This is a genomic window from Lyngbya aestuarii BL J, assembly GCF_000478195.2.
In the GTDB taxonomy this organism is placed as follows: Bacteria; Cyanobacteriota; Cyanobacteriia; order Cyanobacteriales; family Microcoleaceae; genus Capilliphycus; species Capilliphycus aestuarii.
On the sequence record NZ_AUZM01000019.1, the window covers coordinates 1 to 97,362 of the forward strand.

Genomic DNA, 97,362 nt, shown 5'->3' on the forward strand with positions numbered 1-97,362 from the left:
ATCTTTAAACTACGGTTACAAGTTCGGTCAAGAAGAAGAAACTTACAACATCGTTGCAGCACACGGCTACTTCGGTCGTTTGATCTTCCAATACGCTAGCTTCAACAACTCTCGCGCACTGCACTTCTTGTTAGGTGCATGGCCGGTAATCGGAATCTGGTTTACTGCTTTAGGTGTATCCACCATGGCATTCAACCTCAACGGTTTCAACTTCAACCAATCCGTAATTGATTCTAGCGGACGTGTGATCAACACTTGGGCTGACGTGATCAACCGCGCTAACCTGGGTATGGAAGTTATGCACGAGCGCAACGCTCACAACTTCCCCTTAGACTTAGCTTCTGTTGAGTCTGCTCCCGTTATCAAAGGCTAATTTTTAGTCACATAACCAAAAGACGCTCTCCTTCGGGGGGGCGTTTTTTGTTGGGCTAGAGTATTGAATCTCTATCCTTGAGGCAACTTTACAAGCCCAAGAAGCTTTAGTCAAGCGAAATCTGTGGGATTTTACAATTTTCCCGCTTAGAAAGCTGCTAAAATGTTAATCATTCAGGAACAAAAAGACTTTTTCTCGCTTCATTACTACTCAGGTGTACTATTTTTTAAAATTATCTTCTTAAGATATCGAACAACTCGACGAGCGAACTACAGCTTCTCCTGTATACCTGGGTTGGATGCAACTTTGAAGCGTTGGTTTCATTGTTTTGAAGTTACTCAAATTTGATTTTTTTGAAATCTATTTGGTTGAAAGTTATTTGATTTTATCATGTTAAAGCAAATATTATTTATCGGATTGACTTCATCATTATTTTTTCTGTATCCTGATGTTTCCAATGCTCAAACTTCCCTGCGTTCTTCTGAAGGAGGAGTCAGAGTATCACAACAAATTCCAGAAGATAAGCGACAACTCATTGAAGAATTTCTTGAACTCACCGGAGGAGAAAGAACGTTTCAACAAGTGAGTCAAGCTATGTTATCTCAGATGGAACAACAATTTGGAGCGATGTTAAATTCAGACTTAGGAAGCCAACAACTCTCACCCCAAGAACGTCAACAAATGGCAGCTAATCTAAGTCGAGAAATGAACCGTATTACCCAGAAATATAATCGACTTTTTCTCGAAAGAATTGACTATCAGAAAATTGTTGAACAAGTTTATTATCCTCTCTATGATAAATACTTTTCAAAAGAAGATTTACAGGTATTAATTGACTTTTATCAGAGTCCGACTGGACAAAAAACAATTGAAGTCATGCCCCAACTCCTACAAGAATCGATTCAACGGACAACTCAAGTCATCGGGCCAACTATTACTAGCATTATGCAAGAGATTATCACCGAAGAATTAAAACGTTTAAACCGATAACAAAATCCAATTCAAGCTAAAGCTTAAAGTGATCGCCGCCAGTTGAAGAACTTTTCTAAGAAATTCTGTTGCCATTTATTTTGAGCAAACTTCTGTTTTTTCAAGAGTAACCCGGCTTTACTATTGACCTCTGATAATGTCGGATAAATATGAATTCCAGTTAAAGCAGAAACCTTTAAATTGTTCGATATGGCTAACACAATTTCATGGATTAATTCTCCGGCTGACGGCCCAACTAAATGAGCGCCTAAAATCTCACCATTTCCCCGTGTGATAATCTTCGCAAACCCTAATGTTTTGCCTTCTGCTTGAGCGCGATCTACACCCGAAAAAGGTTGTTTTAACACATAAACATCTTTATCGTAGCGTTCTATCGCTTGTTTTTCAGTTAACCCAACTCGCGCTAATTCGGGGTCAGTAAATGTCGCCCAAGGAATGACTCGATAGTTGGCTTTACTCACCGGAAAAAACAAAGCATTTGTTAAGACCACAACCGCTTCATAACCCGCAACATGAGTGAATTGATACCCACCAATGACATCTCCACAAGCATAAATTCGGGGGTTGGTGGTTTGGAGTTTAGCATTGACTTGAATTCCTCGCTTACCAACCTCAACCCCTGCGGCTGATAAATTCAAGGATTCTACATTGGGAACTCGTCCAACTGCGAGTAAGATTTCATCAGCAATAATAGTGTTTTCTCCGGCTTTAATCTGTTTTTTTCCGTCCCGTAATTCGACGTGTTCGGCGCGAGTTTGAGTTAATATTTTAATCCCTTCTGACATGAGTTGATCTTGAACCACTTGAGCGGCTTCTGGATCTTCTTTTTGTAAGAGATGATTGCCACTTTCAATGATTGTGACATTTGATCCCAACCGAGAAAAAGCTTGTCCTAATTCACACCCAATAGGCCCTCCACCCAGAATTGCAAAATTATCAGGACGTTCTTGGAGAGAAAAGACTTTTTCATTGGTTAAAAAACCTGCTTCTGTTAAACCGGGAATTGATGGAATAGCAGGTCGAGAACCTGTAGAAATCACAAAGGCTCTGGCTTTGAGTTGGCGTCCGTTGACTTCAAAAGTTTGGCGATCGCAAAATTTCCCCTCCCCAAATATTACCTCAACCCCTAAACTCCGAAATCGTTCCGGTGAGTCGTGAGGTTCAATCGTTTTAATCACGGTTTGAACGTGATGAGCGGCTTGAGCAAAATCAATTTTTGGGTGTTCGGTATGAATGCCAAAACGAGCGGCATTTTTGACTTCATAGGCGACTCGGGAAGCGTGAATTAAAGACTTACTGGGAACGCAACCAAACCACAAACAATCCCCTCCTAAGCGATCGCGTTCAATGAGTGCAACTTTTGCTTTTAATTGGGCGGCGGCACTCGCTACAACCAACCCTCCTGAACCTCCACCAATAATGACTAAATCGTATTCAACAGCCATAATTTTAGTCCCTATTTATTATTTTGATTGATACTTTATTATTTCATCCCAACAAGCTGAATTCTCTCTGAGAAATTACTGGGTAGGGGTTAAGATTTGTTTAGTCGGAGAAATCAACTCGTTTTTTCTCATGATTTTTGGATTTAATCGCTCGATTTATTCCCCATAAATTAATCCCAGTAGATTGATTGATCTGTTGCGATTTTATCAACAATTCTGACAATCAACGAATCGATTCAGAAATAAAGCAAGATTTTCGGCTGCGGTTCCTGAACCGATTCCATAACAAGCGCGTTGTCGCCAAACAATGACTGGAAGATGTCCGACGGGTGCATTGGGATTAAATGTCAGTTCATCGTAATATTTCCAATTTTCTCCTTCTCGCCATCCTACCGCATCACAGAATGCTGGATAATCCCCGGCTAAACTGTTTAAAATTTGCTGCTGAACGCCCAAACCAAATAAGCCATTACTATAATAATTCCAGAGATAATCTATTGTTTTTAAATCAACACAGGGAAAGGTTTCAATATCTTCTACTCTCAGCCAACTGTCGGGTTCTTGTCTCGCTAAATAGAGCAAAATTTGCCACGTATATTGATCGGAACTTTTCCAATCTCCTGCGGCGAGTAACTCACTGAGGGGCTGATAATCCATCCCAACTTCGGACATTAAAGATGTTTCTTCCACACTTCCCTCTAGCCAACTTTCTAGACGAGAGATGGTATTAGAAACACGTTCAGGGTTGAGTAATTCGAGATAATGTAAAACCCATTCGAGTTGATTATGTAAGTTTGTTCGTTCAACGGTTGCGTTTTGCAGTTGGGTTTCAATTCTATCTAAGCGTCGGGTTAAATTTGCTAAATTAGATAAATTTGAAGCAGAATTTAAGGGATAATTTTCTTCATTTGAATGCTTTTCTTTAAGCTTTTGTTTCAGGAGTTGGAACTGTTGCCACTGTTGTTTTGCCCATTCGAGTCTAACAGAGTCTTGATCAATTTTTGTTAGCTCTGATAATCCTGATTGTAAATTCCAGTGACAAACTGAACAAAACTCAGGAAGTGATAGTAGATATTCCTGTTGACAGACTGGGCATTTAAACATAAGCGATCGCAGTCATTGAAATTTCAGCATTCTTTGGACTGAAAATTTCCCAAAAATTCCGAGAAAAGTTCCGATCTAGATTAGGATTTTTGGGAATCTTTAGGTGAGAATACAGAACGGAGTAGAAACCATAATAAAATTATAATAAATAATACTAGAGTATTCTCTCCCGTCATTGTACTACTTTGAGAATATCGGCTACGAGAACTTGTGGGTTCAGAAGCATTGAGATGAGAGTAACCCTCTGTCGAAGCAATTAAATCTTCCCTGATTTCGGGTTCTCGCTCGAATGAAGTTTTTTCCGATGAGGATTCTTTTGAAGTTTCAACTGGGTTGTAATTTTCACTCCAATGACGAGAATGACGATTTTTCTTTAAGTAGCCACAATAGGGTTTATGTTTGGAATAAATTTCATCATATAAAGATCCACGGCGAGGGGAGTTGCAGTCATCGACTTCGCAGGAAGATTGATGAGGAGGTTGATGAGGAATTTTACCACCGGGATAACCATCTGCCTTCGCTGGATCGGGAAAAACCCCTGATGCGATCGCTGTGATCGAGAAAGCCACAGCGATCGCTTGACAATATTTCTTCATCATCATCCCCACATTCCTCAAATATTGACGTCATCGTAGCAGATTCACACCCAATTTTAAAAGAAAAAACCGTTAATATCTGTTTCTTTCACACCAATTAGGGGACATCTTGACAAACTCCTTTTTGTTGAGATCTAAACAGTGGAGTATCAACCATCAAGGTGGAAACATCTGTCGCCCGTATCCATCCCGTATCACCCGCTTGTAGAGGTGGGATGAGTTGACTGCTTGCTTCTAAGTTTTCTGAGGATTCAGTGGGCTGATAGGGGTTTTCTGAGGCTTCAATCTGATCGGGTATTTCGGCAGATTCTGATGAAGGGATAAAGTCCGGATTTTCGAGAATTACCTGTTCTTCTTTAGAACGCTTTTTCCAGGTTAAATTCTCATTTTGATTGGGTAAATAACAAATCTTTAACTCTAACCAAGTCCCCGATTGAGGAGTAGATTGTTTTTCCATCACTTGAAAAACTGTTCCTTCAGGAACTTCTCCTTTAATCCAAGGTTTACCAAACTCTTTTAATAATTGAATAGAAGATACCGGAATTTCACCTAAAGCGGTCGTATTTTCCCCGAGTTGAATAATCGATTTTAAACTTACGGTTGGATTGCGAGAGATAGGAAATTGCGGAGTTGGACTCGGGGGAGTTGTGTTTGTCGGGGGAACAACAGGAACTTGAGACTGACTGGATCGCTCTGGATAAAAAATATAAACTAATACTCCTCCTAAACCTAATAAAAAGGCAATTCCCAAGGATAATAGCCAAATTTGAGACAGCTTGGCTGAGGACGGTACATCGACAAACTCTGTGTTGGGTAGCTCAGAATCATCCGCTTGATAAATATCGGAGTCCTCCTCATAATCTACCTCTAAATTGGGAACAAACGGTGAAACTTTAATCTCAGGTAGAGAGTAAATCCCCGATTTTGTGGAGACTCGAAAGTGAAGGAGAGAAATTGTTACATTATCGTGACCATTGAGAGTATTGGCAATTTCAATTAATCGATTTTTAGCTGAGATTATATCGGTTTCTGCATTGATAATAGGTAATATTTCACTTTTCCAATAAGACTCAATCCGATCTTTATCACTCAGACCATCAGAACACAACAGAAAGATACAATCTTCATCAATCGGGAAACGTTGCACAGTCGGGTAAAGTGTCGCGGAGGACGTAATTCCCAAAGCTTGAATCAGAGCGCCCGAAGATCGGGGTTGAATCGCATCTCGATACAACGCATAACCTAGACGAACTTCTCGGGAAGCAACATCGTCATCGAGGGTCACCTGATGACAACCTGTGCGAGTAATCCAGTAGGCGCGACTGTCTCCGACATGAGTAATATAAACTTCATGTTCACGAGTCAAAGCCATCACCAAGGTTGTTCCCATGCGTTCACGTCCCTGGCGATTTTCGCTGTCGTTGCGTTGAGCGATCACATCGTTGGCAATATTCGTCGCCCGTTTTAACTGATTCATCAGGGAAGTTGAATCCCAATTTGCCGGATGAGACCGAATATTTTCCAAGTCTTCGCGCAAAACCCGAATCGCCAAGTTTGAGGCGACTTCTCCGCCTTCTTGTCCCCCAATACCATCACAAACAATACTCAAAGCCTGAGAATTCCCCTGAACTTTCACGAGAGTATCTTGCTGAGGATAACAAGCATCTTCATTGTGAGAGCGAGTTGGCCCGGTATCGGTTGCGGTAATAATTTCTATTCGACGAGTCAGCGATCGCCCACAAATTGCCATTGCTTGATCGAGTTGATAGATCAAGTGTTCTGGCTTGCGAATTTCTTTGGCGATCATTTGCTGAGTCAGCTGACCCAGAAATGAATGAATTTTGGGGTGAGCATTCTCGATCCAAGATTGCCACAGTTGACCGAGTTGAGCCAGAGTTGCTGCTGTCAAGTCAAGGTCTAACTGAGACAATCGCACCAGTGACCCTTCGATGCGTAATAATTGGGGATTCAATAAACTTGAAGCAACCTGTTGATGTTGGAAAGGTTTCCACAGTTGAGCAATTTGCCATAACCAGTTCAACTGGCGTAGAGCCGATGTCCCCGCCCACAACTCTAAGATACTGGGCATTAAAGCTTCCCTCGTCTCATCAACTGGCCCCTGTTCTAAGAGCCAAATCGAGGTCTGAAGGGGATTATGATCGGCGGGGATTAATCCGTAAACAACGGGAAGATGCAGTCGATAGGGAAATAGCCGTAGATAGGCAGCAATTTCCTCTGGAATACCTTCAGGAATTTCAGGAAACTGTTCGGGTCGAGTATCGACCACAATACAATTTTGTCTTAATAAGTAGCGATCGGCAATTAGCGTTCCTGTAGGCAAAGTCTCAATCCCTTTACCCACTGCTAACAAATAGTGTTTTGGCATATGATTTTGCATAGAGGTTCCTCACGCCTCTGTTGCCACTCAATTTTAGAGTTGAGAGTTAAAATTGTGGTCTCCAAGCTTGTTAACTTTTAGGTTGGGTAGGTTTTTCTCCCTACCGATCCGGTACGAAGTTTCTTCTCCATGCTACAGGATAAATGATCGAGATCGCACGGTTGATCTCTAATTCGACTGATCCTAAAAGCCCAAGTAATCTGTCATGGAGTCTAAACATTGAGAAGCGAAGGGTTTCCTAGAATCAGTAAATTAGCAAGAACTTATCTGAATCATTGTAGCGTTTCGGTGTTAAGTTGCCAGACTGGTAATTGAGCCAACGCCAAGACCCTCGCGCCCGGCGTGGGCTTCCTGTTTGATCGACTGATATAGCACTACGCATTCAGGTTAGGACATTTATAAATCCTGGAACCTTTTAACAGTCTACTGTTCCCTGATCCGGTGTTCCCTGTTCCCGATTCAAGTAGCGCTATACCTCTTATTGTCCGGGAACGCGAGGCAATCCCATACTGTAGTTGAGAACTCGGCTATTGAGATTGTAACTAATCTCTCCGGCTTGTAAAAGACTTCGCACAAAATGTTCAAGATCAGAACCAATGCGACGCATATTATACTCAGTCAGGTCTTCTCCATTGGCGGCTTCTACTAATTCATCAAATTTTTGATAAACCTTTTTTAGTGCTGCCTCACTCCAGTTAAACTCGTTATCGGGATCAACATCTATCGTTAAAACTTGGTCATTGTCAACCAGTTCATCATTCTTAATTTCAGCAGTGTAAATCTGAATATGCCGAGTTGTTGATTTGAGCAACATAGCGTCTGCAATTTTAAAATTTCGATCTTTGCATTCTCATTGTAAACGAGTTTCAATTTCAATAAATCTATAGATTATCTTTATCCAATGACTAACTTTTGGAAGACTGTGTTCAATTTTGCCCAAACCACGACGACTGAAGTCGGACAGCAGTTAAGGCTTGACTGGGGTTCAGTCCAAGCCTCGGAAAAGTCCGATGGAAGTTTAGTCACCCAATCTGATCATTGGGCTGATCTAGAAATTCGTCGTCGCATTAACGACACATTTCCCGAACATGGTCTTCTTTCTGAAGAAGGAGAACATCTTTTCCCCGCTACCGATTGGTGTTGGATTATTGACCCAATCGATGGGACAACCAACTTCACTCGGGGGCTTCCGATTTGGGGGATTCTCATGGGCTTGTTGTACCGAGGAACCCCTGTCTTTGGTTATGTTCATCTCCCCCCCTTAAATCAGTCTTTTCATGGCTTATGGCTGGAAAATACGGGGTTAACTGGCCCGAGTGGTGCTTTTCGTAACCAGCAACCGATTCACTCCAGTTTAGACACTCCCGGTTCTGATCATTTTTTTAATGTTTGCACCCGCAGTACCGCTATTATCCCGAATATTCCCTGCAAAATTCGGCTGATGGGGATGGCGGGTTACAACTTCTTGATGGTGGCTTCTGGTGTTGCCATTGCTGGGGTTGAAGCGACACCCAAAGTTTGGGATATTGCCCCTCTCTGGCCGATTCTGAAGGCGGCGGGGGCGGTTTGGACGCCGCTAAACCCTGAACCGATTTTTCCCCTCCAACCCGGAGAAGATTATGGTCATCGTTCCTATCCGATATTAGTGGTTAGCCAAGAACAATGGGTTTCCCAGTTTCAGCCTTTAGTCCAGTCTTTACAGTGATCGGTTCTTTTCCGGGTCATCTGTCACCTGTCCCCTGAGTTTAAACTTTTGCGGCTACCCCAAAGCGAATTTTTAGATAATCTTCTTCCATTTTCGCGCCCGAGGGTTGCAACGCGGCTAATGCTTGGGGTAAAACTAAATTCCGGCGATGATTACCGATCCGAATATTTAACTCATCTCCACTTTTATTCAGTTTAATTTTATCTTTAGGAATTCCGGGAAGATACAATTCTAAGCTGTAAGAATCTTTCTCTTGATGAATTCTAATTGTGCTTTCTGCATAGTAAACTTGGGTCGGATCTTCGTCTTTATACAAAGTATCTTTGAGTCGATTTAATGCCTCTAGTCCACACATTTCTTCGGTGTAGAGTGGCACTTCTTTGACGGGTAAAGGCCGGAAGTTATCGTGAATTTCTTGACGATATTGTTGTTGATTTTCTTTCCAGCGTTGGAAAAATGGATCGGTGACTTCGGCGGGAATAATCCGATTAGCAACGACTAAATCTGTTGCAACATTATACAAACTTAAATAAGCATGGGCGCGGAGAGATTCTTTGATGACCATTTTTTCAGGATTGGTCACTAACCGCACCGATGTTTGGGTATTATCGGTTAAGACTTTTTCTAATGCCTCAATTTGTTCATAAAATTCATAGGGCGCATCCATCACTTCTTTGTCAGGTAAAGAAAATCCGGCGATGGGTCGAAAAATCGGTTCAACGATGGGACGCAAGGCTGCTGACATTCCTTGAAACGGTTTGTAAAATTTTCTCATATACCAACCGCCCACTTCGGGTAAACTGAGTAAGCGTAACGCGGTTCCTGTCGGGGCTGAGTCGATAATTAATACATCATATTCGCCCTCGTCATAATGACGCTTCATCCGGACTAAGCCAAAAATTTCATCCATCCCGGGTAAAATGGCTAATTCTTCGGCTTGAATGCCATCTAAGCCTCGGGCTTGCAGGACTTGTGTAATATACCGTTTAACGGCGCCCCAGTTCCCTTCGAGTTCCATTAACGCATCGAGTTCAGCCCCCCAGAGGTTGGGTTGGACTTGGCGAGGTTCGTGACCCATTTCTACATCAAAGCTATCGGCGAGAGAATGGGCGGGGTCTGTACTTAGGACGAGGGTCTTATACCCTAATTCTGCACACCTTAAGCCTGTGGCTGCGGCGACTGAGGTCTTTCCCACGCCACCTTTACCCGTCATTAAAATTACACGCATTTCGTCAAGTCCTGCTTAAAATTTGTTCATATTATTTTAACTTTAGCGGGTTTTTGGCAATATTTGCTTAACAACATCCAAGCGAGAACAGTCCCAATAGTCGATATGACTGCTGATCAGTCCCTCTGAGTTGAGTTTGAGTTCACTCCAACCGGGGATAGAAACACGGGGTTTCCAGGGAAGCGGTGTTGTCCAACTGAGTGTCCAACGGGTTTTTATAATATTCTCGGCTTGGGAGATATCGTGTAAATCAAGCTGAACGTCTATGAACCACTGACGGATAAAGCCAATCATTTGTTTGTAGCGTTCGACTCCGTTAAATTGGTTTAAGGGGTCTTTAAAATAAACGTTTTGGGCATAAAGATTGTAAGTTTGATCTTCAGGAAATCGTTGATAATCTTGTTTGATGATGTCAATAATTGTCATTGTTTTAAAGGGTTAATTTTATACTATTTTCAATAAAAGTTATGGGTCAATTTTGAGCGATGACTAGCCCCGATTTGTCTAATCAAAGCTCAAAAAAGTTGTGATGTTCCTCGGTGAAGTTGCAGTTCAATTCAACCTGACCTAGAAAGTGTTAGGCTTTCAAGCGTAGGGTGGGAATGATTTTCAAACACCACTCTGACATTTGAGATGCTCTCCACAGATCAATAATTCTGACTCCAATTATCGAACCTCTGAAGTTGACATCGACTTCTTGACCGGGTTCGATTCCTTCAGGATTGCTATACACAATCACGGTGGGTTGGTTTTGTGCTAGACGTTGATAGTCTGAGAATTTAATGCGAATTGACATTTCTAATACTCCTTTATTAATAAGGTTGAAAAAAAAGAACAAAAACAGGATGTCTTCACACAAAACAAAAACGTACATTATGGGAAATCTGAGGTTGCTCAATCAAAAGCCCATCGGACAGAACCCTTGAAATCTCGTTAAAGTACGTCATTGCTTTAATTTTACCTTGTTGAGCAACATTTTTTGGTTATAGTTCAATAATTTTTTGAACGGCAGTCATAAGTCAAAAATTAAAAATCAGAATTTGTTTTGTTTAGAATTTGGATTTTAGAGATATTTTAAAACTTTTATAGCGATTTTAACTTGTTTTTAACGATGAGCAATTCCCAAACTTATTGATTGAAATTGAACATTTATTTTTATAAACTAAGTATATTAACTTAAGAGTCAGTCAGTTTATGTTATAAATACCTTAAAATAATTGTATCAATCGGTATCAATTTTGATTGATTATAAAACTCAAGTCTTATATGATTATACTCAAGTCCACAAGCAAGATAAAAGTAGATGTCTAAAACTCTAAAATCTTCATCTGAAAGCGGATCAAGCTGGCTCAATAGCGGTCCAATTCTTCGGATTCTGGAAATGGTTCAAGATTTGATTATTATTTCGTTATGTATTGGTTTATTTAGCTTTATGGTGATGCAACTGCGAGAAATGGTACTCTCATTGTTGCCGCCCTTAGATTTTCAACGAGTCACCTCTGATATCTTATTTTTGTTGATTCTGGTTGAATTATTTCGCCTGCTGATTATTTACTTGCAAGAACATCGGGTTTCAATTGGTGTGGCGGTGGAAGTTTCCATTGTGTCTGTTTTGCGAGAAATTATTGTTCGCGGTGTGCTAGAAACCCCTTGGACTCAAACCTTAGCAACTTGTGCTTTTTTACTGGTACTGACCCTATTACTGGTGGCTCGGGTATGGCTACCCCCCACCTTTGATGGAATTGACCCAGAACAACAAATCTCACAACGACACAGAAATCGCATCGCTCAAGAAAACACAGAAAGGGAAGTGAACCTCTCAAAACCCGAGCAAAATGGAGAAATCTTTACCTCCATCGAACAACAACCCTATTTCCCCAGCCGTCATGAAACCTGATCTCAATCGTTGTCTCCTGAAATAGTTAGTTCTAGGCTGTACTTCTGGGATTAAGTGTGGGATGATGTGAAATAACAGCAAACTGCGCTTTCCAATTGTTCGATTAATTGTGATCGACATCTGAATTGGATAGCAAGCGCTAGCTGTGATACAATGAAACGCGAGAATAGGTATTCGGTTGCAGTTTTGCGTCAAGTGTTGAGCTACTTTGTTCTGTTTCATCAGGCATGGCTCGCCTTCCGAAATCTCTCTCCACATCTATTTGATTTGGGAGGTCATTCATGTCTGTCTATATTGGTAATCTATCCTACGATGTCACCGAGGATGATTTGAAGTCTGTTTTTGCTGAATACGGCAATGTCCGCCGCGTTCAAATCCCCACTGACCGAGAAACTGGTCGTCCTCGGGGTTTTGCATTTGTAGAAATGGAAAATGATACTGAAGAGGAGGCTGCCATTGAAGCTCTTGACGGAGCGGAATGGATGGGACGAGATCTGAAAGTCAACAAAGCCAAACCTCGGGAAAACCGAGGATCTTCAGGCGGTAGAGGCGGTAGAGGCGATCGCAGAAATCGCTTCGGTGGCGGTAGCTATTAAGTTGCGGCGAGTTTAGGAAATTTTCGGCTCAACTGTAGCCCCCTAAACTAAATAATTATCATTAACTGTTCTCTCCGATCTGTCGGGGAGATTTTTGTTTGGGTTGAGGTCTGAACTGACACTAAGCTTTTTAGAGAAACTATAAAATAGTATTAGTATTAGCTCGGTTAAACGCCAAAATCACAGTTGTTAGCCAACAGATTCCAATCACTAAACCCGCAATCACATCACTCGGCCAGTGCGCCCCGAGTATAATACGAGCGATGCTCACCATACCTACCCAAAATAATCCCGCAATCACTGCTAAACTGCGCTCTAAACCTCCTCTAGCTGACCGAAACCACAAATAAAACAAAAAACCGTAAACACTGGTTACAATTAACGCATGACCGGATGGGTAGGAGTGCAGACTCGGTGCCGCTAAACCCTCTGCAATGAGATTCGGGCGTTGACGATTCCAGTACAGCCAACCCGTCCAGGCAAAGGCAAACTGTAAAATATAAGCGGTTACAACCGTCGCGGCAATCACCGGATGCGATCGCCACACAGCCGTTAACACTACACCCGCTATTAAGGGCAGCATATAAACTAAATTACCGGGAGATTCCCAGGTGATGCTTCTGGCAAAGCTCAAAGGAACATTTTGGGAAATCACGATCAGCATCTGTTCATCCCAAGCCTGTAACCCGCCCGTATTAACAGCAGACTTCCCCCAAAAGGTGACTACAAAAGCAACAATTGTCGTGACAATAAACCCAATTGCTAATACTGTCGCCCAACGTTTCCAAACTTGATTGGGGAGTTGACGAGCATCTTGCCAAAAGCGAAACCAACTATTGCGGACAAAAATCCAAGCTATCCAACGTGTTCCTGACATCAGCTAATTCATCTTCTGAGTCGGTGTATTATTTTACTACTAAACGTTAGAAGTTAACTAAAAATTTACTTACTTTTGACAAGTCATTTTTTGATCATCATTGCTCGCTAATCTACAACTATGCAAAACAGTTAAATCAATTCAAAGGAAATCAATCAGATCTCTCCCATCAGCTCTAGGTTTCAGTCCCCTTGCGGGGAATTTAATGTTGGAAAGTGGGAGGATCTGAGGGAGTGTAATCCAATCTCAAGGTTTCAGTCCCCTTGCGGGGAATTTAATGTTGGAAAGTTATCGCCCTAATGCTGATCGCTATATCTATCTGTCTGTTTCAGTCCCCTTGCGGGGAATTTAATGTTGGAAAGTCGGATTCGCTCAGATCGATTACAGAACAGGGCTGCAAACGTTTCAGTCCCCTTGCGGGGAATTTAATGTTGGAAAGCAGGCGATGCCGCACGGAATGCAATCATGGCGTTTGTTTCAGTCCCCTTGCGGGGAATTTAATGTTGGAAAGACGGCAAGACTCCAGAGAAAACTGCTAAGACTCCAGAGAAGTTTCAGTCCCCTTGCGGGGAATTTAATGTTGGAAAGAAGACAGAAAGCGAAAAGAAGAAGCCGAGCGCAGAAGTTTCAGTCCCCTTGCGGGGAATTTAATGTTGGAAAGTCTCTAGCGTTATCTCTTAACACAACACCCATCACTAGTTTCAGTCCCCTTGCGGGGAATTTAATGTTGGAAAGCCTTTCGGGGGAGTAATAAAAGAAAGACAAACTATGTTTCAGTCCCCTTGCGGGGAATTTAATGTTGGAAAGATGACATCAAGAGGTGGCGAGAGAGCTTCAAGTTTGTTTCAGTCCCCTTGCGGGGAATTTAATGTTGGAAAGACGATGCCGAACGACTTCAATATTGATAATTTTATTGAAGGTTTCAGTCCCCTTGCGGGGAGTTTAATGTTGGAAAGTCTGATTAGTCTGAATATTCTGAATAAGTCTTAGAGGTTTCAGTCCCCTTGCGGGGAGTTTAATGTTGGAAAGCTGATAGTTTTGCCTCTTAAATTAATGATGAAATGTTTCAGTCCCCTTGCGGGGAATTTAATGTTGGAAAGACTTCTAAAGGTGAAAGATTATATCCTACAGCATCTAAGTTTCAGTCCCCTTGCGGGGAATTTAATGTTGGAAAGTAGATGGTCTAACTCCATCTCAGCAACAACAAATGTTTCAGTCCCCTTGCGGGGAATTTAATGTTGGAAAGGATTGAATATATTTATTAATTACTCAGGGATATTTATGTTTCAGTCCCCTTGCGGGGAATTTAATGTTGGAAAGATCTAACTGCACTTGTTGTTGCATTAATACGGTCATGTTTCAGTCCCCTTGCGGGGAATTTAATGTTGGAAAGCATATAGTCAGTTTAAACTGTTTTTAGAAGACTACGTTTCAGTCCCCTTGCGGGGAATTTAATGTTGGAAAGCTTAATCAGCAGCTTAAAGAGCTAGAAAGTAAAGAGCAGAAGCGTTTCAGTCCCCTTGCGGGGAATTTAATGTTGGAAAGTCCTAACGGTATCAGCTTTGTTACCGCCTACAAGTTTCAGTCCCCTTGCGGGGAATTTAATGTTGGAAAGCGACCCTCTGCCGGTACCGCATCCGGCGATCATGAGGTTTCAGTCCCCTTGCGGGGAATTTAATGTTGGAAAGACCCTGCCAGTGGGAGCGGTGGAAGCAGATCAGAAGGGATTGTTTCAGTCCCCTTGCGGGGAATTTAATGTTGGAAAGACCTTACACTTACCACAAAAAAGACGCGGTTTCGTTTCAGTCCCCTTGCGGGGAATTTAATGTTGGAAAGGTTAAGGTAATGACCGATTGGGGGGAATTAGCGATGTTTCAGTCCCCTTGCGGGGAATTTAATGTTGGAAAGTGGGGTGAATGCTGATTTTTCTTGTGTATAGTCTGCTGTTTCAGTCCCCTTGCGGGGAATTTAATGTTGGAAAGCTTAGAAAACCGCAACCCTTTAGATTGGGCAGTTTGTGAGGTTTCAGTCCCCTTGCGGGGAATTTAATGTTGGAAAGATTTTTAAGGAATTTGTATGCCTCTCTTAACTCAAGTAGTTTCAGTCCCCTTGCGGGGAATTTAATGTTGGAAAGCCAACACAAAACAAAACAAATAATATTGATGATTAGTTTCAGTCCCCTTGCGGGGAATTTAATGTTGGAAAGTCCGCCGACTGAAGGTGAGTCAGGGAGAGACTTCTAGAACCGATTTTCGTGAACCTAAAAATTAGGTTCATTTCAGCCCTCGAAAATCCCGACTCCGGCATCTTTTACCAACAACCGAAACTGTGAAACTATTCATTTGTCTAGGTTCTGGCGATTTTCGTGAACCCCCTGGGGTTTTCGCCTCCGCTTCGGTACACGAAAAATCTGATGAAACTATCATAAGATAATCGTCTCATCTTGTCTAGGCTTTTCGGAGCCGTAAGCGATCGTTTTCTTAACCGCCCCGGCATCCAACACATAAATCCTAACCGAATCCTCCTTTTTCACCAAACGTTCAATCTTGTGCTGAAGCATGACAAACTGTTTTGCCGTCAGAAAACACTCAAACACGCTGTATTGCGTCCATTTCCCATAACCCGAAAGCAACCGATGCAAACGAGTCCGGCGTTTATTGGCTGCTTTGGAATCCGGCAAATCGTAGATAATCAAATAAAATAACGTATTCATCGCTGAAATTGGCAGTAATTCGAGTTAATTTGAAAGTCAAAATTCAAGTCCCCCATCTTTCTAAGTCCCCCATCTTTCTAAGTCCCCCAGTATTGGGGGATTTAGGGGGCAAAGGTCACAGGGGCGGGGGATTTAGGAGGAAAAACGAAAATTTGAACTAACGCAACATCAGAGGTTTGTAAGGAATATCTTCGAGAAGATGACGGCTTAGAAGTCGCGCCTGTAACTCGATAGCCCGCCGATAAGTACAGCGATAATCAAAAATCGGATGCTTAAACTCATCCGTCATTTTTCGTTCAAAAGCTTGAATAAACGTTTTGCGGGCGGAGTCAGACAGTCGATAAGCGCCCAAACTTTCGGTAAAATCATTACATTGAATTTCACGAGTATTTATCACCGATAACACCACACTATCAGCAACCAAAGCCCGAAATTCTTCCATCAAATCAAGTACCATTGCAGGTTGACCATGATGAACTTCATGTAAATAACCAATATAGGGGTCTAAACCTGCGATATGAACCGCAGACGTGACTTGAACCCGCAATAAACCATAGCCAAAACTCAGCAAAGCATTAACCGGGTCAGTGGGAGGGCGACGGAAACGACCTTTAAAGCCCCACTGGTCCTCCAAAATACTAGAAAGTCCGGCAAAATATTCTCGCGCCGCTAACCCTTCCATCCCGCGAACTTGGTCAAGAGTGGTTTGAGTTTTGACATCTTTTTTGCGTTGTTTGAGGGGATTTTTCTTGACCTTTTGCCGATATAAAATCAGATGTTGATTGTGAATTTTTGCCATAACAATCGCTTTTACTAATTCTAAACGGCGATCGCGATCGTGGTAAAGATCATATTGGGCGAGGCGCAGTTGACCGTTGCGAGAATAACCCGGAAGTGCCGAACCCATGTACTTTCCAAAGCTAGTTAAATAATGCACGGGCATTCCCAATTCCAAAGCATAACAAAGCGCATCGCCCGTTATTTGCGGATTGCCCATCAACACCACCTGTTCAACAGTTTGGGCTGGAACCGCCTGTTTTTTCCAGGTGCCATCTTCTTGCTGTAAAGCCACATGAAAAGCTTCGTGAACTTTGTTTAAAATCGCGTTGGGTTGCAGAACGTATAAAACGGACATAGTTTGAACCTCCTAAAATCAGTAAACGGTAAAAATTTTCAAATTCCCCACTTTTTAAGGGGGTTAGGGGGGATATTTTCCCACTTTTTAAGATGGCTTAGGGGGAATCATAAGGATGAGTTGTGAACAATTAAGAGGAAACGGCGTTGAGATTTTCGTGCAGAAATTTCACCTCAAACGGCAAACAAATTCCCCGCAAACTACAGGCTTGACACTTTTTAGAATTCGTCAACGGTGCCGGAATTTTTTGTGTCGCTGCAAATTGGGCGGCTTGAATAGCAGCTTCGGTCGCCTGACGCAATTGAGACGTAAAATCAACCCGTTGACGGCGACGGTTTCCGTGATAAAAAATCTCCCCATAATCAATCGTTTTTCCCAAACGTTCTTCCAAACAAATACCCGCCGCACAAAGCTGAAAATGGTCGTTGAGATGTCGCGCCATTTTTCCCTTCTTAAATTCAACTGGAATTAACTGTTGATTTTGTTCTTCTACGAGGTCAATAATTCCTTTCACTTCTAAACGGTCACTCCACACCCATTGACTGCGATGATTTAAAGTATCTCCCGTTTGATTTGTTCCCGGTTCATCGACATTTTCATGCAAAAACCGTCCCAAAAGAATATGTTCGTTATCTTCCATTTCTCCGAGTTCATATTCCAAATAAAAACGTCGGTGACAATATTCCCAAGCGTTCAAGTAAGACAGTGGTAAATAGTTATCCATGATTGAAAATAAGTGAATTAAATGACCTCTCCACCTCTCCCTAGCCCTCTCCTACGAGGAGAGGAAACGAATGGCCTCCTCCTCCCAGGGGGAGGTTGGTGGGGGTCTAGATGAAATAGCCTCCTCCGTGTAGGGGGAGGTTGGTGGGGGTTACTCCCTTAACTCAACTTCTCCCATTCCCATCGCCGTCTTTCTTCCCACACCCGAAAACTCGGCAAAATGAGCTAAAATTGTCGCAATTCTCGCTTGTTGAGGACAAGAAAATCGATAGTCAACCTCTCCAATTGCACCCATATCTTTAATTTCATCCATCTGCAAAGGTTGAGTTTTTAAGTCATAGGATAAAACCATTCCATCCCATTCTATTTCGGGGAATTGTAACTCGGTTGGTGCAAAATGATTCCAACGACGCCACAAACTCCCAAATACTAATTCTGGTAAAGGGAAAGGTTGAATTTTCTGCTGTTGTTTGAAACTGGTTAAAGAGAGAAATTCTAGGGAAATCACATTTTGAGTCGGAACTTGGGTTAACGCTTCAAAGGAACTTGAACGCACCAGTTTAGCCCTGTTACTGAGATAACAAGGAATTCGACCTAAGCGAATTTGTTGACCCAAATCATGACTCATTCCCCAGAGTAAAGGCGCGAGAAGTTCGGGTTTAAATAGGTTAATTTTTACCTTCAGTTGTCGGGGATAAAGACTTTGAATAGACAGAGAAAAAGCCGGAACACTTTGTTGATGAAGTTCCGCAGCCAAAGCAGAATCAGCAATATCTATCCAGCGAAAAAATAACGCATGAATTCCCCGTCCCAAACGTGTTGATAAAGGAGTTATAGCCGAAATCGAAAATTCAACGGTATGTAAAGGCTGAGTATTAATTTCAACCCCCGAAATCCCATGAACAGAATTTTGCCACTCAACAAATGTATCCCAAGTTAACTGTTGATAAATTGCTTGAACTAAGGTAGAATAATGACAAGCTTTTGGTAAAATGGGTAAAACTCTCGCCACTCCATCCGTTTGAGAATGAGTAATCCAAATTGGCGGATAGTTGAGGTTTTTTAGCCAATCTTTCTGGGAAGGTTGGGGGGTTTTAATTTCTACAGGACGCAATAATAAATTAATCCCAGAAATTGCCGGATTAGCATCGTTGGTATAAGTCATAGTTCGGGGTAGTTGCAATGAGTTTAAGCGGTAAAAATCCAGAACGAATAATTCTATCTTTTCCCAGCTTGGCTTGTTTAGAGGAAAAGGTACTGATTTTCTGAAATGTCGTTTTTTCTCCTAAATCATCCATCGGTTGAACGATAAACCCTTGAGTTGGGTTGAGTTCAAATTGGGGAGTTTCGGTATATTGGGTGTCATCCGGTAAATATTGGAAAAAACAGCCCCGCTTCCCAAAGTAATTAATTTGAGAAAACAACCGTTCTAAGTCTGTTAATCGTTCCGTTTCACCGCAACAAATTTGTAATTTTCCCTGAAAATATACCCATTCCCGAAACACAAAACCATCCTGCATCGGAACTGTAGGGCGTTTTTTATCTGCTTTATCTGCGGTTTGGTCATAATATCTCAGTTTATAACTGTTGCGGTTCACCACTAAATATTCGGGTGGTTGGATGTAAATCTTTAAGTCTCGCAGCCAGTTAAACTCCGGTTTTATCCAAGTTTCAAAACGATTGACATTTTGACCTCCTTCTGCTTCAATTAACACTTTTAAAAGTGCCATTTTAATACAGTACGGTGTCGGAACTAAATTAGAACGTCCGGCCATATTCGTCGCATCAGAACGTTTGAGGGAAAATAAACTCACGGGTTGATAGCTAACCGTTAACCATCGCGTTCGAGATGAAAATTGATTCGATTTTTTTGACATAATATTGATTGAAAAAAATAGTTCGTAAGGGCGGGTTTAGGCTGTAGGTTGGGTTGAGAAAATCAGGTTTGGGACTACTAAATTTAAAGCAGATCGAAACCCAACAACACCTTTAATCGTATTTGCTAGAATGTTGGGTTGCTAACCCAACCTACTATTTCAAAGCAGAGTCCAATAGAACAGGGGTTTTAATTTCTGTTACTCAATAGCTTCTGCCGCATCACTTTCCCAAGGCTGAACTTGAGTAATTAGTGTTTCAATTTGTTGGGTAAATTCCGCCATTGTTTCAAAGGGGAAAAGACGAATAGTTCCCTCTCCATTAATGCGATTTAAACTCTCAGAAATTCCTTCTATTTGACGACGATAACCTTCATCCAAGGGACTCAAAATTGGGGCGGGACAACGACGGGTACTCACAGCAATTACCCCTTCAAAAGTGCTGGGATGCGGTAAATTTGTATTGCGTTTTGCCCCGTTGGGTTGCAGATAGGTATACAATACACTTTTTAGCAAAGCATCCAGGCGTTTTTTCCGTTCTTCCGGGGTGATTGCGTATTCAAAATTATGAGGATTATACCCAATGCGAAACGCCTCAATATTGAGTACCGTTGCATAAAGTCCCGAACTCACTTGAACATTATAAGGTGTCGGATTTTCGGTGCCATATTTCGCATGAAAATAGCTTTGAGTTTTGACTAAAGTTGGAATTCCAACTATCGCCCCAAATTCAATTGCAGATTCTCGTTTTAGCGTTTTACTCCCTCTTACCGTCACCATAAACCCTTCTAAATCACTCATTGTACACCGTTCAAGCACTTGTTGGGTACTGGCGGCGAGGTCAACTTCTTTTTTATTACTCGCAATTTCTAGGCTTTTTTTATCGATATCATAGCCAATTCTATCAGGATGAAACTTTTTCCCACCCTCCGACAAATTCAAGCCATCTTCGAGGGCAATTCGGTGTAAATGTTCCGCTTGAATATGTTTCAGCATATCGCCGGAAATTCCGTTCACAAACTGCGGTTCAGGGTCTTCTTTTTGGACGATATAATAACGACGAGTGAGAGATTGATTCCCCTCAGTTCCTTCATTATTTAAAGCGTGAAGTTGCCAAGCGAGTAGTCCGCTTACAGAGATAGAATATGCAGGAAATTGATTACTCATTTTCGGTTTCTCCTTCAGTTAAGTTATCGTTTGTTGATTCAGAAATGGATTCAGAATTAGACTGACTTTGTGCGGGTTTTCCCCAACCTTTGGCGTATCCATAAGCAATTAATAAATTAGCCACCAACGCACAGCCAAAGCGAGGATCATCAATTAACGTAATCAGTTGATCTAAATCCTGTTTAGTCACCCAAATTCGACGAGGTTTTTTCTCCTCTTTTAACTTTTCCTCCAGTCGCAAATTCTCATTTTCATAACTGGCTAAAAATGCTGTTAGTTCAGTAACAAACTCCTTTTTAGACCCCGACTGACTACTCAAACGTTGAGCGAGTCCATAAATTCGTTCCCACCCTTTTTCGTCTTTCCCTGCATAAACTGTTGCACTATTAATTGCTTTGGCAATATTCAGAAAACCTGGATTTTCAGTAATTTCTGTCAGTGACCAATCTCTTTCAGAAGACTTGATGTATTTGACCATAAGATTTAACCCATCAATCGAAAATTGAGGTACATTTTTTGTCTCTTTATTGGCGAGACTCGCCGTGATATAATCTCCATAACTGATGATAAATCGAAAGAAACTCAGTAAATCATCCCCCGTAATAAAGTCTCGATATTTACCCAGAAGTTCGCTATGACCTTCATCAATTGACAAAGAACGAACGACCCGCAAATGTTCCTGCAAAACTTCTAGGTAAGCCTTGATTTCCTCTAAATTACTGGGACGAACCCAACTCGGTAAACCCAGAGAAAAAACATCTTTCACCCCATAAACTTGTCCTTTTGAACCAAAATGTGTCCCTCTAAAACTGCCAACAAAAGCATTTACAGGTTTGTCCAAAAAATCAAAGGGATCTTCTTCTTCTCCTTCAGCATTAGCATGATGATTGTTCAACATTTCCTCGCATAGTTTTAACACTAATTCTGCATCAAATCGAGCAATTCCATGTCCGCTACCAGGAGGATTATAAACTCGCAGATCGTTTAACACCTTTTTGTACTTAAAAAGGGTGATTTCATAAGGTTCTAACGCCACAACTCGCCAGTCAAAAACACTTTCTGCAACTTTCACCCGTTCAGCCAAACTAAACTGAAAAAATCCACCTGCAATTAACCACAAACTCAACCCGTCAATTTTCTGAGAACTAAACGTGTTTTTGTCTGCTTTGATCGCACTCACCCCCTGAACAGATGTCGGAAAATAGATTTTGACTGCACTATTATCAGTCGGTAGTTTGTGTCCTGTTTTTGCCTCAAACTGTTGATAAATACGACTAATTTGATGATTTCCCTCCTCTGAAAAAACCTCTAAAATCGTTGCAACTAACACACCATAATCGTCTTTCAGTTGCCAAAATTATAACCACAAATCATTATGATTGCGATCGTGTCGCATTGAGGTTAAAATCGCCCCATTTTGAGTACGAGGATCAGGGGGATCTGGTGCATCATCTTCCGCATTTTTAGATTTTCGGTTTTGAAATTGATAATCCCGAAACCGTTTGCGTTGTTCTGAGTTTTTAACAACATCAAAAGACGTTATTTGCTGAATGGGTAACTTACTAATATCCGTTTTTTGACCAAAAACAACCGGAAACGGATCGCGGTAAGTCAGTTGAGAAATTGCCTGTAAATTTGCCTCCACTTTCAATTCTAACTGATAATGTGTTCCTGCATCTTTCAGTACAATTTCAGTCTTTGAATCTGTCTCTCTTAATGCAGCTTCGGTCAGTTGTGCCAATCCCAACATCAAAAAGGTATCAGCATAAGTTCCAAATTGTTTGGGAACAAACAAGGATTTAACCATCAGATACTTTCCCTGATTTTCAAGTCTTTACTCCGCGATTTCTTCAGTAATTGTACCCGTCCAACGTCTTACAGGTCTCCATCTTGGCCCCGGAGGAGGAGGCGGTGGGGGTGGATTTGTTCCCCAAATTAAAAACAGCAAAAATACAAAAATTATAAGGACTGGGTGCATTTTTTTTCCTCTGTTGTTGGTAAAAAAATATCTTTTCAACCGAATACTAGACATAGGATAAGTCTTTGAACACCCCAGAGGAAATTTCACGAAACATTGATTAGATGTTTCACCTTTTAATGATACATAGATGCAAGATTCAAAAGCCGTTTTTTTAAATTTGGGCTGTATCCTTGCGGTTGAATTGATGATTCTATTCTACATCCCTATGGAAATAGGGTCTTCCAACCCGGATTTACTGCACTGAACGTTGATCACACAACCGCAACGCCCGTACAACCAGGGTATACAGTTGTTGATATTCCGTCTCATCGCTACTAAATATATCCAACTTTAGTTCATGGAGGTCATAACAAGTTTGACTGAGGTTCGTGGGGTTCAGGGGTAGAGTATTCGGGAGAAACCGCCCCAACTGACACCAACTTTCTGCGATCGCATTTTTGGCTTGAGGATGAAGTTCGATTCTCTTTTTTCGCACTATATCATCAGCTTTCCATCCTGATGTCCAAGCCGAATGATGACGCCCCGTAGCCATTAAAATCACCCAACAAATATTCTTCATTTGTTCGCGATCAGCTTCAAAACAATCTTTTAAAATTGGAATTAAAGATTGCTTCAAAATTTCCTTAGATAAATAAGCACTTTCTATTGCGTGATTAGGTCGTTTTCTTTGACTTTTTTCATAAGTTTTTAAAGCCGCTTTTTGTTCGGGAATCGTTGGATCATAATCTGTATGTGCAATTAAAAACTGTTTGGGATTTTTACCTTTAAACTGTTGATAAGCCAAAGTTTGCCAACCTTGCATTACATCTTGCCATTTTTGCTGAAGTTTGCCCAAATCATGGGTTAAAATTGCCAGAAATACTAAGATTTCAAACAAAGCTTGACTCTGTTCTGTAGAAGCATTGGGAAAAATGCGACTTTGAATAAACTTTCCACCGGGTTTAAAAAGTTCATTTCTAACACTCGAAAATTCAACCTCTGTTAATATCCCATTCTTCAATATTTCGGTTTTAAACGGTTTCCGCCAACAAGTCCACATACAACCCAAATGACCCACATAAGTATCCATTTTATATTGATATTCACTTTTCAAAACTTGTCGCTTTTTTTGAGATTGATTGAGTTCACTGTCTGAGGATTCTAATTCAAAGCGTTCAAGATCTTTTCCCATTACTAAACCAATATTGCGATCATAATAAGCATATTTAGAATTGAGTAAAATTCTAGCACTCGTTCTCAAAATACAAATTGAACCAATGGGAGAATGAGAATCTTGACTGTAGGTTTCTTCTTTCCCTTTTTGGGGAGGTTCTATCCGATGAAACGCACAACCCCAAAGCCGATAAGCTTCTTCTTGAGTTTCTTTAAACACTTTGCATAACGTTCCAATGGGAATTGAAAAAGCGTCTAACTGACTGACATCAACCGTATTTTCTTCATCATCTTCACCTAGAATAATTGGCTGTTCTTTCCATAAAAATACACTCCGACTGTCAATAAAACGAATCAGTTCAGAAGCAACAGATTTATCTCCTCTAAAAATTGCAGCCTCCCAGTTGCGTTCAAATTCATCTTTTTGATTTTGTCGCCGTTCAGCCTGTTGAATATTTTCAACGGTGTGTATTTGATTAATCCAATCTTCTTCGATTCTAAAATTGATGTTTTTATCTTGTTGTTCAGAATTTGTGTGGTTGATTAAAATTTCCCAGGTTTGTTCACAGAGTTCATCGGGATAAGGAGGATATTTACGTTTTTTCCGTTGAGTAGAATTTTCAATCGCTTCAGCATCCAATTCATCTTCATCGAGTTGAGTTTGAATCGTTTTATAAATATAAACTTCCCCTTGTTCACCCGCAAATCTAGCACATCTTCCCACTCGTTGCAAGAGTGAATTCATCGGACAAAGTTGACTGTGCATAACTTCACAAGTAATATTCATTCCCGCTTCAATAACTTGAGTTGATATTAAAATGTGACAGTAACCATCATCCTCACAATTTTGAGAAAAAATATCTTGAAGCTGTCGTTCTTTTGATGTGCGATCGCTTGCTAAAAATCGAGAATGTAATAAAGTAATTTTAAATTGATTATTTATGTTTAAATCTTCTAAATATTTAAAAAGTCCCTGTGCTTGAGACACCGTATTACAAATTACAATTACCCGTTTACGGTTATGTTTTTGAATATCATCGCAAATCACATCCGCCGTTAAGGGTTCAGAAATCGCTTGAAAGGTTCGACAACGGTTATTTTCGATTTGTGCTAAATCTTCATCCCCGACGCGAACAATTTCAGTTTTTGTCGCTTTAATTTCTTGCTTTATTTTGGTAGCGAGTTCATCGGTTAGAGTCGCAGTCATCAATAAGAATTGAGAAATACCCTGAACTTCTTTTAACACTTTTATTGCTGTAGTAAAGGCGCGATCTGCGTCGAGTAAATGCAGTTCATCAAAAACTAAATAAGATGCAAAAATAGAACCCGCATTCACATTTGCTGATCCTCTCCCGACAGAAAAGGGAATATTCAAAAAACTACTTAACACTTGGTCAATAGTACAGAAAATAATATCCCCTTCAAATCTCGGATCTTCGGGGTTTTCTCCAGTTTGGAGTGTAACAATTAAGGGACGAGTATCTGGGTATTGTTTTGACCAATTATGGACTAAATTTTCCACTCGCAACCGCAAACTATTCGCTAAAGTTCGTAAAGGAACAACATAAATTAATTTGTTCGGAAAGTCCAGGTTAAACGCTTTAGAAAATAGAAAAGGTGCGATCGCAGTTTCCGTTTTCCCCGAACCCGTTGGGGCGCGAAGAATCACATTTTCACTATTGATAATTTTAGAAATAGTTTCTTGTTGAAACTGACGAGGTGAGAAGTTGGTTAGTGAATGAAATTGTTGATTAATATTCATAGTTACACTACAATAACACTATCAATTTAACTCTTGTTTTTTGGAGGATTTATGCAATTCACAAAGCAGCGTGCTGATCGTGTTGTTTTATATAATATCAGTTGGCAACAGTTTGAAAATTTACTGATTGATCTAGGAGATAGCCGCGCAGCCAGAGTTGCTTATAATAACGGAACTTTAGAAATTATGACTCCTTTACCTGAACACGAATATTTCAAACAATCTATCAGTATTGCAATTGAAGATATAGCAGAAGAACTAGACATTAATTATGAAAGTTATGGTTCAACAACATGGAAACGAGAAGCACGTCTAGCGGGAATTGAACCCGACAACTGTTTCTATTTTCAAAATGAATCTTTAGTGCGTGGGAAGTTGCAGTTTGACCTCAATCAAGACCCACCTCCTGACTTAGCGCTAGAAATTGATCTCACCAGTAAATCTCTGAATCGCTTCCCCATTTATGCTCGTTTGGGTATTCCTGAAATTTGGTGTTATGAACAGGGAAAACTGCGAATTTATCAACTAGAATCGGGACAATATCAAGAAGTTGAACAAAGTTCAATATTTCCCATGTTATCCATTCATCAACTCCCTGAATTAATAGAATCCTATCGGTTGGAAGGTCGCCGAGCGCTACGTCGGGCTGTCCGTCAGTGGGTACGAGAACAAGTTTAAAAGATGCGATTTCCTCTCGTTTCATTGGTTTTCTCCGGAGCGATCGCTCCTGGGTAAGGAGGGGTTACTCCTTCACATATTCCATTCCTAGAAAATTCTTTTAAGAGTCCATCTACTCAAATTCTAGCCAAGTTGCTGGACTCTTAGTGTAAGTTTATCGTTCAGTCCCCTTGCGGGGAATTGGTTAAAAGTCAAAATTCGATAGTCTAACTAATGATCTTAGAATAGATAGCTTCAATCCCCTTGCGGGGAATAAATAATAGTTTGGGAAGCTTTCACTATTCTAGGCTGATGTTATCCAATCGTTTATGTAGTATAAAGTAGTTTAGTCAAAAGGTCAAGTCTTCCTGAAAATGTAAACAGATAAAAAACCCTTGGTACTAGGATAATACCAAGGGAACAACGATTAAATTTGTCGATCCTTAGAAATCAAAATCTTAATCTTGATTCCTTTGTGAGTAGTCCGCTCGTGACTCTCCATCAAGACTATACGGACTGTCTTGAGAAGCGAGTTCAATATTTTCTTGTTTGAGACGCTTATTGTCTTCTTTCAAAAGAAGATTTTCCTCACTCAAACATTTATTTTATTCTTTCAAAAGAAGATTTTCTTCTTTCAAAAGAAGATTTTCCTCCTCAAGATCAGCAAGTGAAAGATGGAGACGAGCGAAGAAGAGATGGTCATCCGAAGTTATCCTTCTGGATCGTAGTTTGACAAGCGAATAATGATTGTTTGGAGGTTCAGTCATGGTTAACCTCCATGTTGTCCGAATTTCTGGGCATAGTTGCTACCTCAAAAATGTTTTCTCTTGTAGTATAGCAACTAATGTTCAGATAGGTTATTAAAAGAACATCATATTACTGTTGTTTGACCCATACCTAAACGAGTCTTAATTCCCGTTCCTGCAAACTGCGAATAGTTTACTAACAAATTTGCCACATTAACTAACAGCAAATCTGTTTTATACAAGGCTTGTAACGTCACCTCTCCCACAAAACCATTAACCATTCCTTTATTGACTCTAAACGGTAACGTTTGAATTCGATGACGTTTGAGTGCAACTGCTTCGACTAAATATCCAATCAGTTCACCTCCGCCTAAATATACAGGTGCAAACTCATTCCAAGACAGCAACCAACTCCGAAACATTAAACCGGGGACGGGTAAAGGTAACTGTAATTTACCCTGTGCAAAAGCGGTTGGGGTGCTGAATTTAAGCTGAAATTCTCGTGTTGGTTCGGGTTCATTAGCCACCAGCGTTGTATACAGTTGTTCATAGCTGCTTATCTCATCTTCTCGATTAATTATATCAAATTTTGCTCCCAAAAATTCCAAAGAGGAACCCAAATCTAGAGACTGAATTGCTTTAGCTGTATTCTGTTGTAGTCCACATAATGTGAGTTGATAAAATTCTTCAGGTTGAAAGGTTAAAAAATCACCCGAAGCAAAACAACGCCCTAAAATTCCCGAATAAGTTGTTGTTGGAATTTGATCACCTCCTATGTCTAAACTCATTCGTTGGTGTAAATTTTTAGCCAACTCTAAGTGATAGGTGCGTGGGAGAGTTACAGGCTGAGAAATTGCTAAAGTCCAAGTAGAACGAATTAACATCATTATAAGACCTTAAACTTAACCCATCCCGGCAAAAATTTAATTTCACCTTTTGGATCAACAATTGTTCGGCGAGATTTTGGTGCTTCAAAATTAGGTGCAGGAATTCCGCAGGTATCTCGAAGCTCTGCTCTTAATTCATCATTCAATAACCAACCTATTGTCGTTCCGTTCATACCACTTCCCCACCCCAATCGCAACTGATACGGACATTTTTCGGGTTCATAAAATTTTCTAATTTCCGAAAAATATAAGCTTTTACCGGAATGTTGATTATCTTTGACCATATGCCAATAATCATGTTCTCCATCCCATTGTTCTTGAGCAAATTCTTGACAAATTTTCACCAGATCATCAACCGACTGAAACGGTAATTTCATTCCTTGTTCATGCTGGAACCAAGACAACATTTCTGTATCTATAGATAAAGTAAATTCTGTATTAATATTTCGCACCATTTCAGGATATATCGATGCTCTATATTTGGCTTGACAATCTTTGAAATGACTTGAAACAATTACTTCAGTGACAACAGGAATATTATAGGTGACTTTTTTACCTGTTGCTTTTCTTACTACTGTTTTTTTGAGCAAAGGCTGGGAATCACTTACTTTAACTGCTCTCATTATATCCGTATTAGGCCCTGTCTTTGCGGGAATATGACGACCTTGATAATTGAGTGAGAAGCTAGAAAATAAGTGATTCATCAAAAGCTCATCATCAGCAAACTTTTGCTTATACTTACTTTTAAATTCTCCTCGATCTAACTTTTGACGTAACTGTTTTTCAATTTCACTAATCCTGTGAGATTGGGGAACTTGATATTGATCGGCGTGTTTGATTAAATAATAGGCAATCGCTGTTCTAATTGCACCTTTAATTGATGAACCGGGAAGATAAAGCTGTCCGAATCCATTACGAATCATTGGACGTAAATCTGTTATTTTTTGAGTCGTCCACTTAGCATCAACTAAAGACTCAGGAAAAATAGGATTGTCTTCTGAATCTGTAGCAATCTGCCAGTTATTACCAAAAGTTTGTTGGAGAAGATCGGCAATTTCATCTCGATTTTTAATGGCATTAATAAAGTCTTGTAATCTTCCCCGTTGTTGTAAGGCTTTTGCTAAAGCTTCTTGATTGGGAAAATAAACTTTATTAGCTGTTTGAACATATTCAAAAGGATTCAGTTGAGAAACTTCTGAACCAATATGCAGAACTGGACTATTAAGCCGAATGCGTTTTGTTTCGTAAACCTCCGGTTTAACCAGAGCATTTTCAGAACTAAGAACCATAATTTTACTCAACTAATGCTTTAATTGATAAACTCAAACTAATGCCACTGCGATAGATTTGATGAACTTTGAAGCCATCTGGTGTGACATTTGCAAGTTGACCTTTTGGTTGAACTCGAAAAACAGAACCTTCTGCAAACATCTGAACTGACTGGCGGCGACGCTGACTTCCTGAAGGAGAAGACGAAATCCAACCCCCTCGACGCAGCAATTCATAGCTACTTTTTTCTAAAAAGCTTTCTGATAAAGATTTTTCCCAAAATAAACTAATCAGACTGTGAAACTTTCCTTTGTCAAACTTGATCACTTGTTCCCATTCGTCAGTTAATTCGCTTGATTCAACCTGAAATTGTCCTGCACCGCTAGAACGTTCGCCTCCAATTCCTTCCTCACCCAGAAATTTTAAAATAGTCAAAAAAGTATTTTTAAATTCGGGGTTAGAGAATTCAACGATAAAATATAATCCGGCGTTTTCTTTAAAGTAGACAAAATTGGTGTGATAGATGTTGGTTGCTCTGGTGGTGCGATCAACTGCTATTTTAGGAACTTTCCCTTTTTGAACTGCTTCACCATAATTAAAAGTTTCTGCTTTTGCCAATTCTCCATCTATTTTTTCTCCCTTTTTTGCTTTAGCCTTCGCTTTAAGTTCTTCTGTATCACTTTCTTTCCATCCCTCCCCTTGATACCAACGTTGCCAGATTTCCAACGGTAAATAATTAAGTTTTTTGTATGCTTTGGAAAATTCTAAATCATCGTCTGGATAATTGACCGGACGTTTCAAAGGACGGGGTAAATAGTAGATGGTTTCTTCGTTGATTTGCCTATAGATAAAAGTAGAACTTAAGCGAAATAGGGGTTCCGTTTCAGCTTGAAACTGCTGTAGTAATTCCTCAACAGCATCTTTCCCCAGTAACCGAGCATAAGCACTAACCCAAGCACTAAATAGGGTGTCTGAATGAATGAAATCGCTTGTTTCTTCTAAACCTATTCCTAATTCACCAAAATGAACAGGGTTGCGTTCAAAGTTTAACTTGTATAATTGCCATTCGCTCATTGTTCATCTCCCTGGGGTAAAAGTTTCTGAATTTCATCAAATTTCTCCGGTAGCTTGCTAGTATCTTCGATTCCAGATAATTGATTTGATAACGGTAAACTGAGCGCACTATTTTCCGCGTTACTAATTCCTGAATAATCCCGATAAGAAAACTCTAGATTTTGAAACTTTATTTTGCCATAACCACGAGAACCATGTCCGCCTAAAGCATCATCTTCTAAAACCAAGATAGTTTGTAGAATATTTTTTAAATCTTCTCGTGCTTGAGTTGCATCTTCAACGGTATAAACCATCTCCAACTTAAATTGAGATCCGGCTGGAACTCGTTCTAATTGACGAGGATTTGCTGCGGCGGTAATCCGATCAATACCATTTTCAAACTTCCACTCAGTCATATACAAACCCGTGTCAATCTGTACGAGTTTTTGAGCAGAATCATCTGTTAAATGACAATCACGAACAATCAAGCGTGCTGGAGAATTTCGACCTTTGATTTTAGTATAGGATTCACCCTCAATAGTTGCCGTTTCCAAACCGTCTAAATTTTGTTCTTGAGCGACTGAAGTTTTTACCCAACAATTTGCACCTGTTGAACCAAACACGCGGCTAACAGCACAAGTTTTAGCTCCTTCATAAGCAATATATTGTTTTTGTTCGTTTCTACTTCTAACTTCTGTATATCCGTCCTCTAAATCATCACTTTCATAACGATAGGTTCCACTTCCTCCAGAACGGTTCAAAGGTTTATTGAGTAACCGTTCTAAAATTGCTCTGAGTTTTCCTTTTATTGAAGAACCAGGTAAATAAGGGTTTTTAGTCATTGGATCGCGGATAACGGGTTTATCTAATCCTCCAATGTCTAAAGTTTCACCCCCTCCACCAATATGAAGTCCTGTTTCAACTGTTAGAATACTCTTAATGATGAGTTTTCCAAGTAAAGATTTTTGGGGTCTTTTAATCACAGTCATTGTTACTTTCCTCCTTCTGCTTTATGATAAGCAATAATTGACTCCATTAATTGAACTAAGCGTTCAAAATCATCTTTGCTGTGTACCTTATCAATCGCCTCTGCCATCACTCCATTTAGTGCTTTAACTGCATCTTGACGTGCGGCTGCATAAGCAAGCTTTGGTTTAAGAAGAACAACTTCTGTTTCAATCGCAGAAAAATCATTTCCAATCAATTTTGCTTTCAATTGATTAATGGCATCTAGAAACTTACGAATCTGATTTGTTTCAAGTCGTTGTCGTTTAAGTTCTGGCCCAAATTTCTGTGCGTGTTTAACTAAATCCCGAATTGGATAATCTTTCAGACCCCCTTTCAATCCTTTAATTGTATCGATAATCTCTTTCGTGATATCAAGCTTATGCTGATTGTTTTCATCTCGATAATCTGATTTTATATCCCGTTTGGGTTGGCTCTTTTGTTCTATTCGTTTAGTGGGTTTATTCATCGATTTGAATTTAATTAGGAGTATCAATTTTATCTCAAGAGCGATCGCCTTTAATCAAGCTTGCAATACTTGTTCTACGGTTAACGCTAATTCAGGAAAGGTTGGAGAAATAATTCTATCATTTTCTTTATATTCTACCTGTTCATACAATCCCTCTACTAAACTTAAAACAGTAACTTTTTGTTCAGTGGAATCGACAATCCAATATTCAGGAATTCCCACCACACTATATTCAGAACGTTTATAGCGATAATCCCTTGTTTTCGATTCTGGACTGACAATTTCTACCGCTATTATTGCTGATTCCATAACAGCAGATACATCCAAATCAGAGATTTTTTCTCGGTCGATGACACAAATATCTGGAATTCGAGAACGATTTACAGATGTTCTTACCCCAATCCCTGACAAAGTTATCCAAGGTTGACTAAGCTGATTAATTTGTCCTTCAAAGATATTAGTCAAAAAGCGAATAATAAACGCATGACGAAATGTTGCTGGATTCACGATAATTAATTCTCCGTCTTCCAATTCATAACGGTTATCCGTACCATCGTCATAGTTAAGATACTCCTCAAAGGTAAGTTTCTGTTTGGTGGTTGTATTCATAGTTTTAACCTTGATTTTGTTGACGGTTTAATAACTCTATCCAAGTAGCGATCGCTTGAAAATAGGGAGCGTTATAGGGACTCTTTAAAGACTTCCTGAATTTATCATCATCCAGCACTTTTTTGGGAAGCCTTGCGAGAGTATATGCAACTTTTGGTAAATGCAAATAATAGCGAATATCTTGCTTTTGTCCTGAATAAAGTTCTTTTTTGCGTTTGTTTTCAATTTCCTTGATTATTTGGTTTTGGAGTTGTGCAGTTGCGAGTAAGTTTCTCACAAAACTCCGCGAGTAATTCTGCTCTATATTATAGAGCTTTTGTACAAAGGGTAATACACCAAATAAACTTGGTAAATCTAAACTTAGATAATTTCTGATTTCTTCATCAATAACTTGTGATGGATTAGTCCCTAACCATTCATCCCATTTAAACACCTCTCCAAATAATCCTAAACTATCTCGACCATTTCCTTTTGCTTTTTCTTCCGCTTCTCCCGACTCATTAGCCGCTTGATACAGAGGAAATTTATAGTCAGCAAGGCTAATTCCTCCCGATAAAGTGATATCTGGATTGTGACCTGTATAGGCTCGAAATGCTTGATAAACATCAAAACTAAATTCGACAACTTCATTCCAAGTCCCACTAATAAATAAGTCGTCTCCTCCTGCATAAATAAAGAGTAAATTTGGTCGATAACCTTCATTAAAACTCTTTGTTTCTTGGGGTAAATTAGCACGCCGATCTTTTGCCAAGCTATTCAGATAAACTTTAAAGAAATAAGTCATTAGGCGAGACAGTCCCGCAATTCTTGGTAAATTTTGAACTGTCCTTTCCTTAAGACCTTTAGCAAAAATATTACCCAGTTTGTCTACATCCATTTTTAAATAGCCAACTCGCTTAATTCCTTTAGCTTTTTCTGCAAACTCACCTGCACGCATAGTTTGGTCAAGTTCTTCTTCTTTTAAACTCTGCTGTGCATAATCACCTAAAAACAAAGGTGAAACTTTGCAGAAGTGGCGAAACTGATAATGTTCAATTGTCCAATCATTAACTAATAAAGTTGTATCTGGATTATTGATGATTGTTTTCCATTGATCGAAAATATGATAATAAACTGTTTCCGTGTTAAATTCAAAGGTAATAGGTTTAGTATCTCCTCCTTTAATTTTCTTCTCTTTAGACCGAATTATTGCTTCAACTTTTAACAGCTTACCTCCCAACTGAAACATCTCTCGGCAAATTGGACAAGCATCAACAGAATCAGGCTCTTGAGGATTCAAACGTTCTAAATCGGTTGTATCATCTCGATGACAAACTTTACAAGGTAAATAACTGGGTTTTTCCTCTAATAACTTATCAATTTTTAAATCAAACTTACGATTTTTTTGTATATTTACTTTTTTGATGACTTTATTCCAATGTTCACCAAATTTTTGGGTTTTAACATCTTCCGCAGTAAAACATTCTGATGCAGCAAGTGCTAAAAATATTTTTCCTTGAAAATGCTCGAGTAGCCATTCATTAAACTCATCCTTAACTTCTTTAATTGTATCTTCAGTTTTTTCTGCTGGAGCTAATATATATAAATTTCCCCCACCCGCATAAATCACACTGGTTCTAGGTAACTTTAATTTTTCCAAAAGCTGCTGTACAATTTCCTCTGCAACTAATTCTAAATAGAAACTTCTGGCTCTCAAAGACTTCAACGCGCCATCGGAGGAAATCGTATAAATAAACTTTTGAATTCCTGACAAATCACCCGCAACTAAGCAAATTTTTTCTGATTTAAGATCGGGAGCGATTGACGCAGTAGCGTCACTGGCCGAGCCAATCGCACAAGCAACCGCAGCCGTTGATCGCGCCATATCAATTAACGCAATATCTGGCTCACAAAAGCTCAAACATGACCCGTATTTTTCGATAAATAAAGTCAGCAGGGACAAGTTATTCCAGTCTTCTGGTTGTAGCTTTTCTAAAGCTGTTTTTATATCTTCTTTATAGTGAGCTAGGTTGGGTTTTTCTTCTACTGGATAGGGAATATAAGGATCAGAATCTGCGATTTTACCGACAGGACAATAATATTCTTTTGCTTGACCTTGTGAAAGTTCGACAAAATCGAATAATAAACGCAAACAGCTAGGTTCGTTGTCTGTCCATGAAAGAATTATTTTCGCTCTTGTAACTACTGAATATTCTTGGATAGTCGGAAACTGATCAGGTAAGCCTACCCATTTGGCTAAAACTAATACAGCTTCTTGCATTACTTGTAAAGCAATATCTTGAGATTCCATAACTCATTTTCCTAAAACAATAAACGATTAAAACGAGAGCGAGTCTCTGTATCTAAATCTCCTGACTCAATCTGACTAACACCTCTGATAACTTCTGAACCATTGGACGCTGAGAGACATCTTTCCCTCGTTTAAAGGTTGGTGCAAACCATGAACCTTCCCCGTCAGGACAGGCTGTAATAAATAGAGGATAAGGAGCCTGACCCATTCTATGCGATCGCATAATTGCCTGTTTTAACCCCTCTCGCAAACAAGATTTTCTCGAATGATATGGCCCACACACAAAAATTTTCATTGATTTTTTCTTAATACCATTGAAAACTGTAGTACATTATATTACTTTTTGTCAAACCCAACTTTAATCAATACAATCTCCCAGTTTATAATTTGGATTATGAGTAATGGAAATGACGTATTTTCCCATTTTTGGGTCAAACACCCCAACAGCGCCGAATAAATGACTAACTTTGTGGGCGAGAGTCATCGCAACAGGCAGACTACAAGGGTCATTAACCCTCAACAATTCCCCGCCTTTCAGTTCTCCGGTTTTCGACATTTCCTCTAAACGCGCTGCTGCATCCCGCACTATTTGGTCGTTTTGGGCTGGATCTCCGAACCCAATTTGTAAAACACCATCAATCATTTGAATGTTGTAGGTTGTCATCTCAATTTCTCCTGTAACTATTTTGAATCTTACCTGGCGTTGGAAGATGGTATTTCCAAGCCCCGATAAAAGAAGAATGTGAAGCTTTCTGGTACATGAAGTGAGTGAGTAAGTGGCTTCGACTCCTGCAATTGTGATCAAAACTGAAGGGTATTTTCCATCCTTTTAGCGGAAGGACACCTTTTTTTTGAGATGATGGAGGAATTATACTGACGAGTAATACCGAAAAATTAGGGTTTTTTTATTGATAATTCTACTTAATCCGACAAAAGTTACAGGAGAGATGCTTTTCCAACGTTGGAAAGTTTTTATTCCAATGATTTATAAGTTACTAAAAATACTTCCACATTTCAGTATTTTCCCGGTAGCCATTTGCCCAAAAACGGATAACAATAGTAGTATCGAGTGGAAAAAGAATTATGCAAGGACATCGTAGAATTGAACTCACACCCAGAGAACAAGAGGTTTATGATCTGCTACAGCAAGGGCTGAAGCATAAAGAAATTGCCGAAAAGCTGGGTATCTCTCTCCAACGAGTGGGAGCTTTGCACAAAAATTTGAGATTGAGAATTCTCAACAAGCAAGAAATGCGTAAACCTTTTTGCTCCGAAAATTGCTAGAAAGATTATTTTCAAATTCAGTTGTCGGGGTGTAGCACTTACACCCCCTAAAATTATGCTGGATTCAGGTTTTAAAACTGAAACAAAGTTCGTAATACTCCGACAAAAATAGTGTCATTGCGACTATCATGCTCGGGATCAGTGATGAGATAAAATCCGGGTGTAATGCCAATATATTCATTGATTTGAAACCGATAAAAGGTCTCAATGTGAATTGAAGTATCATCATCTTCTTCTAAATCATCAATACTGTGATCAACGACTTTGGGTGGCATTCCCACTACAACCCCGAGCATATCTCCCTCTTTTAATAAGTCAGGAAATGCTAGCGTTGTCGCCCAGTTAATGACAGTTGCATTATCGTCTCCGCCCTGTTTTTGATCAGCCCAAGTCGAACCAAACCAACCCCCAAATTCAAAATTATCAAACACTCGCCAGTTAAACTGAAAGCCTAAGTTATCGCTTGTTGTCGCACTATCTCCAAAGGGTTTATTTGCGATAAAACTCCCTGTTCCACCCCCAACAAAAACTTCATCAGGATTAAAGTATCTACGGTTATAATCAACCGCAAAGACTAAATTTTCAGTAGGTTGATAAATCAATTGAGCGCTCGCATTAAACGCCCCATTAAATCAACCGAATCCTTCCTCGGGATTTGCCGCATCATTGGCTAAATAACTAACATTTAATTGGAACTGATCATTAAATGTATATTTCAACGCAGCTCCCGTTCCTTGGGGGCCTCTAAACGTTGTCGGATTATAACGAGCAAAGGCAGAAATAACTCCTGTTGTTTCCTCAGAGATAGGACTCAGGGGATCTTGAACATCATCTAGATCGAGACTTTTTGCTCCAAAATAAACTTCTCCTTTTCCTCCTAAAACGGGAAATACATAAAATAAATCATCGAGTTCAAACCCATCACTCACGCCATCATCTACACTTGGAATCGTCATCAAAGTATTCGTGAGTTCGGGTGAAGTTAAATCATTAACATCAGAAGCTTGTAGCCGGGTTATTAGTAAATCTTCGCCTGTAAAACTGGTTTCAAAATCTAAACGTACCCGATACCCGAAAAAGGCTTGTGTCGGATCATCATTATCTTCAACATTCGGCCCGCCTGCTATGGTATACTGGGCGCGATCGCCAAATGTATCGGAGATCCAAAAAATGACTTCACCTGCAAGTTTTGTGGTTGTTGAAAATTGATTGGCTTCGAGTTCCGCACTTCGGGCTTCTAAAACAGTAACTCTTCCCCGTAATGCTGCCAATTCTGCGGCGAATTCTTCCATTAACCGTTGTAATTTAGCTAAGTCTTCTCGGGTGACTAAATCGGCGGTAGAGGCGTTAATCAGCTCGTTAATTCGTTCTAAACAAGCGTTTATCCCTGCGGCGAATTCGTAACGGGTTAAGGCTCGATTTCCTTTATAGGTTCCGTCTGGATATCCGGCGATACAACCATAACGCTCAACTAAAGATTGTAAGGCTTGAAAGGCCCAGTCTGTCGGTTGAACATCAGACAGTTGGGAAACCGATGTAACTTGCTGCTTTTTGCGGGAATTTCGCCCTTCTTGAAAGTATTGATTGAGTTGAGTTTGAGACTCTCCCTCAACCGAGTCGGGTTCAACTTCTCCAAAACCATTGTGAGGGTTAACTGGAACTTGAGCAAAAGATTGATCTAAATCTGATAGTTGATAGTTTGTTGCAAAATCAACTTTTCTTGTTCTTTCATCTGAAGCGTCAGATATTATCTCTTGCTCGGATTGTAACTCAACTGCGATCGCAGAAAACGTTCCGAGTGAACACGAAATTAAAACGCTCTGACTCAAGGCTAGAGCATTGCACACCTGTTTTAACATCTTTTCCTCACACCGATAAAATTGACAACTTCCGATCTTTCAAGAAAGGTGACTCACCAATCTTGACGGCGAATTAATTTTCTATTTATTGCAATTTAACTTTGATACTTTAGATGAGAATCTAATTTTCCGCAATGGGAGGGGGGAGGATATTCGTTGACAGAGATTGATCAAAGTTAATTATTTCTAGGTTCAAATTAGATTATGATTATCTATAAAAAATCTCAAATTATATTCAAAAAAAATAAGAAAAGCCTCTGTTTTGCTTGCGGTTGTCGCTTGCATAGGCTTTTCCAAAAAGTCTTAAATTTTAAAATGATTAGAAATGCTTCAGAGTTCTATTCTGTGAATAAAATTAAAAGTATTTGTCTTGTTGAAGATTACGAGGTTGAACCTCTAGTATCCCAGTGTCACTGAAAATTACTTCAAATTCAGCAAAATTAACCGTCGCATTTTCTGAACCAGCCAGACTATCGGGTTGAATTAATTCCGGAAGCGGTGTATTTTCCAGATTATCTTGGGCAATTGTGTTAATGGGAGCATAAGCGGTGATCGCTCCAGTTTCATCAACACGAACGATATAAATAGAAGTTTGAGTAACTGGAATTGTCCAGGTTTGATCTAGAGTTTGAAAAAGCTGCCGTTCTAAACGATTTGACTGAGCAGAATCCGTAATTTTTTTAGGGATGTCTACCTCTGCTTCCGTATTTTTTTTAGGGATGTCTACCTTTGCTGAAGAAGGTGTCTTTACATTCGGTTTAGCCGGCTCTTTGGAGAGAGAAAATGTTTCGAGATCTTCTAGCTTCGGGGAAGTATAGTTTCCAGAAACTATTGATAACGTTGTCGATGCACTCATCAGCAACACAACAGCTAGGGTAATAATTGTGGGAGAGGCTTTAGATTCGAGGGATTCTTCCTCCTCTTGTAACGCTGATTTAGGGTTGAGAGAACAATGCCCTGGTTGGTTTGTGTTCATTGTGCGACTTGAGTTTACTGAACTGGAAAAGATGAATTATATTTCTAGGATAACTCCACTTTCAGGACATTTGTTGCTTGAGATTTTTGATCACTGTAAATCAGGCTAACCATACAGCTTACTATAAAAAAAAAATTATGTCAAACTACTTTACAAAAGTTTATAATATGTTACATTTAGATACAGATAGAAAAAATTTTAGGAGAAAAATATGACAACTCGTGGTTATAGCGTCGAAGAAGGTGGTCGTCTGAACAATTTTGCAGTTGAACCGAAAATGTATGTTGATGACACCCCCAAAACAGGCTTCACTCAGTACGCCGAGAAGCTGAATGGACGTTTAGCAATGATTGGGTTTGTCTCCTTAATTAGTTTAGAAGCAGTGACTGGACAAGGAATTGTCAGTTGGTTAACAAGCCTGTAAACGCTCTGTGATGACACGCAGATGAACACTCATCGTCTTAACTGGGGGGGTTATCAGTCGCTGTGATCTCGAACTCAAGAAATGAGTCTAGTCGCACGACCCCCCTTTGGAGAGAGTGAAAGAGACTCAAAGCTATTCTGAATAGATATCAGTATCAAAAAGTAGCAGTAGCTGATTAAAAAATAGAAGTTATTTTAACTTGTACTCAGAAAAAAGTAAATTTCTGAGCTATTTTTATGAAAAAAATCCTTTGAGTGGCAATTCTTGATATTAATGTTTAAAATATTCAAGAGTTTTAGTCAATAATTCTTGAAAATGCCCCTAGAGGGGATTGTCAAGTTTTACCTAAACTTGTTTCCTATAGTTAAGAACGTTCGTAATCTGGCATCAGGGATGAAAAAACAGTTAGTAACCTTTGGAAGTCTCATCTTTTTAGTATCAGGAGTCCTTTGGGGTTGTTCTCAAACACAGACTCCAGAAGCTGAACAAACTCAAATCGGATCTGCTCCGGAAACTTTGCCTCCTACAGGCGAAGTCGGTACAATGCAATTTCGGGCCAATGGAGAAGATTTTGTTCGCCAGGGTTTTGTCACCAAAGACGGTTGGCAAGTCAATTTCGATCATATTTATGTCAACTTTTCAGACGCCAAAGCTTACGAAACCTTTACCCCCTACGATGCAGAAGCAGGCGGCGACCCCCAAGCCAAACAAACCATTAGTTTAGTGGTTGACAAAACCGTTGACTTAGCCGCAGGGCCAGAGGATGCGGAAACGATTTTTGTTAACGAAGTTCCGGCACCTCCGGGGCGATACAACGCTCTATCTTGGGAGATGGATCAAGCCGAAACCGGGCCTGCTGAAGGGTACACTATGGTTCTGCAAGGTACGGCCACCAAAGATGGTCAAACGGTACCTTTTACGCTGAAATTTGACCAAGAATTAGCTTTTGTTTGTGGAGATTTTGTCGGAGATGAGCGTAAAGGCATTCTGCAACCGGGAGAAACGGCACAATTAGAAGCGACTTTCCACTTTGATCATTTATTTGGAGATGGAGAAGCTCCCCCAGAAGATGAGATTAACACAGGTGCGTTAGGATTTGAACCCTTAGCAGAAGCGGCTCAAGGGGGTTCATTAGATGCCGATTTAGCCACCTTAGAACAACAACTTTCTTCAGAAGAATATCAGACTTTAATTGCAGTATTGCCGAGTTTGGGTCATGTCGGTGAAGGTCACTGTAAAGAAACCCAACTGACTGCTCAAAAGAATTGAGAAACGTGAGTAAAAGCTGAAATAAATTGAGGAATTCCGATTGAACAGCACAAAAAAACAAAGATGCAAGTCTAAGCTTATTGAGAAAACAAAACGCAGGCGAGAATGAATATGAAAGGTAAATTAATTCTGGGGCTAGTGCTATTTTCGAGTTTAGGTTCAAGTTTAGGGTGGTCAGAAAAAGTCTTAGCTCATGGCGTTCAAATTGAACATAGTGCCAGTCAAGCTATTGAGATTAATGCCAAATATGATACGGGTACACCCTTAGAAAATGCTCAAGTTACCGTTTATTCACCCGATGACCCGACAACACCTTGGAAGCAGGGAACAACGGACGAACAAGGTAATTTTGTGTTCACACCTGATCCCTCAAAAACCGGATATTGGGAAGTGAAAGTTCGACGAGCCGGACATGGAGGTTTAACGAGTATTCCAGTGGGAACCGAGACAAATAATGCTCAAGTTTCTGCTTCTTTACCCCCAGACAATCAAAATAATCAGACTTCTTTTTATTCCCAAACCAGTCAAGGGTTAAGTCCAATTCAGAAAGGGATAATGATCGGATCAGTTCTCTGGGGATGTGTAGGAACAGCTCTGTTTTTCTCTAAGTTTAACTTCAATCATTCATCGGATAAAAATACGTCCAATGTGAGACAACAAGAGTCTGAAGGCTGAATTAAAATTAGAGTGCTAAACAAATTGATAGTTTAATCTCATGCACATTTCAGAGGGAATTCTCCCGGCTAAGGTTTTGATAGGAGGATATGCGATCGCCGGTTTGGCGACGTGGTATTCTTTGAGGGAAATTAATAAACAAAAGAATCCAACAGAAGGAGTCCCAAAAGCGGCATTATTAACAGCTGCATTTTTTGTCTCCTCTAGTATTCATATTCCCATTCCTCCGGCGAGTGTTCATTTTGTTCTGAATGGTTTGTTAGGTGCTGTGTTAGGCTGTTATGCGTTTCCAGCGATCTTAATTGGTTTATTATTTCAAGCCGTTATGTTTGGACATGGAGGGCTGACAACATTAGGAATTAATGCGGTTATTATGGGTGTTCCGGCAATTATTGCGGCTCAAATTTTTCAATTCCGTTACAGTATTGGACACCGACTTAAACCCCATGTGTCCCTCAATCTTTTCGGATTTTTTGCAGGAGCAACAGGGTTAGGAATTGCTGCTTTATTATTTTTTGGACTCACGATTACAAATATTCCTTCAGATTTTGACGCTCAAACTGAACAAACTGCAATTTTTGGACTAATGTTGGCTCATATTCCGTTAATGGGAATTGAAGGGATTTTTACAGCGATGGTGGTTAGTTTTTTACAACGGGTTAAACCCGAACTTTTACCCAGTTAGGATAAAGCATGAGATTTGCACTGGATGAGTATGCACACCTCAAATCACCGATTCATCGTTGGAATCCGCAGTATAAACTGATCGGATTATTAACTTTAATGTTTGCATTTGCTACCGTTGAGGATTTGCGTTTACTTCCAGTGATCTCTACCCTCACTATTATTTTATATCTTTTGTCACGATTGCCGCTCTCTTTTTTACTGACTCGGTTACGCTATCCGGGGATTTTTCTATTTACAGTTGTCGCCATCTTACCTTTTTTTTCAGGTGAAACGGTGATCTGGCAATGGGGAATTATTACATTACGACAAGAGGGACTTTTAGCTGTTGTCTTAATTGTTTGTCGGTTTCTGGCGATTTTTATCACGGGTTTAGTTCTGTTTGGGACAAGTTCATTTTTAAACTTGATTAAAGCAATGCGATCGCTAGGTTTATCTCCGATTTTAGCCGATATGATGTTATTATCCTATCGCTATTTATTTGAACTGGCTTATCAACTCAATACCATGCAACGATCTACCCGACTACGAGGCTTTAAACCGACTCAATTCAGTTGGCGAAATTTACAAGTTTATGCCGCTTTAGCTGGAAGTTTGCTAGTTCGTAGCTATCAACAATCTCAGGAGATTTATAAAGCGATGCAACTACGGGGCTATGGCACTTCGATGAAATCTCCCCAATCAAAACGTTCCATAGATGTTTACAGTGTGATCGCATTAATCATTACATTAGCAATCGCTATTGGACTAATTGGATTAGAGTTTTTATTATAAATTATTGGTAATCATTTCATTGAGAGGACTATCGAACTTTGAGCCAGACAACACCCGAACAAATTAATTCTTCTTCAACAGATTTGGTTGATAAAAATGGAATTATTGTTGAAGATTTAGTGTTTAGTTATCCCAATCAAAATCCTATTTTAGAGGAAATTTCCTTGACACTAAAGCCGGGAGAACAAATCGCCCTTTTAGGGAAAACCGGAACCGGAAAAAGTACCTTAATGGAAAATTTAGTTGGGTTAAAACAACCCAACTCCGGCAAAATTTGGATTCAAGGAATTTCTCTAGAACAAAAAAATTTATTTGAAGTGCGGCGTCAAATTGGGTTTGGTTTTCAAGAACCCAATGATCAGCTTTTTATGCCCACTATTTTAGAAGATGTGATTTTTGGGCCTTGTAACTACGGAGTTTCTCCAGAAGAAGCCACTGAACAAGCCCAGGAACTCTTAGCAGACTTTGGACTTGCAGATGTAACTAACCGTCCTGTACATGAACTTTCCGGGGGACAAAAACGGTTAGCCGCGTTAGCCGCAATATTAGCTTTAAACCCTTCTATTTTGATTTTAGATGAACCAACCAACGGCCTTGATCCCTGGTGGCGTCGTCATCTCGCCGAGATTTTACCCGAGTTACCCGTACAAGTGCTGTTAATTGCTTCTCACGATCTCAATTGGGTTAGGAGAGTTACCCAACGGGCAATGGTGCTACAACAGGGTAAAATTAGGGTAGATATGCCCACAGAACAATTGCTGCAAGATTCCTCGGTGTTGGAAAGCTGTGGCTTACCGTTAGATTATTGAGCCGATCTTGATTTTTCAATAGGTCATTATACTGATGTCCCATTTGAGAAGTTTACAATTAACGAAAATAAGTAGCAATGACAGCTAAAAGACTGCTACTCTTGTCTCTACTGCTAGCAGGAGAATGATTCTGCTGGTTTATCATGATGTTTTGATGTCATCTCAGGAGGCGAATATGCCCGATCCTAAAGTAGAAAGCACAACAACCCCAACTTCTGTCAATGTCAACACGACACCTGCTGATCCCTTGACGCAAGCTGCACTCGAAGAACAGACAACGACAACTCAGTTTGAGGAAATCAAAGCCAAAGTTCTTGAAGTTCTCGCTGAATTTCCGGCTTATGTCTCTGGTTTCTTTGAGGAATACCAAAAACCGATCATCACAATTTTGCTGATTATAGCAGCCATTGTGTCTCTCAGAGTATTGTTTGCGGTGATTGATGCGCTTAATGATATTCCTTTACTCGCACCAACATTTGAGTTGATTGGTATGGGATATTCGGCTTGGTTTATCTATCGGTATTTGTTGCGGGCTTCCAACCGTCAAGAACTGTCTCAAGAATTTCAAGCATTCTGGGAACAAATCAGCGGAAAAAAATAATCTCACCCGCATAATTTTTCTCAGGATTTGGACTCACAAACTCTATTGTAAATCTCCATCTCTAATTCGGGGTGGAGGTTTTTTACAGTCAGGAAATAAGGCAATTTTTTATCAAGAAAAAGTTATTACATTCGTTGGATATCTTCCGGTAATTCGTTTGATGAAAAGGCACTTGAATTATGAGGGATTCAGGAACTGCATCTGAAAATCTTTTTTGATTTCTGAATTGATTAATTAATAATTAGAATAGTTGACGAATTGGATAATCTATTGTATTCTTTTTTTAGAGGTCATTTATATAAATTTTATCTCTGATTTATTGTTATTCAATCAAACGATATGACTCATTTTGGTATTATTTGCCCCGCATCTACAGGTCATCTCAATACAATGTTACCCTTGGGTCAGGAACTTCAACGTCGGGGTCATCGTGTTACTGTGATTAATGTTCTAGATTCTCAAGAAAAAGTTCTCTCTGCCGGGTTAGAATTCAAAACAATTGGTGAGTCTGACTTTCCTCTAGGATCAACAACAGCATCTCTTCAAAAACTGGGAGAACTCAACGGTCTAGCTGCATTTCGGTATACTATTAATTTATTTAAAGAAAAGGCTGTATTAATCTTAGAAGAAGCCGCAAAAGCAATTCAAGAAATAGGTATAGAGTGTCTATTAGTTGATCAAGCTGAAGCACCAGGTGGAACAGTTGCAGAATTTCTCGATATTCCTTTTATTACAATTTGCAGTGCTGTTGTACTTAATCGAGATCCAAATGTTCCTCCATTTAACACCGTTTGGCCGTATAGTCCTTCTGTTGGGGCGCGTTTACGCAATCGCTTGGGATATTTTATATTAGGTCGTGTTGGGAAACCGATTCGAGAAGTCGTTTCAGAGTACCGTCGAGCCTGGAAATTACCTCCTCACACTCATCCGAACAACAATTATTCTAAACTTGCTCAAATCAGTCAACAGCCTGCTGAGTTGGAATTTCCTCGAAAAAATTTCCCCGCCTGGTTTCATTTTACAGGGCCTTATCATTATTCAAGTCGCCGAGAACCTGTTGCTTTTCCTTGGGAAAAATTAACTGATAAACCCCTCATTTATGCCTCGATGGGAACCGTGCAGAATCGCCTGGTTGAGGTTTTTCAAACCATTGCTTCTGCTTGTGAGGGATTAGAGGCTCAATTGGTTATTTCTTTGGGGGGTTCGGCATCGCCAGAGTCTCTGCCAAAGTTACCCGGAAGTCCTCTCGTTGTTGAGTATGCACCCCAGTTAGAACTGCTGCAAAAAGCCAGTTTAACCATTACTCACGCCGGGATGAATACAACTTTAGAATGCCTGAATAATGGAGTACCAATGGTGGCAATTCCAGTCGCAAATGATCAGCCTGGAGTAGCAGCAAGAATCGCTTGGGCGGGAGCGGGGGAGGTCGTCCCGTTGAAGAAGTTAAATGCTTCAAAACTGCGAGTTGCGGTTGAGAAGGTGTTCAAAGATGATTCCTACAAACAGAATGCTTTGAGACTCCAAGAGGCCATTAAACGAGCAGGAGGCGTTCAACGAGCAGCCGATATTATTGAACGGGCGGTATCTACGGGTAAACCCGTTTTAGCTTAAATAGGAAAATAGAGAATATGCAGTCTACTAACAATACTCTCAGTCTTGATCAACCTTACCTAGATCGACTAGCTGAGGTCAATTTTAATCCTATCTTTATTATGGGAGATCATCGGTCAGGGACAACTTTACTATACAAAACATTAGCAGCGACCGAATGCTTTAATTTTGTCAAAGCGTATCACATCATCAAGTACGATGAGATTTTGTCTAATTATATTTACAAAAAAGAAAATCAAGCGATTCAAGAATTAGAGGAACTTTTTAAATCTTTGGGGATAAGTGATCGCAAAATTGATCAAGTAGTAGCGACTCCAAATTTACCTGAAGAATATGGATTTATTCTCAAAAATGTTGCTGGAGATGAGTCTTCTATTACTCCTAAAAACCTCCCTATTTTTCAACAGTTGTGCCGCAAAATTCAATTAACATCAGATCCAGATAAACCTCTGTTACTCAAAAATCCTTGGGATATGCCCCAATTTATGGATGTCAAGAGTATTTTCCCAGCAGCTAAGTTTATTTTCATTCATCGTTACCCCATTCACATTATTAATTCAAAATTAAAAGCAGTACGCCTCATGTTATCTATCAGGGGCGCATACACTGCTTTAATTTCCAGACGTTACCGAAAAATATACGATCAACCTATTCGACGTTTAATCTACCAATTTTTATATTCATCATACTTTAACCTGGGATTAAAGCAAGTGACTAAAACCACGTCTCAATCAACCTCTTACTACTTAAATAATATTAGTTCATTACCGAGTATAGACTATCTTTCCATAACCTATGAAGAGTTTTGTAAAAATCCAAAAGCGATCATTTCCAAGATTCTAGGGTTTCTACAATTACAACCCAAGTCAACCTTAGATTATGAAAATTTAATCAAACCTCGCCCTGTGAAGTTATTACCGGAAGTAAAAAGTCAGTCTGATGAAATCTGTCACAAGCTACAAGCCTACTTAACTTACCATGGTTATGACACCTAAGCCCTAACTAGAGGCAATTTGAAGAACTTGCTAATCTTGAGGATGCTAACCTTAAATTTTGAATGATGGTTTCACAACTACCCCAATCCGAACAAGTTCATCAAGCTTTAGCAGAAATTACAGCCTTTGAACAGTCAAAAGTTCCCGGTGTTTGGCGAGGACTGGATAAAAACCAACTCATAGTACAATTGCGATCGCGTATTAATAATCCTCTCACATTAAACCAAGGAAGTCAACCCTTTTGTGGGCCGGCTGTGATTATTTTTGAACTGATTCGTCGTGATCCTTTGTCTTATGTAAAAATTTGTCGTAATCTATTTCAAATTGGCGGATTTCATACTCAGAATGGAACTTGGATTTCTGCATCTGAAAATTTGCTAAATGGTGAAGGAAATTATAGAATGCCGCAAGTTGACTGGATGATCTTATCAATCTTAAGAGAGTCAGAAAATTTAATGGTTCCGATTCATCCCAATACATCGGATATTGTTCGTAATGTGGGCGGAATGACGAAATCTTGGGAAATTGCCAAATGGGTGAAAGAGATTTTAGGATATCAAAAAATTCAATATAAAAATACTTATCTATTTGGAGATTTGGAAGCCATGCAAGATGTTTCTGAGGCGTTAAATCTAGGGGGTGTTGCTTTAGCTTTGATTAACGACGGAGGGTTACTCAGAAATCAACCGCCACGCATTCCTTATCCGAGTCATTGGGTATCAATTTTAGGTAATATTGTCGTTCAATCTAAAAGTTCTGTTCTGTTTGAGGTTTATACTTGGGCAAAAAAAATGCAAGTTCAGGTGGATGAAGTTACGTTTAAAACCCATTTTTGGGGAGTAGTGATCGGAAAAACTACTAGATAAACCTTGTAGGGGTGTAAGGCTTACGTCTCATTAAGAATGACATTTTGACAGACTTCTCTTTGTTGAGGATAAGGTTAAGAGATGCTTCACGATGTTCAGCAAGACAGGAAAATAATTGGTTTTGAAGATGAAGTTAAGAGATGCTTCACGATGTTCAGCAAGACATGAAAATAATTGGTTTTGAAGATGAAGTTAAGAGATGCTTCACGATGTTCAGCAAGACATGAAAATAATTGGTTTTGAAGATGAAGTTAAGAGATGCTTCACGATGTTCAGCAAGACATGAAAATAATTGGTTTTGAAGATGATATAAAAAATGCTTTCCTGGGTTATAGATGATCTTTCCGGAAAGTTTCATATCCCTCGAACGGAGTAACTCAAATTGGTGACACCTAAAACAGCGACTTTTCAATACCTATACAAACTCGTTAAAGTTGGAAACAAGAACGAGATATTACTTCGGTTCAATTTCAACGAACAGACAAAAATATCTTGAACTAGCTCATCTAACACAAAGTTTTAAGGAATTATATGCTCGTTTCAACATTTGAGTTACTGTTAAAACCCATTACTCCGGTTGAGGGTAATGTTCCCGGATCAGCCCGTACTGTTTTGCAAGGTTATTTCCTAACCATTGCTAATCCTAATAATACCCCTTTACGACTGAGACTGCGGTTTTCTGCAACAACGCCTAATCTAAATTTAGATGATACAATCACCATTCGAGATGTTGTCGGTAATAATGTTTTTGGTGACTTAGTTCCCACTGCTGATCCCCGGAAATTCAACTATGATATTTCAATTCCCGCTCACGATACCGCTTTAGTTATTTTACAACCCGACATCACTAAACTCAATCCTGATAGGGATCAATTAGAAATTCGGGGTTATGTAGAAATATTTTTACAAGGACGCTTCGGAAATTTCCAACGTTTCAATGTCTTAATTACGCCTGAACATCGCGGTACTTTTGTTAACAAAGGTGTGATGAACTTGTCTGAGTTTGATCAACTGGTTTATAGCCTTCCGACTGCAACCGGAAGCAGTTTGTTTGAACTCACTAGCCGAGGCAAAAGCTTCAAAGAAATAAAACCAGAAATCAAAGAAATTCCTGATATCAAAGTTCGGGAAATTCCAGACATTAACAAACCCAATCCCGATAATATTACGATTCCCAATCCTGAAATTCAAGAAACATTGGGTTTAATGGCTCAAACCATTGATAATATTCAACAACGTCTCGAACAAAATGGGGAAGCTTTTATCTCTCCTGATGAACGTCCGGCTGTTGGAGATCAAGTCCTAAACGAAGTCTAAAAAGGAGGCGAGTAGTGCTGATTGTATTAGCTAGTTGTTACGATGAGGCTGCTCGCTTTTGGGTGGAAAATTGGACAGATGGAGATGTGACGTTACTCACTCCAGAGGATTTATCAAAAAGTGGGTGGCGTCATTATCTCGGAAGTCTTCAAGACTCAACAGCAGTCATCAGAGATCAAGTGATTTCTGTCGAACAAATTACCGGAGTTTTAACTCGTTTACCCTGTGTATTTGAACAAGAACTCTTGAGTATTGTTGAGACGGATCGCCCGTATGTGGCGGCTGAAATGACAGCCTTTTTAGGGTCTTGGTTGGCTGATCTTTCCTGTCCAATCCTGAACAAACCAACACCGATTTGTTTAATGGGTACGAATTGGCGACCTCAACAGTGGATTTATGCAGCTTCTCAAGTGGGAATGTCTGTAGAAACTCACCATCAATATATTAGCTTAAAAACTGAACCTAAACAAGCCCAAATTCCTTCAGAGCGAGTTAGTGTAACAGTAATTGGCGATCGCTATATTGGTAAAGTTGATCCAATTTTAGGAAATCAAGCGAAAAAACTTGCTGAATTTGCAGGTGTTGAGTTGTTAGTTGTTCATTATAATCGCCCGGAAGCAGATGCCCATTTTCTCAGTGCAGATTTCTGGCCGGATCTCAAATCTTCGGAGATTACCACTGCCATTTTAGAATACTTTAGCGAGATGTAATTTATGTTGACTCTACTGTGGGGATTACCCGGAGATTCACCTTTGTATACTGTTTATCAAGAGTTGAATTATCTGGGTTTTCCAACGGTATTTTTAGACCAACGGGAGATTGCCCACATTGAAATTTCCCTCTCTGTCGGAAGCACAATTGCAGGTGAAATTTGTACACCTAACTTCAAAATTGATCTCAATCAAGTTACAGGTGTCTATTTGCGTCCCTACGAGTCTCGCCGTCTTCCGATTGTTGTCGAAGCAGGTTCTAATAGTCGAATTTGGCAACACGCCGCAGCAGTTGATGATGCGTTACTTTCTTGGGTAGAAATGACCTCTGCATTGGTTTTAAACCGTCCCAGTGCAATGGCTTCTAATAATTCTAAACCCTACCAATTACAAAAGATTCGTCAAGCAGGTTTTCTTGTTCCTGATACTCTTGTAACAACCGATTCTGATGCAGTTCATAAGTTTTGGAAACAGCATGGAAGTGTGATTTATAAGTCGATTAGTTCGACTCGGAGTAAGGTTTCTCGTCTGAGTCCTGAACATCACAAACGTCTGGCTAATGTTGCTTGGTGTCCGACTCAATTTCAACAATATATTCCCGGACAAGATTATCGGGTTCATGTGGTGGGTGAGGCGGTTTTTGCCTGTGCGATCGCATCAACTGCGGATGATTATCGCTATCCCGGTGATACAACGGATTATCCTCAATTAAAAAGTGATATTTTACCCCTAGAAATTGAACAGCGATGCCGACAACTCGCTTCCACCCTGAAACTTCCTCTAGCGGGTATTGATTTACGGAAAACTGATGATGGCGAATGGTATTGTTTTGAGGTTAATCCGTCGCCGGGATATACATTTTATCAGCAAGAAACTCATCAACCGATCAGTTTAGCGATCGCACAGTTACTCACTCAACAACAGCCACAAACGTTGGGAAAGGTAAACAGTATAATTGGTTAACCTCGCCCCGTTTTAGGCAACAGAACTTTTTATTGGGGTGTATCTTCCTTGGATTGAGGAGATTTCTTCGCTGTTGTTAAACCCGCCATTGACCAAGTGAGGCTGACCATAAATGCTTTTGCAAGTGCATTGATTTCTTGGGTTTCCTCTTTTAAGTTGTCTTCGGATTTAGAGGTCAAATTTTTGTTTGTGTTGTCTTCCATGATTGTTGTCTCCTCGCTTCTAACTTGATCTTTATCTTAATTTAGTATTATCACCTGCAATTATTAATTTTGCCGTGATAAACTGGGTTGGTTTTCGTGATTGACATCACTTTAATCTCCTTCAAGTCATTTAACTTTTATTCCGGAAATTCGGCGAGTTTTTTCAGAAGTTGAGGCGGTTCGGTTTCCCGATCTTTGTCCATTTTAGCCTAATTAAAATCCGACAATCAACCCTTGAAAAACATGATAAAAGTCTCGTTTTCTTTAGATCCAGCTTGAAAACCACATTCTGATTTTCCATTGTTCAGGAGAGAGGGGAAGACCCAAAAAAATAGGCATCCAAAAGACAAAACCGAGTAAAATCAAACCGAGTGCTGTTGCCCCAATCAAGCGTAAGTGAAAGAGATTACTCTGCAACCAGCGATCAATCCACCAAGCAAGTATGAGTCCCGCAAACACAAATGCACTCATATAATGATAGAGAAAAACACAGCGGGTGACAGTTATCCAAGGTGTCCAATTTGCTAACCAATTAACGAGTAAATAGAGTAATAGCCATAACTCGATTTTTGGCGGAAAAGATGTATAAGCATGAACTGAAGTTGTAGCTAAAATTGAGCGGTTCTTCTTTATTTTAACCCAAGCAATCATCCGTTCCCATAATACCCAAATTGTTAAAATAATGGCCAGAACAGAAAACCACCATAAGGGAGGATTTCCCATTGCATGAACATCATAAATAACGGGGGTAAAATTTGGGGGAGGAACAGTCGGATCAAGGTTGGTGAGGTGATCAATTCTTTCATAAAAATAGGCAAGTGGACGCAGCGTTAAGGGCCAAGTATACCAAGCCGCACAGTAGGGATGAATATCTGATCCATTTCCTAAAGTTTTGTGGTAGTTGAGGATTGTAGTTTGGAGTTCCCAGAGTCCCGGTTCAGGACTAATTTGGAGGTGTGGAATCCAAGCGATTAAGTAAAATAAAATTGGAATTACACCTAAACTTAACGCCAATTGTAGGATTGATAACTGGGTTAAATTTTCGAGGGGAGATTGAGGATATCCAAAAGTGGGGATATTTTCAGTAGAAGTCTTTGCAAATTGAATGATCCAAGCGATGATTAACAGTAAAACAATTCCTAAAATAAATCCTAAACCATTCCATTTCACCGCTACACTTGCACCAAAGCAGATTCCTGAACTGATTAACAGCAGCCATCGCTTGACTTTTGTGGCTTTCAATGAGAGTATAAATAGAAGTTGAGCAACTAACCCAAAAATGACAATATAAATATTATTAAGTGCGTAGCGAGATTCGACTAATAAAAAGCCATCGGTAGCAATTAACAACGTGGCGAGTAAAGTATAAGTTCGACGGGAAGTGAGTTGATAAATGATTGCCCCAGAAATAACAGGAATAAATGCACCCGTTAAAGCATTCATCCAACGATAACTCCAGGTTGAAAGGGTTGAACCTGCCAAATTATTAACTGTATCTTGACCAAAGGGTAAACGAGAACCGATCCAAATTCCAATCGCAATAATGTATTGACTTAAAGGCGGATGAGCGTTGAAAAAAGGAGTTTGTGTCAGATAATTGTTGGCAAATTTAGCGTAATAAACTTCATCAAAAACCAACAGATTAAATCGACTTAATCCCCAAAATCGTAACCCTAACGAGACGAGGAAAATAATAATCATTCCTAGTCTAAACCTAAACTGTGAGGAGTTCAAATATTGTTGATCTCGGGCCATAAGTGACGATCTCAATCAGAGTTAAGAGAACGTTTGATGTAAGTCAACGATAATGCGACCTTGCATTTTACCCTGAAGGATTTCTGAGATTTTTTCAGGTAACTGTGTGAGGGAAATTGTTGTTGCTAATTCTTCTAAATGAGTCGGTTTCCAAATTTTAGCAAGTTTTGACCAAATTTCCAACCGTTGAGACATCGAACATTGTACCGAATCTATTCCAATTAAACGCACACCCCGCAAAATAAACGGATAAACGGTTAAGTTTAAATCCGCTCCTGCAACCAAGCCACAAGCCGTTATACAACCGCCATATTGAGTTGATTTAATCGCCGTTGCTAACAGGTTTCCACCCACCGTATCAATCACTCCCGCCCAACGTCCTTTTAACATCGATTTGTCTGTGTTCTGATCAATTTCCGAGCGATTAATAATTGATTTTGCCCCTAACATTTTCAGGAAATCATGGCTGGTTGATTTTCCCGTTACCGCCACAACAGAGTAGCCTAATTTTGCTAAAATTGAAACCGCCAAACTGCCAACACCACCCGTTGAACCTGAGACTAAAATCTCTCCTAAATCTGGGGTAATTTCATGTTGAATTAACGCCTTAACACTCAAAGCCGCAGTCAATCCGGCTGTTCCCCAAATCATGCTTTCTTGTAAGCTTAATTCCGGGGGAAGCGGTACAACCCATTCAGCCGGAACTCGAATATATTCCGCAAAACCGCCCCAGGTATTCATCCCCAAATCATAACCCGTAACAATCACCGCATCATCAGGCTTAAATTGAGAAACCTGGCTACTAACCACAATTCCCGCCGCATCAATTCCGGGAATATGAGGAAATTGACGAGTTACACCTGGGTTTCCGGTCGCTGAGAGGGCATCTTTGTAATTTAAGCTAGAATAATGCACCCGAATTAAAACGTCTCCAGGGGGTAAATTTTCCCGGTTTAAGTCAACGACTTCTTGAGTAAAATTTTGGTCTGCGGTTTGAGTTACCCTTAAGGCTTTGAAGGTTGCTGACATGAAGTTTTTAAATACAGAATGATAGCTTTAAGAAGACTTAGACTTTAACTCAATCAAGATTTAATCATTAAGTTTTCTGTCGAATATTATCAGGAATAATAACCGGAGAAAGTTTGGCAATTGCCCGTAAATTTTGAGAGCGAATTAACTCCAGAAAATCCAAGCTTGTCCGATTTTCAATTTCGGCAACTCGTTCAATCGCTTGTAACAAAGCATGAGCGGCTTCCACTTCAGAATAACCTCGTCGTTGGGCGACACGAATTGCCATTTCATCGGCTTCTAATTCAACTTGAGAACTGCGGTTTGATTTCCAAATTTGAGCTAAACCCAAAGCGGCTAAACTCCCGGCTAACATCACTCCAACAGCATCTTGGTTAGAAATTTCAACGACAGTTCCCACAACTCCGGCTAAGACAACACCCTGATTAATATCCAGTTTAATCCAGCGAATATTAGACACCCAACTCACGGTTCTTAACAACAGCAAATCTCGTTGAGAGCGAGATAAATTTTGCCACAGGTCAAAGTTGATAAAAATTCGCCGCATGGGTTTCCAGGGAAGCGGAAATGGGCTGTCAATGACTGTTTTTTGTTGGGGTTTACTCACCAACTGAGTCATCATTCGACCAGAAGCAGGCATCAAGTCTAATAGGTGATAAATTTCAGCATCTTGGGTCATGGGTCATCTCAATTGTTAGTTTAGAGTTTGGAGTTTTCAGAGCAATGATTAATTTTTGCTGAACAGTTTGTTTCACGAACAACTCAGTTTACGGCTGATTTTGTGACGGTTAAATTGGTTTAAGAGTATCAGACAAAGCGGCAATTGCTGCGTCAATTTCTGTGGTTTTTTCTTCGGTTGCAGAGACTAATAACAGAAAAATATTATTACCACTTTGACGTACTAAAATCGTTCCTTGAATGGGTTGAGTTTTTGCCCCCATTTTTAAGGTTGCAGTCCAAGGAAGTCTAACCGAACCTGTCCCTAATTCTTGATAAGAATCGGGCTTAAATCCTTCACCTCGTTCAAAGGTTTCAATGGCAATTTGTGCTAAACTTGCATTCGGAATTTGTCGGTTACTTTCTCGGGTTTTAGCAACAACAGTATAGGCTAAATTGCCTTCGGGTGATTCAATTAACGGAAAGTTACCCACAAAACCAACATTATATCCCTCTAAAATCCCTATTTGAAATCGACCTTGAGGATCTTTATAGTTACTCTCGCTTAACGGTAGCGGTTGGACTTCGGGAGTTGGAGGCGTGAGTATCGGTGTAGGTGTGGGCGTGGGTGTAGGAGTTGGTGATGGCGAGGGAGAAGCCGCCGGGGAAGGGGAAGGTTTTGGCGTGGGAGAGGCTTGTTGGGCGTGAGTCGGTAAACCTATATTGACAACTGCAAAGGAAGATTTTATAACTTTTGAAGGTTGACCGATGAGGATTAAAATTAAAGTGGTAATTGTGGCGATCGCCATCCATGTAAGGCGGTTTTTTTTCATCGTTAAATTCCTGAGTAAAATGTAAGTTTATTTGCCAAATACCATCGGATTTCCAAAGTCAAATACACCCGCAATACACCCGGTCATTAATGTTGCTAAAGTTCCCGCCCATAATGCTTTTAAACCCAAAGCAGAGACTTCTGAACTGCGAGTCGGAATCAGAGAAGATAACCCCCCCACAAAGATACCGTAGGAGGCAAAATGAGTAAAACCACACAACACATAACTGACAATTAGCATTGCGCGATCGCTAATTCCACCAGTTGCATTCAGTTGGGCTAAAGCTTGATAAGGAGGAATATTCGTTTCGAGTAAACGTCTACCAATTAACACCGAAGCTTGCCAAAGTTCTGCCCAATTTAGCGAAACCCCAGTCAAAAATGTTAACGGTAAAAATAAAGCACCCAAAATATTTTGTAACGTAATCACCTGAAAAACATTGCCAAGCGGTTGCAGAATGATCACTTGACTATCAGCCAGACTTGCTAAGGAGGAAAACAGCAAGTTGATCAAAGCAACCATCCCCAAAATAGCAATTAATGCAGCGGCAATTCCCACCGCCATTTTAACCCCATCTAATGCACCCCCAATCAAGCTATCCATGGGATTTGGACGCTGTTCTAAATCTTCTTCGGGATCTTGGGGAACCCCACCCATTGTTTTTGGTTCTTCAGTTTCCGGAACGAGGAGTTTTGATAAGACGAAACAAGCCGGAATCGTCATAATAGATGCGGAAACTAAATGTCCGGTAATCGTTGGAAAAGTCGGACGTAAAAAGCCAGCATATAGGGCTAATACTGAAGACGCAATCGAACCAAAACAACTCGATAAAATTGCACAAAGTTCGCTGCGAGTCATATCCAGTAAGTAGGGTTTAATGGCAATGGCTGACTCAATCCCCACAAAAATATTAGCCGCACCTGCGAGAGATTCAGCCCCACTAATTCCCATTGTTTTTTGAAAAATTCGAGCAAAAAGCTGTACAATCGGTTGAATAATATTTAACCGATACAGCAAGCTGATCAAACCTGCAAAGAAAATCACCTGGGGTAAAGCTCGAAACGCCAGAATATAGGTAAATCCGGGGTTAATATTGTCCGGGCCAATGCGATCGCCAGGAACCGCAACATAAGGTGTACCGATAGCCCTGGCAATCCATCGACCAGCCGGCCCGGGACCCGCCGCAAAATTGGGATCACTCACCAAAACTGAATTTGGGCCACCAAATAGAAATCTAGCCCCCGCCTCCGACGCATCTAAAATAGCGTTGAGAAAGGTACTCAGTCCTTCAACCAGTTGAGGGCCAAACACAAACACGATCAACCCAATACATAATTGCAAGCCAATCCCCCAAGCAATTACTTTCCAGCGAATCACGCCTCTATTTTCAGATCCCAACCAGGCGATTGTACATAAGCCTGCAATTCCTAACAGAGATATCAAGTTCAACAATGGGTTCATACCATACAACCTCTCCAGCTAAGGGCATCTTGCCTTATAAAGGCTTCCATGACAAGCATATTAGCGATAAACGGACTCTAATGGATCTATCTTCTCAAGCTTGAGTAAGCCGATGAGGAGAAACCGAGGAGATAGAGGAAATCGAAAAAACTCCAAAATCCTAAATTCAACTCTTGCATTCCCAATCTTCCAAAATAAGCACACAATAGTAACAGTGTTTCTCACATGAGCCAATTTTTGACTAATGGATGCTTTTCAGCCAACCCCGCCTGCTTGGACTAATAATGCAATTCATGCTTTTGAATTTTGCTGTCCGAATTGTTCTGCAAATTCTTTAGAAGCACAACAAGTCTGGATTAATCGTCGTTCTCCGGTATATGGTGACAATCATCGTCGTAAATGGCAAGAATTTTATCAGTGTCAATGTGGGGGGACTTGGTGGGCTTGGAGTAGTGATCGCCCGCCTTCTAATCTTAAACCTCGTGATCAGGACTTGCCCATGGAAGATTGAAATTCAGAATAATCAATTTTTTACCCGGATTATCGGTCACATTTTGATCAAGATTAATAAATATCTCCACTAGCAACGACTGCAACTTTAAACCTTTCGTTGCTATTTTTAATTCTTACATATAGTAATATTACTTGATTTGTAAAAAATCAATCTATCTTCGCCCCCCCCATTTTGAGGATTTGGGGGCAATATCGTTGACAACTCATTTCTGATTGCTATAGATATCAATACTCACCTTTTTAAGATCATAAAGTTCGGGGATTCCCCGAAGGGGAACAAGTTCCCCTACTGCTCAAACTCAATACTGAAGCCGGATTCAGCCCGATTAATGCTCCCTTTGCTTCGGTGCAGTTTCTCTGACTATTCTAGAGCCATACCTCGAAAAAAGGTCACAAGCATCACTCCTTAACAGAATGAACTTGGAACGAGAAATATTAGGGTGAATTCAAATGATGCAAAGAATACTGAAGATTTTTGATGATTATCAAGTCGGTGAATTTGAAGGAAATCAACCCCTGCGAGTTGTAGATACTCAAGGAAAAGTGCAACTGTTAATCAAAGCGTTGCAGTTCACGTTGGCGGATAGTTTTATGATCGAACAAGCTGATTCAATTCCTCGCGGAGAAGTCCTTCCACCTCGCAGCAGCAGCCGAAAAATTAATAGGGAAGGAATTAAGCTGATTAAAGCCTTTGAAGGCGTTGAACTTGAAGCTTATCTCGATGCTGTTGGTGTGCCGACCATTGGTTATGGACATACGAAAGATGTGTTTTTAGGAATGACAATTACTCAAGCTGAAGCTGAGGAGTTATTACGCCAAGATATCGAAGAATTTGAAATCGCTGTTGAAGATGCGGTGCAAGTTGAAATTAATGATCATCAATTCTCAGCGTTAGTTTCATTTTGCTTTAACTTAGGAGCAAATTCATTATTTAAGTCAACTCTCCTCAAGTTTTTAAATGTAAGAAAACTGCAAGAAGCAAGCCTAGAATTTGCCCGTTGGAATAAAGCAGGAGGTCAGCCTTTACTGGGGTTAACCCGACGAAGAATGGCTGAACGAGCTTTGTTTTTAGGTAAACCTTGGCAACCTTTCCTTGAGTATGAACTCCTGCAATTAACTCAACCCAAAATTCAAAGCGAATACGTTCGTTATATTCAAAACGGACTGCAAAAAGCAGGATTTGATGTTCAAGCCAATGGCATTTTTGACTTTGAGACAGACAAAGCTATTAAACAATTTCAAGCACAGAAAGGTTTTGAAGCCGATGGAATAGTTGGGCCGATCACCGTCACCGCCTTGGGCTTGTAAAACCGACTCATCCGTTCAAATTGTACACAAAAATCACAACAAAAACCATGCAATACATCCTACATTTCAAAACGGACTCCTACCTGAAACGCTTTCCTTTTGCTCCCGAAAAACTCTCACCCGAATATCTCCTATTCTATAAAGCGGGCGACGAAATATCCATCAGCGACTACACGCCGAACTTACAAGGAAATCACATCCGGGTCATTTTAGAAAATGTTGATGTCCGTTCAGTTTCTCTCGAAGATATCGAGAAACAATACTATTGTTTGGCGAGTGAAGTCGAAATCTTTAACACAGAAGTTGCTCGCGGAAGTCGTGATGCTCAAAAATTTCCACCAACACTTCTACCCAAAGTCAATTTAAAGGTTCCTTTCCACACCCAACACAACAATCAACAGAATCCTAGCGGTGCTTGTAATGTGACTTGTATCGCCATGATCTTGAAATATTACGGGGTTGATTCTCGCACTCCAGACGATATTAATCGCAATGTTCAACTCGAAGATGTTCTTTATCTTAAAACAACTCAATGGGATAAAGAAAATGGATTTTATGGAAGTTCTCAAGCACGTCATCAACCCCTATTTTTGATGCGATTATTGCGGGAGTGGGGACAAAAATATGGTCAAGGTGCATTACAAAATTCCCATTTCAAAGAATTCGCGTCTGAAAATGACATCAAACAGCACATTGCTTCGGGAAATCCGGTCGTTATTCACGGTTATTTTACAAACTTTGGTCACATTATTGTTGTCAAGGGTTATGACGAGACAACTCGCGAATGGATTTGTAACGATCCGAACGGAAAATGGTTGGGATATCAAGGCGGATACGATAAAAATGCTAGCGGTGAAAATGTGCGTTATAGCTACGATAACGTTCGCGAAGTTTGTCATATTGGTGGCGGAATTTGGTGTCATTTTCCCATTCCTCGGGTGTTACGTTTGAAGCAACAATTAATGGAAGGACAGGACGTTATTCAAGTACAAACAGCATTGAAAAAACTCGGTTTCTCAGTAGAACCGAACGGAATATTTGACAAAAATACCGATAGCGCTGTTCAACAGTTTCAGCAAGAAAAAGACTTAACCGTTGATGGTGTTGTTGGCTCTAAAACTTGGGCTAGTTTATTTACCACTTCTGCATAAGCTGCTCTGATATTCTCCTATGTACTTATTGCTGAATGAGTCAATCTTTTTCTAGTAAACCTCAAAATATCTAGATGAATATCTGCTAATTTAGCAATTTTCTTGAACTCACACATAACTTAAACCAAACACTCACAAGGATAACGAGATATGACGACGACATCTACAACCAACCTTTACGCTTTACTGATCGGAATTGATTGCTATCTACCGAATAAATTACCTGAAGGTTCCTACGGAAGTTTAAAAGGATGTGTACGCGATATTAACCATGTAGAAGCTTTTCTGAAAAATCGACTACAAGTACCCGAAACTCACATTACCAAGCTAACAGCTTCTAATCTAAAAGGTTCCACAGAGCCATCGGAACCGAAAGACCAGTGGCCAACCTATGAAAATATGGTCGCCAAGTTTCAGGAAATTACAAAACAAGCTCAACCTCAAGACCAAGTTTATATTCACTACTCCGGTCACGGTGGACGCGCAGCGACCGTTTATCCTAATCTCAAAGGAGAAGATGGAATTGATGAGTCTCTCGTTCCGACAGATATTGGTAACTCAGAAGCTCGATATCTCCGGGACCTTGAGCTAGCAAAACTCCTGCAAAATATGGTCGATAAAGGCTTAGTGGTGACAGTCGCTCTCGATAGCTGTCATTCTGGAGGTGCGGCGCGGAAAATTGGAGAGAATTGCGATATTCGTCGAGCATCAGGGGGTGCTGTTGACACCACGCCACGACCAACAGAGAGTTTAGTTGCATCTCAAGAGGAACTGGTTCAAACCTGGCAAAGTTTGGCACAGAACAACCAAAATACTCGCAATGTTACCAGTAGTGGTTGGCTACCAGAACCCAAAGGCTACACTTTACTCGCGGCTTGTCGAGATAATGAGTATGCTTACGAGACTGATTTTGATGGCGAACGTCATGGAGCATTAACGTACTGGCTGTTAAGGTCTTTAGAGAAATTTGGAACCGGAGTTGCTGCCAAAACACTTCACAATCACATTTTTGGTAAAGTTCATACCCAGTTTGAAAAACAAACACCGATGTTGCAAGGAGAAAGCGATCGCAGTTTCTTCGGCAATAATTTCACGGACTCTGACTTAACTGTATCAGTCATCCAAGTTGATTCAGACCAAAAACAGATTCAGTTAGGTGCAGGTCAAGTTCAAGGTTTGCGTAAAGGTGCAAAATTTGCCATCTATCCAGCTACAGCAGATTTAACCCAGATTGATCGGCGAGTAGCACTAGCTGAAATTACACAACTCGGTGGGGGAAAATGCTGGGCAACGATTACTGAAATGTTGGGAGAGAGCAAAATAGAGGATATTGATTCCAGTGCTTGCGCTTTGCTGCTGCATCCTAATGTCCAACTTGTGCGTAAAGTCCGTTTATTACCACCACAAGAAATAGACCCTTCTACAGAAATCAATTCACAAGTTGCACTGCAAGCGATTGAGTCAGCAATGTCAGAAAGCAAGGGATGGGTTGAGTTAGTGTCTAGCGATGAAACGGTTGATTATCAGGTGTCTATTGCAGCAGATGAATATGTCATTTCCGATAGTGCAGGAGAGCCTGTAGCGAACTTGCGACCTGTTCTCAAAGTTAATGATTCAAATGCCGCAGTTAGTCTGGTTAAACGCTTGAAGCATTTGTCTAAATATCGCTCTACAATAGACCTGGATAATCATGATTCTATGTCTCCCCTACAAGGAAAAATCACAGTAGAACTCTGTGCATTACCCAACAATTACGAACCGGGCGAGAAGCTAGAATTACAACCCTTTAACGCGGTGGGTAACATCCCGACCCTTGATGTTAATCAATATGCTTGCCTGCGAATTCGCAATGAATCTCACCAAACCCTCAATATCACTGTACTTGCAATCCAGCCAGATTGGAGTATTGTCAAAGGCTATCCAAACGGTGCCGCTTTTCAACCCTTAGATAAGGGACGAGACATTCTGTGGCCGATTAAAACCAGTCTTCCGAATGGCTCTCAAGAAGGAATAGATATTTTGAAAGTTTTTGCCACCATCGATGGAACAAGCTTTGACTGGCTAGAACTACCTGCATTAGATCAACCCATTCAATCTAAAAATGCGGGAAAAGCAACCACTCCCCTCGCTAAGTTCTTAGCAACTTTTTTAGCCAGTGAAGATGCCCCTCCCACGAAAAATGTCAGCTCTGCCGCTTATGCAAGTGAAGAATGGACAACAGAACAGCTAACATTGGTGGTCAAAAAAGGTGTAAGTCGTTAAAAGGAACTCTGAAAGTTGTCTTGTCGCAAGTTTTGAGTTTAGGCGCATCTCAACTTATATTTCAAGCAAATTTTGTATTTTGAGATGCCCTTTTATTCCTGGAAATCAAGTCATTGATTTGGAGATTCAGCTATGATTTGGAGTTTAGACAGAACCCATTTTAATCGCAACATCGCAGTTGTTATTGGTATTAATAATTACCAACATGGAATTCATCGCCTCAAAACTGCTGTTAATGATGCAGAAGCCATTGCTAATCTTTTAGAGAAAGAATACAAATATCAAATCATTCGCCTCTTTCCAGGTAAGCATGAAGATTCTCGTGAAGCAACATTAACTGAATTTAATCAACTTTTGTTTGAAACACTGCCTCAAAAAATTAAGCCAACAGAAGGCGATCGCCTCTTATTTTATTTTGCTGGACATGGCATTGCTCGTAATAGTGAAGACGGGCCAGCCGGAGCCATAATTCCTCAAGATGCTCAGTTAGGAAATTGGGAAACTTATCTCCCGATGAAGAAGCTAAATGAGGCACTTTCTAAACTTGAATGCCATCATTTATTAGTGGTATTAGATTGTTGTTTTGCGGGGAATTTTCGCTGGTCAAGTCATCGAAATGTAATTCCAGAATTAGAAACTATTCACCGAGAACATTATGACCGCTTTATTCGCTATCCGGCTTGGCAAGCTATCACCTCCGCCGCTCATAATCAAGAAGCCCTAGACTATACTGATGAGCGCGGAATAGCACCAGACTCTCAGCATTCACCTTTTGCTAAAGCTCTCATTAATGGCTTGAAGGATATAAAGGCAGATTTTACTAAGGATGGGATAATTACAGCCCCGGAACTTTATCTGTATCTGCGTGATCGCTTAATCGATAAAGATGGCTTGAGTGAATTACAAACCGCTGGACTTTGGCCGTTACCAAAGCATGACCGAGGGGAGTTTATTTTGACTTTACCCGGTTTTGTACCCGAGAAATTAAAACCCGCTCCACCACTCAATCAAGATAATAATCCCTACCGAGGTTTGGAATCTTTTGATGAGAAATATAGCGAACTCTTTTTTGGTCGAACTGAACTGATTGAAGAATTACATAAGTTTATAAAAGATCAGGCACTCTCAGTCGTACTAGGTGCTTCCGGTTCTGGTAAATCAAGTTTAGTCAAAGCGGGTTTAATTCCTAAATTACGAAAATATGAAACTAATAAATGGTGTATTTTACCTCCCATTCGTCCCGGTGAAACTCCCTTAATTGCCTTAAACAATGCGTTGAAAGAAGCTAAGTTACCAGAAGTAATATTTACAAATCCACAGCAAAATTTGGCAAGCAGTATTAAGAAATGGGCGAAAGATAACCCGAATACAAAGCTATTAATCTTTATTGACCAAAGCGAAGAAATTATTACCCTGTGTAAAGATGAGGAAAAACGTCAACAATTTTTCCAACAAATACTGACAGCCATTGATGCTCATCGAGATAAATTACGAGTTATTCTCTCTCTGCGTTCTGACTTTGAACCTCAAGTTCGAGATGCAGGTTTTCAGTTTATCCCTGAAGGCTATAGCGTCAAGCAAACTGAGCTAAAAAATCGGTGGCAAAACGGACGATTTATGGTTTCGGCAATGACGAGAGGGGAATTGCGCGAAGCCATTCAGAAACCAGCAGAAGCACGGGTGATGTTTTTTCAGCCCCAAGAATTGGTTGAAAAAATTGTTGATGAAGTGGCAGATATGCCGGGTGCTTTACCTCTACTTTCTTTTGCCTTGAGTGAACTTTATCTCAAGTATTTAGAGCGACAACGCCAGGCAAAAATTGAAGGAATAATCATTGAGCGGACAATGATTCAAGAAGATTATCAAGACTTAGGAGGAGTCATTCTATCCCTTACTCAAAAGGCTGATGAAGAAGATCATAAATTAGTTGCAAAAGATTTAGCTTACGAGCAAGTGATTCGTCATGTTATGCTGCGAATGATTGCTCTGGGTGGAGGAGAATTAGTCCGTCGGCGTGTGCCATTATCTGAACTAGAATATCCACCAGAAAAACAAGAGTTAGTTGATACAGTCATCGATAATTTTACAGCAGCACGGTTACTGGTGAAAGGAACAGATTCCGAGGAAAAAAATTATGTAGAACCTGCTCATGATGCTTTGGTATCAGGATGGCAAAAGTTATTAACCTGGAAGCAGAAGTATGAGGAAAGTTTACTATTACAACGACGGTTAACTGTTGCGGCTGAAGAATGGGATGAGCGAGCAAGAAATAAGCCCGAAGAAGCACAGAAAGGAATTATAGACAAAACTGATCCGGTATTAGATTGGTTAGATCAACGACTTTTGACTATCGAAAACAGAGTGAATAAAATTCCGGCTCTATTATCTCAAGTATTTGGGCGATTGCACGATCAAAAAAAGTCTTCCAAAGAGAAAGATGATCAACAAAAGTCGTCGAGCGAGAAATCTAAACAGTTTTTGTGGAATGGGAATCCTTATCTCAATGTATTGAATGAAACATTAGACTCAAAAGATAATTGGTTGAATCAAACAGAAGTTAAGTTTGTAAAGCAAAGCACTTTGCAAAGGCGAAAAAATGCGAGCTGGCGGTGGCGAATTGCGATCGCCGTTATGCTGGGATTGAGTAGTTTGACGATTTGGGCTTTAATAGGTCTGCGAGATACGCAGATAGCACAAATCCGTAATTTGAGACAATCTACAGAACAAAAGCGGCTATCGAAACACGAGTTAGAAGCGTTGCTAGATGTTTTACAGATAGGAAAGTTACTTGACAACTGGCTTTTGTCCTTATTTAAGCCAGATGCAGAGATCCAGCAGTTGAGAATAACACTGCCAAAGGTAGTTTATACCGTGCAAGAACTTAACCGACTGGAAACACAAGGTCGTCCTGTTATGGCATTAGATTTCCAGTCTACTCCCAACGGCGAGATGATTGTCACAAGGGATAGTGCGGGAATAGCCGTTTGGCATTTAGATGGCAGACTGGAGAAAAAGTATACTTTTGATGAAGTCAATGCTATAGTGCAGCAGTCAAATGGCAATTTTTGCAAAACTTTGGAGCAAAAGTCTTTGCTTCCCGTGTTAAATTGTAGCCCTGACGGCAAGATGTTTGCAAGGGGAGATTTAGAAGGAAAAGGAACAGTCAATCTCTGGAAGAGTGATGGGAGTTGGCACAAGACCTTCAAAGCACATAATAGAACATATAACAAAGCTATAATGACAGTCAGATTCAGCCCTGACAGCCAGATGATTGCTACAGGAACTTGGGGAAATGAGGTAAGTCTCTGGAAGCTAGATGGTACGTTGTACAAAACATTGGAAGGACATAGCGATCCCGTTAATGCATTAGATTTCAGCCGTGATGGTCAGATGATTGCTTCAGCGAGTAATGACGGAACGGTGAAACTTTGGAACAGAGACGGCACCTTGTTGAAAACTCTTGAAGGAGATAAGAGTCAGGTTTGGGGTGTTAGTATCAGCCCTGATAGCCAGATGATTGCTTCAGCGAGTAATGACGGATCGGAAAAACTTTGGAACAGAGACGGCACATTGTTGAAAACCCTAGAAGGACATAGAAATACAGTGCGTGCGGTGGGATTCAGTGCCGATGGTCACATCCTAGCCTCAGCAAGTGATGACGGAACGGTGAAACTCTGGAAGCTAGGCAACACACCGTTGACAATCTTAGATGATTCGGATGTAGTTTACACAGCACGTTTTAATCCTGATGGCAAGACAATTGCCACGACAAGTGGACATGGTAATGTAACACTTTGGCAAAAGGATGGCACGCTCCTAAAGAAAACTGAAAAATGGCAGTCTGGACCGATTACTGCGTTAGAATTCAGTCCCGATGGTCAGTTAATTGTCTCGGCGGCTGGGGATAGAACCGTCAAACTTTCGAGAGCGGACGGTTCTGATGGAAAACTTCTAGAAGGGCATACGGGTGAAACACAGCTTAAAGAAGTTCAATCTGTAAGTTTTAGCCCTGACAGCCAGATATTTGCTATTGGGGATGTCGATGGGAAGATCGAACTCTGGAACAGAGACCGCACCTTGCTGAAAACCCTCGAAGGTCATAATGCTACTGTTTCGGGTCTAAGTTTTAGCCCCGATGGCCAGATTTTTGCCTCAGCGAGTTGGGACGGAGCGGTGAAACTATGGAACAGAGACGGTTCGTTTAAGCAAACTCTCCGAGATCAACGTGCTTCATTGTTGGGAGTAGCTTTCAGTCCCGATAAGCAACCCGACGACCAAATAATTGCTGCGGCAAGTGCGGACGGGACAGTCAAACTCTGGAAGAGAGACGGCATAGAACTGAAACCTCTCGTAGGACATAACGATCAGGTTAAGGCAGTAGCTTTCAGTCCCAATGGTCAGCTAATTGCCACAGCAAGTTATGACAAAACGGTGAAACTTTGGAACAGAGACGGCACGTTGCTCAAAACTTTCTATGGGCATAACGATCTGGTTAACGCAGTAGCTTTTAGCCCTGATGGTAAGAGACTTGCCTCAGCTAGTAATGACAAAACGGTGAAACTTTGGAATTTGGATCTCGATCTAGATGTAGGTGGGCTAAGGAAATACACTTGCAATTGGATGCGGGACTATTTGCAGAATAACCCTAATGTTAGTAAGAGCGATCGCCGTTTATGTGATGATGTTCCTTCCCTAAATAGAAACAGCCTGAATAAGTGATAATATATTCAACTTTATGAGCGCAAAGCTTGCGCCCTTTTGAATCATTTTTCTGCGCTCTTTCCTGTTATTTTTAGATTGTTTTTTCCCAACTTGAACAAATTGTTTCCCCGACTGATTTAGCAATTTTTTGAACAATTAACGTTGACACAATCGCTGCAACTGCGGGTGCTAACCCTAAATTTGTCACTAAAACAGGAGTAATTAAACCTGCGGCTTTTGTGGTGTTTTCCTTCATTGCAGCTTCAATGGTTTGCAACATTTCCCCCTGATCTCCGAAGGGATTTCCACACAACAAATCATAGGATTCTGCATTCATTTTTTTTAATAAACGTTCGCCAATTTCTAAGGCTTTATCCGCCAGCGGCCCCCTCGGAACCCCTCCCCGACTGACTTCTTCTAGATCGCTAATGGCACCTCGTTCATTCAAATTATCTCCCAATTCCTGAACATACGTCCCCAATTTTATCTTGAGTTCGTCTTCGTCAAACTGTTGTAAATTCTCGATTAATTCATTAATATTTGCCACGTTAATTGACCTCGTTGTTGTTGTTATTAAAAAGGTGAAATATTTTGTCATTCTGAGTTAAACGAAGAATAATATAGATGTTTCGCTACACTCAACATGACAGCTATTATAGCGTTTCTCAAGCTGATGAGGTACGGTTTGGGGATCAAAGTCCCCCTTTTGAAGCAGGGGGATTTAGGGGGATTGTTCGTATCTCACCGGATCAATGACAGCTATTAAATGTTCATTCTACAATTTACTATAAATTTGAGTGCGTATCGCTATTTTTTCACTGAGATTTATACTCAACTGACTTGAAATCTAGAGATTCTCTTGAAAAACTGGGTTGATGCGTGTATTTTTGAGATAATAAATTAAATAATTCAGGGATGTATCTATGCCAAGACCTAACTATGGCCCACAGTCTAAAAAACGGACAAAGTGCCTTTTGGAAGTCTTGATCACCTACGCTAATGGAGAGTTTGGAGAATGCGATCGCTTTGAGTCACAGATTCAGGTAAACTGGCAAACAGAGAAACAATTGGTTGTCCGTACAAAGGTGAGATATCTTGAAGCATTGACAGCCGAAATCGGTAAAGAAGAAAAGTTAAATTGTACTCAACTCAAAGAGAGTCTAAAACGTCTCAAAGATTTTCTCGAAATATTAGAAGATAATCGCTGTTCGACTCAAGGATCAGATCATTGGCACTTTACTTTAAAATTATGGCATCATCGACGGGATATAGCCGGAAATTTAGCAGAATTTGATCGACAGTGGGAACAACGACGTTCACCGAAATCTAAGCAGTCAACTCTGGAAATAACCCCAACACAAACGACTGAAATTTTACCCAACAATAATATTAGTATCAATCAAGTTAGTTCGCGTCAAGATTGGGGAGAAGCACCAAATTGTGCAGAATTTTATGATCGGGAAACTGAACTTTCTACTCTCACGAATTGGATTCTAGAACAACGCTGTCAGTTAGTCACCGTGTTGGGAATGGGAGGAATGGGAAAAACCGCCCTTTCGGTGAAACTTACTCAACAAATTAAAGGTGAATTTTCGGGATTAATTTGGCGAAGTCTCCGCAATGCACCACCTCTTGAAAAATTACTAACCGAGTTAATTCAATTCGTCTCCAATGAACAATTAACCCAACTTACCAAAACGGTTGATGAACAAATTTCTACCTTGATTCAATATCTCCAATACTCTCGTTTTTTATTGATTTTAGATAACGTTGAGTCAATTCTCGATAGCAACAAACGGGCGGGGAGTTATCGAGATAGTTATGAACGTTACGGACAACTATTTAGAAGTATTGGAGAAACCCAACATCAAAGTTGTTTGCTATTAACCAGTCGAGAAAAACCCCGAGGAATTGGATATCGAGAGGGAAATAATCAACCGATTCGTTCTTTGCAACTCGAAGGTTTACAAGATGCGGGTCAGTATCTTTTACAAGAAAAAGGCTTTAAAATATTGCCAGAAGATGCTACAATATTAACCAAATCCTATGCTGGAAATCCTCTCGCCTTAAAAATTGTCTCAACGACTATAGCCGAACTATTTGAGGGAGATGTTGGTCAGTTTTTAGCGGAAGGAACGATTATTTTTGGAGATATTGCCGACTTACTCGATCAACAGTTTAGTCGCTTATCCTCTCTCGAACAACAGGTGATGTATTGGCTAGCAATTCATCAAGAATGGATGTCTTTTTCTCAACTCAAACACGCTTTAGTGACTTCTTTTTCTCAACGAGACTTATTAGAAGCCTTAGAATCTTTACAACAGCGATCGCTGATCGAAAAACAATCCGCCCAATTTACACAGCAACCTGTTGTAATGGAGTATATCACCGAACAATTGATCGAGAAAGTCTTTGCAGAAATCACCACCGGAGACATTAATCTTTTTGATACTCATGCTTTAATAGAAGCCCAAACCAAAGACTATTTAAGAACCGCCCAAATTCGTCTCATTCTCAAACCTCTTAGCGCAAAATTATTAACCCTATTTTCCCATCCCGAAGCCGTCTATCAATGTTTAACCCAACGCTTAGAACAATTGCGATCGCGTTCTGTTCAAAAACGAGGATATGCAGCCGGAAATCTTCTCAATCTTCTAATCGAATTAAAATTACCCCTCAGTGATTTAGACTTTTCCAATTTAACCGTTTTGCAAGCCTATTTACAAGGTGTAAATTTACATCGAGTTAACTTTTCTCACGCCGATCTCAATCAATGTGTATTCACTCAAACGGTGGGCGGTGTGTTATCAATTGCCCTCAGTCCCGATGGTGAATTATTAGCCACTGGAATTGATGAAGATATTGTATTTTGGCAAATCAATGAAGGACGACCTTTATCTATTCTTCCCGGACATAAAGCTTGGGTAATGGCCGTTAGTTTTAGTCCTGATAGTAACATTCTTGCGAGTGGAAGCAATGACCAAACCGTTCGACTTTGGGATGTAAAAACAGGTCAATGTTTGAAAACCTTACGAGGTCATAATAGTCGGGTACAGTCTCTCGCATTCAGTGAAGATGGGAAAATGATCGCCAGTGGAAGTAATGATAAAACCGTTCGACTTTGGGATGTAGAAACCGGAAAATGTTTACAAGTTTTAACAGGTCACTATCGACGAATTTTAGCAATTGTGTTTCATTTAAAATACGGTTTAGTGATCAGTTGTGGTGAAGATGAAACGGTGAGATTTTGGAATATTACCACCGGAAAATGTGTGCGGGTTTTAAAAACACAAGTCAATTGGATGTCTTCAATGGCACTTCATCCAGAGGGTAAAATCTTAATCACAGCAAGTGATGGAAATACCGTTAAATTTTGGGATATAGAAACCGGAAAATGCACACAAATATTAGCCGGATACCAAGAACGAGTTTGGGCGGTGGCGTTTAGTCCAGACGGTCAAAAATTCGCAACCGGAAGCAATGATCAGACGATTAAAATCTGGGATTTTAGTACAGGTGAATGCGTCAAAACCTTACAAGAACATCGTCATTTAGTGTGGTGGGTGGGGTTTAGTCCAGATGGTCAAACGTTAGTTAGTGTGAGTCAAGATCAAAGCGTTAAATTTTGGCAATTTGCTTCGGGTCAATGTTTAAAGACCCTAGATGCTTATAGTAATTGGGTGTCGTTTGTGACGTTCAATCCTGATGGTAAACTGTTAGTTAGTTGTAGTGAAGATGGTTTAGTTAGACTGTGGAATATTCACACTAAAACCTGCGAAAAAACCTTAACAGGTCATACAAATATTGTCTCCTCAGCCGCCTTTCATCCCCTGGGTCAACTATTAGCAACTGCCAGTGATGATAGTACCGTTAAACTCTGGGATATAACAACGGGAGAATGTCTAAAAACTCTTTGGGGTCACGAAAGTTGGGTACATTCAGTCAGTTGTAGTCGTCAGGGTTTGTTAGCAACTGGAAGCCGCGATAAAACCGTAAAAATTTGGGATATTAAAACGGGAGAATGTTTACAAACTTTAGCCGGACATTTGCATCGGGTGAAGTCGGTGGCGTTTAGTCCTGGTGGTAAAATATTGGCAAGTGGAAGTGATGACCAAACCCTAAAAATTTGGGATATAAAACAGGGAATTTGTTTACAAACTTTGTCTGAACATACGGACTGGGTATTGGGTGTGGCGTTTAGTCCAGATGGTAAAATATTGGCAAGTGCAGGAGGCGATCGCACGGTTAAACTTTGGAAAATACAAACGGGAAACTGTGTGCAAACACTGATGGGACATCGACAACGAGTGCGGTCAGTTGCGTTTAATTATGATGGGAGTAAAGTAGTTAGTAGCAGTGATGATCATACGGTAAAAGTTTGGAATTTGCCCACTGGAGACTGTGTTTATACTTGTCATGGACACAGCCAAACGGTTTGGTCTGTCGCCTGTTCTCCTGAAGGTAAAATTTTCGCTAGTGGTGGTGATGATCAAACGATTAAATTGTGGGAAATGACAACGGGAGAATGTCTAAATACGATGATTTTAGCCCGACCCTATGAAGGGATGAAAATTACCGCAACAACAGGTTTAACTTCTGCCCAAAAAGTAGCGCTAAAAGCATTAGGATCAATCGAGGAGTAATTCAGAGTATAATACTAAAATGTTTGCATTGAATGAGCTACTATTTTAATATGAACGAAGAAAAAAAGCTCGATCAAGAAAATCAAAACCCAGAAGAAACTTTTCAATCTCGGGGTGATCCAGGTCGTACAGATAGAGGCCCTACACCCAATAAAAAGATTGAATTTGATGATCCAGGTCGTGACAGAGGCCCAAGCAAACCTACCCCAGAAACAACTGAAAATCCGGCTAAGGTAGACCGAGGCCCGACGTCAAATGAAAATGAAAAGATTGAACCTGACAGTCCAGGTAAGGGAGATAGAGGCCCCAGTTGACCATAGGGTAAAATTTTAAAGTTGAGAGAGGTGAGGTAAATTTTACAGAAATTATCTAAATCTGGCTAATCTCAAAACTTTTCCCTCTCAATAATAATCTACTGATAATATTGAGGAACTTTCAAATAAGCCAAACGATTTACAAACTCCAGATCTTAGCCAGATTATTTATAGAAACAGTATTTATTAATGATTGGGAAGAACAGGGACAAAAGTGCCTTAATTTCTGTTTAATAGTTCTGAAAAACAGACGAATCTAGGATTATTGATCGTGCAGGAGTTATCAATTTATTTACAAATACGTTTATAATAGTAGACGGTTTGATGAGATTTGCAAAATTAGCTTGTATGGCAGACACAACTCCCATTCTTTTAGGACGACTGGAACTCATTTTAGCTATAGGATCTGCACTCGCTTACACCGTTGCTTGTCTTATTCTTCGCTTTGCTCAAAGTCAGTTTATTTTTTTCCCCTCTAGAAAAATCAAAGCGACACCAGAAGAATTTAATTTATCTTATCAAGAAGTTTGGCTACCGATCACCACAAAAAAGGGAAAGCGAGAACAGGTTCATGGATGGTGGATTCCTTCTCCTTCGACTTCCTTAAAAGCAGAACGAGTAATTTTAGATTGTCATGGAAATCGCAGTAATATCAGCGCAAATTTGGATTATGCTCAACAATTTCATCTGATGAATTTATCGGTATTTTTAATCGATTATCGAGGATATGGACGCAGCACAAAACGTATCCCCTCAGAGGCAACAGTATATCAAGATGTCGAAGCCGCTTGGAATTACTTAATCCATGAACGGGGAATTGAGCCTCATAATATTTTTGTTTTTGGTCATTCTCTTGGGGGAGCGATTGCCATTGATTTGGCTTCTAAACATCCAGAAATAGCGGGATTAATTATTGAAAGTTCTTTTACTTCAATTCGGAAGATGGTTGATTTTAAAAAAATATATTGGATGTTCCCCATTGATATTTTGTTAACTCAAACTTTTAACTCGATCGCTAAAGTTTCTCAGCTAAAAATGCCGATTCTATTTACTCACGGCACCCACGATCGCGTTGTTCCAGTCGAAATGAGTCATGATTTATTTGCCAGCGCCACTGAACCCAAACAACTGTTAATTATACCCGGTGCAGGTCATAATGATGTTCGTCAAGCCGGAGGTTCTCGATATCGCGAGGCTTTGCAGCAGTTTATAGAACAGTGTTAATTGAGTTTGCTTATAAGTTCTACAAAAAATTGATATTTGTAAACCAGAAATAAATTGCCATACTTCTTGTAATTATAGCGAAAATAAATTACAATTAAGGATATAAACTAATCAGGTACAATCATGGATACAGGTTTATTATCAGGTTTATTGCTCGCTTTTGTTAATGGTATGATCTGTCTAGCTTTACCCCTGATTTTAGCTAGCACTCAGCGCCAATCTCGGCAAGCCACTGATTTAACTGCCCTCTCACCCTCATTCAAATCATCTGAATTAATTTCCCAAGAAGCAAATTAGTTAGATTTCTTGACTCTCAGTTGAGCTTGATTCTAGAAAACGGTTAACTACTCATAAATCAAGTCAAAATGATTGAGGGAATAACCCAAAAGCCATTTAGATTTTAGGTTATCCCCGTTGTTTTTCTTCAGAAATATGCTTGAGAGTCAGATTATTTCCAACCGGCTCTATCCATCAACCGAATAGCTTCAGCATTATTCTGACCATAAGCAGCAACATTCATAGAGTCATTTTTGAACGTTCCATATTGAGCTAAAGCAGGTGAAACCGGAACGCCACTAACAACAGGATATTCATGATTTCCTTGAGCAAATATTTTTTGAGCTTCTGGACTCACCAAATACTCTAAAAACTTAACCGCTCCTGCTTTATTGGGCGCTGATTTAACAACTCCAGCACCACTAATATTCACGTGAGTTCCTCGTTCTCGTTGATTCGGGAAAAACATCCCCACCTTTTGAACCACCGCCTGATCTTCAGGATCATTAGAACTCGCTAAACGAGCCAAATAATAACTATTTGCAATACCAACATCGCCTACACCCGCAGCCACCGCTTTAATTTGAGCCGTATCATTTCCTTCTGGGGGACGAGCAAAGTTTGACACAAAACCCTTAGCCCATTTTTCACTATCTGCGGCACCATGAACTTCTAAAAGCGATGCCACTAAAGATTGATTGTAAATATTATTAGACGAGCGAATCAGTACCTTCCCTTTCCATTTAGGATCAGCTAAATCTTCATAGCTCGAGAGTTGAGCCGGATTCACTTTATTTTTATTGTACATGATCACTCTCGCCCGTTTGGATAGACCAAACCATCGATTTTCTGGATCTCGTAAATTTGCAGGAATTGCATTATTTAAGACTGAAGAAGAAACGGGCTGAAATATGCCTTCCTGTTGCGCTCTCCAGAGATTCCCGGCATCAACAGTAATCAGAACATCCGCCGGGCTATTGGCACCTTCGCTCTTAATCCGTTCAATTAACTGGGAAGCATCCCCTTCAACCAGATTGACTTTAATCCCAGTTTTGTCTGTGAAGCCTTGATAAAGTTGATTATCTGTATCATAATGCCGGGATGAATAGAGGTTAATGGTTCCCGGATCGGCAAAACTGCCTCTTTTACTGAGAAGTTCTCCTAATGTTACCGTAGCAAAAGCAGTTCCACTTGCTAAAAATACTCGTCGTGTAATTTTACTCATTGCGGCTTTATTCCTTGACATAATGAACTGGCAGAGGTTTAATAGTCTGAACTCTGCATATAGACTTAAGCGGTTAATGCAACTAATTCTTAAGTTAAAGATTCGACAAACGATTGTATCATAAGATATCTGTTTTTATCAGGAAAGTTTACTATTAACCCCAGAGTCCGAGCCACTGAACGAAAAAAAACACCCCGCCATCAGTAAGGGTGAAGCATTAAACTTGAATCTAAAAGCTTTTCAGGCTATCGAGCCATTATTTGCAATAGAGCGTATCGCGAGTATTACGTCCCGTCACTGGGTTAGTCCCCTCAGCCAACGCACAAAGCTTTTCTTGCATATCTCGACGTAATAAAACATCGGTGAAATCAGCCCCCGCGATCATCGTATCCGAAAAATCAGTATTATAGGCAAAAGCCCCTTCCAGGATAGCGTTAGTGAGGTTTGCTCTATTTAAGCGAGCAGTATCTAAAGTGGCATAGCTGAGATCCGCCCCTTCAAAATTGGTTCGTTGTAGCTTTGCGCCAAACAAACTCACACCCCGCAAGTTACTATGACTGAAGTTGCTGTCTCGTAGGTTCGCAAAGTCAAACTCAGAGTCTGTGAGAACCTGTCCAGAAAAATCAGCCTCGATCAGGGTTTGCTTCTCGTAGTTTTCGGCCCCTGCACTTTGAGCCGTAATTCCAGTTAAAATGAGCCAAAGTCCAACGAGAATCGCTAAACTAATCCTTTGAAATCGCGAGAACATATTACTATTCATATCCCAACTCTTTCGAGGGTTTGAGTCCCATCACTATTAATCAAGTAAACCAACAAATTTGAAATCAACCTTTATCCTACCGTGACTATTCCCTTTTCGAGCCGTAATTCTTCTTCTAGCCAGTCTCAAAAAATTGGGACTTTGGGAGAACAACTCGTACAAGCCTGGTTAAAGCAACAAGGTTGGGAGATTCTCTTTCATCAGTATCGCTGTCGGTGGGGAGAAATTGACTTGATTGCGCGAGAAGTCAAAGATCCAAAAGTCCAATCAAAATTAGACTCCACTGTGATTTTTGTAGAAGTGAAAACCCGCAGCAAACGCAATTGGGATTCGGATGGTCTTTTAGCGATTACCCCGAACAAACAAGCTAAACTGATCAAATCGGCACAAACATTTTTAAGCGACCACCCCGAACTCGCTGACTCCCCGTGTCGGTTTGATGTCGCTTTAGTTCGATGCGATCGCTCTTTAGCTTTTAATTTTAACTCTGATTCTAAATCAATGGCTCAGAAGCCATCATTTCCAACCCTAACTAAAGGCCAACCTATAGAATTTAGAGGCTATCAACTTATCATTCAAAGCTATATTCAATCAGCATTTGGAGATAACAGTTAGGGGTCACTCTAAGCCAGAGCTTCTGGACAATAACCCAAACCTTGCACAAACTGAGTTCGGAAGGCTTCAATATCTTCTCGATTGGGTTTGCCATGAGACACCACAGCTACTTGATAGCGACGCATCACACTCAAGGGAGACTGTCCTGTTTCTAGGCCCCACAATGCCATTTTAATGCGAATATTGGGTTCGTAAGGGATTCCTAACTCACTCATAAACGCTCTAAAATCTCCATGCTGTTTAGCAGTGAGAGACTGACTCATTTTGACTTTGACAATCCATCCATCAATTTGGTGGATTACTGTAACAAGCCGAACAGGGAGTTGGGTCTGAGTATGCAAATGATCCACAACTCTCAGCGTCAGGCTAGTATTGGCAATGTAGTAGAGGTATTCCATCAATCATCATCTCCCGCATAGTCCTCCCGCCATTTAATCGCTTGACTTGGTTTTCCAAGTTACGACTCGGAGCAAACAGGGCGGGTTCTGTGCTTCTATCGGTATTACTGCTTTATACTTCTATGGTCGCGAGATTAACTTACTCTTGCCAGGGGAAAAGCACCCGATTTAAGATGGGGGATTCTACCCAAAGTTATTTTGAATGGGGTAACAAATTTTCTCCCGACTTCTTAACACCATGGAAATAAACAAACTCGACTGGACGACAGAAGGTTACGACTACAAACTTCCAGAGGAACGAATCGCCCAAAATCCGGTGGTTCCTCGAGATCAATCCCGCTTATTAGTCATCGACTCACTCACTTCTCACCATCACCGTATTTTTCGGGATCTTCCCCATTGGCTGAAGTCAGATGACTTATTGGTTTTCAATAATACTCAGGTCATTCCCGCTCGTCTTTACGGTCACAAATCGAGTGGGGGTTCTGTTGAAATCCTATTGCTTGAAGAACAAAAACCCAATTTTTGGTTAGCTTTAGTTAAACCCGGAAAACGTTTCAAACCCGGTGTTCGGATTGAATTTGAACCGCTTCACCCAGCTCCTGATTCTATTCTACAACCTTTGAGTGCAACTGTTGTAGACACAGACGAAACCACAGGCGGACGGTTATTAGAATTTAATCTTCCTCAAGGACAATCTTTAATTGAACAATTAGATCAGTTTGGTCATATTCCCTTCCCCCCTTACGTTAACCAATCACAAGCTTTTCCGCAACAATATCAAACAATTTATGCCCAACGACCGGGGGCTGTTGCAGCACCCACAGCGGGTTTACACTTTACTGAAGAACTTTTTGAACGCTTACACCATCAGGGAATTCACAAAGCGTTTGTCACCTTACACGTCGGAGTCGGAACGTTTCGCCCCGTAGAAGTCCAAGATATTACCACTCATCAAATGCACGCGGAATGGATCGAAGTCTCCTCAGAAACGGTAAAACAAATCCAGAAAACCAAAGCCAATGGGGGGCGAGTCATAGCAGTCGGCACCACAGTTGTCCGAACCTTGGAAGGAGTAGCGATGGCTGAAGGTAAACTAACTCCCTACAGTGGAAAAACAGATGCTTTTATCTATCCCGGTTATCAATTTCAGGTGATTGATGGATTAATTACTAATTTTCACCTTCCCCGGTCTAGCTTAATGATGTTAGTCGCCGCTTTCATCGGTCGTCAACGACTGTTAGACTTGTACCAAGACGCGATCGCTCAAAGTGCTGAAGGTTTTACTCATCCCTATCGTTTTTATTCGTTTGGAGATGCAATGTTAATTTTGCCCGAAGCCCGAATTTCTAGAAGTTGATCAATGTTGAGATTAAAAGTACACCGAGGCTGGCTGCTGCCAACCCCTATACCTAGCAGTACAATAGCCTTATTCGTCGTCGTCTTCTTCTTCTTCGTCACTCGGATAGACAAAGCTCTTGGAACGACCAGTCAGAATTGATTTCCCTAAAGAAAGGGCTTTTTCGGCTTCTACTCTAGCTTTGCGCTTCCAATGCGCTTTCCGCATATCACGCTTAGATCTGGACTTTTTCTTCTTGGGAACCGCCATGAGAATTACTCAAATTATTGTTACAAGACAAACTATTATACTATCTCATTTTAAGGCCGTTTGCTCAAAGACTGCGGTACTTGTTGACATTCCGACCTACTACGAGAAAACAGATGCAAGATCGCGTTCTTTCCACTCTTGACCAAGCTGCGGTGCGCTTTATTCGGATTTTGTGGTGCGATAACGCCAATATCATTCGAGCGAAAGCCGTTCATCGCAATCGACTCCGAACCTATTCTACTTACGGTGTTGGTATTTCTGCTGCTCAACAAGCCATTCCTGTGATGTTTGATGCGCCTGTTTCAGGAGTCGGACTCGGGCCAGTCGGAGAAATTCGTCTTGTACCGGATTGGAATACTCTAACGATTATACCCTATGCTATAGGTCATGCTCGGGTGATGGGAAATATGGTCAAAGATGGACAACCCTGGTCATTTTGTCCCCGTGATTGCCTGCAACGAGCGATCGCCACAGCCACAGATCAGGGGTTAGAAATCAAAGCCGCTTTTGAGAATGAATTTTATTTACTCAAATCATTATCCGGTGAAATTGTTCCCGCAGATGACACTGTTTTTGCAACAACTTCATCAATGGACTTACAACAACAAACGATTGATGAAATTGCTGAAGCCTTAATTGCTCAAGGAATTTCTGTAGAACAATATTATCCTGAATCTGGCCCCGGACAACAAGAAATATCTATATTGTACACTGATGCAGCGATCGCCGCCGATCAGCAGATTATCTTTCGAGAAACTGTCAAAGCCATCGCCCGAAAACATGATCTTTATGCCTCTTTTTTACCTAAAATCTTCCCCAATCAAGCCGGAAGTGGCGCTCATTTGCATCTGAGTTTGTGGCAAGGAGAAAACAATTTATTACCCGATAAAACCGGAAAAATTTCCCCCCTAGCGCGTCATTTTGTGGCTGGCTTACTCAAGCATCTAGACGCATTAATGGCATTAACAACTCCGAGTCCAAATTCCTATCGACGTATTCAACCTCAAACCTGGAGTGGTGCATTCTGTTGTTGGGGATATGATAACCGAGAAGCCGCCATTCGAGTTCCCCAAAACCCCGAACTCCCCAGTCCAACTCACCTAGAATTTAAAACCGTGGATGCGACGGCTAATCCTTATATTGCTCTTTCGGGTATCATTGCTGCGGGATTAGATGGAGTGCGTCACAAATTGGAATTACCCGAACCTGTAACCGTTGATCCTGCGACTTTAAGCGAATCTGAACGGAATGAACGAGGAATCTATCGTTTACCCAGAAATTTAGGGGAAGCCATCCAAAAATTGCAACACAATCAAGTGTTAATTGAGGCTTTGGGTTCAGATTTAGCGGCGGCTTATCTAGCAGTGCGTCAAGCGGAGTGGAATGCCATGAAAGATTGGCAACTTGAACAAGAAGTTAAGTTATTAATTGATCGCTACTAACAACAATTTTCCCGAATTAAGAGTATCTTAGGATAGGGAGGATATCAAACAATGCCTCCTTCCTTTAAACTTTGACCCTGAAATTTGCCATGATGAATCTTTGGGATATTCCCGTCATTGACCATCACGCTCACAATTTATTAACGACAGAAGCATCTTTAAACTTGCCCTATGTGGCTGCATTTACAGAAGGATATGATCCTGATATTCTCGCTCATCATGCGCGTCATAGTTTGTTTTATCGACGCAGTATTCGTGATATTGCTCAACTCTTAGACTGTGAACCCACAGAAACCGCAATTTTAACTTGTCGTCAGAATTTGGGTTTAGAAAAACTCACCCAACATTGTTTAAACGCTGCAAATTTAGAAGCCTTATTCCTCGATGATGGATTCTTAGCAGACAAAATTTTACCCTGGACATGGCATCAACAATTTATTCCCACCCAAAAAATTTTAAGATTGGAGGAGTTAGCCGAAAATCTATTCAGTCAAGCCTCTAAGTTTGAGACTTTTTTAGAACTGTTTTTACAAGCCATCGATCCACCTCCAAGCGAAGTCATTGCCTTTAAAAGTATTGCTGCGTACCGTACAGGTTTAGATATTCAAATCACTCCGATTGATTTTGCACGTTCCCGTTTTATTTTACTCAAAAAAGCGGCAGATGAATCTCCAATTCGCTTAGTTGATAAACCGTTAATTGATTTTTTGATTACTCAAGCCTTAGAAGTCGCCGCCAAATATAAACTTCCGGTTCAATTTCATACCGGATTTGGTGATCCAGACCTAGATTTATTTGTCGGAAATCCTGTGCTTTTGCGTCCTTTACTCGAAGAAAAACGTTGGCGTGATGCTCCCATTGTTTTGCTTCATGCGTCTTATCCTTACACCCGAGAAGCCGGATATCTCGCCTCAGTTTATCCCCAAGTTTACCTCGATTTTGGTTTAGCGGTTCCGTTTTTAAGTGTGATGGGGATGCGTTCAACTTTGAGACAGTTATTAGAGCTTTCTCCCACGACAAAGTTAATGTATTCTTCTGATGCTCATAATATTCCTGAACTCTATTATTTGGGTGCAAAATGGGGACGAGAAATTTTAAAGCAAGTTCTCGAAGAAAGTATTAAAGATGGAGATTTAACTGTTAGTGAAGCGGAAGATATTGCTCGAAGAATGTTATCGGAAAATGCCAGAGGACTGTATTTAAACTTCAAAGCTCAGAAGTTAGATTAAGTGTTGTTCTTGTTCAAAATCGGATAAAGTTGTTCTAGTTTTTCTGGGGTTGCCTCTTTGAGGGGAATCACTTGTGTTGTTGCCAACGGTAGGGTATAATCATTATACTGTACAAAACTTATATTCTCTAAACTGAGAGCTAGTTCTAAAGGCGATCGCATTCTTAAGTGTTCCTGGATTTTTTGCTCAACTTCCTGCCTTTTTTCTACTGAAATCGTAGAGTTTAAAAGTCCAATTCTTAGATAACAATCATTATCAATATTATCTGGATTTCCGTGATATTTATGCAGTAAATTATAGGTTTCAGCCGAACGACGGAGATGATCAATATTCATCATAATTGTTTCCATCTTTATCGGCCATCCGATCAAAACAGCAATATTATTTTGAAAGCAAAAAGATCGTTCATAGGGATGTTTACTACCACTATTAAACCCATAGTCTACTGAAAATTCATAGCCACCAAACCGAATATTGATTGGAAGTTGAGAACAATTCTGGATGAAATTCAGAAAACCATGAAAATCAACAATTCGAGATTCTTCTCGTCTTTCCAAAAACCACTGACTCAAAATTCCTTGTTCAGTTTTTACGCCTTCACAACCCAAAAGAGTCGCGTGAATAGACTCTAACGGATAACATTCAAAAACGCCAGGAAGTAAATTAGACAACTGTTGCTGTAATTCTAGAATTAATCTCGTAAATTCTGGAGATTTATTTCCATAAAAAGCAACCAAACTAACATTCGGAAAATTTGGAATTAAGCCTTGAGACATCATCTGCTAGGATATATAAAAGGTGTTAATAATAACCTAGCGCATGACAAAAAAATTATTCACGAGAAACAGTCCTCCCCAGTCTTGACAGCAACAGGAAGAAAGAGGAGGACTAACAGTATTTAGGGGGGTGAAGCACGATAAAATTACCCTTTCACACAAACCACTTGTTTTAAAGTTGCAACAATTTCGACTAAATCAGATTGTTGGTTCATCACTTCCTCAATGGGTTTATAAGCACCGGGAATCTCATCAATAACCCTGTGATCTTTTCGACATTCAATTCCAGCAGTTTGCTGAACTAAATCATCAACCGTAAACTGTTTTTTGGCTTTAGTTCGAGACATTAGACGTCCGGCACCATGCGAACAGTTATGTACAAGCAATGGGGTGTAATATTCAGTGAAGACAATATAATTGTGGTTGTCTTCTACGGTAAAGTTGTAGACGGCTTTTTTCAAGTCTGATTCAACTTTAAATACTCTATTCATTACCAAAGTTCGATCAAGAGATTCCCCTTTAAACTTCGAGATGTCTACCATCTTTCCCCACCTAGCCATAGTCGCGAGATTCTTACACTGCAATGTTCCTCCTGCGACTGAATTCGCCAATAGTAGTTTATCAGAATAGATTCTAGATGGGGGTTCATTAATCACAAGTCGGCGACACATAGAAGACAATTTGCTCAATACAATATTATCACGAAATTCTACAACATAGTTAGTCCTATTACGGTAAACTTTGTAAGCCACACCCAGAGACAAAAGAGTACAAACTAGAGTAGAAAACATCTCATTTTTGCCGACACTGATAGACACAATTCCCTTGTTATAACTTCCATCACCATCCAAATAGCCCGCTAAAAAATAGAGGGATAAAAATGGATTACCCATCATAATATTAGGTAAATCTGGTAAAATCTGTTGAACTTTATCGACAAAAGACAGTTCACTTATGGTTAACTCAACCAGTCCCACACCTGTTATTGCTCGTCCTCGTAAATGAGAAGTTCTTGGTGCTTGTATTCGAGAAGAAACCTTTGCAGTGTAGGACTTAAATAGTTCCTCTAAATGCTGTATGAAAGGTTGTTTGGATGGTTCTTGGGACTGGTAAATCCGAATATAGGAATTTAAGTATTTACCATTGCGGATTCTATCCTGTATTTGGGGTGCATTTTTCCGTTCTTTTCTGTATATTGTACCGTCAGACAAGATAACACCAAGTAAGTAATAAAAATTGAGATCTTGTTCTTCTGCTGACAAACTAGAGGGAATGTTTATATTTGTGGGTACGATGGCTCCTCCGGGGAATGAAGTAATATCTTCTATGGGAAGATAGGATAATATACCTTGTTGGTAGGTTGCAAAAGGATGATTGGGAGTACAGGTAATTGTGTTTTCTAATCGGCGTCTCGTTTGAGAAAAAGAATATTTGTTCGCGGAGGCTATCCGTTCACTTTTGTCCAAAATATTTTTAGCCTCAAACTTTTTGAGTTTTTCGTTATAGGAGATTAACTTTATAGGTAGAGATGAATTGAATATATCTTCTATGTTCATCAAACCAAACTCAGTTAAAACCTTAGTTCCAGTCGCAAAACAGCTACAATAACTTTCAGCATTTCCTTTCCCTTTCACAATGAAAGATTTTGCCCCCATTGAACCGGGAATAATCCCATAATCATTTTCTTGCGCCCTCACCGCACCTTTACGAGTTACATAAACATCCTCACCAAAATGCACTTCTTTTTCAGCATAATTGTGATGACAATTGACTTCTAAAAGCGGTTTTGTTGGCTTTCCTCCAGCAATTGCTTGTTCAACAATTCGTTTAAACCGTGCCATCATTACTTCTCGGTTATAACGAGCGTAATTTTGCGCCCATTGTAAATCTCGCCAATACGCAGAAAATTCAGGAGTTCCGGCAATAAAATAAGCTAAATCTGGGTCAGGAAGCTTCATTTCTGCCAGTTTAGCTAAGGCTTTGGCACTCTCAATATGACGTTGGGCTAGCATATTTCCAATATTGCGAGAACCGGAATGCAACATTAACCAAACAGCGTTTTCACTATCGATACACAGTTCAATAAAGTGATTTCCACTGCCGAGAGAACCGAGTTGTTTTAATGCTTTTGATTCGAGGTTTTGAACTTTTGAATGTAAGTCTTTAAACTGTCGCCAACCTTGCCAATTGCTAACTGATTTTTCGATATCTTTATTGGCGTTAAATCCCACTGGAATAGCCGCTTCTATTTCCAGACGAATTTGCTTCAGTTTTCCCTCTAATTGTTCGCCTGAAAACGGCATTTTTACCGCACACATTCCGCAACCAATATCGACCCCCACGGCTGCGGGAATAATTGCATCTTTGGTGGCAATGACAGACCCAACTAACGCACCTTTTCCTAAGTGTACATCCGGCATTAATGCCACGTGTTTGAACACAAAGGGTAGGGAGGCGACATTTTTAGCCATTTGGGTTTCTTGGGAGGCTAAGGAATGATTTGCCCAAGATAATACGGGTTTTGGTGTTGATATTTCTAAGGGTTTGTAGGGCATGGTTGTAGTAGTTTGTTTGTATAACAGCGTTTGTATAATTTAATTGTAGTATTTTTGTATTACACTTGTCAAGTGGGTGTAATATCTGGGCGGAAGCTACAGGTTTTAGAGGACAATTAAACTATCGAGAGGTTCTGATAGAGAAGGGGGAACGTCGGTTAACTGACGGTGCATTTTGAGAATAATTTCTTCGGGGACTTGGCGAAGGCGGTTTTGGTTGCGTTGCAGACATATTTCTAACGGAGTATTCACCCAAACGGCAAAAATCGGATCAAAACCAATTTCTCGTGCTACAGTAATCACCTCTTTTCGTTGACGACGTTGGGTGTTTGTGGCATCATAAATGGCGTCTGTGCCTTCTCCAACGGCTTGTTTAAATTGATATTGAACTTGACTCCAAACCCTTAACCAAGGCCCTTGAATTCCCTCATCACCAAACAGTTGCGCCCGGATAGTATCAGTCGAAATGAGTTGATATTGAGGATGATTGATTTGAAGTTGGGTGGCAAAAAAAGACTTCCCGCTTCCAGGAAGTCCAATCATTAAAATGAGTTTGCTCATTGAAGAACGCTAAACTTAAATAACCGTTCCATCCGAAATAACAGCATTTTTCAAGATCGTCACAATTCCACTGCGGATATAGAACCCAAGTTCCTCGCGGTCTGCTTGTTCGACATCTTCTTTGTTGGTGATGGTAACATTACTACCAATGTGAGCATTTTTATCAACAATCGCTCGACGAATCGTTGTATCGGCACCAATTCCCATCGGAATTTTACCTTGTTGGATATTAGATTGACGTTCAGCAAAGGGTTCATAAAAATCAGAACCCATAACAAGGGTATCTTCAATCACACAACCCGCTTCAATGCGAGAACGCAGGCCTAATACACTGTGATCAACTCGGCATTTTTTAAGAATACACCCTTCGGAAATAATCGATTCTGTGATGTGACAATCGAGAATTTTAGACGGCGGTAAATACCGAGAACGAGTGTAAATAGGGGCTTTTTCGTCGTAGAAACTAAAGGGAGGTTGAGGTTGCTGCGTTAACGCCAAGTTAGCATTGTAAAACGCTTCAATCGTTCCGATATCTTCCCAATAATCGTTAAACAGATAAGCTTGAACATTGTGGTCTGGGGCGGCACTCGGCAGGATTTCTTTACCGAAATCAGTTTGTTCGGTATTTTCAGTGAGTAACTTAATCAGAGTTTCTCGATTGAATACATAAATCCCCATCGACGCAATATAGGGGTTTTCCTTCGCTTCTTCGGCGGAAAGTCCTAAGGTGGTGGTGTCAACAGCCATTTTTTTCAGGGCATCGCCTTTGGGCTTTTCGCTAAAATCAATAATACGGCCAGTATCATTAATCTTCATCAACCCAAAATCAGAAGCCCGTTTCTCATCAATGGGAAGTACAGACAGGGTAATATCTGCTTTCGTATCAATGTGACGCTGAACAAACTCTCGGTAGTCCATGCGGTAGAGATGGTCGCCTGATAGAATCAAGAAATAGTCAACATCCCACTCTGCAAATAGCCAGATATATTGACGAACGGCATCAGCAGTACCCTGGAACCAATTGGGGTTACTTACAGTTTGTTGGGCGGCGAGAACCTCTGTAAACCCATCCGTGAAGCCTGAAAAGTTGTAAGCCCGAGAAATATGGCGGTTCAGAGAGGCGGAGTTAAACTGAGTCAGAACATAAATTTTAAGAATTTCCGAGTTGATACAGTTACTGATAGGAATGTCAATCAGTCGATATTTACCTGCTAAGGGGACTGCTGGCTTGGCCCTTAACTTGGTTAGGGGATAAAGACGAGTACCAGCACCGCCACCTAAAATAATCGATAAAACTTTTTTCACAAAAACTACCTCTGATCTGCCAATGTTTTCCCAAGTTTAGTGTCCGACTGTAAGCCCAAATTGACAAGGGGGAACGGGAAAAATGTCGGTTAAGATTGGGTTATGATTCCACCCAAGTTCAAATTAGACCTAATGAATCAACTCTATTCGACTACAAGCACCCTGTTCCGTTCCCCAATTTCAAAATGCAGTGATCAGCAGAAATATTCCCTAAAACCCTGACTGCTACAGTCGTCTAAGGAATAGATTTCTAGCCCTACAATTGCAGACACTTCACGCAATCGGTGATTCCATACATTTATTTTTTCGGGTTCAGTTTACCACTGTCTCCCGGAATTATTCCTCTATCATCAGACAGAGCCAGACCATCAATCAAGACAAATGGACATCCGTTCGCTGAATCTCGCAATTCGGGACTTTCTAAAACGCACCGATGAGCGTACTAGAAAGCAGACTCAACTTTACGGGGATCACTGCTTGTGTGCCTGCATATCATACCATCTGCGGGGGACTCTAGTAAGAAGTCTCACAAGACAGCAATTTTCTCGTCTTTTTTAAGGAAATTTCCCTCGAAAACCGGATTTTTCGCCAATAGCATGAAGAAAACAGTGGTTGACTCTCACAACGTGCGTAAACTCTCTAAAAATATTTCCTGAACAAAAAGTGCATATTATTCTCAAACCAAACGTATAGAACAATACCGAGAATGGTTACAGCGTAAACATCGCGCTTATTCTATCAGACCGACCTATTCATTTCTCTCATAGGAGATGTTCCAATGACGTTCTTACTAGCTGAAACAACTCAACTGAGGTTGGAAATCTCCCCAACCCTACAACATCAAGCCTGGCAGCAAAGTATGCCCTACTCAACTCCGAGTCGTCGCTGGAGTGCATATCTCAATCAACTCTGTCTCGAGACAGTGGTTCCTTGGTTACAGGAAGACTATGATTGCACAGTTCAATCTTCAACTCTACTCCCCAATATTGGAGAACGGGTTGAGGGTGCTGTGATTACCCTTGCTGATCAAACTCGACTGATTTTAATTCCCAGCGAAACCATTGACACTGAAGAATTTCGAGTTCCTCAAGAATGGGTTGATGTTCCCAGTTTGATTGGAGATTATTACCTCGCCGTCCAAGTCAATCCCGATGAACAGTCGGTGAAGGTTTGGGGATACACTACCCATGCTCACCTGAAAACTGAGGGTGACTACAACTGGAGAGATCGCACTTACAGTTTAGATGGCTCCGAACTGATCGGCGATCTCAACGTTCTCTGGGTGGCCCGTCAACTCTGCCCGACTGAACAAACTCGCAGTGCAGTTGCCCCCCTATCGACATTAACCCCGACTCAAGCCGAAAACTTAGTTCAACGCTTGAACCATCCCGATGTTTTGATGCCTCGACTGGCTGTTCCTTTTGAACTCTGGGGCGCTTTGATCGAATACAATCAAAGACAAGTCACCCATAACTTAGGCCGTTGGTTAGACAATCTCTTTGATAGCGGTTGGCAGTCGATAGAAGCCCTATTCCCAACCTCCCAATCTCTGGCAAATAGCTTCCGTCGGACGGCAAATGCTCCAGAACGAGAAGTTCAACGCATTAAACAAATTACTTTAGGAAACGAAGATGCCTCAAATAACGTCGTCTTGTTCGTCGGATTGAGTACCGAAAGCGATGGCCGCGTCGGAGTGCGTGTACAGCTTCATCCTCAACCGAATCGTTCCTGTCTTCCCGTTGAAACCTGTTTAACATTACGCTCAGAATCGGGTGAAGTGTTGCGCTCTGTGATTGCCCGCACTCAAGATAACTATATTCAAATCCCTCGATTTAAGTGTATATCAGGATTTCGCTTTAGTGTCGAAATTACAAAAGAAGATACAACCATAACTGAATATTTCCAAGTTTAAATTTTCTTCACTTCGATCGCGAATCAGCCATCAGAAGAAAAATTTTAAGCGGAGCATCAATACAGAATTTGGAAATTGTTATCACTGTCTCATGCCTAGTCTAACGTCCTCAATCACTCGCCCAAAATCTGTCAAATCAGAAAGTCTTTCTGTTGTCTTAAATTTTGGAAACGGCAACACTCAACAAGGCTGTGACATGATTGTGGCTAATTTGTGGACTTCGGGAAATCATCCCCCCATTCGATTAACGGGGAGTTTGCCTCCTGCTTTAGAATTAGCTGAACTCTATCAACGTTGGCGCACGCTCTACGAAGCTTTAAATCAGCGTTTAAGTTGGCGACGGGGAGTTGTAGATACACTGATTGAATTTGACGAGCAAGAAATCGCTCAAGTTTCTCAAGTTGAGTTTTCAGACTTATCAAGACAGTTAAAACGCTCTCTCAATCGTTGGTTAGATTCGGGATCGTTTGGCCGTATAGAACGGAAGTTACGCACCCAACTCTCGCCTCACGAAGAAATTCGCGTCATTATTGAAACAGACGATCCCTTACTGCGGCGACTTCCTTGGCATCTGTGGAATTTTTTTGAAGACTACCCCACATCAGAAGTCGGTTTGAGCAGTACCTTAGAAGCTGAACGGATCGAACCGATGCACCGATCTCCGGGAGGGGCGGTGAGAATTTTAGCCATTTTGGGTAACTCTCACGGAATTAATATCGAACAGGATCGCGCCTTGCTAGAACGCTTACCTGGCGCTAATACCGTTTTTTTGGTTGAACCGCAACGCAGTGAACTCAACCGCCTTCTCTGGGATGAACAAGGATGGGATATTCTCTTTTTTGCTGGACATAGTTCGAGTCATACTAGCGGCGCGACGGGATATATTAATATCAATCAATATGAAGCGATTACGATCTTTGAGTTAAAATTTGCTCTGCAAGCGGCGATCGCCCGAGGGTTACAACTCGCTGTTTTTAACTCCTGTGATGGTCTAGGACTGGCTAGACAACTGGCCGATGTCCAGATTCCTCAACTGGTGATTATGCGCGAACCCGTACCGGATCAAGTCGCACAAGCGTTTTTAAAACATTGGTTGAGTGCTTTTTCTAAAGGAACATCTTTTTATCAATCTGTTCGAGAAGCCCGAGAAAAATTACAGGATTTAGAGCCAGAATATCCCTGTGCTTGTTGGCTCCCTGTCATTTGTCAAAATCCGACTGTTATTCCTCCGACTTGGCAACAACTCCGAGGCTCTCAGCAGCCCTCAGCCCCTCATCTTATGGGTTTAGGGGTGATTGCAACTGTTTTAGTGATTGCTGCGCGATCGCTCGGTTTAATGCAAGGATGGGAACTGATTGCCTATGATCAGTTATTACGACTGCGGCCTGGAGAAAGCCTAGAAAATCGAGTATTAGTCGTAGAAGCGACGGAAAAGGATATCCAAAAATACGGGGGTTTTCCTCTCCCTGATCAGACTTTAGTCAAACTGCTCAACAAACTCGAATCTTATCAACCCCGAGTCATGGGAATCGATATTTATCGAGATGTTCCCCGAGAACCCGGTCACATGGAGTTGACAAAGCAGTTGACTCAAAATCCTAACTTGATTGCGGTTTGTAGTGCGTCTCATGTCAACGATGCCAATAAACCGGGTGTGAGTCCTCCTCCGAATGTCCCCGAACATCGGCTCGGATTTACGGATGTTGTCGTAGATTCTGATGATATTCTGCGTCGCCACTTATTATTTATGACGCCCGAGAGTAATTCTCCTTGTCAAACCGAATTTTCTTTGAGTTTTCAACTCGCCCAACATTTCCTCATGCAAGAGGGAATTACACCCAAATTAAGAGATGACGAATCGGTTCAACTCGGTGAAGTGGTCTTAAAACCGCTTGGCGAACGTGCCGGGGGCTATCAAAATTTCAACCATCAGGGATTTCAACTTCTACTCAACTATCGCACACAAAACAGTCAACCTCAACGAGTCACCTTTTCTCAAGTTCTAGAAGGTGAAATTGATCCCGACTGGATCAAAGATCGTTTGGTTTTAATTGGTATTAGTGCGCCGATCTCTACTGACTACTTTTCTACACCTTATAGTCTTCATGCGACTGAGTATCAAAAAATGCCAGGAGTGCTACTACAAGCTCAAATGATTAGTCAAATTCTCAGTAGCGTATTGGACGGACGCCCACTGATTTGGGTTTGGAATCAATGGGGGGATTGGGTTTGGATTGGAAGTTGGTCTATAGTAGGAGGTATTATTGCTTGGAACTGCCGTCGATTCGACCATTGCGGAGCGACAGTTACAGTTGCTGTTTTGATGTTATCCGGTGTCTGTTACATCTTTTTCCTATGGGGAGGATGGATTCCATTAGTACCGTCTAGTTTAACTTTGGTGATCACTGCTATTTGTCCATTTTTGTTGAGAAATCAGTAAAATAAAGCAGTTGAGAAAGCCTTAAGAAAGCGAGCGATTATTTGTGCATCAAATCGTACTGAATGGATCAAAGTAAACGCAACTCAACTCAAAGTTTTCAACTGACTTCCTTGAATTCCAACTCAACTGGATTGAGGAAATATTAACAAAGCATTTTACGAGTCAACCAGGGAGTATAAATAGTCATGCCGTCGTTAAACCGATCCTGTCAGTCCATTCAACTCATTGGACTGTTCATTTTAGCCGGAATTGAGTGGGCTAACCCTCAGTTAGCACTGTCTCATCCCAGCCAAACCAATGTCAGTGAACCCTCTACTCAAGAAAACGTTCGGGGGTTAGAGGCCGAAGATGAGAATCCTAACTCACTGATTGTACAAACTTTTGAGTTTCAGCCTCCTGACCGGGGTGCGCCAGGAAACCGATCCGATGCCGGGAGTCGAGGTGGAGACTGTTCTCAGTTGAAAAAACCGATGACAGCTTTGATCCCGACAACCAACTGGGGTGAAACCATAGCGGCTCATCCGACGTTTTGGTTGTATCTTCCCAGTCAAGCGGCGGCGATAGAGTTTATTCTTAAAGACGAAGCAGGTCAGAAAGAGTTGTATAAGGTTGATTTTCCAGTTACACAAGGGCCTGGTATTGTTAGTTTCCGTCTACCGGATACCGCTCCTCCCCTCCAAGAAGGCAAAGCTTATCGCTGGATGTTTAACTTTACTTGTGCATCTGAGTCGAACGGTAACTCGACTAACGTTGATGTCCAAAACCCAAGTGTCAGCGGAATTGTGGCTCGTATTACCCCGTCAGCCCAACTCACCCAACAGCTAGAAAAAGCTTCTCTGAGTGACAAAATCGTTCTTTATGCCCAAAATGGTCTTTGGTATGAAATGCTGACTCAACTGGCTGAACTGCGTCGCACTCAACCTGACAATCGAGACGTGACTGCTCAATGGATTAGTCTATTAGAACATGAAGCCGTTCGCTTGAATAATATCACCCAAGAACCGATATTAACTTGCTGTCAGGTTGATCAAGTCAATTCCCTCTATTTTCCGGTTAAACAAACGGGATCAAAAGGGGAAATGGGGAGGTAAGGAGGTGGGGAAGTAGGGAAGTAGGGAGGTGGGGAGGTGGGGAGGTAGGGAGGTGGGGAAGTAGGGAGGTGGGGAAGTGGGGAGGATTTTTATTAATAAAAAGCTATTTTTCATGTTTAAAAAAACCCTCACACCACCCCCCCGGAAACCGCCGGGCCGCAAGGCAAGCGCTGTTCCCTGATCCGGTGTTCCCTGTTCCCTAGCGCTACGCGCTATATTTATTTTGAAAGCCAGGGACGACTCACTTGTTCAAGTTGGTCGAGTTCGGCTTGGCTCATTTCCCACCCTAAAGCCCCGGCATCATCTTTAACTTGAGCGGCGTTTTTAGCCCCGGCGATCGCAATCACTCCGGTTTGAGCATTAATCCAATTTAACGCCACTTGAGCGGGTGTACGTTGATATTTGGTGGCAATTTGACGCACCACAGACATGACTGGTTCTACTTGTTGGAGTCCGGCTGGTGAAAAGCGAGCATCTATCCGCCGCCCACCGACAGGCGGGTTACTGGGGGGATATTTCCCGGTCAGGAGTCCTTGGGCTAACGGACTATAAGCGAGTAAAGTCACACCCAACTGACGCGCCTTCGCTAAAATTCCTTTTTGTTCGATTTTGCGGTTGAGCAAGGAATATTTTACTTGATTTGTGGCTAACGGTATCCCCCGTCGTGCTAAAACATCATAGGCGAGTTCCATTTCCGAGGCTGAATAGTTACTCACCCCAACCGCTAAAATTCGGCCTTGTTGGACTTCATCAGCGAGGGCATTCATTAACGTTTCCTGGGTCATAAAAAAGGTAAACGGCCAATGAACTTGGTACAACGCCACTTGAGGCACCTGTAAGCGTTTCAGGCTTGCTGTGACCGCATCAGCCACCGCATTTCCCCAAATTCGCCAGGGTAACGGGCCATACTTGGTTGCCATGATCACTGGCTCGTCGGTTTTTTGCATGAACTTTCCGAGTAACGCCTCAGATAAGCCCTGTCCATAGACTTCTGCGGTATCAAAAAAATTGATCCCCAATTCTAAAGCGGTATTAAATGCAGCTTCAACTTCTGCTTCACCGAAGCTTTTACCATAGTCCCAGAAGAAGTTATCACCCCAAGACCAGGTGCCAATACACAGTGAGGGAACGATGATTCCCGTTTTTCCGAGTGTGGTCGTGGTTGTCGTGGATGTCACAGTCAAATACTCCTGGCACGGTTCATTTCTTTAATATTGTGCCGTGATCCCCAGAAAAAATCCTTGTTTGCTGTGAACTGATAGTTATAACTTATGATTAATAAAATCAAACAAAATAGATTATTTGGCGGAATGTACTTGACAAATAATGCCTAATATCCATATTCACCTCAACTTCATCAAAGATGACTTGTATAATTTAGAGAGAATAAACGAATCAAATATCTTAAAATATAGAATCCTCCATTTTTTAAAAAAGCTGTTCACAAGATTTTTAATTTTTTGTTGATTGAAATTCAAAGTTTAAAGAAGTCTAATTTGTTTGATTTTATGTTTGATTTGTTTGATTTATTTACAGTTTTAACAAAAATCAACAATTCTTGATAATTAGCTATTCAAATTTTTCTAAAAATGTTAAAATCTATCTCTAGAAGGATGTATAGGATATTTAAGAACTTAACCAGTTGGGTAAACTCATCAATTTAAGTTGATTAATTTTTACCTCCAACCTAAAATTTATACTGTATTTGTATATCTTCCACAAAGTGAAACAAAGATCATCCAGGATTGGGTATAAAATTAGTGAAAACCTCAATCATTTTCCCCAGAGTACAACGTAAGAATCTCAGGATGATTAAAATGTGTCAATCAACCATTATAACATATACTTAGCAATCCCAAGATACCAAGAATCTATTAATAATCTAAAAGTGACAAATATACTTATCATCCAAAAAAGCTTGTAATGTATAGTTCCTAGCTTTTGTTGGGCATATATTAGGAGTAATTTTATGTCAAAGCGATCCCTGAAAACCTCCGTTGAGGGAGCAAAAAGGGCAAAAAAGGCATTTTTATCCAAAGGCTGGACTCAAGAACAATTAGCCGCAGAAGTAAATCTAAAAACTCGTCAACCCATTTGGAGATTTTTTACAAACCGCCCGATAGAACGTCATACTTTTTTAGAGATTTGTAATTTACTGAATCTAGAATGGCGAGAAATAGCGCAAGATCCTCCGGCTGACATCTTAGATAGATCTTCATATCTTCAACAAACCTCAGAAAACCTTGATATTAATGTTATCGTTCAGCAGGTGCGATCAAAACGCTACGAAAAAATTGAAGATCGATGTGGTAGTTTAACATTGTTAGAAATGAACCATCCGATCGCGCTTGATGACATTTATATTGATGTGGATATCTTAGAAGCCGTCAATAACAAATACTGGATGGATATCAATGAATTCAATCCTAGCCTCGAAAATCCGACATCAAAGGAACTTGAACGCTTAAGTTTGGGTGATGTCACCAAGAATAAGATCTCCGGAATCCAAGCCCTGCAAACCTACTCTAAACTAAGAGTATTAGGCATACCCGGATCAGGTAAAACCACCTTTTTACAACATCTGGCAATTCAATGCAATCGAGGTCGAATTTTCAATAATCGAGTTCCGATTTTTATCAACTTGATAGATTTTGCTGATGAATGTGAAGAAACCGGAAAGATCAGTCTCTTAAACTACATTAATACAGAGTTTAACACCTCAGATCTCAACAGCACACCACTATTATTAACATTGCTACAGACAGGTCGGATGTTAATCTTACTAGATGGATTTGACCAAATTGTATTAAAAAATGATCTAGCTATGATCAAAGAGATCCGTCGTTTTTCCGATAAATATCAAAATAACTTATTTGTGGTTAGTTGTCGAACAGCAGCCCAAGAAGTCAAGCTCAGAGGCTTCACTGATGTTGAAATTGCTCCGTTTAGCGAAGAAAAAATTGCTCACTTTGCCCAGAAGTGGTTTATCGGATTTACGAAGACTGATATTGATGATGCCTTAATCCAAACATCTCAATTTATCAAACAGATTGATAAACCCGAACACCTACATTTACGTCAACTGATTGTTAGACCTTTGTTTTTACATCTGGCTTGCTGGATATTTAGCTATGATCAAAAATTTCCTCTCCAAAAAAGTGTACTGTATAAACAGTGTCTAGACTTACTGATCGGCCGGTGGGATCAAGAGAAAAATGTGAGTGGAGATGAAGCTTATCAGAAGTTATCACTCTCTCAAAAGCTAAAGTTATTTAGTCATTTTGCGGCTGATATGTTCCAAGAAGGAAAATTCATCTTTAAAAAAAGTTTGATCTTGCAATATATCGCTGAGGAACTGTTTGATTTATCTCAAGATTCGATTAATACCGAGGAACTTCTGCTCAATAGTGAAGCAATACTCAAGGCAATTGAACTCCAGCATGGAATCATAGTAGAACGTTCACCGGGTCTTTTTTCTTTCTCCTTCTTAGCATTTCAAGAATATTTTACCGCCCGAAAAATTGTAGCTGACTATAATTTACGACAACGAGATCAACACTTACAGGATTTGGTTCAGTACATCAGTGAACCTCAATATCGAGAAATCTTTTTGTTAACCGCCTCTATGTTACGGAGTTCAGATAATTTTATGGTGTTAATCAAGCAAAAAATTGATAGCATCCTTGCTGAAGATTCGTTTCTGCAAGAGTATTTAACTTGGGTGAGCAAAAAGTCTGTTAAGGTTGCTAATTCACCGCCTTTAGAGGCAACTCGGGCGTTTTACTTTGCGTTTAGTAAATCTCCTCACCTTGCCCCTGATTTTACCCTAGCTTGTACCTTAGATCAGGGAATTTTATTAGATGGGTTATTGAGTGATTTAATCAAAAAGAGTTCTCATAATGATGAGATTGATATTCAGATTTTTCGCGAAGCTTTAGATAATGTTTTAATTGTTGTGGCTGATTCAGAGTTTAAGTCTGTTTTGCAAAAACTCAAACAGCAACTCGTTGATTTATCCTCAAATCAAACAAACTCTCCAAACGAATTTCAAGTAAATTATACAAATTGGATAGAGCAACTGCGAAAAAAGATTGTGCAGTATAGAAATATTCAGCACAATTGGAACTTTAGTCCTGAACAACAGGAGACTTTACACCGTTATTACCAAGCTCATCGATTGTTGCTCGACTGTCTCAATAGTGTCTCAAATGTAACTGAGGCTGTACGCCAGGAAATCAAAGCATCTTTGCTATTATCTATCGATGAACTTGAACAGAGGGAGTGGTCGTAGAGCTTAATTTAGATAACTTTGAAGGGATAAAGTTACTGATAAGTTTGTAAAATTTCCTAACAAATAATACAAATTTGACAAGTCATACGATAATTATTTTGGGGATATACTTCATCTTAGACAGGGGTGTATTAGAGTGATTATTAGATAGAAAACTCGGCAAACCATCATTACACACTCTTACAAGATAAGGAGACCCCAAAACTATGACTACTTTTGAACACCCTCAGACAATGGCTCAGAAAATCCAGTATTATGCTGAAAAACTGCTCGGAACTTTTCTGGATGAAAAGATCGAAACTAAACAGCCAGAAAAAAAGGCTCTAGTGTTTGATCAATCTTTAGAAGATCAATCTTTAGAAGAACAACTAGAGTCTGAAAAAGATCAGTTTACCGAGGAGGCTGAAGAAATTTTTACCTCATATTTAGAGAAGATTGGATTAGCCTGTTGGATAGAGATTGTGACTGAATCTCCAAAATGTATTTACTACTTTGGGCCGTTTGCCAGTGGGATTGAGGCTCAACGTTCTCTTGAAGGTTATTTGGAAGATTTGCAGGAGGAAAAGACTATAATTGTTGAGACCAATATTAAACGCGGCATCCCAAAAAACCTGACAATTTTACCTGAAGAAATGCAGAATTATTATCACAATTCAGAGTTTTCTACCTTTATTCCATCTTATCTCAGTCCTTAACTTCTGATGGGAAGCAGAGGAGAGAGAAAAAAACTTCTGCCTTTCGACTTCTAACTTCTGACCTCACAACTTAAGATGAGTATTATCTATCAAAGTGGAGTAGTGTTGGTATGTCTAACTTAGCGATTACCGTGACTGTTCAACTGTTTGCGGTGTATCAAGAAGTCTACAAAGTCCCGAAACTGGTTTTAACTCTGCCCCCTCAAACTCCAGTATCTCAAGTTCTCGAACATTGTATAGAGGAACATCCCGAACTTGAACGCTGGCGTCCTCTGACTCATTTTGGTGTGAACTTACAGTTTGTTCCTCCAGAAACGCCTCTGAGTAATGGTGATGAGGTGGTTCTGATTCCGCCTGTCAGTGGAGGTTAAACAAATATGAGAAATTTTTCATCCGGAATTCATGACAAACTCATCGAAAATAGAATAGAGTAGTAAGTATAACTCTAAAAACGTTATGAAAACCATGAAGCGTTTAAACCCTCTAGGGATTGGTGTGTCTGCTATTGTTGCTTTGGGATTTATTACTGCTAGTTCCGTTTCCTGCTTGTTCAAGCAATCTGTAGAGACCGCTGATTCTTCGATAGCGATTTCCCGCTCTCAGGTTGTTGATCCAGAGACTGGATCGATAATACACGTTTCTAGTCTAAAGCGCAACTAATTAATTCTCAATCCATTTCTGAGGTTCTCTACAGAGAGTAATTCTCCGAAAGCAAGCGTCCTTTTAAAAAATATTTTTAGCTTCTTCCCCAAGAAGCCTCACGTCTGACCCGACAGAGCAGCGTGAGATGAATTGCGGTCAGGGTTTATCGGAATTAGGTTTGTTCTGATTTTCGATATATTGTCGCCGAGTTGAAATAGTTATTCCACCACAACTAGCAACAAAGTAAGAGCCATTCCATAAAACATCTTTCCAGTAAAAAGAATTTAAGTGGTCGGAAAATTCTTGTCTAAGCTTTCGGGACGTTACAGATTTGAGATTATTAACCAAATTACTTAAAGCAATATCACCGATGGTATTGAAAAAGAAGATGAACATGATTGTCTTCCCCGTTAAACTCAATTAATTTACAATCCCACTTGTGGAGTAATTCTTCAAGGATGGAATGTAACCTATTCAGCATTTCAAGAGTGAAAACCTTGTGTCGATACAAAGTTTGTCAAAACCAAATGAACCTTGAGGTCACTGACAGATCTCCCGAGCGCTAACAAAATCGTTCTTCATAATCTCCACTTGAAAAAACTTGTGCTATATTCAGTGTATCTTGTAAATACAGCACTCAAACGAAGGGGGTGATTCAATTGCTTAAGGCAGTTAAGGTTAGGCTTTACCCGACACCCGAACAGGAATTGGCGTTAGCCAAGTCATTCGGCTGTGTACGGTGGTATTGGAATTTTGCCTTAAATGCCTGCATTCAGCACTATAAAGAAACTGGAAAAAGCTTAAAACTAGCAACCTATAAAGGGATGCTCCCTCAACTCAAAAAGGAATATCCTTGGCTCAAGGAAGATTGCTATTCATCGGTTCTCCAATGTGTAGCAATTAACCTAGACAGAGCCTATAAAAACTTTTTTAAAGGACAAGCTAAATTCCCTAGATTCAAGTCTAAA

Annotated in this window: 85 protein-coding genes, 3 pseudogenes and 1 CRISPR repeat array; of the genes and pseudogenes, 40 read left to right on the forward strand and 48 right to left on the reverse strand. The window is 40.5% G+C overall.

The genetic code is table 11. The features are described 5' to 3' along the window. Positions 1–373, forward strand: a pseudogene (locus tag M595_RS10120) (photosystem II q(b) protein); the annotation flags it as partial. Between the two features lie 390 nt (positions 374–763). Continuing rightward, positions 764–1,363, forward strand: a complete 600-nt coding sequence (locus M595_RS10125) for a DUF2059 domain-containing protein (RefSeq protein WP_023066145.1) — start codon at positions 764–766, stop codon at positions 1,361–1,363. Positions 1,364–1,386: 23 nt separating this feature from the next. Here the strand turns inward: M595_RS10125 and M595_RS10130 are convergent, their stop codons facing one another. The 5 genes from M595_RS10130 to M595_RS10150 all read right to left on the reverse strand — a co-directional run bounded on the left by M595_RS10130 (position 1,387) and on the right by M595_RS10150 (position 7,720). Continuing rightward, positions 1,387–2,808: a dihydrolipoyl dehydrogenase family protein gene (locus tag M595_RS10130; RefSeq protein ID WP_023066120.1), complete on the reverse strand. Its 1,422-nt coding sequence runs from the start codon at positions 2,806–2,808 to the stop codon at positions 1,387–1,389. A 207-nt stretch (positions 2,809–3,015) separates the two neighbouring features. Beyond that, positions 3,016–3,912: a GUN4 domain-containing protein gene (locus M595_RS10135; protein WP_023066176.1), complete on the reverse strand. Its 897-nt coding sequence runs from the start codon at positions 3,910–3,912 to the stop codon at positions 3,016–3,018. Between the two features lie 80 nt (positions 3,913–3,992). Next, positions 3,993–4,514: a hypothetical protein gene (locus M595_RS10140; protein WP_023066182.1), complete on the reverse strand. Its 522-nt coding sequence runs from the start codon at positions 4,512–4,514 to the stop codon at positions 3,993–3,995. A 91-nt stretch (positions 4,515–4,605) separates the two neighbouring features. Beyond that, positions 4,606–6,906 (reverse strand): PP2C family protein-serine/threonine phosphatase, encoded by a 2,301-nt coding sequence (locus tag M595_RS10145; RefSeq protein WP_023066166.1) that lies wholly within the window; start codon positions 6,904–6,906, stop codon positions 4,606–4,608. A 478-nt stretch (positions 6,907–7,384) separates the two neighbouring features. Next, the gene (locus M595_RS10150) at positions 7,385–7,720 is read right to left on the reverse strand and encodes an NAD(P)H-quinone oxidoreductase subunit M (RefSeq protein ID WP_023066143.1); all 336 of its coding nucleotides are present in this window, start codon (positions 7,718–7,720) and stop codon (positions 7,385–7,387) included. 87 nt (positions 7,721–7,807) lie between these two features. Here M595_RS10150 and M595_RS10155 point away from each other — a divergent pair, with 87 nt between their 5' ends. Next, on the forward strand, positions 7,808–8,611 hold the full coding sequence (locus tag M595_RS10155) for an inositol monophosphatase family protein (RefSeq protein ID WP_040483901.1): 804 nt from the start codon (positions 7,808–7,810) through the stop codon (positions 8,609–8,611). Between the two features lie 40 nt (positions 8,612–8,651). Here the strand turns inward: M595_RS10155 and M595_RS10160 are convergent, their stop codons facing one another. The 3 genes from M595_RS10160 to M595_RS10170 all read right to left on the reverse strand — a co-directional run bounded on the left by M595_RS10160 (position 8,652) and on the right by M595_RS10170 (position 10,635). Then, entirely contained in the window at positions 8,652–9,839 is a 1,188-nt protein-coding gene (locus tag M595_RS10160) for a TRC40/GET3/ArsA family transport-energizing ATPase (protein ID WP_023066118.1), read from the reverse strand. A 42-nt stretch (positions 9,840–9,881) separates the two neighbouring features. Further along, complete coding sequence (locus M595_RS10165) at positions 9,882–10,265, reverse strand: C6orf136 family protein (RefSeq protein ID WP_023066121.1); 384 nt, start codon at positions 10,263–10,265, stop codon at positions 9,882–9,884. Positions 10,266–10,416: 151 nt separating this feature from the next. Continuing rightward, on the reverse strand, positions 10,417–10,635 hold the full coding sequence (locus M595_RS10170) for a hypothetical protein (protein ID WP_009788148.1): 219 nt from the start codon (positions 10,633–10,635) through the stop codon (positions 10,417–10,419). A gap of 507 nt (positions 10,636–11,142) precedes the next feature. On the opposite strand from M595_RS10170, the gene M595_RS10175 reads away from it, so the two are divergent. Both M595_RS10175 and rbp read left to right on the forward strand, forming a co-directional pair. Continuing rightward, positions 11,143–11,736, forward strand: a complete 594-nt coding sequence (locus M595_RS10175; protein WP_052001741.1) for a phosphate-starvation-inducible PsiE family protein — start codon at positions 11,143–11,145, stop codon at positions 11,734–11,736. 281 nt (positions 11,737–12,017) lie between these two features. Further along, a complete protein-coding gene (gene rbp / locus M595_RS10180; RefSeq protein ID WP_023066150.1) occupies positions 12,018–12,332 on the forward strand; it encodes an RNA-binding regulator in 315 nt (104 codons plus the stop codon). A gap of 139 nt (positions 12,333–12,471) precedes the next feature. On the opposite strand, the gene M595_RS32700 is transcribed toward rbp, so the two are convergent. From M595_RS32700 to cas3, 11 genes are all read right to left on the reverse strand, one after another. Next, positions 12,472–13,209, reverse strand: coding sequence for a phosphatase PAP2 family protein (locus tag M595_RS32700; RefSeq protein ID WP_023066100.1), 738 nt, complete (start codon positions 13,207–13,209; stop codon positions 12,472–12,474). 179 nt (positions 13,210–13,388) lie between these two features. Beyond that, a CRISPR array of direct repeats spans positions 13,389–15,415; the repeat unit is 37 nt; unit sequence GTTTCAGTCCCCTTGCGGGGAATTTAATGTTGGAAAG. 216 nt (positions 15,416–15,631) lie between these two features. Next, on the reverse strand, positions 15,632–15,922 hold the full coding sequence (cas2, locus tag M595_RS10190; RefSeq protein ID WP_040483903.1) for a CRISPR-associated endonuclease Cas2: 291 nt from the start codon (positions 15,920–15,922) through the stop codon (positions 15,632–15,634). 157 nt (positions 15,923–16,079) lie between these two features. Beyond that, positions 16,080–17,057 (reverse strand): type I-D CRISPR-associated endonuclease Cas1d, encoded by a 978-nt coding sequence (gene cas1d / locus M595_RS10195; RefSeq protein ID WP_023066097.1) that lies wholly within the window; start codon positions 17,055–17,057, stop codon positions 16,080–16,082. Positions 17,058–17,187: 130 nt separating this feature from the next. Continuing rightward, on the reverse strand, positions 17,188–17,781 hold the full coding sequence (cas4, locus tag M595_RS10200) for a CRISPR-associated protein Cas4 (protein WP_040483904.1): 594 nt from the start codon (positions 17,779–17,781) through the stop codon (positions 17,188–17,190). 150 nt (positions 17,782–17,931) lie between these two features. After that, positions 17,932–18,945, reverse strand: a complete 1,014-nt coding sequence (gene cas6 / locus M595_RS10205) for a CRISPR system precrRNA processing endoribonuclease RAMP protein Cas6 (RefSeq protein WP_023066185.1) — start codon at positions 18,943–18,945, stop codon at positions 17,932–17,934. Further along, positions 18,923–19,657: a hypothetical protein gene (locus M595_RS10210; RefSeq protein WP_023066131.1), complete on the reverse strand. Its 735-nt coding sequence runs from the start codon at positions 19,655–19,657 to the stop codon at positions 18,923–18,925. The genes cas6 (M595_RS10205) and M595_RS10210 overlap by 23 nt, the downstream gene beginning before the upstream one ends. Before the next feature lie 198 nt (positions 19,658–19,855). Continuing rightward, positions 19,856–20,821, reverse strand: a complete 966-nt coding sequence (locus M595_RS10215) for a DevR family CRISPR-associated autoregulator (protein WP_023066163.1) — start codon at positions 20,819–20,821, stop codon at positions 19,856–19,858. Next, complete coding sequence (locus tag M595_RS10220) at positions 20,814–22,151, reverse strand: hypothetical protein (protein ID WP_023066107.1); 1,338 nt, start codon at positions 22,149–22,151, stop codon at positions 20,814–20,816. The genes M595_RS10215 and M595_RS10220 overlap by 8 nt, the downstream gene beginning before the upstream one ends. Before the next feature lie 27 nt (positions 22,152–22,178). After that, positions 22,179–22,628, reverse strand: coding sequence for a hypothetical protein (locus M595_RS31805; protein WP_023066134.1), 450 nt, complete (start codon positions 22,626–22,628; stop codon positions 22,179–22,181). Positions 22,629–22,655: 27 nt separating this feature from the next. Next, positions 22,656–22,799 carry a hypothetical protein gene (locus M595_RS31100; RefSeq protein WP_023066112.1) on the reverse strand — a complete coding sequence of 48 codons (144 nt, stop codon included), beginning with the start codon at positions 22,797–22,799 and terminating at the stop codon, positions 22,656–22,658. A 235-nt stretch (positions 22,800–23,034) separates the two neighbouring features. Next, the gene (cas3, locus tag M595_RS10225) at positions 23,035–25,716 is read right to left on the reverse strand and encodes a CRISPR-associated helicase Cas3' (RefSeq protein WP_023066170.1); all 2,682 of its coding nucleotides are present in this window, start codon (positions 25,714–25,716) and stop codon (positions 23,035–23,037) included. Between the two features lie 51 nt (positions 25,717–25,767). Here cas3 and M595_RS10230 point away from each other — a divergent pair, with 51 nt between their 5' ends. Then, positions 25,768–26,394: a Uma2 family endonuclease gene (locus M595_RS10230; protein WP_023066171.1), complete on the forward strand. Its 627-nt coding sequence runs from the start codon at positions 25,768–25,770 to the stop codon at positions 26,392–26,394. Positions 26,395–26,978: 584 nt separating this feature from the next. On the opposite strand, the gene M595_RS31105 is transcribed toward M595_RS10230, so the two are convergent. The 10 genes from M595_RS31105 to M595_RS10270 all read right to left on the reverse strand — a co-directional run bounded on the left by M595_RS31105 (position 26,979) and on the right by M595_RS10270 (position 35,365). Then, positions 26,979–27,140: a hypothetical protein gene (locus tag M595_RS31105; RefSeq protein ID WP_161809815.1), complete on the reverse strand. Its 162-nt coding sequence runs from the start codon at positions 27,138–27,140 to the stop codon at positions 26,979–26,981. 104 nt (positions 27,141–27,244) lie between these two features. After that, positions 27,245–28,006 carry a CRISPR system precrRNA processing endoribonuclease RAMP protein Cas6 gene (gene cas6, locus M595_RS10235; protein ID WP_238987051.1) on the reverse strand — a complete coding sequence of 254 codons (762 nt, stop codon included), beginning with the start codon at positions 28,004–28,006 and terminating at the stop codon, positions 27,245–27,247. After that, on the reverse strand, positions 28,006–29,295 hold the full coding sequence (gene csm5, locus M595_RS10240; RefSeq protein ID WP_023066138.1) for a type III-A CRISPR-associated RAMP protein Csm5: 1,290 nt from the start codon (positions 29,293–29,295) through the stop codon (positions 28,006–28,008). The genes cas6 (M595_RS10235) and csm5 overlap by 1 nt, the downstream gene beginning before the upstream one ends. A gap of 4 nt (positions 29,296–29,299) precedes the next feature. Then, on the reverse strand, positions 29,300–30,349 hold the full coding sequence (gene csm4 / locus M595_RS10245; RefSeq protein ID WP_023066189.1) for a type III-A CRISPR-associated RAMP protein Csm4: 1,050 nt from the start codon (positions 30,347–30,349) through the stop codon (positions 29,300–29,302). Further along, a complete protein-coding gene (gene csm3, locus M595_RS10250; protein WP_023066161.1) occupies positions 30,346–31,317 on the reverse strand; it encodes a type III-A CRISPR-associated RAMP protein Csm3 in 972 nt (323 codons plus the stop codon). Before csm3 ends, csm4 begins: the two co-directional genes overlap by 4 nt. Before the next feature lie 2 nt (positions 31,318–31,319). Further along, on the reverse strand, positions 31,320–31,802 hold the full coding sequence (gene csm2, locus M595_RS10255; protein WP_023066158.1) for a type III-A CRISPR-associated protein Csm2: 483 nt from the start codon (positions 31,800–31,802) through the stop codon (positions 31,320–31,322). A 54-nt stretch (positions 31,803–31,856) separates the two neighbouring features. After that, positions 31,857–32,411, reverse strand: coding sequence for a Uma2 family endonuclease (locus M595_RS10260; RefSeq protein ID WP_023066119.1), 555 nt, complete (start codon positions 32,409–32,411; stop codon positions 31,857–31,859). A gap of 4 nt (positions 32,412–32,415) precedes the next feature. Then, on the reverse strand, positions 32,416–34,701 hold the full coding sequence (cas10, locus tag M595_RS10265) for a type III-A CRISPR-associated protein Cas10/Csm1 (protein WP_023066149.1): 2,286 nt from the start codon (positions 34,699–34,701) through the stop codon (positions 32,416–32,418). Between the two features lie 52 nt (positions 34,702–34,753). Next, the gene (locus M595_RS31550) at positions 34,754–34,996 is read right to left on the reverse strand and encodes a hypothetical protein (protein WP_152983557.1); all 243 of its coding nucleotides are present in this window, start codon (positions 34,994–34,996) and stop codon (positions 34,754–34,756) included. A 63-nt stretch (positions 34,997–35,059) separates the two neighbouring features. Then, positions 35,060–35,365, reverse strand: coding sequence for a CRISPR-associated protein Csx3 (locus M595_RS10270; RefSeq protein WP_023066187.1), 306 nt, complete (start codon positions 35,363–35,365; stop codon positions 35,060–35,062). A 419-nt stretch (positions 35,366–35,784) separates the two neighbouring features. On the opposite strand from M595_RS10270, the gene M595_RS10275 reads away from it, so the two are divergent. After that, positions 35,785–35,985, forward strand: coding sequence for a LuxR C-terminal-related transcriptional regulator (locus M595_RS10275; RefSeq protein ID WP_023066111.1), 201 nt, complete (start codon positions 35,785–35,787; stop codon positions 35,983–35,985). A gap of 71 nt (positions 35,986–36,056) precedes the next feature. Here M595_RS10275 and M595_RS10280 read toward each other — a convergent pair. Together M595_RS10280 and M595_RS10285 are read right to left on the reverse strand one after the other, a co-directional pair. Next, a pseudogene (locus tag M595_RS10280) lies at positions 36,057–37,844 on the reverse strand (iron uptake porin). A gap of 355 nt (positions 37,845–38,199) precedes the next feature. Then, a complete protein-coding gene (locus tag M595_RS10285; RefSeq protein ID WP_023066116.1) occupies positions 38,200–38,820 on the reverse strand; it encodes a hypothetical protein in 621 nt (206 codons plus the stop codon). 211 nt (positions 38,821–39,031) lie between these two features. On the opposite strand from M595_RS10285, the gene M595_RS10290 reads away from it, so the two are divergent. From M595_RS10290 to M595_RS10350, 13 genes are all read left to right on the forward strand, one after another. Beyond that, entirely contained in the window at positions 39,032–39,244 is a 213-nt protein-coding gene (locus M595_RS10290; RefSeq protein WP_023066165.1) for a CAB/ELIP/HLIP family chlorophyll-binding protein, read from the forward strand. Between the two features lie 393 nt (positions 39,245–39,637). Then, positions 39,638–40,513, forward strand: coding sequence for a hypothetical protein (locus tag M595_RS10295; RefSeq protein ID WP_023066155.1), 876 nt, complete (start codon positions 39,638–39,640; stop codon positions 40,511–40,513). A 111-nt stretch (positions 40,514–40,624) separates the two neighbouring features. Further along, on the forward strand, positions 40,625–41,188 hold the full coding sequence (locus M595_RS10300) for a carboxypeptidase-like regulatory domain-containing protein (RefSeq protein ID WP_023066126.1): 564 nt from the start codon (positions 40,625–40,627) through the stop codon (positions 41,186–41,188). Positions 41,189–41,228: 40 nt separating this feature from the next. Next, positions 41,229–41,873 (forward strand): cobalt transporter CbiM, encoded by a 645-nt coding sequence (gene cbiM / locus M595_RS10305; RefSeq protein ID WP_023066101.1) that lies wholly within the window; start codon positions 41,229–41,231, stop codon positions 41,871–41,873. 8 nt (positions 41,874–41,881) lie between these two features. Continuing rightward, complete coding sequence (gene cbiQ / locus M595_RS10310; protein WP_023066159.1) at positions 41,882–42,646, forward strand: cobalt ECF transporter T component CbiQ; 765 nt, start codon at positions 41,882–41,884, stop codon at positions 42,644–42,646. Positions 42,647–42,684: 38 nt separating this feature from the next. Continuing rightward, complete coding sequence (locus M595_RS10315) at positions 42,685–43,455, forward strand: energy-coupling factor ABC transporter ATP-binding protein (RefSeq protein WP_023066186.1); 771 nt, start codon at positions 42,685–42,687, stop codon at positions 43,453–43,455. A 175-nt stretch (positions 43,456–43,630) separates the two neighbouring features. After that, the gene (locus tag M595_RS10320; RefSeq protein WP_238987052.1) at positions 43,631–44,056 is read left to right on the forward strand and encodes a CAAD domain-containing protein; all 426 of its coding nucleotides are present in this window, start codon (positions 43,631–43,633) and stop codon (positions 44,054–44,056) included. A gap of 339 nt (positions 44,057–44,395) precedes the next feature. After that, positions 44,396–45,667, forward strand: coding sequence for a glycosyltransferase (locus M595_RS10325; protein WP_023066156.1), 1,272 nt, complete (start codon positions 44,396–44,398; stop codon positions 45,665–45,667). A gap of 17 nt (positions 45,668–45,684) precedes the next feature. Then, entirely contained in the window at positions 45,685–46,662 is a 978-nt protein-coding gene (locus tag M595_RS10330) for a sulfotransferase (RefSeq protein WP_023066184.1), read from the forward strand. A 65-nt stretch (positions 46,663–46,727) separates the two neighbouring features. After that, positions 46,728–47,528: a hypothetical protein gene (locus M595_RS10335; protein ID WP_238987053.1), complete on the forward strand. Its 801-nt coding sequence runs from the start codon at positions 46,728–46,730 to the stop codon at positions 47,526–47,528. A 531-nt stretch (positions 47,529–48,059) separates the two neighbouring features. After that, complete coding sequence (locus M595_RS10340) at positions 48,060–48,845, forward strand: hypothetical protein (RefSeq protein ID WP_023066122.1); 786 nt, start codon at positions 48,060–48,062, stop codon at positions 48,843–48,845. A gap of 14 nt (positions 48,846–48,859) precedes the next feature. Then, a complete protein-coding gene (locus M595_RS10345) occupies positions 48,860–49,555 on the forward strand; it encodes a hypothetical protein (protein ID WP_023066132.1) in 696 nt (231 codons plus the stop codon). A 3-nt stretch (positions 49,556–49,558) separates the two neighbouring features. Next, positions 49,559–50,518, forward strand: a complete 960-nt coding sequence (locus tag M595_RS10350; RefSeq protein WP_023066113.1) for an ATP-grasp domain-containing protein — start codon at positions 49,559–49,561, stop codon at positions 50,516–50,518. Between the two features lie 29 nt (positions 50,519–50,547). Here the strand turns inward: M595_RS10350 and M595_RS31110 are convergent, their stop codons facing one another. The 6 genes from M595_RS31110 to M595_RS10375 form a co-directional block, all read right to left on the reverse strand. Further along, positions 50,548–50,721, reverse strand: coding sequence for a hypothetical protein (locus M595_RS31110; protein WP_023066109.1), 174 nt, complete (start codon positions 50,719–50,721; stop codon positions 50,548–50,550). 264 nt (positions 50,722–50,985) lie between these two features. Further along, positions 50,986–52,476, reverse strand: a complete 1,491-nt coding sequence (locus M595_RS10355) for a dolichyl-phosphate-mannose--protein mannosyltransferase (protein WP_023066105.1) — start codon at positions 52,474–52,476, stop codon at positions 50,986–50,988. A 21-nt stretch (positions 52,477–52,497) separates the two neighbouring features. Beyond that, positions 52,498–53,505 (reverse strand): YhdH/YhfP family quinone oxidoreductase, encoded by a 1,008-nt coding sequence (locus M595_RS10360; protein ID WP_023066130.1) that lies wholly within the window; start codon positions 53,503–53,505, stop codon positions 52,498–52,500. 67 nt (positions 53,506–53,572) lie between these two features. Then, entirely contained in the window at positions 53,573–54,184 is a 612-nt protein-coding gene (locus M595_RS10365; protein WP_023066096.1) for a DUF3318 domain-containing protein, read from the reverse strand. A gap of 109 nt (positions 54,185–54,293) precedes the next feature. Next, the gene (locus M595_RS10370) at positions 54,294–54,995 is read right to left on the reverse strand and encodes a hypothetical protein (protein ID WP_023066125.1); all 702 of its coding nucleotides are present in this window, start codon (positions 54,993–54,995) and stop codon (positions 54,294–54,296) included. Positions 54,996–55,022: 27 nt separating this feature from the next. Further along, a complete protein-coding gene (locus tag M595_RS10375) occupies positions 55,023–56,456 on the reverse strand; it encodes a NupC/NupG family nucleoside CNT transporter (protein ID WP_023066103.1) in 1,434 nt (477 codons plus the stop codon). Between the two features lie 244 nt (positions 56,457–56,700). Here M595_RS10375 and M595_RS10380 point away from each other — a divergent pair, with 244 nt between their 5' ends. From M595_RS10380 to M595_RS10400, 5 genes are all read left to right on the forward strand, one after another. Continuing rightward, positions 56,701–56,967, forward strand: coding sequence for a hypothetical protein (locus M595_RS10380; RefSeq protein WP_009786168.1), 267 nt, complete (start codon positions 56,701–56,703; stop codon positions 56,965–56,967). 452 nt (positions 56,968–57,419) lie between these two features. Next, the gene (locus M595_RS31115) at positions 57,420–58,277 is read left to right on the forward strand and encodes a glycoside hydrolase family protein (protein ID WP_161809816.1); all 858 of its coding nucleotides are present in this window, start codon (positions 57,420–57,422) and stop codon (positions 58,275–58,277) included. Positions 58,278–58,324: 47 nt separating this feature from the next. After that, on the forward strand, positions 58,325–59,428 hold the full coding sequence (locus tag M595_RS10390) for a C39 family peptidase (RefSeq protein WP_023066127.1): 1,104 nt from the start codon (positions 58,325–58,327) through the stop codon (positions 59,426–59,428). 150 nt (positions 59,429–59,578) lie between these two features. Beyond that, entirely contained in the window at positions 59,579–61,690 is a 2,112-nt protein-coding gene (locus tag M595_RS10395) for a caspase family protein (RefSeq protein WP_023066147.1), read from the forward strand. A 132-nt stretch (positions 61,691–61,822) separates the two neighbouring features. After that, positions 61,823–66,409 (forward strand): nSTAND1 domain-containing NTPase, encoded by a 4,587-nt coding sequence (locus M595_RS10400; protein ID WP_023066104.1) that lies wholly within the window; start codon positions 61,823–61,825, stop codon positions 66,407–66,409. A gap of 73 nt (positions 66,410–66,482) precedes the next feature. Here M595_RS10400 and M595_RS10405 read toward each other — a convergent pair whose 3' ends face one another. Further along, positions 66,483–66,938: a hypothetical protein gene (locus M595_RS10405; protein WP_023066168.1), complete on the reverse strand. Its 456-nt coding sequence runs from the start codon at positions 66,936–66,938 to the stop codon at positions 66,483–66,485. Positions 66,939–67,314: 376 nt separating this feature from the next. Between M595_RS10405 and M595_RS10410 the strand changes: the two genes are divergently transcribed. From M595_RS10410 to M595_RS31120, 4 genes are all read left to right on the forward strand, one after another. Then, positions 67,315–71,034: a WD40 domain-containing protein gene (locus tag M595_RS10410; RefSeq protein ID WP_023066114.1), complete on the forward strand. Its 3,720-nt coding sequence runs from the start codon at positions 67,315–67,317 to the stop codon at positions 71,032–71,034. A gap of 50 nt (positions 71,035–71,084) precedes the next feature. Then, on the forward strand, positions 71,085–71,348 hold the full coding sequence (locus M595_RS10415; RefSeq protein WP_023066115.1) for a hypothetical protein: 264 nt from the start codon (positions 71,085–71,087) through the stop codon (positions 71,346–71,348). Positions 71,349–71,696: 348 nt separating this feature from the next. Next, complete coding sequence (locus M595_RS10420; RefSeq protein ID WP_023066167.1) at positions 71,697–72,572, forward strand: alpha/beta hydrolase; 876 nt, start codon at positions 71,697–71,699, stop codon at positions 72,570–72,572. 123 nt (positions 72,573–72,695) lie between these two features. Beyond that, positions 72,696–72,869 (forward strand): hypothetical protein, encoded by a 174-nt coding sequence (locus M595_RS31120; protein ID WP_023066098.1) that lies wholly within the window; start codon positions 72,696–72,698, stop codon positions 72,867–72,869. A 151-nt stretch (positions 72,870–73,020) separates the two neighbouring features. Here the strand turns inward: M595_RS31120 and M595_RS10425 are convergent, their stop codons facing one another. Next, the gene (locus M595_RS10425; RefSeq protein WP_023066108.1) at positions 73,021–74,073 is read right to left on the reverse strand and encodes a Fe(3+) ABC transporter substrate-binding protein; all 1,053 of its coding nucleotides are present in this window, start codon (positions 74,071–74,073) and stop codon (positions 73,021–73,023) included. A gap of 256 nt (positions 74,074–74,329) precedes the next feature. After that, positions 74,330–74,833 carry a pentapeptide repeat-containing protein gene (locus M595_RS10430; RefSeq protein ID WP_152983558.1) on the reverse strand — a complete coding sequence of 168 codons (504 nt, stop codon included), beginning with the start codon at positions 74,831–74,833 and terminating at the stop codon, positions 74,330–74,332. Positions 74,834–74,914: 81 nt separating this feature from the next. Between M595_RS10430 and M595_RS10435 the strand changes: the two genes are divergently transcribed. After that, a complete protein-coding gene (locus M595_RS10435; RefSeq protein ID WP_023066172.1) occupies positions 74,915–75,448 on the forward strand; it encodes a YraN family protein in 534 nt (177 codons plus the stop codon). Positions 75,449–75,456: 8 nt separating this feature from the next. Here M595_RS10435 and M595_RS10440 read toward each other — a convergent pair whose 3' ends face one another. Next, positions 75,457–75,846 carry a hypothetical protein gene (locus tag M595_RS10440; RefSeq protein WP_023066157.1) on the reverse strand — a complete coding sequence of 130 codons (390 nt, stop codon included), beginning with the start codon at positions 75,844–75,846 and terminating at the stop codon, positions 75,457–75,459. A gap of 238 nt (positions 75,847–76,084) precedes the next feature. On the opposite strand from M595_RS10440, the gene queA reads away from it, so the two are divergent. Next, positions 76,085–77,206: a tRNA preQ1(34) S-adenosylmethionine ribosyltransferase-isomerase QueA gene (gene queA, locus M595_RS10445; protein ID WP_023066173.1), complete on the forward strand. Its 1,122-nt coding sequence runs from the start codon at positions 76,085–76,087 to the stop codon at positions 77,204–77,206. Between the two features lie 69 nt (positions 77,207–77,275). Here the strand turns inward: queA and rpmF are convergent, their stop codons facing one another. Next, the gene (gene rpmF / locus M595_RS10450; protein WP_040483906.1) at positions 77,276–77,455 is read right to left on the reverse strand and encodes a 50S ribosomal protein L32; all 180 of its coding nucleotides are present in this window, start codon (positions 77,453–77,455) and stop codon (positions 77,276–77,278) included. Between the two features lie 113 nt (positions 77,456–77,568). Between rpmF and M595_RS10455 the strand changes: the two genes are divergently transcribed. Both M595_RS10455 and M595_RS10460 read left to right on the forward strand, forming a co-directional pair. Next, on the forward strand, positions 77,569–78,897 hold the full coding sequence (locus tag M595_RS10455; protein WP_023066190.1) for a glutamine synthetase family protein: 1,329 nt from the start codon (positions 77,569–77,571) through the stop codon (positions 78,895–78,897). Positions 78,898–78,986: 89 nt separating this feature from the next. After that, on the forward strand, positions 78,987–80,126 hold the full coding sequence (locus M595_RS10460) for an amidohydrolase family protein (protein WP_203419056.1): 1,140 nt from the start codon (positions 78,987–78,989) through the stop codon (positions 80,124–80,126). Here M595_RS10460 and M595_RS10465 read toward each other — a convergent pair. From M595_RS10465 to M595_RS10480, 4 genes are all read right to left on the reverse strand, one after another. Continuing rightward, positions 80,123–80,905: a hypothetical protein gene (locus tag M595_RS10465; protein WP_040483907.1), complete on the reverse strand. Its 783-nt coding sequence runs from the start codon at positions 80,903–80,905 to the stop codon at positions 80,123–80,125. The genes M595_RS10460 and M595_RS10465 overlap by 4 nt on opposite strands. 143 nt (positions 80,906–81,048) lie before the next feature. Next, complete coding sequence (locus tag M595_RS32880; protein ID WP_023066140.1) at positions 81,049–83,457, reverse strand: RtcB family protein; 2,409 nt, start codon at positions 83,455–83,457, stop codon at positions 81,049–81,051. A gap of 105 nt (positions 83,458–83,562) precedes the next feature. Then, the gene (locus tag M595_RS10475; protein ID WP_040483908.1) at positions 83,563–84,018 is read right to left on the reverse strand and encodes an AAA family ATPase; all 456 of its coding nucleotides are present in this window, start codon (positions 84,016–84,018) and stop codon (positions 83,563–83,565) included. Between the two features lie 15 nt (positions 84,019–84,033). Beyond that, the gene (locus M595_RS10480) at positions 84,034–85,323 is read right to left on the reverse strand and encodes a glucose-1-phosphate adenylyltransferase (RefSeq protein WP_023066181.1); all 1,290 of its coding nucleotides are present in this window, start codon (positions 85,321–85,323) and stop codon (positions 84,034–84,036) included. A gap of 778 nt (positions 85,324–86,101) precedes the next feature. Between M595_RS10480 and M595_RS10485 the strand changes: the two genes are divergently transcribed. From M595_RS10485 to M595_RS10495, 3 genes are all read left to right on the forward strand, one after another. Further along, positions 86,102–87,235 carry a DUF1822 family protein gene (locus tag M595_RS10485; RefSeq protein WP_023066183.1) on the forward strand — a complete coding sequence of 378 codons (1,134 nt, stop codon included), beginning with the start codon at positions 86,102–86,104 and terminating at the stop codon, positions 87,233–87,235. Positions 87,236–87,326: 91 nt separating this feature from the next. Continuing rightward, entirely contained in the window at positions 87,327–89,675 is a 2,349-nt protein-coding gene (locus M595_RS10490) for a CHASE2 domain-containing protein (protein ID WP_052001743.1), read from the forward strand. Positions 89,676–89,860: 185 nt separating this feature from the next. Beyond that, the gene (locus M595_RS10495) at positions 89,861–90,766 is read left to right on the forward strand and encodes a DUF928 domain-containing protein (RefSeq protein ID WP_023066174.1); all 906 of its coding nucleotides are present in this window, start codon (positions 89,861–89,863) and stop codon (positions 90,764–90,766) included. Between the two features lie 218 nt (positions 90,767–90,984). Here M595_RS10495 and M595_RS10500 read toward each other — a convergent pair whose 3' ends face one another. Next, positions 90,985–91,944, reverse strand: coding sequence for an aldo/keto reductase (locus tag M595_RS10500; RefSeq protein WP_023066106.1), 960 nt, complete (start codon positions 91,942–91,944; stop codon positions 90,985–90,987). A 791-nt stretch (positions 91,945–92,735) separates the two neighbouring features. On the opposite strand from M595_RS10500, the gene M595_RS10505 reads away from it, so the two are divergent. The 3 genes from M595_RS10505 to M595_RS10515 all read left to right on the forward strand — a co-directional run bounded on the left by M595_RS10505 (position 92,736) and on the right by M595_RS10515 (position 96,123). Further along, positions 92,736–95,057: an NACHT domain-containing protein gene (locus M595_RS10505; RefSeq protein WP_023066188.1), complete on the forward strand. Its 2,322-nt coding sequence runs from the start codon at positions 92,736–92,738 to the stop codon at positions 95,055–95,057. A gap of 206 nt (positions 95,058–95,263) precedes the next feature. Next, positions 95,264–95,752: a DUF1816 domain-containing protein gene (locus M595_RS30120; RefSeq protein ID WP_023066128.1), complete on the forward strand. Its 489-nt coding sequence runs from the start codon at positions 95,264–95,266 to the stop codon at positions 95,750–95,752. 110 nt (positions 95,753–95,862) lie between these two features. Further along, complete coding sequence (locus M595_RS10515) at positions 95,863–96,123, forward strand: MoaD/ThiS family protein (protein WP_023066153.1); 261 nt, start codon at positions 95,863–95,865, stop codon at positions 96,121–96,123. A 427-nt stretch (positions 96,124–96,550) separates the two neighbouring features. Here M595_RS10515 and tnpA read toward each other — a convergent pair. Continuing rightward, positions 96,551–96,976 (reverse strand): annotated as a pseudogene (tnpA, locus tag M595_RS29200) (IS200/IS605 family transposase). Positions 96,977–97,044: 68 nt separating this feature from the next. On the opposite strand from tnpA, the gene M595_RS10520 reads away from it, so the two are divergent. Continuing rightward, positions 97,045–97,362: RNA-guided endonuclease InsQ/TnpB family protein (locus M595_RS10520; RefSeq protein WP_023066179.1), on the forward strand; the 318-nt coding region annotated here is incomplete at its 3' end.

Excerpts from the sequence above, each read along its gene's own strand:
- M595_RS10145 (WP_023066166.1), bottom strand. The coding sequence starts at position 6,906 with ATGCAAAATCATATGCCAAAACACTATTTGTTAGCAGTGGGTAAAGGG.
- M595_RS31110 (WP_023066109.1), bottom strand. The coding sequence starts at position 50,721 with ATGGAAGACAACACAAACAAAAATTTGACCTCTAAATCCGAAGACAAC.
- M595_RS32880 (WP_023066140.1), bottom strand. The coding sequence starts at position 83,457 with ATGCCCTACAAACCCTTAGAAATATCAACACCAAAACCCGTATTATCT.
- M595_RS10485 (WP_023066183.1), top strand. The coding sequence starts at position 86,102 with ATGACGTTCTTACTAGCTGAAACAACTCAACTGAGGTTGGAAATCTCC.
- M595_RS10285 (WP_023066116.1), bottom strand. The coding sequence starts at position 38,820 with ATGAACACAAACCAACCAGGGCATTGTTCTCTCAACCCTAAATCAGCG.
- cas6 (WP_023066185.1), bottom strand. The coding sequence starts at position 18,945 with ATGACTTATACCAACGATGCTAATCCGGCAATTTCTGGGATTAATTTA.
- cbiQ (WP_023066159.1), top strand. The coding sequence starts at position 41,882 with ATGAGATTTGCACTGGATGAGTATGCACACCTCAAATCACCGATTCAT.
- M595_RS10440 (WP_023066157.1), bottom strand. The coding sequence starts at position 75,846 with ATGGAATACCTCTACTACATTGCCAATACTAGCCTGACGCTGAGAGTT.
- M595_RS10135 (WP_023066176.1), bottom strand. The coding sequence starts at position 3,912 with ATGTTTAAATGCCCAGTCTGTCAACAGGAATATCTACTATCACTTCCT.
- M595_RS10295 (WP_023066155.1), top strand. The coding sequence starts at position 39,638 with ATGAAAAAACAGTTAGTAACCTTTGGAAGTCTCATCTTTTTAGTATCA.
- M595_RS10125 (WP_023066145.1), top strand. The coding sequence starts at position 764 with ATGTTAAAGCAAATATTATTTATCGGATTGACTTCATCATTATTTTTT.
- cbiM (WP_023066101.1), top strand. The coding sequence starts at position 41,229 with ATGCACATTTCAGAGGGAATTCTCCCGGCTAAGGTTTTGATAGGAGGA.
- M595_RS10410 (WP_023066114.1), top strand. The coding sequence starts at position 67,315 with ATGCCAAGACCTAACTATGGCCCACAGTCTAAAAAACGGACAAAGTGC.
- rbp (WP_023066150.1), top strand. The coding sequence starts at position 12,018 with ATGTCTGTCTATATTGGTAATCTATCCTACGATGTCACCGAGGATGAT.
- M595_RS10330 (WP_023066184.1), top strand. The coding sequence starts at position 45,685 with ATGCAGTCTACTAACAATACTCTCAGTCTTGATCAACCTTACCTAGAT.
- M595_RS10505 (WP_023066188.1), top strand. The coding sequence starts at position 92,736 with ATGTCAAAGCGATCCCTGAAAACCTCCGTTGAGGGAGCAAAAAGGGCA.
- csm3 (WP_023066161.1), bottom strand. The coding sequence starts at position 31,317 with ATGACTGTGATTAAAAGACCCCAAAAATCTTTACTTGGAAAACTCATC.
- M595_RS10400 (WP_023066104.1), top strand. The coding sequence starts at position 61,823 with ATGATTTGGAGTTTAGACAGAACCCATTTTAATCGCAACATCGCAGTT.
- M595_RS10495 (WP_023066174.1), top strand. The coding sequence starts at position 89,861 with ATGCCGTCGTTAAACCGATCCTGTCAGTCCATTCAACTCATTGGACTG.
- M595_RS10325 (WP_023066156.1), top strand. The coding sequence starts at position 44,396 with ATGACTCATTTTGGTATTATTTGCCCCGCATCTACAGGTCATCTCAAT.
- M595_RS10340 (WP_023066122.1), top strand. The coding sequence starts at position 48,060 with ATGCTCGTTTCAACATTTGAGTTACTGTTAAAACCCATTACTCCGGTT.
- csm4 (WP_023066189.1), bottom strand. The coding sequence starts at position 30,349 with ATGAGCGAATGGCAATTATACAAGTTAAACTTTGAACGCAACCCTGTT.
- M595_RS31550 (WP_152983557.1), bottom strand. The coding sequence starts at position 34,996 with ATGAAAATTTTTGTGTGTGGGCCATATCATTCGAGAAAATCTTGTTTG.
- M595_RS10430 (WP_152983558.1), bottom strand. The coding sequence starts at position 74,833 with ATGAATAGTAATATGTTCTCGCGATTTCAAAGGATTAGTTTAGCGATT.
- M595_RS10455 (WP_023066190.1), top strand. The coding sequence starts at position 77,569 with ATGCAAGATCGCGTTCTTTCCACTCTTGACCAAGCTGCGGTGCGCTTT.
- M595_RS10335 (WP_238987053.1), top strand. The coding sequence starts at position 46,728 with ATGGTTTCACAACTACCCCAATCCGAACAAGTTCATCAAGCTTTAGCA.
- cas2 (WP_040483903.1), bottom strand. The coding sequence starts at position 15,922 with ATGAATACGTTATTTTATTTGATTATCTACGATTTGCCGGATTCCAAA.
- M595_RS31105 (WP_161809815.1), bottom strand. The coding sequence starts at position 27,140 with ATGACTGAACCTCCAAACAATCATTATTCGCTTGTCAAACTACGATCC.
- M595_RS10270 (WP_023066187.1), bottom strand. The coding sequence starts at position 35,365 with ATGACAACCTACAACATTCAAATGATTGATGGTGTTTTACAAATTGGG.
- M595_RS10390 (WP_023066127.1), top strand. The coding sequence starts at position 58,325 with ATGCAATACATCCTACATTTCAAAACGGACTCCTACCTGAAACGCTTT.
- M595_RS10360 (WP_023066130.1), bottom strand. The coding sequence starts at position 53,505 with ATGTCAGCAACCTTCAAAGCCTTAAGGGTAACTCAAACCGCAGACCAA.
- csm2 (WP_023066158.1), bottom strand. The coding sequence starts at position 31,802 with ATGAATAAACCCACTAAACGAATAGAACAAAAGAGCCAACCCAAACGG.
- M595_RS10300 (WP_023066126.1), top strand. The coding sequence starts at position 40,625 with ATGAAAGGTAAATTAATTCTGGGGCTAGTGCTATTTTCGAGTTTAGGT.
- M595_RS10155 (WP_040483901.1), top strand. The coding sequence starts at position 7,808 with ATGACTAACTTTTGGAAGACTGTGTTCAATTTTGCCCAAACCACGACG.
- M595_RS10290 (WP_023066165.1), top strand. The coding sequence starts at position 39,032 with ATGACAACTCGTGGTTATAGCGTCGAAGAAGGTGGTCGTCTGAACAAT.
- cas1d (WP_023066097.1), bottom strand. The coding sequence starts at position 17,057 with ATGTCCGTTTTATACGTTCTGCAACCCAACGCGATTTTAAACAAAGTT.
- M595_RS30120 (WP_023066128.1), top strand. The coding sequence starts at position 95,264 with ATGACTACTTTTGAACACCCTCAGACAATGGCTCAGAAAATCCAGTAT.
- cas10 (WP_023066149.1), bottom strand. The coding sequence starts at position 34,701 with ATGGAATCTCAAGATATTGCTTTACAAGTAATGCAAGAAGCTGTATTA.
- M595_RS10460 (WP_203419056.1), top strand. The coding sequence starts at position 78,987 with ATGATGAATCTTTGGGATATTCCCGTCATTGACCATCACGCTCACAAT.
- queA (WP_023066173.1), top strand. The coding sequence starts at position 76,085 with ATGGAAATAAACAAACTCGACTGGACGACAGAAGGTTACGACTACAAA.
- M595_RS10515 (WP_023066153.1), top strand. The coding sequence starts at position 95,863 with ATGTCTAACTTAGCGATTACCGTGACTGTTCAACTGTTTGCGGTGTAT.
- M595_RS10420 (WP_023066167.1), top strand. The coding sequence starts at position 71,697 with ATGGCAGACACAACTCCCATTCTTTTAGGACGACTGGAACTCATTTTA.
- M595_RS10170 (WP_009788148.1), bottom strand. The coding sequence starts at position 10,635 with ATGTCAATTCGCATTAAATTCTCAGACTATCAACGTCTAGCACAAAAC.
- M595_RS10350 (WP_023066113.1), top strand. The coding sequence starts at position 49,559 with ATGTTGACTCTACTGTGGGGATTACCCGGAGATTCACCTTTGTATACT.
- M595_RS10150 (WP_023066143.1), bottom strand. The coding sequence starts at position 7,720 with ATGTTGCTCAAATCAACAACTCGGCATATTCAGATTTACACTGCTGAA.
- M595_RS10275 (WP_023066111.1), top strand. The coding sequence starts at position 35,785 with ATGCAAGGACATCGTAGAATTGAACTCACACCCAGAGAACAAGAGGTT.
- M595_RS10380 (WP_009786168.1), top strand. The coding sequence starts at position 56,701 with ATGGATGCTTTTCAGCCAACCCCGCCTGCTTGGACTAATAATGCAATT.
- M595_RS10130 (WP_023066120.1), bottom strand. The coding sequence starts at position 2,808 with ATGGCTGTTGAATACGATTTAGTCATTATTGGTGGAGGTTCAGGAGGG.
- M595_RS10165 (WP_023066121.1), bottom strand. The coding sequence starts at position 10,265 with ATGACAATTATTGACATCATCAAACAAGATTATCAACGATTTCCTGAA.
- cas6 (WP_238987051.1), bottom strand. The coding sequence starts at position 28,006 with ATGATGTTAATTCGTTCTACTTGGACTTTAGCAATTTCTCAGCCTGTA.
- M595_RS31120 (WP_023066098.1), top strand. The coding sequence starts at position 72,696 with ATGGATACAGGTTTATTATCAGGTTTATTGCTCGCTTTTGTTAATGGT.
- M595_RS10140 (WP_023066182.1), bottom strand. The coding sequence starts at position 4,514 with ATGATGATGAAGAAATATTGTCAAGCGATCGCTGTGGCTTTCTCGATC.
- M595_RS10475 (WP_040483908.1), bottom strand. The coding sequence starts at position 84,018 with ATGAGCAAACTCATTTTAATGATTGGACTTCCTGGAAGCGGGAAGTCT.
- M595_RS10425 (WP_023066108.1), bottom strand. The coding sequence starts at position 74,073 with ATGAGTAAAATTACACGACGAGTATTTTTAGCAAGTGGAACTGCTTTT.
- cas4 (WP_040483904.1), bottom strand. The coding sequence starts at position 17,781 with ATGGATAACTATTTACCACTGTCTTACTTGAACGCTTGGGAATATTGT.
- M595_RS10320 (WP_238987052.1), top strand. The coding sequence starts at position 43,631 with ATGCCCGATCCTAAAGTAGAAAGCACAACAACCCCAACTTCTGTCAAT.
- M595_RS10230 (WP_023066171.1), top strand. The coding sequence starts at position 25,768 with ATGCAATTCACAAAGCAGCGTGCTGATCGTGTTGTTTTATATAATATC.
- M595_RS31100 (WP_023066112.1), bottom strand. The coding sequence starts at position 22,799 with ATGCACCCAGTCCTTATAATTTTTGTATTTTTGCTGTTTTTAATTTGG.
- cas3 (WP_023066170.1), bottom strand. The coding sequence starts at position 25,716 with ATGAATATTAATCAACAATTTCATTCACTAACCAACTTCTCACCTCGT.
- csm5 (WP_023066138.1), bottom strand. The coding sequence starts at position 29,295 with ATGGTTCTTAGTTCTGAAAATGCTCTGGTTAAACCGGAGGTTTACGAA.
- M595_RS10260 (WP_023066119.1), bottom strand. The coding sequence starts at position 32,411 with ATGAATACAACCACCAAACAGAAACTTACCTTTGAGGAGTATCTTAAC.
- M595_RS10465 (WP_040483907.1), bottom strand. The coding sequence starts at position 80,905 with ATGATGTCTCAAGGCTTAATTCCAAATTTTCCGAATGTTAGTTTGGTT.
- M595_RS10370 (WP_023066125.1), bottom strand. The coding sequence starts at position 54,995 with ATGAAAAAAAACCGCCTTACATGGATGGCGATCGCCACAATTACCACT.
- M595_RS10160 (WP_023066118.1), bottom strand. The coding sequence starts at position 9,839 with ATGCGTGTAATTTTAATGACGGGTAAAGGTGGCGTGGGAAAGACCTCA.
- M595_RS10415 (WP_023066115.1), top strand. The coding sequence starts at position 71,085 with ATGAACGAAGAAAAAAAGCTCGATCAAGAAAATCAAAACCCAGAAGAA.
- M595_RS10175 (WP_052001741.1), top strand. The coding sequence starts at position 11,143 with ATGTCTAAAACTCTAAAATCTTCATCTGAAAGCGGATCAAGCTGGCTC.
- M595_RS10375 (WP_023066103.1), bottom strand. The coding sequence starts at position 56,456 with ATGAACCCATTGTTGAACTTGATATCTCTGTTAGGAATTGCAGGCTTA.
- M595_RS10365 (WP_023066096.1), bottom strand. The coding sequence starts at position 54,184 with ATGACCCAAGATGCTGAAATTTATCACCTATTAGACTTGATGCCTGCT.
- M595_RS10395 (WP_023066147.1), top strand. The coding sequence starts at position 59,579 with ATGACGACGACATCTACAACCAACCTTTACGCTTTACTGATCGGAATT.
- M595_RS10210 (WP_023066131.1), bottom strand. The coding sequence starts at position 19,657 with ATGTCAAAAAAATCGAATCAATTTTCATCTCGAACGCGATGGTTAACG.
- M595_RS10355 (WP_023066105.1), bottom strand. The coding sequence starts at position 52,476 with ATGGCCCGAGATCAACAATATTTGAACTCCTCACAGTTTAGGTTTAGA.
- M595_RS10490 (WP_052001743.1), top strand. The coding sequence starts at position 87,327 with ATGCCTAGTCTAACGTCCTCAATCACTCGCCCAAAATCTGTCAAATCA.
- M595_RS31805 (WP_023066134.1), bottom strand. The coding sequence starts at position 22,628 with ATGGTTAAATCCTTGTTTGTTCCCAAACAATTTGGAACTTATGCTGAT.
- M595_RS10215 (WP_023066163.1), bottom strand. The coding sequence starts at position 20,821 with ATGAGTAATCAATTTCCTGCATATTCTATCTCTGTAAGCGGACTACTC.
- rpmF (WP_040483906.1), bottom strand. The coding sequence starts at position 77,455 with ATGGCGGTTCCCAAGAAGAAAAAGTCCAGATCTAAGCGTGATATGCGG.
- M595_RS32700 (WP_023066100.1), bottom strand. The coding sequence starts at position 13,209 with ATGTCAGGAACACGTTGGATAGCTTGGATTTTTGTCCGCAATAGTTGG.
- M595_RS31115 (WP_161809816.1), top strand. The coding sequence starts at position 57,420 with ATGATGCAAAGAATACTGAAGATTTTTGATGATTATCAAGTCGGTGAA.